Annotated in this window: 96 protein-coding genes (2 of these 96 only partly in view); 45 read left to right on the forward strand and 51 right to left on the reverse strand. The window is 70.2% G+C overall.

Annotated elements, in window-relative coordinates; all coding sequences use genetic code 11:
* Positions 1–193, reverse strand: the 5' portion of a protein-coding gene (locus ACQP2O_RS20115; protein WP_433187172.1) for an ABC transporter ATP-binding protein. It extends 737 nt beyond the left edge of the window; 193 of the gene's 930 nt are visible here — the first part of the coding sequence; the start codon lies at positions 191–193; its stop codon lies beyond the left edge, outside the window.
* Positions 194–589: 396 nt separating this feature from the next.
* On the opposite strand from ACQP2O_RS20115, the gene ACQP2O_RS20120 reads away from it, so the two are divergent.
* Genes ACQP2O_RS20120 through ACQP2O_RS20130 form a run of 3 tightly spaced genes read left to right on the forward strand, consistent with a single transcriptional unit; the run spans position 590 to position 5,839 of the window.
* Positions 590–3,415 (forward strand): CDP-glycerol glycerophosphotransferase family protein, encoded by a 2,826-nt coding sequence (locus tag ACQP2O_RS20120; RefSeq protein WP_433187175.1) that lies wholly within the window; start codon positions 590–592, stop codon positions 3,413–3,415.
* Positions 3,408–4,550 (forward strand): glycosyltransferase, encoded by a 1,143-nt coding sequence (locus ACQP2O_RS20125; protein ID WP_433187178.1) that lies wholly within the window; start codon positions 3,408–3,410, stop codon positions 4,548–4,550. The genes ACQP2O_RS20120 and ACQP2O_RS20125 overlap by 8 nt, the downstream gene beginning before the upstream one ends.
* Positions 4,547–5,839, forward strand: coding sequence for a glycosyltransferase 87 family protein (locus tag ACQP2O_RS20130; RefSeq protein WP_433187181.1), 1,293 nt, complete (start codon positions 4,547–4,549; stop codon positions 5,837–5,839). The genes ACQP2O_RS20125 and ACQP2O_RS20130 overlap by 4 nt, the downstream gene beginning before the upstream one ends.
* Before the next feature lie 100 nt (positions 5,840–5,939).
* Here ACQP2O_RS20130 and ACQP2O_RS20135 read toward each other — a convergent pair whose 3' ends face one another.
* The gene (locus tag ACQP2O_RS20135) at positions 5,940–6,740 is read right to left on the reverse strand and encodes a COG4705 family protein (RefSeq protein WP_433187184.1); all 801 of its coding nucleotides are present in this window, start codon (positions 6,738–6,740) and stop codon (positions 5,940–5,942) included.
* A 345-nt stretch (positions 6,741–7,085) separates the two neighbouring features.
* Here ACQP2O_RS20135 and ACQP2O_RS20140 point away from each other — a divergent pair, with 345 nt between their 5' ends.
* Positions 7,086–8,180 carry a threonine aldolase family protein gene (locus tag ACQP2O_RS20140; RefSeq protein WP_433187187.1) on the forward strand — a complete coding sequence of 365 codons (1,095 nt, stop codon included), beginning with the start codon at positions 7,086–7,088 and terminating at the stop codon, positions 8,178–8,180.
* A gap of 2 nt (positions 8,181–8,182) precedes the next feature.
* Here the strand turns inward: ACQP2O_RS20140 and ACQP2O_RS20145 are convergent, their stop codons facing one another.
* Both ACQP2O_RS20145 and ACQP2O_RS20150 read right to left on the reverse strand, forming a co-directional pair.
* Positions 8,183–9,820, reverse strand: coding sequence for a right-handed parallel beta-helix repeat-containing protein (locus ACQP2O_RS20145; protein ID WP_433187190.1), 1,638 nt, complete (start codon positions 9,818–9,820; stop codon positions 8,183–8,185).
* A gap of 17 nt (positions 9,821–9,837) precedes the next feature.
* Positions 9,838–11,181, reverse strand: coding sequence for a polysaccharide pyruvyl transferase family protein (locus tag ACQP2O_RS20150; RefSeq protein WP_433187193.1), 1,344 nt, complete (start codon positions 11,179–11,181; stop codon positions 9,838–9,840).
* Between the two features lie 108 nt (positions 11,182–11,289).
* On the opposite strand from ACQP2O_RS20150, the gene ACQP2O_RS20155 reads away from it, so the two are divergent.
* The 3 genes from ACQP2O_RS20155 (at position 11,290) to ACQP2O_RS20165 (ending at position 14,693) form a co-directional block, all read left to right on the forward strand.
* Positions 11,290–12,084, forward strand: coding sequence for an SAM-dependent methyltransferase (locus ACQP2O_RS20155; protein WP_433187196.1), 795 nt, complete (start codon positions 11,290–11,292; stop codon positions 12,082–12,084).
* A gap of 53 nt (positions 12,085–12,137) precedes the next feature.
* Positions 12,138–12,653, forward strand: coding sequence for a MarR family winged helix-turn-helix transcriptional regulator (locus ACQP2O_RS20160; RefSeq protein WP_433187199.1), 516 nt, complete (start codon positions 12,138–12,140; stop codon positions 12,651–12,653).
* 315 nt (positions 12,654–12,968) lie between these two features.
* A complete protein-coding gene (locus ACQP2O_RS20165) occupies positions 12,969–14,693 on the forward strand; it encodes a S8 family serine peptidase (RefSeq protein WP_433187201.1) in 1,725 nt (574 codons plus the stop codon).
* A gap of 39 nt (positions 14,694–14,732) precedes the next feature.
* On the opposite strand, the gene ACQP2O_RS20170 is transcribed toward ACQP2O_RS20165, so the two are convergent.
* Positions 14,733–15,566, reverse strand: coding sequence for a phytanoyl-CoA dioxygenase family protein (locus ACQP2O_RS20170; RefSeq protein ID WP_433187204.1), 834 nt, complete (start codon positions 15,564–15,566; stop codon positions 14,733–14,735).
* A gap of 124 nt (positions 15,567–15,690) precedes the next feature.
* Between ACQP2O_RS20170 and ACQP2O_RS20175 the strand changes: the two genes are divergently transcribed.
* From ACQP2O_RS20175 to ACQP2O_RS20185, 3 genes are all read left to right on the forward strand, one after another.
* Positions 15,691–16,500 (forward strand): helix-turn-helix domain-containing protein, encoded by an 810-nt coding sequence (locus ACQP2O_RS20175; protein WP_433187207.1) that lies wholly within the window; start codon positions 15,691–15,693, stop codon positions 16,498–16,500.
* A gap of 148 nt (positions 16,501–16,648) precedes the next feature.
* The gene (locus tag ACQP2O_RS20180) at positions 16,649–17,881 is read left to right on the forward strand and encodes an alginate lyase family protein (protein ID WP_433187209.1); all 1,233 of its coding nucleotides are present in this window, start codon (positions 16,649–16,651) and stop codon (positions 17,879–17,881) included.
* 87 nt (positions 17,882–17,968) lie between these two features.
* Entirely contained in the window at positions 17,969–18,385 is a 417-nt protein-coding gene (locus ACQP2O_RS20185) for a cysteine/serine endopeptidase inhibitor (protein WP_433187212.1), read from the forward strand.
* A 70-nt stretch (positions 18,386–18,455) separates the two neighbouring features.
* Here the strand turns inward: ACQP2O_RS20185 and ACQP2O_RS20190 are convergent, their stop codons facing one another.
* The gene (locus ACQP2O_RS20190) at positions 18,456–19,097 is read right to left on the reverse strand and encodes a TetR/AcrR family transcriptional regulator (RefSeq protein ID WP_433187215.1); all 642 of its coding nucleotides are present in this window, start codon (positions 19,095–19,097) and stop codon (positions 18,456–18,458) included.
* A 98-nt stretch (positions 19,098–19,195) separates the two neighbouring features.
* On the opposite strand from ACQP2O_RS20190, the gene ACQP2O_RS20195 reads away from it, so the two are divergent.
* The 4 genes from ACQP2O_RS20195 to ACQP2O_RS20210 are packed head-to-tail and all read left to right on the forward strand — an operon-like array spanning position 19,196 to position 23,522.
* The gene (locus ACQP2O_RS20195; RefSeq protein ID WP_433187217.1) at positions 19,196–20,539 is read left to right on the forward strand and encodes a cytochrome P450; all 1,344 of its coding nucleotides are present in this window, start codon (positions 19,196–19,198) and stop codon (positions 20,537–20,539) included.
* Complete coding sequence (locus tag ACQP2O_RS20200; RefSeq protein ID WP_433187219.1) at positions 20,536–22,017, forward strand: flavin-containing monooxygenase; 1,482 nt, start codon at positions 20,536–20,538, stop codon at positions 22,015–22,017. The genes ACQP2O_RS20195 and ACQP2O_RS20200 overlap by 4 nt, the downstream gene beginning before the upstream one ends.
* 28 nt (positions 22,018–22,045) lie before the next feature.
* A complete protein-coding gene (locus tag ACQP2O_RS20205) occupies positions 22,046–22,246 on the forward strand; it encodes a ferredoxin (protein WP_433187222.1) in 201 nt (66 codons plus the stop codon).
* Between the two features lies 1 nt (position 22,247).
* Positions 22,248–23,522: a cytochrome P450 gene (locus ACQP2O_RS20210; protein WP_433187225.1), complete on the forward strand. Its 1,275-nt coding sequence runs from the start codon at positions 22,248–22,250 to the stop codon at positions 23,520–23,522.
* Positions 23,523–23,587: 65 nt separating this feature from the next.
* On the opposite strand, the gene ACQP2O_RS20215 is transcribed toward ACQP2O_RS20210, so the two are convergent.
* Positions 23,588–24,046 (reverse strand): Lrp/AsnC family transcriptional regulator, encoded by a 459-nt coding sequence (locus ACQP2O_RS20215; protein ID WP_433187228.1) that lies wholly within the window; start codon positions 24,044–24,046, stop codon positions 23,588–23,590.
* A 63-nt stretch (positions 24,047–24,109) separates the two neighbouring features.
* Between ACQP2O_RS20215 and ACQP2O_RS20220 the strand changes: the two genes are divergently transcribed.
* Positions 24,110–24,844, forward strand: coding sequence for an AzlC family ABC transporter permease (locus ACQP2O_RS20220; RefSeq protein WP_433187231.1), 735 nt, complete (start codon positions 24,110–24,112; stop codon positions 24,842–24,844).
* Complete coding sequence (locus ACQP2O_RS20225) at positions 24,837–25,166, forward strand: branched-chain amino acid transporter permease (protein WP_433187234.1); 330 nt, start codon at positions 24,837–24,839, stop codon at positions 25,164–25,166. The genes ACQP2O_RS20220 and ACQP2O_RS20225 overlap by 8 nt, the downstream gene beginning before the upstream one ends.
* Before the next feature lie 21 nt (positions 25,167–25,187).
* On the opposite strand, the gene ACQP2O_RS20230 is transcribed toward ACQP2O_RS20225, so the two are convergent.
* Complete coding sequence (locus ACQP2O_RS20230; RefSeq protein ID WP_433187237.1) at positions 25,188–25,646, reverse strand: MarR family winged helix-turn-helix transcriptional regulator; 459 nt, start codon at positions 25,644–25,646, stop codon at positions 25,188–25,190.
* Positions 25,647–25,705: 59 nt separating this feature from the next.
* Here ACQP2O_RS20230 and ACQP2O_RS20235 point away from each other — a divergent pair, with 59 nt between their 5' ends.
* A complete protein-coding gene (locus ACQP2O_RS20235) occupies positions 25,706–26,515 on the forward strand; it encodes an SDR family NAD(P)-dependent oxidoreductase (protein WP_433187240.1) in 810 nt (269 codons plus the stop codon).
* A 92-nt stretch (positions 26,516–26,607) separates the two neighbouring features.
* Here the strand turns inward: ACQP2O_RS20235 and ACQP2O_RS20240 are convergent, their stop codons facing one another.
* Entirely contained in the window at positions 26,608–27,714 is a 1,107-nt protein-coding gene (locus tag ACQP2O_RS20240; protein ID WP_433187243.1) for an aromatic ring-hydroxylating oxygenase subunit alpha, read from the reverse strand.
* A gap of 32 nt (positions 27,715–27,746) precedes the next feature.
* Here ACQP2O_RS20240 and ACQP2O_RS20245 point away from each other — a divergent pair, with 32 nt between their 5' ends.
* Positions 27,747–28,343, forward strand: coding sequence for a TetR family transcriptional regulator C-terminal domain-containing protein (locus tag ACQP2O_RS20245; RefSeq protein WP_433187246.1), 597 nt, complete (start codon positions 27,747–27,749; stop codon positions 28,341–28,343).
* Between the two features lie 65 nt (positions 28,344–28,408).
* Here ACQP2O_RS20245 and ACQP2O_RS20250 read toward each other — a convergent pair whose 3' ends face one another.
* Positions 28,409–29,980, reverse strand: coding sequence for a phytoene desaturase family protein (locus tag ACQP2O_RS20250; RefSeq protein ID WP_433187248.1), 1,572 nt, complete (start codon positions 29,978–29,980; stop codon positions 28,409–28,411).
* 67 nt (positions 29,981–30,047) lie between these two features.
* On the reverse strand, positions 30,048–31,586 hold the full coding sequence (locus tag ACQP2O_RS20255) for an APC family permease (protein ID WP_433187251.1): 1,539 nt from the start codon (positions 31,584–31,586) through the stop codon (positions 30,048–30,050).
* Between the two features lie 256 nt (positions 31,587–31,842).
* Here ACQP2O_RS20255 and ACQP2O_RS20260 point away from each other — a divergent pair, with 256 nt between their 5' ends.
* A complete protein-coding gene (locus tag ACQP2O_RS20260; protein WP_433187254.1) occupies positions 31,843–32,724 on the forward strand; it encodes a polysaccharide deacetylase family protein in 882 nt (293 codons plus the stop codon).
* Between the two features lie 21 nt (positions 32,725–32,745).
* Here the strand turns inward: ACQP2O_RS20260 and ACQP2O_RS20265 are convergent, their stop codons facing one another.
* Together ACQP2O_RS20265 and ACQP2O_RS20270 are read right to left on the reverse strand one after the other, a co-directional pair.
* Positions 32,746–33,606, reverse strand: a complete 861-nt coding sequence (locus ACQP2O_RS20265) for an aldo/keto reductase (RefSeq protein ID WP_433187257.1) — start codon at positions 33,604–33,606, stop codon at positions 32,746–32,748.
* Between the two features lie 115 nt (positions 33,607–33,721).
* Positions 33,722–36,388, reverse strand: coding sequence for a glycosyl hydrolase 2 galactose-binding domain-containing protein (locus ACQP2O_RS20270; protein ID WP_433187260.1), 2,667 nt, complete (start codon positions 36,386–36,388; stop codon positions 33,722–33,724).
* 242 nt (positions 36,389–36,630) lie between these two features.
* Between ACQP2O_RS20270 and ACQP2O_RS20275 the strand changes: the two genes are divergently transcribed.
* Positions 36,631–39,651: a glycoside hydrolase family 3 C-terminal domain-containing protein gene (locus ACQP2O_RS20275; RefSeq protein WP_433187263.1), complete on the forward strand. Its 3,021-nt coding sequence runs from the start codon at positions 36,631–36,633 to the stop codon at positions 39,649–39,651.
* Between the two features lie 194 nt (positions 39,652–39,845).
* On the opposite strand, the gene ACQP2O_RS20280 is transcribed toward ACQP2O_RS20275, so the two are convergent.
* Positions 39,846–40,460 (reverse strand): flavin reductase family protein, encoded by a 615-nt coding sequence (locus ACQP2O_RS20280; protein ID WP_433187266.1) that lies wholly within the window; start codon positions 40,458–40,460, stop codon positions 39,846–39,848.
* Between the two features lie 463 nt (positions 40,461–40,923).
* Here ACQP2O_RS20280 and ACQP2O_RS20285 point away from each other — a divergent pair, with 463 nt between their 5' ends.
* Complete coding sequence (locus ACQP2O_RS20285) at positions 40,924–42,510, forward strand: nucleoside hydrolase-like domain-containing protein (RefSeq protein ID WP_433187269.1); 1,587 nt, start codon at positions 40,924–40,926, stop codon at positions 42,508–42,510.
* A gap of 34 nt (positions 42,511–42,544) precedes the next feature.
* Positions 42,545–43,588, forward strand: a complete 1,044-nt coding sequence (locus ACQP2O_RS20290) for a nucleoside hydrolase (RefSeq protein WP_433187272.1) — start codon at positions 42,545–42,547, stop codon at positions 43,586–43,588.
* Positions 43,589–43,642: 54 nt separating this feature from the next.
* On the opposite strand, the gene ACQP2O_RS20295 is transcribed toward ACQP2O_RS20290, so the two are convergent.
* The 5 genes from ACQP2O_RS20295 to ACQP2O_RS20315 form a co-directional block, all read right to left on the reverse strand.
* Complete coding sequence (locus ACQP2O_RS20295) at positions 43,643–44,656, reverse strand: sugar phosphate isomerase/epimerase family protein (RefSeq protein WP_433187275.1); 1,014 nt, start codon at positions 44,654–44,656, stop codon at positions 43,643–43,645.
* A 64-nt stretch (positions 44,657–44,720) separates the two neighbouring features.
* Complete coding sequence (locus tag ACQP2O_RS20300) at positions 44,721–46,205, reverse strand: FGGY family carbohydrate kinase (protein WP_433187278.1); 1,485 nt, start codon at positions 46,203–46,205, stop codon at positions 44,721–44,723.
* A complete protein-coding gene (locus ACQP2O_RS20305) occupies positions 46,192–47,154 on the reverse strand; it encodes a transketolase family protein (RefSeq protein ID WP_433187281.1) in 963 nt (320 codons plus the stop codon). Before ACQP2O_RS20305 ends, ACQP2O_RS20300 begins: the two co-directional genes overlap by 14 nt.
* Positions 47,151–48,032: a transketolase gene (locus ACQP2O_RS20310; protein WP_433187284.1), complete on the reverse strand. Its 882-nt coding sequence runs from the start codon at positions 48,030–48,032 to the stop codon at positions 47,151–47,153. The genes ACQP2O_RS20305 and ACQP2O_RS20310 overlap by 4 nt, the downstream gene beginning before the upstream one ends.
* A gap of 440 nt (positions 48,033–48,472) precedes the next feature.
* Positions 48,473–49,489 carry a sugar-binding transcriptional regulator gene (locus ACQP2O_RS20315; RefSeq protein WP_433187288.1) on the reverse strand — a complete coding sequence of 339 codons (1,017 nt, stop codon included), beginning with the start codon at positions 49,487–49,489 and terminating at the stop codon, positions 48,473–48,475.
* 364 nt (positions 49,490–49,853) lie between these two features.
* Between ACQP2O_RS20315 and ACQP2O_RS20320 the strand changes: the two genes are divergently transcribed.
* From ACQP2O_RS20320 to ACQP2O_RS20335, 4 genes are all read left to right on the forward strand, one after another.
* Positions 49,854–50,474: a DUF2291 family protein gene (locus ACQP2O_RS20320; RefSeq protein WP_433187290.1), complete on the forward strand. Its 621-nt coding sequence runs from the start codon at positions 49,854–49,856 to the stop codon at positions 50,472–50,474.
* The gene (locus ACQP2O_RS20325; RefSeq protein WP_433187292.1) at positions 50,471–52,057 is read left to right on the forward strand and encodes a sugar ABC transporter ATP-binding protein; all 1,587 of its coding nucleotides are present in this window, start codon (positions 50,471–50,473) and stop codon (positions 52,055–52,057) included. Before ACQP2O_RS20320 ends, ACQP2O_RS20325 begins: the two co-directional genes overlap by 4 nt.
* A complete protein-coding gene (locus ACQP2O_RS20330) occupies positions 52,054–53,133 on the forward strand; it encodes an ABC transporter permease (protein ID WP_433187294.1) in 1,080 nt (359 codons plus the stop codon). Before ACQP2O_RS20325 ends, ACQP2O_RS20330 begins: the two co-directional genes overlap by 4 nt.
* Before the next feature lie 99 nt (positions 53,134–53,232).
* A complete protein-coding gene (locus ACQP2O_RS20335) occupies positions 53,233–54,228 on the forward strand; it encodes a D-ribose ABC transporter substrate-binding protein (protein WP_433187296.1) in 996 nt (331 codons plus the stop codon).
* A gap of 199 nt (positions 54,229–54,427) precedes the next feature.
* Here the strand turns inward: ACQP2O_RS20335 and ACQP2O_RS20340 are convergent, their stop codons facing one another.
* The 8 genes from ACQP2O_RS20340 to ACQP2O_RS20375 are packed head-to-tail and all read right to left on the reverse strand — an operon-like array spanning position 54,428 to position 61,172.
* Positions 54,428–54,637 carry a hypothetical protein gene (locus ACQP2O_RS20340; protein ID WP_433187298.1) on the reverse strand — a complete coding sequence of 70 codons (210 nt, stop codon included), beginning with the start codon at positions 54,635–54,637 and terminating at the stop codon, positions 54,428–54,430.
* The gene (locus tag ACQP2O_RS20345; protein ID WP_433187300.1) at positions 54,615–55,223 is read right to left on the reverse strand and encodes a DUF5947 family protein; all 609 of its coding nucleotides are present in this window, start codon (positions 55,221–55,223) and stop codon (positions 54,615–54,617) included. Before ACQP2O_RS20345 ends, ACQP2O_RS20340 begins: the two co-directional genes overlap by 23 nt.
* On the reverse strand, positions 55,220–55,783 hold the full coding sequence (locus tag ACQP2O_RS20350) for a NifU family protein (protein ID WP_433187302.1): 564 nt from the start codon (positions 55,781–55,783) through the stop codon (positions 55,220–55,222). Before ACQP2O_RS20350 ends, ACQP2O_RS20345 begins: the two co-directional genes overlap by 4 nt.
* Entirely contained in the window at positions 55,776–57,572 is a 1,797-nt protein-coding gene (locus ACQP2O_RS20355) for a nickel-dependent hydrogenase large subunit (protein WP_433187304.1), read from the reverse strand. Before ACQP2O_RS20355 ends, ACQP2O_RS20350 begins: the two co-directional genes overlap by 8 nt.
* A gap of 28 nt (positions 57,573–57,600) precedes the next feature.
* Positions 57,601–58,668, reverse strand: a complete 1,068-nt coding sequence (locus tag ACQP2O_RS20360) for a hydrogenase expression protein HypE (RefSeq protein ID WP_433187306.1) — start codon at positions 58,666–58,668, stop codon at positions 57,601–57,603.
* Positions 58,665–59,123: a hydrogenase maturation nickel metallochaperone HypA gene (locus ACQP2O_RS20365; protein WP_433187308.1), complete on the reverse strand. Its 459-nt coding sequence runs from the start codon at positions 59,121–59,123 to the stop codon at positions 58,665–58,667. The genes ACQP2O_RS20360 and ACQP2O_RS20365 overlap by 4 nt, the downstream gene beginning before the upstream one ends.
* A complete protein-coding gene (locus ACQP2O_RS20370) occupies positions 59,116–59,733 on the reverse strand; it encodes a hydrogenase maturation protease (RefSeq protein ID WP_433187310.1) in 618 nt (205 codons plus the stop codon). The genes ACQP2O_RS20365 and ACQP2O_RS20370 overlap by 8 nt, the downstream gene beginning before the upstream one ends.
* Positions 59,730–61,172, reverse strand: coding sequence for a hypothetical protein (locus ACQP2O_RS20375; RefSeq protein WP_433187313.1), 1,443 nt, complete (start codon positions 61,170–61,172; stop codon positions 59,730–59,732). The genes ACQP2O_RS20370 and ACQP2O_RS20375 overlap by 4 nt, the downstream gene beginning before the upstream one ends.
* A 306-nt stretch (positions 61,173–61,478) precedes the next feature.
* On the opposite strand from ACQP2O_RS20375, the gene ACQP2O_RS20380 reads away from it, so the two are divergent.
* The 3 genes from ACQP2O_RS20380 to ACQP2O_RS20390 all read left to right on the forward strand — a co-directional run bounded on the left by ACQP2O_RS20380 (position 61,479) and on the right by ACQP2O_RS20390 (position 63,234).
* Positions 61,479–61,904, forward strand: a complete 426-nt coding sequence (locus tag ACQP2O_RS20380) for a PadR family transcriptional regulator (protein ID WP_433187316.1) — start codon at positions 61,479–61,481, stop codon at positions 61,902–61,904.
* Positions 61,901–62,512, forward strand: coding sequence for a D-sedoheptulose-7-phosphate isomerase (locus ACQP2O_RS20385; RefSeq protein WP_433187319.1), 612 nt, complete (start codon positions 61,901–61,903; stop codon positions 62,510–62,512). The genes ACQP2O_RS20380 and ACQP2O_RS20385 overlap by 4 nt, the downstream gene beginning before the upstream one ends.
* Before the next feature lie 62 nt (positions 62,513–62,574).
* Positions 62,575–63,234: a D-sedoheptulose-7-phosphate isomerase gene (locus tag ACQP2O_RS20390; RefSeq protein ID WP_433187322.1), complete on the forward strand. Its 660-nt coding sequence runs from the start codon at positions 62,575–62,577 to the stop codon at positions 63,232–63,234.
* Here ACQP2O_RS20390 and hypE read toward each other — a convergent pair.
* From hypE to ACQP2O_RS20455, 13 genes are all read right to left on the reverse strand, one after another.
* On the reverse strand, positions 63,231–64,397 hold the full coding sequence (gene hypE / locus ACQP2O_RS20395; protein ID WP_433187324.1) for a hydrogenase expression/formation protein HypE: 1,167 nt from the start codon (positions 64,395–64,397) through the stop codon (positions 63,231–63,233). The two genes, ACQP2O_RS20390 and hypE, sit on opposite strands and share 4 nt — an antisense overlap.
* Before the next feature lie 25 nt (positions 64,398–64,422).
* Complete coding sequence (gene hypD, locus ACQP2O_RS20400) at positions 64,423–65,550, reverse strand: hydrogenase formation protein HypD (RefSeq protein ID WP_433187327.1); 1,128 nt, start codon at positions 65,548–65,550, stop codon at positions 64,423–64,425.
* Positions 65,551–65,561: 11 nt separating this feature from the next.
* Entirely contained in the window at positions 65,562–65,831 is a 270-nt protein-coding gene (locus ACQP2O_RS20405; RefSeq protein WP_433187330.1) for a HypC/HybG/HupF family hydrogenase formation chaperone, read from the reverse strand.
* A 132-nt stretch (positions 65,832–65,963) separates the two neighbouring features.
* The gene (locus tag ACQP2O_RS20410) at positions 65,964–66,593 is read right to left on the reverse strand and encodes a hypothetical protein (protein ID WP_433187333.1); all 630 of its coding nucleotides are present in this window, start codon (positions 66,591–66,593) and stop codon (positions 65,964–65,966) included.
* The gene (locus ACQP2O_RS20415) at positions 66,580–68,193 is read right to left on the reverse strand and encodes a VWA domain-containing protein (protein ID WP_433187336.1); all 1,614 of its coding nucleotides are present in this window, start codon (positions 68,191–68,193) and stop codon (positions 66,580–66,582) included. The genes ACQP2O_RS20410 and ACQP2O_RS20415 overlap by 14 nt, the downstream gene beginning before the upstream one ends.
* Positions 68,190–69,353 carry a toxic anion resistance protein gene (locus ACQP2O_RS20420; RefSeq protein WP_433187339.1) on the reverse strand — a complete coding sequence of 388 codons (1,164 nt, stop codon included), beginning with the start codon at positions 69,351–69,353 and terminating at the stop codon, positions 68,190–68,192. Before ACQP2O_RS20420 ends, ACQP2O_RS20415 begins: the two co-directional genes overlap by 4 nt.
* 9 nt (positions 69,354–69,362) lie before the next feature.
* Positions 69,363–70,427 carry a hypothetical protein gene (locus ACQP2O_RS20425; RefSeq protein WP_433187342.1) on the reverse strand — a complete coding sequence of 355 codons (1,065 nt, stop codon included), beginning with the start codon at positions 70,425–70,427 and terminating at the stop codon, positions 69,363–69,365.
* 139 nt (positions 70,428–70,566) lie between these two features.
* A complete protein-coding gene (locus ACQP2O_RS20430) occupies positions 70,567–72,120 on the reverse strand; it encodes an alpha-L-arabinofuranosidase B (RefSeq protein WP_433187345.1) in 1,554 nt (517 codons plus the stop codon).
* Positions 72,121–72,387: 267 nt separating this feature from the next.
* Positions 72,388–72,879 (reverse strand): flavin reductase family protein, encoded by a 492-nt coding sequence (locus ACQP2O_RS20435; RefSeq protein ID WP_433187348.1) that lies wholly within the window; start codon positions 72,877–72,879, stop codon positions 72,388–72,390.
* Positions 72,880–73,072: 193 nt separating this feature from the next.
* Positions 73,073–74,668, reverse strand: a complete 1,596-nt coding sequence (locus ACQP2O_RS20440; RefSeq protein WP_433187351.1) for a tryptophan halogenase family protein — start codon at positions 74,666–74,668, stop codon at positions 73,073–73,075.
* Between the two features lie 562 nt (positions 74,669–75,230).
* Positions 75,231–76,304 (reverse strand): glycosyltransferase family 2 protein, encoded by a 1,074-nt coding sequence (locus tag ACQP2O_RS20445; protein WP_433187354.1) that lies wholly within the window; start codon positions 76,302–76,304, stop codon positions 75,231–75,233.
* A 337-nt stretch (positions 76,305–76,641) separates the two neighbouring features.
* On the reverse strand, positions 76,642–77,694 hold the full coding sequence (locus tag ACQP2O_RS20450; protein WP_433187357.1) for a cellulose-binding domain-containing protein: 1,053 nt from the start codon (positions 77,692–77,694) through the stop codon (positions 76,642–76,644).
* A gap of 195 nt (positions 77,695–77,889) precedes the next feature.
* The gene (locus ACQP2O_RS20455) at positions 77,890–78,495 is read right to left on the reverse strand and encodes a TetR/AcrR family transcriptional regulator (protein WP_360881141.1); all 606 of its coding nucleotides are present in this window, start codon (positions 78,493–78,495) and stop codon (positions 77,890–77,892) included.
* A gap of 56 nt (positions 78,496–78,551) precedes the next feature.
* On the opposite strand from ACQP2O_RS20455, the gene ACQP2O_RS20460 reads away from it, so the two are divergent.
* Positions 78,552–79,472 (forward strand): SDR family oxidoreductase, encoded by a 921-nt coding sequence (locus ACQP2O_RS20460; RefSeq protein WP_433187360.1) that lies wholly within the window; start codon positions 78,552–78,554, stop codon positions 79,470–79,472.
* Positions 79,473–79,491: 19 nt separating this feature from the next.
* Here the strand turns inward: ACQP2O_RS20460 and ACQP2O_RS20465 are convergent, their stop codons facing one another.
* The 3 genes from ACQP2O_RS20465 to ACQP2O_RS20475 form a co-directional block, all read right to left on the reverse strand.
* Entirely contained in the window at positions 79,492–80,676 is a 1,185-nt protein-coding gene (locus ACQP2O_RS20465) for an acyl-CoA dehydrogenase family protein (protein ID WP_433187363.1), read from the reverse strand.
* Positions 80,673–81,872: a CaiB/BaiF CoA transferase family protein gene (locus ACQP2O_RS20470; RefSeq protein WP_433187366.1), complete on the reverse strand. Its 1,200-nt coding sequence runs from the start codon at positions 81,870–81,872 to the stop codon at positions 80,673–80,675. The genes ACQP2O_RS20465 and ACQP2O_RS20470 overlap by 4 nt, the downstream gene beginning before the upstream one ends.
* Before the next feature lie 162 nt (positions 81,873–82,034).
* Positions 82,035–83,651, reverse strand: coding sequence for a thiamine pyrophosphate-binding protein (locus tag ACQP2O_RS20475; protein ID WP_433187369.1), 1,617 nt, complete (start codon positions 83,649–83,651; stop codon positions 82,035–82,037).
* Positions 83,652–83,900: 249 nt separating this feature from the next.
* Here ACQP2O_RS20475 and ACQP2O_RS20480 point away from each other — a divergent pair, with 249 nt between their 5' ends.
* The 5 genes from ACQP2O_RS20480 to ACQP2O_RS20500 all read left to right on the forward strand — a co-directional run bounded on the left by ACQP2O_RS20480 (position 83,901) and on the right by ACQP2O_RS20500 (position 88,538).
* Positions 83,901–84,902 carry an ABC transporter substrate-binding protein gene (locus ACQP2O_RS20480; RefSeq protein WP_433187372.1) on the forward strand — a complete coding sequence of 334 codons (1,002 nt, stop codon included), beginning with the start codon at positions 83,901–83,903 and terminating at the stop codon, positions 84,900–84,902.
* 72 nt (positions 84,903–84,974) lie between these two features.
* Positions 84,975–85,919 carry an amino acid ABC transporter permease gene (locus ACQP2O_RS20485; protein ID WP_433187374.1) on the forward strand — a complete coding sequence of 315 codons (945 nt, stop codon included), beginning with the start codon at positions 84,975–84,977 and terminating at the stop codon, positions 85,917–85,919.
* A complete protein-coding gene (locus ACQP2O_RS20490) occupies positions 85,916–86,695 on the forward strand; it encodes an amino acid ABC transporter ATP-binding protein (protein ID WP_433187377.1) in 780 nt (259 codons plus the stop codon). Before ACQP2O_RS20485 ends, ACQP2O_RS20490 begins: the two co-directional genes overlap by 4 nt.
* 5 nt (positions 86,696–86,700) lie before the next feature.
* Positions 86,701–87,867 (forward strand): N-methyl-L-tryptophan oxidase, encoded by a 1,167-nt coding sequence (gene solA / locus ACQP2O_RS20495; protein ID WP_433187380.1) that lies wholly within the window; start codon positions 86,701–86,703, stop codon positions 87,865–87,867.
* Between the two features lie 5 nt (positions 87,868–87,872).
* Entirely contained in the window at positions 87,873–88,538 is a 666-nt protein-coding gene (locus tag ACQP2O_RS20500; RefSeq protein ID WP_433191084.1) for a GntR family transcriptional regulator, read from the forward strand.
* Between the two features lie 155 nt (positions 88,539–88,693).
* Here the strand turns inward: ACQP2O_RS20500 and ACQP2O_RS20505 are convergent, their stop codons facing one another.
* Positions 88,694–89,866, reverse strand: coding sequence for a glucuronyl esterase domain-containing protein (locus ACQP2O_RS20505; RefSeq protein WP_433187383.1), 1,173 nt, complete (start codon positions 89,864–89,866; stop codon positions 88,694–88,696).
* 359 nt (positions 89,867–90,225) lie between these two features.
* Here ACQP2O_RS20505 and ACQP2O_RS20510 point away from each other — a divergent pair, with 359 nt between their 5' ends.
* Together ACQP2O_RS20510 and ACQP2O_RS20515 are read left to right on the forward strand one after the other, a co-directional pair.
* Entirely contained in the window at positions 90,226–91,269 is a 1,044-nt protein-coding gene (locus tag ACQP2O_RS20510) for a cellulose binding domain-containing protein (protein WP_433187386.1), read from the forward strand.
* A gap of 227 nt (positions 91,270–91,496) precedes the next feature.
* Complete coding sequence (locus ACQP2O_RS20515; protein WP_433187389.1) at positions 91,497–93,143, forward strand: hypothetical protein; 1,647 nt, start codon at positions 91,497–91,499, stop codon at positions 93,141–93,143.
* A gap of 6 nt (positions 93,144–93,149) precedes the next feature.
* Here ACQP2O_RS20515 and ACQP2O_RS20520 read toward each other — a convergent pair whose 3' ends face one another.
* The gene (locus ACQP2O_RS20520; protein WP_433187392.1) at positions 93,150–94,271 is read right to left on the reverse strand and encodes a glycoside hydrolase family 53 protein; all 1,122 of its coding nucleotides are present in this window, start codon (positions 94,269–94,271) and stop codon (positions 93,150–93,152) included.
* Between the two features lie 413 nt (positions 94,272–94,684).
* On the opposite strand from ACQP2O_RS20520, the gene ACQP2O_RS20525 reads away from it, so the two are divergent.
* The 4 genes from ACQP2O_RS20525 to ACQP2O_RS20540 all read left to right on the forward strand — a co-directional run bounded on the left by ACQP2O_RS20525 (position 94,685) and on the right by ACQP2O_RS20540 (position 101,322).
* Positions 94,685–95,647 (forward strand): ABC transporter ATP-binding protein, encoded by a 963-nt coding sequence (locus ACQP2O_RS20525; protein ID WP_433187395.1) that lies wholly within the window; start codon positions 94,685–94,687, stop codon positions 95,645–95,647.
* Positions 95,644–96,999: an ABC transporter permease gene (locus tag ACQP2O_RS20530; RefSeq protein ID WP_433187398.1), complete on the forward strand. Its 1,356-nt coding sequence runs from the start codon at positions 95,644–95,646 to the stop codon at positions 96,997–96,999. The genes ACQP2O_RS20525 and ACQP2O_RS20530 overlap by 4 nt, the downstream gene beginning before the upstream one ends.
* A 4-nt stretch (positions 97,000–97,003) precedes the next feature.
* Complete coding sequence (locus ACQP2O_RS20535; protein ID WP_433187401.1) at positions 97,004–99,757, forward strand: alkaline phosphatase family protein; 2,754 nt, start codon at positions 97,004–97,006, stop codon at positions 99,755–99,757.
* Positions 99,758–99,972: 215 nt separating this feature from the next.
* Positions 99,973–101,322, forward strand: a complete 1,350-nt coding sequence (locus ACQP2O_RS20540) for a right-handed parallel beta-helix repeat-containing protein (protein ID WP_433187404.1) — start codon at positions 99,973–99,975, stop codon at positions 101,320–101,322.
* 84 nt (positions 101,323–101,406) lie between these two features.
* On the opposite strand, the gene ACQP2O_RS20545 is transcribed toward ACQP2O_RS20540, so the two are convergent.
* Positions 101,407–102,252 (reverse strand): SDR family oxidoreductase, encoded by an 846-nt coding sequence (locus ACQP2O_RS20545; protein ID WP_433187407.1) that lies wholly within the window; start codon positions 102,250–102,252, stop codon positions 101,407–101,409.
* A 104-nt stretch (positions 102,253–102,356) separates the two neighbouring features.
* Here ACQP2O_RS20545 and ACQP2O_RS20550 point away from each other — a divergent pair, with 104 nt between their 5' ends.
* Positions 102,357–103,364 (forward strand): helix-turn-helix transcriptional regulator, encoded by a 1,008-nt coding sequence (locus tag ACQP2O_RS20550; protein WP_433187410.1) that lies wholly within the window; start codon positions 102,357–102,359, stop codon positions 103,362–103,364.
* A gap of 127 nt (positions 103,365–103,491) precedes the next feature.
* Positions 103,492–104,148 (forward strand): GntR family transcriptional regulator, encoded by a 657-nt coding sequence (locus ACQP2O_RS20555; RefSeq protein ID WP_433187412.1) that lies wholly within the window; start codon positions 103,492–103,494, stop codon positions 104,146–104,148.
* A 74-nt stretch (positions 104,149–104,222) separates the two neighbouring features.
* On the opposite strand, the gene ACQP2O_RS20560 is transcribed toward ACQP2O_RS20555, so the two are convergent.
* The 3 genes from ACQP2O_RS20560 to ACQP2O_RS20570 all read right to left on the reverse strand — a co-directional run bounded on the left by ACQP2O_RS20560 (position 104,223) and on the right by ACQP2O_RS20570 (position 109,029).
* Positions 104,223–105,281 carry a (Fe-S)-binding protein gene (locus ACQP2O_RS20560; protein ID WP_433187415.1) on the reverse strand — a complete coding sequence of 353 codons (1,059 nt, stop codon included), beginning with the start codon at positions 105,279–105,281 and terminating at the stop codon, positions 104,223–104,225.
* Positions 105,282–106,676, reverse strand: a complete 1,395-nt coding sequence (locus tag ACQP2O_RS20565; RefSeq protein WP_433187417.1) for an FAD-binding oxidoreductase — start codon at positions 106,674–106,676, stop codon at positions 105,282–105,284.
* Between the two features lie 151 nt (positions 106,677–106,827).
* Positions 106,828–109,029, reverse strand: coding sequence for an alpha-galactosidase (locus ACQP2O_RS20570; RefSeq protein WP_433191086.1), 2,202 nt, complete (start codon positions 109,027–109,029; stop codon positions 106,828–106,830).
* Positions 109,030–109,258: 229 nt separating this feature from the next.
* Here ACQP2O_RS20570 and ACQP2O_RS20575 point away from each other — a divergent pair, with 229 nt between their 5' ends.
* Both ACQP2O_RS20575 and ACQP2O_RS20580 read left to right on the forward strand, forming a co-directional pair.
* The gene (locus ACQP2O_RS20575) at positions 109,259–111,613 is read left to right on the forward strand and encodes an ATP-binding protein (protein ID WP_433187420.1); all 2,355 of its coding nucleotides are present in this window, start codon (positions 109,259–109,261) and stop codon (positions 111,611–111,613) included.
* A gap of 202 nt (positions 111,614–111,815) precedes the next feature.
* Entirely contained in the window at positions 111,816–113,273 is a 1,458-nt protein-coding gene (locus ACQP2O_RS20580; RefSeq protein WP_433187422.1) for a WGR domain-containing protein, read from the forward strand.
* A 125-nt stretch (positions 113,274–113,398) separates the two neighbouring features.
* On the opposite strand, the gene ACQP2O_RS20585 is transcribed toward ACQP2O_RS20580, so the two are convergent.
* Both ACQP2O_RS20585 and ACQP2O_RS20590 read right to left on the reverse strand, forming a co-directional pair.
* Positions 113,399–113,821: a heparin lyase I family protein gene (locus tag ACQP2O_RS20585; RefSeq protein ID WP_433187425.1), complete on the reverse strand. Its 423-nt coding sequence runs from the start codon at positions 113,819–113,821 to the stop codon at positions 113,399–113,401.
* Between the two features lie 22 nt (positions 113,822–113,843).
* Positions 113,844–114,326: the 3' portion of a beta-galactosidase gene (locus tag ACQP2O_RS20590; protein WP_433187428.1), read on the reverse strand. 552 nt of this gene lie beyond the right edge of the window; 483 of the gene's 1,035 nt are visible here — the last part of the coding sequence; the start codon falls outside the window, past its right edge; its stop codon occupies positions 113,844–113,846.

The raw sequence follows: 114,326 nt of genomic DNA on the forward strand, positions 1-114,326 counted from the left end.
ACGGCCGGCCGTTGATGGTCACCGAACCGGAGGTCGGCCGGTCCAGGCCGAGGATCATGCGCATCGTCGTGGACTTGCCGGCCCCGTTCGGGCCGAGGAACCCGGTGACGATCCCGGGTCGGACGGTGAACGACAGGTCGTTCACGGCGGTCTTGTCGCCATAGCGTTTCGTCAGGCCCTTGGCCTCGATCATCATCGTTTCCTTGGGAGATTCAGCGGTGTACTCAGGGAGAACGCTAAGGCCTCACGTCGGGCTCGTTCGTCGCCCGCCCGGAGGATTCCGGCAGGTGGCGAAGGTCCACCGGCCGATGTACGGCTACATCGCAGGATGGACGGGGCCGCGTCGGGAGCGGGTCTCTACGTCCTTCGGCGGCACGCCTTCTCAGATCGAGCGACCGGTGGCCCGGCCGGTACGGCGCGGGCGGCGTACCCGACGTCGGCGATGAAGTGCTGCGTTGTCCTCGTTTCCCCGGGTCGGCCCCTCTGGATCGACGCCTTTACGGTGCAATTACTATCGAAATCGTACTATCGCGATAGTAGTTGATCGCGAGGACGAAGGCGGTGGGACCGTTTGCTTCCGGAACCTGATGTGAGCGTCGTCGTGATCGTCTACAACGACGCGGCCCGAATCGCCCGCGCGGTTCGCTCGGCGCTGGAGCAGTCGCTGCCCGGCGTCGAGATCGTCATCGTCGACGACGCGAGCACGGACGCGACACCGGAGGTGACCGCCCGGCTGGCCGCCGCCCATCCGGATCGGGTTCGGAACCTCACGCTCCCGGCGAACTCCGGCGGGTGCGGGCGGCCGCGCAACGTGGGGATCGAGGCCGCGCGCGGGCGGTACGTGATGTTCCTCGACAGCGACGACACCCTCGACCCGCATGCCTGCCGGAACCTCGTGACGACCGCGGACGAGACCGGCGCCGACCTGGTCTCGGGCCGCTGCGTCCGCGTCTTCCCCGACCGGGAGCAGAACTGGTACCCGTGGTTGTACCGCGAGCGCCGGGTGTACGAAAGCGTCCTGGACGACCCCGACCTGCTGTACGACACCCTGTCGACCAACAAGTGCTACCGGCGCGACTTCCTCGATCGCAATGGCCTGTGGTTCGTCGACCGGCTGCACTACGAGGACCTGTTGTTCAGCGCGCAGGCGTACGTCGCCGCGCGGCGGATCGTGACCATTCCGCACCGGGTCTACAACTGGTTCGTCGTCCCGCGGGACGACACCTTGTCGATCACCAACCGCCGGGCGGAGCTGCGCAACTTCGCCGACCGCCTGGAGATCCACCGGCGCATCGACGCGGCGTTCCACGCCCACGGCGCCGATTCGCTCGCGCGGCTGAAGAACGTGAAGTTCGTCAACCACGACCTGCTCCTGTACCTGCGGGAGCTGCGCAGCCGAGACCCGGAGTACCGCCGCGCGTTCCTCGATCTGGCCCGGTCCTATCTCGCCGAGCTGGACCCCGCGGTCTTCGCGGAGTGCAACCCGCTGCCCGCCATCGGCGCGTACCTGGTCCGGCACGGGGACATCGAGGGCGCCATGGCGGCGGCCGACTACGCCGCGAAGAAAGGCCGGAAACCGGTCCTGTCCATCGAACCGGTCGAACGCGACGGGCGGATCTACTGGTCCGGCGACCAGCTCCAGACCGCGCTGGGCCGCCGGATCCTGGACGTCACCGACCTGGGGCTCCACTCGGCTCCACTCGACGCCTTCGACCTGGGCGGTCAGGTCACCGCGATGAGCCGAGCCGGGGGAGAGCTCCGCGTCGCGGGCACGGTCGTCAACCCGCTGGGTCACCTCGGCACCGACCTGGAACCGTCCGGAACGCTGGAGATCCGCGACCGCCGCCGGAAGAATCGCGCCTTCCGCGTTCCGGTGACCGTACGGCACGAGGCGGACGGCATCCGCTGGGAGGCCGCGTTCGCGCCGGCCCGCCGGATCCGCCCGATCGGGCTGGTCGACCAGACCTGGGGTCTCTGGCTGCGCCTCAAGGTCGGCGGCGACACCGTCACCGTGCGGCTTGCCTCGGACGGAACGGCGCACGACGACGTACGGGTGCCCGTACGGCCACGGCTGACCCGCGTGGCAGGCGACCACCTCGAGGCCTACGTCGCCGAGTCCGGCGAGCTCGCACTGCGCATCGTGGGCGAAGGGTGGCCCGCGCGAACGACACTGCCCGCCCTGCGCCACGTCGCCCGGACCGCTCTCGGACGGCGCTGGTGGCAGTGGTTCGGCCGCGTCGAGAGGTCGCTGATCCGCCGGCTCACCGGCCGGGACACGAAGATCGCCGTGTTCAACCGGCTCCTCGTCCGGCTGCCGGTCAAGAAGGGCACGATCGTCTTCGAGAGCCACCTCGGCGCCCAGTACTCCGACAACCCCAAGTACATCCACCGCGCGCTCCAGGAGCGCGGCGCGCCCTACCAGGCCATCTGGTCCTACAGCGGCAGCCGCCGGGGCTTTCCCGCCGACACCACGCTGGTCAAGCGCGGCTCGTGGGCGTACTACCGGGCCCTGGCCCGCGCCCAGTACTGGATCGACAACCAGGGCTTCCCCGCCGAGCTGGTCAAACGTCCCGAGACGACCTACATCCAGACCTGGCACGGGTCGGCGTTCAAGCGGATGGGCTTCGACGAGCCCACGGTCAAACAGGGCACCCGGTTCGAACATGACCGGCTGCGCACGATGATCGGCCGGTTCGACCACTTCGCCGTCCGCTCCGAGCATGACGTCCGCACCCTCGTCAAGGGCTTGGGAGTGACGGCCGAGCCCCTGCGGGTCGGGTACCCGCGCAACGACGCGCTGGTCACCGGCGGTGATCCCGAGGAGCAGGCGGCACTGCGCCGGCGGCTCGGCCTGGAAGACGACGAGCGCGCCGTCGTGCTGTACGCGCCGACGTTCCGGACCGACGAGAACGGCAGGCCCGCCGCGCGTTTCGAGATCCCGTTCGACCTCGACCGCTTCGCCCGCGAGTTCGGCGAGTCCCACGTCCTGCTCATCCGCGCCCACTACCTCAGCCGCGCGGTGGTGCCGCCGGGCCTGCGCGGCACAGTGATCGACGTCGGCGCGGAGCACGACGTGACCACGCTGATGCTGCTGGCCGACGCGCTGATCACGGACTATTCCTCGGTCATGTTCGACTACGCGCTGCTGGAGCGGCCGATGATCTTCTACACGCCCGACGCCGAGGACTACGTCAGCCGGCAGCGCGGAGCGTACTTCGACCTCGCCGAGCACGCGCCGGGCCCGGTCGTCGGCGACGAGGCCGGACTGTTCGCCGCGCTCGGGGATCTGGACGGCGCTCGCCGCGACCACGCCGACCGGCGGCGGCGCTTCGTCGAACGGTTCGGTGAGTACGACACCGGCACCGCGGCCAAGGCGATCGTCGAGCGCTTCTTCACCGGAGGCGACCGTGGCTGAGGCCCGCGACGTCTTCATCGTCTGCAACAACGTGGAAGAACTCGGCGGCCTGCAGCGCTGGGCGCACGACATCGGCCGGATGTTCGCCGATCGAGGCCACCGTGTGCACCTGGTCGGCATCACGCACGCCGACCGTCCCCACGACTACGGCCACGACCTGCCGTACACCGTCACCGTGCTGCACGACCGCGACCTGCCACCGGCGAGCGGACCGGTCGGCACGCTCCGGCGGGAACTGCGCCATCGCCTGATGGTCCGGCGCGGCGCCGCACGTCTCAGCGCGCTCTTCCGCGCCGCCCGTCCCGGCGGCGTCGTCATCGCGGCGCAGGTCTGGGCGATGGAATGGGTGGCACGCGCCGACACGGCGAGGATGCCGGTGATCGGCATGAGCCACGAGTCGTACGAGGCCACCCGCCGGTCCTCGCGCTACGAGCGGGTGAAGCGCCACTTCGCCGGCACCGATCTGCTGCTCGCGCTGACCGACGCCGACGCGGACGCGTGGGCCTTCGACGACATGTCCACCGCGGGCGCGATGCCCAACCCCCTACACGTCGTCCCGCGCTCCGTCTCGCCACGCACCGAGCCGGTCGTCGTCCGGCACGGACGCCTGGCCTTCGAGAAGGGCCAGGACATGCTGCTTGAAGCGTGGGCCGAGATCGCACCGCGCCACCCGTCCTGGCGGCTGCGCCTGTACGGCTCCGGCCCCGATGAGGACGCGCTGCGCCGCCAGGCGGCCGAAGCCGGTGTCTCCGACAGCGTGGAGTTCGCCGGCCCGACCTCCGACATCGAGACGGCGCTGACCGGCGCGTCGATCTTCGCGCTGCCCTCGCGCGAAGAGGGTTTCCCCATGTCGGTCATTGAGGCGATGGCGTACGGACTGCCCACCGTCGCCTTCGACTGCGCACCGGGCATCCGCGAACTGCTCACCGACGGCCACGACGGGCTGATCGTCGCACCGGGCAACACGACGGAGTTCGCCGCCGCCCTCGACCGGCTGATCCGCGACGCCGCCCTGCGCGACTCCCTCGCCGAGGCGGCCCGCGAGTCCGTCCGGCGGTACGAGCCGGACACCGTCCTCGACCGCTGGGAGCGTCAGTTCGCCCTCGTCACCGGCGAGCGGACGCCCCGCGGATGACCCGGAGCGGCCTCGCCCTGCTGGCCTGCGGCCTGCTCGCGTTCGGCGTCGCGGTCGCCGCCTACGCGATGACCGTGCTCGCCCATCCCCACGACCTGTGGGCGATGTCCGACCTGAAGGTCTACCGCTGGGGCGGCCTGCTCGCCCGGCGCTCCGACCGCCTGTACGACGAGACGATCGGCGGCTTCGCGTTCACGTACGCGCCGATCGCCGCCGTGATCTTCGCCGGGCTGTCGGTGCTCCCGATGGCCGCGCTGCGCTGGATCATGACGCTGGCGAGCCTGTCCGCGCTGGTGACGGCCGTCTGGATCATGTTTCGGACGCTCGGCCGTCGTCGCAGCCCCGCGCTGCTCGGAGCGACGCTCCTGGTGACCGCGGCGGCGCTGTGGACCGAGCCGGTGCAGAAGACACTGTGGTTCGGCCAGATCAACCTGATCCTGATGGCCCTGGTCGTCGCCGACCTCGGGCAGGGCGACGGCCGCCGCTGGAAGGGCGTCGGGATCGGCATCGCCACGGGCATCAAGTTCACGCCCGGCATCTTCATCGCCTACCTGCTCGTCACCCGGCGGTTTCGCGCGGCCGCGGTCGCGATCGCCGTGTTCCTGCTGACGATCGCCATCGGCTTCGTGGCCCTCCCGCACGAGTCCGGGCGGTTCTGGGGGGACCGGCTGTTCATGGCGCCGAGCCGGGTGGGCCCGGTGGACTGGGTGGGGAACCAGTCGCTGTACGGCATGCTCGTCCGGTTCCTCGGCGGCGAGAACGCCGCCCGGCCGTACTGGCTGGGCGGCGCGGCGGTGGTCGGAGCCGCCGGGCTGTGGCTCGCGGCCCGGCAGAGCCGCGTCGGCCGTGAGCCCTTCGCCGTCGTGACCTGCGCGACGACCGGCCTGCTGATCTCGCCGATCTCCTGGTCGCACCACTGGGTGTGGATCGCGCCGGCGCTCGTGCTCGCCGCCGACCGGATGACCGGCCCGCCGCGGCGCACGTGGGTCTGGCTCGCCGGGGGTCTGGGCCTCGAGGTTCTCTTCGGAGCGTGGATCTTCGCGGTTCCCGGCCTGCCGGCGCTGCCGCAGGGCCTGATCCGCACCGTTCCGTTCGGGCGGCACCGGGAACACCACTGGCACGGCTTCGAGCTCGCGCGCGGGAACCTCTACGTCCTGATCGCCTTGGCGGCGATCACGGTGCTTGTGATCCTCGCGGCGCGTCATCCGCACGCCGCGTCGCCGGGTCGTCGGCGTCACCTCGGCCGGGCCGGTCGATCAGCAGCGGCGCGAGTTGAAGGTGCCAGATGAACACCAGGCCGGCGCTGCCGAAAAGGAGGTTGACCAGCATCGTCTCCCACTCGTCCCAGATGATTTCTACTACCACGATAGTAGCCGACCCGGGGATTTTCTAGGTCGCCGTGGCCGGCTGACGGCTGTTCTGGATGTGGGCCCAGCCCATCAGGGCGAACAAGGCGGCGAGCAGGACGGCGGACGAGCCGGCGGTCCCCAGGTCGAGGCCGCCTTTCGCGGCCGGCTTGGTGAGCAGGTCGCCCGCCGTGGCGCCGAACGGGCGGGTCAGGACGAAGGCGAGCCAGAACAGCAGCACGTTCGGCACGGCGGGCGTGTACCTGAGCGCGAGGAGCGCGGCGAGCAGCCCGGTGATGAGCAGGACGCCTCCGCCGTATCCGAGGCCTGAGCTGTCGGACAGGAAGTCGCCCATCGAGGTGCCGAGCGTGTTGGAGACGAGGATCGCCGACCAGAACAACGTTTCGCCGCGGAAGGTGTTGATGTCGCGGATCGCGAAGGTCAGCCCGGTGAACTTCCAGACCACGAAGACGGCGATCAGGATCGAGATCAGGATCGCGGCGCCGACCGGGTAATCCAGGCCGAGACCCTGCGGTCCCCAGCCGAGCGATTTCGCCCCTTCGGGGAGGTACTTGGCGCTCGCGTCGCGGTTCATGAAGTCCGACGTCGTGGTGCCGACCATGCTCGTGGACATGATCACCGTCCAGTAGAAGAACGGGTTGTACCGCCGTGAAGCGAGCTGGATCACCAGCGTGACGAGGAAGATCAGGAACAGTGCGATCGTCGTGAGGAAGTAGCCCAGCTTCAGCGTCTGGGCGAACAGGTCGCCGGCCGTCTCGCCGAGCGTCGTCGCGGCGATCTTCATTATCCAGAAGGCCAGAGTGACCTCTGGCAATTTCTTCATCACGTATCCGCCGGCGCCGGCGAGGTCGGCTTCGGTCAAGGCTTCCGGCCTTGTCATCTCTCCCCCAGGGTTGGTGACAGGTGCGGTGTACGGGTCCGGCCCGGCAGACGGCGGCCGCGGGCCGGTGACCGTTGGTCATCTTCGGCCTACTCTCAGCCAACCTACTACATGAATAGTAATGAAGTTCGGCGGGCGACCCGGCGTGCCATCTCACCGGGGCGGCGTCGCGCTCAGGCGCGCGCGGCGAGACAATCCGTGCTACCTGAACGCATTTGCATGCTTGATGTAACTGCGAATAGTTTGCAATAGTGGCCGCATGTCGACGTACACGCTGCTGGACCGACCGTGACCGCGACCGATCACGGGTCAGCCGTTCGGCGCTCTCTGTTCCTGCACGCCCCGATCCGGCGCCGGCCCCGCGCGATGCTCGAACGGATGCTCGCGATGGTCGACGAGGACACCCCGCCGGACGGTCCCGACGGTCCGGTCGCCGTCCTGGAACGGCGGCTGGCCGAGCTGCTCGGCAAACCGGCCGCGCTGTTCTTCCCGACCGGGACGATGGCGCAGCAGGTCGCGCTGCGGGTCCACGCCGACCGGCGCGGACGCCGGGCCTTCGCCGCCCACCCGCAGTCCCACCTGGACGTCTGGGAGAAGCAGGGCTACAACGCCGTCCACGGTCTGTGGTTCCACCGCACCGGGGATCCCTTCGAGCTGATGCGGACCGAGGACCTGGCGGCGATCGGCGAACCGCTGGCCGCGGCGGTCTGGGAGCTGCCCCAGCGCGATCTCGGCGGCCTGCTCCCCGAGTGGGACGAGCTTCGCGACCAGGTCGCGCTCGTACGGGCGACCGGCGCCGCCGCGCATCTGGACGGTGCCCGGCTGTGGGAGGCCCAGACCTATTACCGGCGGCCTCTCGACGAGATCGCCGCCTTGTTCGACTCGGTGTACGTCTCGCTCTACAAGAGCCTCCAGGGCGTGCGAGGCGCCGTCCTGGCCGCGGACACCGATACCGTACGCGCCGCGAGGGTGTGGCGGCAGCGGCTCGGCGGCGGCATCGCCGACGCGTGGCCGCTGGCCCTGGCCGCGCTGGTGGACCTCGACACGCTGGCCTCCCGCATGCCCGCCTACCGCGACCACGCGATCGCCATCGCGAAGGCCGTCAACGCCGACGGTGCCGCCCGCGTCCACCCCGATCCTCCGCAGACGCCGATGTTCCACATCCACCTGCCCGCCCCCAGGCGGGCGGTCGAGCGGGCCGGCGCGGCGATCCTCGCCGAGCAGGGCGTCCAGCTCTGGGGCCGCGTACGGTCCGGTCCGGACCCGGCCCGCTGCAGCTTCGAGGTGACCGTCGGCGAGAACGCCCTGGAGTTCACCCCGACCGAAGTGGTCTCCCTCATCCGTGATCTGCTGGCCCGCGCCAGGGCCGCCGATAATCCATGAGGTCACCGGCCGCTTCCAGGGCGGCCGGGGCATTCGTCGAGGCCGTGGTTGTGGTACCAGCAGCCCCCGGAGGGTTCGGTGTCGAAACGGGTCGCGGCGACGGCGTTGCCGGTCAGGGCGTTGTCGTGGACCCAGGCGGTTCCGCAGGTCCCGGCGTCGGTGATGACCAGCCCGTGGGTCTGGGTCTTGCGGGCCTGGCCGTCCCAGACCCGGTTGTCGCGGATCGTCGGGCTGTCGACGGCGGCGGCGAGCGTGAGCCCGGCTCTGACGTCCGGGGCCTCGGGCAGCCGGTACGGGGACCCGGGGGAGGGGGTGCCGTCCGGCCACGCGGTCATGGCGCCGGGGCGGAAGGGCGCGAGGGCGAGTTCGGTGGGGCTGTTGCCCATCACGATGGCCTGTTGCGCGCCCGCCGTGACGCATTTGCCGATGTGCCCGTTCGGCCGCCAGGCGGCCGCGGTGTCGATCAGCGACCGCGCTCCGTAGGAGACGGTGTCGCCCTCGCCTCCGGTCGCGGGTTCGCACTGGCGGCCGTTGCCGCGGAGGCGGTTACCGGCGATGTCGGGATCCGCGAGGGCCGAGTCGATGAAGATGCCGTCCAGGCCGTTGTCCCAGAACTCGTTGGCATCGATGATCATGTTGCCGGCCGCCTCCTGGGGGCCGCCGGCCAGGTTGTGCTGCCAGTACCCGTACCGGCCGTTCCGGCTGATGCGGTTGCCCGCCAAGGTGTACGGGCCCGGCGTGTTGCCGATCGCGACACCATCCCAGACGTTGTCCTCGATGATGCAGCCGGCCACGATCCCGCCGCGCCCGGCGACGGCGGACGTGCCCAGCGCCGAGACGTCGTAGCCGGCCTGGTGGTTACCGATCATCGTGCATCCGGAGACGACCAGCCCGTCGGCGCCCCAGTCGGAGATGCCGAACCGGTTGCCCTCCGAGTGACAGCCGAGCACCCGGATGCCGCGGGTCGTCGGCCACCGCCGGTCCTGGAGCTCGAAGAAGATGCCGTTGGTGCCGTTACGCACCGTCGTGCACGAGGACACGGTGCAGCGCTCCGTGGCGCCCCACCCGCCGGTGCCGATGCCGATGCCGGCTCCGCCCAGCCACTCGCCCTGGCGTTCCAGCCGCCCGCAGTGCACGACCAGCAGGTCGTCCACGAAGGTGTCCTGCAGGAAGTCGCAGCCGAACCCGGTAGCGGGCGTGTCGTGAATGTAGAGATCGTGAAAGCGCCCGCGCAGGACGTACTGCAGGCCGAGTCCCTTGGCCAGCACGTCGTACTGGGCGAGGCTCACGCCGGAGCCGTCGATCTCGAACTGCGCGAAGGTGCAGTCGGCGATGGGGTTCCCGCGGCCGGCGCCGTGCTGCAGGGCCGTGAAGTAGGCCAGCGGGGTCGCGGCGGCCGGGGCGCCGGGGTTGGCCAGGGCGAACCTCGTGGCCGCCGGTCCCGCGCCGATCAAGGACACCCCGCTCCGCCAGACGGTGCCCCGGTCCCGGATCGAGTACAGCCCCGACGGGCAGAAGATCGTACGCGGCCGGCCGTCGGCCGCGTAGGCCGCTCCGAGCTCGTCGACCAGGGCCTGCAGGGCGGGCTGGTCGTTGGTGCGGCCGTCCCCGGTGAGTCCGTGATCACGGGCGTCGTGCACGAACCGGTCCGGCGCCATCAGACCGGGGCCAGCCGGTCGATGAGCGCTCGGCACCGCGCCTGATTCTCCCGCGCACGCTCGCGCAGGACCTGGAATCGCTCCCGCAGCATCGCGGAGCACGCGCCCCGTTCGTCCCACAGCCGATCGAGCTCCGCCAGGAGCGGGCCCGCCTGCCGCCGCGCGATGCCGGTCAGCGCGGGAGCACCGATCGTCTGCGCGAAGTCGAAGACCTTTCCCGCGTACGGCAACGGCAGCACCGGTACGCCCGCGCGGGCGGCGAAGATCAGGAAGTGGAGCCGCATGCCGACCGCGAAGTCCAGGTGACGCATGAGCCCGGCGATCTGCCCGGGGCTGTACGTGCGATTGAGGACGCGGGCGTTCTCCGGGGCGCTCATCGCCGAGAGCACCGCGTGAGAGTGGGCGATGTCCCCGCGCTCCATCGGGATGAACACCGCCTGGGCCTCGTACCGGCACGTCATGAAGTCCGTGACCTCGGCGAGCAGACCGTGATAGCTGCTCTCGTCGAGGTTGTCGGCCGCCCGGCCCGGCTCGCGGACCGAGATCCCCACCAGGCGGGTCTGGCCGTCGATGCCCTCTCGGAGCAGCATCTCCTCGGTGAACTCCTCCGGCTCCAGCAGCACCGCCGCGTCGGCGGTCGCCGGGATCTCGCGAGTGACCCCCATCCCCTCGAGGACGAGTATCGACTCGTGGTCCCGGACCGTCAGGTCGGTCATCCGCTCGATGGTGTCCCGTACGACGTCGATCTCCTCGTGGCCGGTCAGCGGCCCGGCGCCGATCGCGTAGCCGAAGGTGGGGACGCCCAGCCGGTGGGCGAGGCGCACCGGCCGCATCACCGAGGCGGCCAGGCCGTCGTGGAGGATGCCGCCCCCGCCGAGGATGAGCAGGTCGAGCCCGGCCTCTATCTCCGCGAGCTGCCCCAGCGAGACCTCGGTGTAGCCCACCGCCGGGGTGCCGAAACAGGTGCGGGTGTGCTCGGGGTGCCGGCTGAACACGACCTGTTGCGCCCCGGGCCGTATCTGCCGCAGGCTGTCGAGGACACAGGCGAGGATCGCCTCGTCGCCGAGGTTCAGCCCGCCGTACGAGCCGAGCACCCCGATGCGGAGTTCGTGACACCGGCCGTTGGCCATCCGGTCCACCTCCCCCTGTCCCATGGCGAGCCGGGACGACGACGGCGGCCGCCACGAGGACCGGACGCGCGCCCCGGGATTGCGGACCCCGGGCCCACGCGGCCGCCACGAGCAGCGGACGCGCGCCCCGGGGCTGCGGACCCCGGGCCCACGCGGCCGGCCGGGCGACACGCCGCGTATACCCATGGTGACGGCGGCGCGGGTCCGCCACATCCTCACATCGTGTAGTCGCGCGATGCCCACGATCGCCCCGGGCGACCGGCAGTACGATCTTGGGGTGATCGTTCGCAGCGGCGGGGGTCGTGGCCGATGACCCGCTGGATGAGTGAAGGCGCCAGGACCGGGTCGGCCGGACTCGACCTGGACCCCACCACGCCGAGCGTCGCACGGATGTACGACTACTTCCTCGGCGGGAAGGATCACTTCGCCGCCGACCGGGCGGCCGCCGAGAAGGTCACCGAGGCCCTGCCCGACGTCGGCGCGGTCGCCCGGGCGAACCGGGAGTTCCTCCAGCGGGCGGTGCGGCACGTCGCGGACCGCGGCGTCGACCAGTTCATCGATCTCGGCTCGGGGCTGCCGACGCAGGGCAACGTGCACGAGATCGCGCAGTCCGTTCACCCGCACGCCCGGGTGGTCTACGTGGACAACGACCCGGTGGTGATCTCCCACGCACGGGCGTTGCTGGCCTCCGACGAGCGCACCATCGTCGTCCGCGCCGACCTGCGCGATCCGGGCGCCGTCCTGGAGGACCCGGAAACCCGGAAGTTGATCGACTTCAGCCGCCCGGTCGGGCTGTTGTTCGTGGCCGTCCTCCACTTCGTCGCCGACGAGGAGGACCCGGCCGGTCTCGTCCGGGAGTACCGGGACGTGCTCGCGCCCGGCAGCCACGTCATCCTCTCCCACGCCGCGGTGGAGGAACGCCGCAACGCGAACGTGGCGACCGCCTACCGGGGCGCGAACGCCCCCTTCATCGCGCGGACCCGCGACCAGGTCACCGGCTACCTCGAGGGGCTGGACATCCTCGAGCCCGGCGTGGTCCACCTGTGCGAGTGGCGGCCCACCCGCATCGAGAAACCGCTGCGGGCCGGCTGGACGGCGGTCGGGTGCCGGCGCTGAGCCGATCATTGCATCGTGCAATGGGCGGCCGGGGTACCGGGTAGAACAGACCCATGACCGAAAGCGCGATCGAACCGATGCAGCCGGAGCCGACGCCGGCGGAGGACGTCGACGCGGTGACGTCCGCGGTGCTGACCGCTTCGCGGTTGCTGATGGGGATCTCGGTGCGGTCGCTCGCGTCGGTGGGGGAGCGGGTGACGCTTCCGCAGTTCCGGCTGCTGGTGGTGCTGGCCGCCCGTCGAGAGACCAAGCTGGTGACCCTCGCCGAGGATCTCGCGGTCAATCCGTCCACCGCGATGCGGATGGTCGAGCGTCTCGTGGCCGCGGGCCTGGTGAGCCGGCGGACCAATCCGGCCAGCCGCCGGGAGGTCCTGCTGCGGCTGACCGAGTCCGGGCAGCAGATCGTGGAAGAGGTCACGGCTCGCCGGCGGGAGGAGATCGCGGCCATCGTCGCCGCGATGCCCGCGGGTCATCGGGCCGGGCTGGTGGACGGGCTGCGGGCGTTCACGGACGCCGGCGGCGAGCCCGGCGAGCCCGTCCGTGACACCGTGCCCCTGGAATGGGACTGAGACCGAATACCAGGCCGGAGCCGGCGGAGCCGTGGGAACGGCTGCCGTCGGCTCTCGATCGTGGACTCCGTTCGTTCCGTGGCCGCTCCCCAAAGTTGTGATCTGCGGGTGGCCACCCCCAGTGGAGGCCGCGGCTGCGACCCGGTGCCACGGCCGGGCTTCTTCCTCGGTGCGGGTGGGTTAATCGAATCGGCAAGGTTCGGCATCACTGGCATGCCGGTTTCCGTCTCCCCGGCCGAAAGTGTCGACGGTGGTCGTCGTGACCGTTAGCGGTCGCGCAGATGCTTCGTCGACACCCGGCTGAGGAGAAGCGCCATGTCGGACATTGAGCAGTCGCGGATGAGGCGTGCCGGCCTTACGGTGCTCGCCGCGATCGTCCTGGCCGTCGGATTCGTGGCCTCTCCCGCCGCGGCGCGTACCGCCGACCCGGGGCCGGGGAGTCACTCCGTCGCCGCTCCGGCCACCATCTCCGCCGGAAAGGCACTGATCAGGCGGGCGTGCGCGCCGCCGACGCGCCGGAACCAGGTGGCGTGCCTCACGTTGATCCGTACCGACGTCAAGCCGTCGCGCGGCATCCAGCATCTGATCGCGCCTAGCGGCTTCGGACCCGCCGACCTGCGGAGCGCCTACGCACTGCCGTCCTCGGGCGGCGCCGGGCAGACGCTTGCGATCGTCGACGCGTACGACGATCCGAACGCCGAGTCCGACCTCGCGGTCTATCGCGCTCAGTACGGGCTCCCGCCGTGCACCACCGCGAACGGCTGCTTCCGGAAGGTCGACGAGAACGGAGGCAACAGCCTGCCCACCCCGGACGCCGGCTGGGCGGCAGAAGAGTCGCTGGACCTGGACATGGCGTCCGCCATCTGCCCGAGCTGCCGGATCCTGCTGGTCGAGGCCGCCCAGCCGTACCTCTCCGAACTCGGCGGGGCGGTCAGCACCGCCGTCCGCATGGGCGCGAAGTACGTCTCGAACAGTTACGGCGGGCCGGAGACCTCCGACGCTCCGGGATTCGACACCTCCTACTTCGACCATCCCGGAGTGGCGATCACCGCCTCCTCCGGTGACGACGGATACCGGACCGAGTATCCGGCAGCGTCCCGCTTCGTGACCGCGGTCGGCGGCACCAGCCTGTCGAGAGCGTCCGGCGCGCGCGGCTGGAGCGAGACGACGTGGAGCGGCTCGGGGTCCGGATGCGCCGCGTACATCGCCAAGCAGTCGTGGCAGAGCGACGGAGGGTGCGCCAGGCGCACGATCGCCGACGTCTCCGCCGTCGCCGACCCCGCCACCGGCGTGGCGGTCTACGACACGTACCAGTCCGGCGGCTGGCAGGTCTACGGAGGCACCAGCGCCGCCGCGCCGATCATCGCCGGCGTGTACGCGCTGGCCGGGCCACCGCCGGCCCAGTACTACCCCGCGTCCTTCCCGTACCAGCACCCGGCGGCGTTGTTCGACGTCGCATCCGGCCGCAACGGCACCTGCAACCCGGCCTACCTGTGCACCGCCGGGGCCGGTTACGACGGGCCGACCGGTCTGGGAACCCCGAACGGCCTCACCGCCTTCCGGTCCGGCACCGGCACCAGCCCCTGCGTCGCACCCGGAAACAAGATCGTGAATGGCGGGTTCGAGATCGGCACGTCGCCCTGGACCAGCACCCCGAACGTGATCCTGGCCAACGGCAGCGGCGAGACCGCCCACGCGGGCACCCACTTCGCGTGGCTGGACGGTTACGGGACCACCCACACCGACACCCTCGCGCAGATGGTGACGATCCCCGCGGGCTGCCGGGCGGTCCTGAACCTCTGGCTGCACATCGACACCGCCGAGACGGGCACCGTCCCCTACGACACCCTCACCATCAAGGTCGGCACCCGGACCGTCGCGACGTACACCAACGCCAACGCCGCCCCGGGTTACCGGGCCGTCGCACTGGACCTGTCGTCCTTCGCCGGCCAGACCGTTTCGGTGTCCTTCACCGGCACGGAGGACTCCTCCCTGCAGACCGGCTTCGTCGTCGACGACGTCGCGCTCAACGCCTCGTGAGCGATCCGGTGAGCGCGCCCCCGAGCAGGAGCGGTCCGCTCACTCGTGCTTGCGGGAGACGGTGTGCCGGCCCGTCATCGCGATGGCGGGGACGCCGTCGGCCTCGGTCCACTCGCCGCACGGACCGCCGCCCTCGCTGACGCCCAGTCGGAGCGGCGTGCCGTCCATGCGCAGCGCCGGATGGAAGTACTGGGCGACCTGCCGGGCCTCGGCCTGGATGTAGTGGCCGATCAGCGCCCGCCGGAACCGGCCGGCGCTCGTGTTGGGCCTGCTGCCGTGCACCAGGGAGCCGTTGAAGAACAGCACGTCGCCGGCGTCCATCCGCACGGGCCGGGCCTGGTGATCGTCGGGCAGGGGGACCGTGACGTCGGTGAAGCTGACCCGGGTGTCGGCCTTGGCGGTGCACAGGATCGGCCAGCGCTGGCTACCGGGCACGACCATCATGCAGCCGTTCTCCTCGTCGGTCGGATCCAGCGCCATCCAGGCCGCGACGCAGGTGCCGGGCGCGGCGCGCAGGTAGAAGTTGTCCTGGTGCAGGGCCTGACCCCGGGAGCCGGGCGGCTTGAAGTACAGCATCGACTGGACGGCGTAGGGCTCTTCGCCGAGCAGGGCGGTGAGACACTCCCGGAGCCGGGAGTCCAGGAGCCACCGCAGAGTGACGTCGTCCCATCGGTGCATCTGCGCCATCCGCGGGTACCGCCGCAGCGGGTCCCGTCCGGCGACCCGCACGCCCACCAGGTCGTCCGGGTGCGAACCGCGCCGGCGTAGCTCCATGAAGTGGTCCCGCAGCCGGTCCACCTCCTCGGCGCGGAACGCTCCGCGCGCCACCAGGTAGCCTTCCCGTTCGAATACCTCTTTGTCGGAATCGCTCATGGTCCCTCCCTCTCTGCGTTCACATGGCCTCGGCCGCCGGAGGACGAAAAGCCGGTTCTTGAGGAGATAATGCGGGGAACCGGCCGTCGTCGACCAGGAACGATCGACGCGAGGAGTTGACTGTTTGACGCATCTGCTGCCCACCCCGTACGGCGCGGAGATCCGCGTGCGGCCGGTCACGGCGCCCACCTACTGGCGCTGCGAACCGGGCTGGTCCTGGCACGCCCGCCCGCTGCCGGACCACCTCCTGTGGTACGTCCTCGACGGTGTCGGGCACCTGACGCTGGACGGACGCCGGCACGCGCTGGCGGCCGGCAGCTGCGTGCTGTTCGCGCCCGGCGACGAGCCGGTCGCCGGGCATGACCCGCGCCGGCGGCTCCTGGTCTTCGGCCTGCACCTGAGGCTGAGCACCGCCGACGGCGCACCGGTCGCCCCGGCCGCCGTCGTCCCCGCGGAGCGCTGCCGCCCACTGCGCGACCCGGCGCTGGCCGCCGCACTGGCGAGCCGCTGCGACGCCGCCCACCGGCGCGGCGACCGGTTCGGCTCCCGGCAGAGCCTGCTGTGCCTGGAACAGCTGCTCTGCCTGTACTGGGACGACGCCACCCGGCCCGCGCCGGAGCGCGTCGACGCGGCCTTGGAACAGATCACCCAGGAGATCCGGCAGGACCCGAGCCGGCGCTGGACCGTGGCCGAGCTGGCGGCCCGTGCGGCGCTGTCACGCGCCCAGTTCACCCGGCGGTTCACCGCCTACACCGGCATGTCGCCGGCCCGCTATCTCATCCGTGCCCGCGTCGACCGGGCCCGTCAGCTGCTGACGGAGACGAACATGTCCGTCGGCCAGGTCGCCGCGACGCTCGGCTACACCGACCTGGCATATTTCAGCCGGCAGTACAAGCAGTGCACCGGGCACTCGCCGGGCCGCCGCCCGGCCTGAACGCACCGAACGCGCGACGCATTTCCTTAAGACCGTCCTAAGTGATCGGCCTTCTTCCTTAAGGGCGGCATAAGCGCGTATTCCGCGGCCGGTCGACTGTCTAGGGTCATGACTGCTTTCGTAAACCTTCTTAACTGCGGAGCGGTGCATGACTCGAATTCCCGGCAGCCGCCGTGCCCGGTCCATCGCCGGTGTCGCCCTCGCCGCCGCGCTGGCGGCGAGCGGCTGCGCGCAGGCCACCGGCGCCACGAGAACCGCCGGCGCGGTGAACCTCGGTGCGAAGGCGGCCCCGGCCGCCTTCACCCATCCGGGCGTTCTGGTCAGCAGGTCCCAACTGGATTTCGTACGCGGGAAGGTCAACGCGGGCGCCCAGCCGTGGAAGTCCGCCTACGACCAGATGCTGGGCAGCAGATACGCCTCCCTGTCGCGTACGCCGAAGCCGCGCGCGGTCGTGGAGTGCGGCCCGGTCAGCAACCCGAACCACGGCTGCACCGACGAGCGGGAGGACGCGCTGGCGGCGTACACCGACGCGCTCGCCTGGTACATCACCCGGGACGGCCGGTACGCCGACAAGGCCATCCAGCTCATGAACGCCTGGTCCGCGGTGCTCAAGGACCACACCAACAGCAACGCGCCGTTGCAGTCCGGCTGGTCCGCGTCGGTCTGGCCGAGGGCCGCCGAGATCATCCGCTACACCTACACCGGCTGGACGAGCGACGCCGTCACCCGGTTCGCCGCGATGCTGCGGAACGTGTACCTCCCGAAGGTGATCAACGGTTCCAACAGCAACGGGAACTGGGAGCTCAGCATGATGGAGGCCGCCGTCGGCATCTCCGTCTTCCTGGATGACCGGACGAGTTACGACAAGGCGGTCGCCCGGTTCCGCAAGCGCGTGCCCGCCTACATCTACCTCTCCTCCGACGGCGCGCTCCCCGTCGCCCCCGCCGGCACCGGCATCGACACGAAGGCCGAGATCGTCAAGTACTGGCAGGGCCAGTCGACGTTCGTCACCGGGCTCACCCAGGAGACCTGCCGCGACTTCGTGCACACCGGATACGGGATCTCGGCGATCTCGCACGTGGCCGAGACGAGCCGGATCCAGAAAGCGGACCTCTACCCGGAGGTCGGCGAGCGGCTCCGCCAGGCGCTGGGCTTCCAGGCCAAGTACCAGCTCGGCGCGGCCGTGCCGTCCTGGCTGTGCGGCGGCACGCTCAAGCGCGGCCTCGGGCCGGTGACGGAGGTCGCCTTCAACGCGCTGCACAACCGGATGGGCATCGCGATGGCCAACACCCAGAAGCTCACCGAGCAGCAGCGGCCGGCCGGGACGAACAACCTGTTCGTCGCGTGGGAGACCCTCACCCACGCCGAGAACCCCGCCTGACCGGCGGTACGGGCCGATTTCCTGTCGGCCTTATCGGTCCGATCGGACCATTCCGAAGTCCGTGCAGAAAGGATGCGCTGATTCAGCATGGTGAAAATCAGTAAGGCGCTCGGAACAATGGCCGCGGCGATGGCGCTGCCCATCCTGGCGCAGGGCACCGCGTACGCGGACATCCCGTTCGGTCAGACCATGAACGGGAACGCCACGTACTACAACGACGCCGGTTACGGCGCCTGCGGCACGCAGGTCAACGCGGCGACGGAGATGCTCGTGGCCGTTCCCGCCGCGTACTGGACCACCGCCAACCCGAACAACGACCCGCTCTGCAACAACGTCTCGGTCGAAGTGACCTACAACGGGCGGACGATCAAGGTTCCGGTCAAGGACAAGTGCCCGAGCTGCTCGAGCACGCACATCGACCTCAGCTATCCGGCGTTCGCCCAGCTCGCCGACCCGAACCTGGGCAACATCCCGCTCACCTGGAAGTTCGTCCACACCTCCTAGCCACCCCGGGCGTGCCGTCCCCGCCCCCCCGCCCCGGGGACGGCACCTTCCAGCTCGGGCCCGCCCGCCGTCACGTCGCGGTGTGCGGGCCGAGCAGTGCGATCGAGGCCTGGACGGCGACCTCGGTGATGTCGCTGATCCGTCCGCCGTCCTCGACCGTGGTCGCGGTCAGCTCGCGCAGTCCGCCGAGCAGCATGACGACGATCGGGCGGGACACCGGGCCGACGCCCGCGGCGCGCAACTCGCCGGTGTCGCAGAGGGTCTGGATCATCGCGACGAACGCCTCCATCATCTCGCGCTGCAGGCGGCGTGCCGCGTCGCCGAGCGAGGGCACGTCGCGGATCCAGCTGAGCGTGAGGGCGGGCTCCGACTCGGCGCAGGCGATCCAGGTCTCGACGGCCTGGCGCACCTGGTTCTTCCAGGGCGCGGTCTGGTCGACGGCGGCGTAGATCTGCCGGATCATCTCGGCGTTGGAGTCGGTCAACAGCGCGACGAAGCACTCTTCTCTGCCCGCGAAGTGCTCGTAGAAGGTGCGCCGGGAGGTGCGCGCACGGCGCACGACGTCGGCGACCGTGGTGGCGCGGTAGCCCTTCTCCGCGATCGACGCGGCGAGGCCGTCGAGCAGCCGCCGGCGGAATCCGCCGGCGTCGTCGGATGCGGCCGCCGCCCGTTCTTCCTTGCGCCGGTGCCGCACGGTCGTCACCGTGGTCACGCTATACCTCCCATCGCGGCCCGCCCTTGAATCGAATGGTACATCGGCGTACCGTGCTGCGGTACGGCCGTGTACCATGCTGAGAGGGGTGCTTCTCCATGACGACCGTGACGCTTCCGCCGGGCCCGTCGTCCCCGCGTTTCGTCCAGGGCGCCTTCGCGCTGACCGCTCCGTTCCGCGGGATGCGCCGGATGCGCGCCCGGTACGGTGACGCCTTCCGCATCAACGTGCCGATCTTCGGCCGGGCCGTCGTCATCAGCGACTCCGACGAGATCAAGCAGCTGTTCACGGCCGGTCCCGACCTCGTCGAGAACCTGCAGCCGAATCTCGGGCGGGTGCTCGGCCCCGGCTCGCTGTTCGCGCTCACGGGCGAGGAGCACCGCAAGCAGCGCAAGCTGCTCGTGCCCCCGTTCCACGGCCGCCGGCTCAAGGCGTACGAGAAGATCATCGAGGAGGAGACGGTGCGCGAGCTGGCGACCTGGCCGGAGGACCGGCCGTTCGCCACGTTGCCGTCGATGATGCGGATCACGCTGAACGCCATCCTGCGCGCGGTGTTCGGCGCGGACGGCGCCGAGCTCGCCGAGCTGCGGGAAATGCTGCCACCGTGGGTGTCGTTCGGCTCCCGGCTGGCGGTGATGCCGATACCGCAGATCGACCTCGGGCGGTGGAGCCCGTGGGGGCGGTTCTGGCTGGCGCGCCGGCGGTACGACGCGATCGTCGACCGGCTGATCGACAAGGCGGCGGGGGAGGACCTCGACGAGCGCGACGACGTCCTCGCCCTGATGCTGCAGAGCCGCTACGACGACGGCTCGCCGATGAGCCGCGGCCAGATCGCCGACCAGCTGCTCACCCTGCTCACCGCCGGGCACGAGACCACCGCGACGACCCTCGCCTGGGCGGTCGAGCGGCTCCGCCGCCACCCCGCGATCCTGAACGAACTCGTCGCGGAGGTGGACGCGGACGGCGACGCGCTCCGCCAGGCGACGATCGTCGAGGTGCAGCGCACGCGCCCGGTCATCGACCTCATGGGGCGCCACGTGAAGACCGACGGCTTCCGGCTCGGGCGGTGGACGCTGCCGAAGGGTTACACGGTGCTGGTCGGCATCAGCCTGATCCACGACGACGAGTCGCTGTTCCCGAACGCACGGGCCTTCGACCCGCACCGCTTCCTCGACGCCAAGCCGGACCTGTACGAGTGGATCCCGTTCGGCGGCGGCGCCCGGCGCTGCCTCGGCGCCGCGTTCGCGACCATGGAGATGAACGTCGTCCTGCGCACCCTGCTGCGCGACCTCACCCTGATGCCGACCGCCGAGCCGGATGAGCGATGGCACTCGCGCGGCATCGCCAACGCCCCGGCGAAGGGCGGCCGGGCGGTCGTACGCCGCCGGAACTCCCCGCCGATTCCGCCCGCCACGGCCACGGTCGCCGGAGCGCGGTCATGACCGAGCACGTCGACGTGCTGATCGTCGGTGCCGGTCTGTCGGGCATCGGTGCGGCCCACCACCTCCAGGAGGCCCTCCCCGGCAAGACGTACACGATCCTGGAGGCGCGCGAGGCCATCGGCGGGACGTGGGACCTGTTCCGGTACCCGGGGGTGCGGTCCGACTCGGACATGCACACGCTCGGCTACCGGTTCCGGCCGTGGACACAGGCGAAGGCCATCGCGGACGGGCCGTCGATCCTGCGCTACATCCGCGACACCGCCGCCGAGGCCGGCATCGACCGGCACATCCGCTTCGGGCACCGCGTCGTCGGCGCCTCCTGGTCCGGCGAGGACGCCCGGTGGACGGTCGAGGCGATCCACGACGGCGAACCGGTCCGCTACACGTGCGGCTTCCTGTACGCCTGCAGTGGCTACTACCGCTACGACGCCGGCCACCTGCCGGACTTTCCCGGCATCGAGCGGTTCGGTGGCACCGTCGTCCACCCGCAGCACTGGCCCGAGGACCTCGACCACACCGGCAAGAGGGTCGTCGTGATCGGCAGCGGCGCGACGGCGGTGACGCTGGTCCCGGCCATGGCCCACGAGGCCGCGCACGTGACGATGCTGCAGCGCTCGCCGACGTACATCATGTCGCTGCCGGCCCAGGACGCGATCGCGAACACCCTGCGGCGCCTGATCGGCGACCGCCGGGCGTACCCGATCGTGCGGTGGAAGAACATCACCGCGGTCACGCTGTTCTACCGGCTCAGCCGCCGCCGTCCGGGCCTCGTGAGATCGATCATCCGCAAGGCGGCGATCCGGCGACTGCCTCCGGGCTACGACGTCGACACCCATTTCAAGCCGCGCTACCGGCCGTGGGACCAGCGAGTGTGCATCGTCCCCGACGGTGACCTGTACACCGCGATCCGCGAGGGGCGCGCGTCGGTGGTCACCGACCGGATCGCGGAGTTCACCGAGACGGGGCTGCGCCTGGAATCCGGGACCGAGCTCGACGCGGACATCGTCGTCACCGCCACCGGCCTGCGGCTGCTGGTCCTCGGCGGCATCCGGCTCACCGTCGACGGCCGCGAGATCGCGGTGCCGGAGACGATGGCCTACAAGGGCATGATGCTCAGCGGTGTGCCGAACTTCGCCTTCACGATCGGCTACACCAACGCGTCCTGGACCCTCAAGGCCGACCTCGTCAGCGAGTACGTCATGCGGCTGTTGCGCCATCTGGACGCCCATGGCCATGATCAGTGTGTGCCGGTCAACGACGACCCCACCGTCACGGAGGCGCCCCTGCTGGACTTCCAGGCCGGTTACGTGCTGCGCTCCATCGAGGAGTTCCCCAAGGCGGGCTCCCGGACCCCGTGGCGGCTCCGCACGAGCTACCCCCGTGACCTGGTCGACCTGCGGTACGGCCCCATCGACGACGGTGCCATGCGATTCTCCCGCCGGGCCGCGCCCCGCGAGGCCGCTGACCGTTCCGCGTGACAGCACACTTCCAGATCGGAGAGGCATCGTGAGAGTTCAGCTCGACCCGGGGCGCTGCCAGGGACACGGCCGCTGCTATGACCTGGCCCCCGCTCTGTTCGGCGAGGACGACGAAGGCTTCGGGACGGTCCTCGGCGACGGCGTCGTGCCGCCGGACAAGGCGCAGGACGCGCGACGCGCGGCCGCCAACTGCCCCGAACACGCCATCGACGTTCGCGAAGGAGCCTGAGATGACGGTCGACGACCGCTTCACCCGCGACTTCCGGGACACGCAGGACGACCCCCGGCTCCTCGGAACGCGCAACGAGGTCGTCACCGGTCCCGTCGCGGACTGGGCGACCGACTTCTCCCACACCGAGCCGGAATGGGCCGCCGACCCGTACCCGATCCAGGACGACCTGCGGCGGCGCTGCCCGATCGCGCACACCGAGCGGTTCGGCGGCGCGTGGCTGCCCACCCGGTACGAGGACGTCGCCGCGATCGCCTACGACACCGAGCGCTTCTCCTCGCGGGCGATCGTCGTGAGCAACTACCGGCCCCCACTGAGCCTGGCTCCGGTGGGCGTGGTGCCGCCGATCTCCTCCGACCCGCCGTTCCACCACGACGCCCGCCGGCTGCTGCTCCCAGCGTTCACGAAGCGTGCGATCGCCGCGCACGAGCCGGACACCAGGGCGCTGTGCCACGCGCTGATCGACGGGTTGGAACGGCGGGACGTCGTCGACGTCGCGAGCGAGTACGCCCAGCACATCCCGATGCGGGTCATGGCCGGCATGCTCGGCTTCCCGCCGGAGGACGGACCGAAGTTCGCCCAGTTCGTCGAGAACGCCCTCGAAGGCGTCAACCTGCCGACGGACGAGCGCATTGAGCGGATGGACCGGCTGTTCGACTACCTGCTCGAGCAGATCCGCGACCACCTCGACGACCCGCGTGACGATCTCACCACCTACCTCATCAACGCCGAGCTCTACGGCCGGAGGCTCGAACCGTCGCATGTGGCCGGCGCGATGGCCCTGCTCCTCATCGCCGGGATCGACACGACGTGGAGTGCGATCGGGGCGTCGTTGTGGCATCTGGCCAAGACGCCCGGCGACCGGGAACGGCTCGTCGCCGAGCCCGGGCTGGTGCCGACCGCGATCGAGGAGCTCCTGCGGGTCTACGCCCCGGTCACGATGGCGCGGCTGGTCAAGGAGGACATGCACTGGCGCGGCGTCGACATGAAGGCCGACGACTGGGTGCTGCTGTCGTTCCCGGCGGCCAACCGCGATCCGGCCCAGTTCGACCGCGCCGACGATGTCGTCATCGACCGTGAGGTCAACCGGCACGCGGCGTTCGGCCTGGGCATCCACCGCTGCGTGGGCTCCCACCTCGCGCGCATGGAACTGCGGGTCGCCCTGGAGGTCTGGCTCGAACGGATCCCGGCCTTCACCCTCGACGACCCGGACGCGGTGACCTGGGCGCCGGGCCAGGTACGCGGGCCCCGCGCGCTTCCGATCCGCATCGGCTGAGACCTGCGGCCGGCTCCGGCAGGCCGCTGCGCCCCACCGGCCTCTGACGCGGGTTCGCTCAGGGGTCAGTGGTCGGCTTTGATCTTCTTCATGGTCAGGTGGGACACCACCCGCAGGACGGCGGGGAGGCCCATGAGCCTGCCGGTCAGGAAGGCCTCGTACGCGGCGTGGTCGGCGACGGCGACGCGGATGAGGTAGTCGGGGCGGCCGAACATCCGGCGGAACTCGACGACCTCCTCATAGGCCGCCACGGTGGCCTCGAACGCCTCGACCGTCTTCAGGTCGTTCGCGTAGATCTCCACGTCGATGAAGACCTCCAGGCCGCGGCCGACGGCCTCGGGGTCGATGACGGCGCGGTAGCCGGTGATGACGCCGGTCTCCTCGAGCCGCTTGACGCGGCGCAGGCAGGGCGGTGGCGTAAGGCCGACCCGTTTGGCCAGCTCGACGTTGGTCAGCCGCCCGTCCTGACGCAGGTGGAACAGAATTTCACGATCAAGTGCGTCAAGTGCTATTTCATTGCTCATAACAAGATCATAGCGCCATTACTTGAAACCATATTATGCGATATTTATCTTAATATTGCTGGTATGGAATGTGTCGTCGACGATCCCCCGCGGCCCGCCGCCGCGCCCCGAGCGGCGTCCGAGATGCGGGCCGCGCTCAAGGACTCCGGGTCCGTGGGGCTGGGACTGCTCCCGCTCGGCCTCGCCTTCGGGGTGTTCGTCACCCATTCCGGTCTCGCGTGGTGGTGGGCGAGCGTGTTCACCACCGTCATCTACGCCGGATCGTTCGAGTTCCTGCTCGTCGGCCTGGTCGCCGCACCGGCCGCGCTGGCGACGATCGCGCTGACCGCCTTCCTGGTCAACGTCCGGCACGTCTTCTACGCACTGTCCTTCCCCCTGCACCGGGTCCGGGGCCGAGCAGCCAAGGCCTACGGCACCTTCGCCCTGACCGACGAGGCATACGCTCTGACCACGAGCGAGCAGGCCCGCTCGTGGTCCGGCAGGCGGATCCGGTGGCTCCAGGTGTTCCTGCACCTGTACTGGGTCGGCGGCGCCACCGTCGGCGCCCTGCTCGGCTCGCTGATACCTCAGCGCGTCACCGGCCTGGACTTCGCCATGACCGCCCTGTTCACCGTCCTGGCCCTCGACGCCGTCCGGGCGCGGCGCGGCGACCTGCCCACCCCCGTCCTCGCGCTGCTCAGCGCGCTGGCGGCCCGCCTCTTCCTCCCAGGCCAGATGCTGCTCGCCGCCTTCACCCTGTTCACCGCCGGGCTCCTGGCCCGCCGCCTGCTCACCGGCGAGAGGCTGAGCCATGCCTGACACCCGCTACCTGATCGCCGCGGTCGCCGTGTCCGCGGCCATCACCTGGGCGCTGCGCGCGCTGCCCTTCACCGCACTGGCGCCCCTGCGCGCGAGCAGGACCGTCCACTACCTCAGCGCCCGCATGCCGGCCGGCGTCATGGTGATCCTGTTCGTTTACTGCCTGCGCGACCTGCCAGTGACCCACGCGCGCGCACTCGCCCCGCTGGTGGCCCTGACCGTCACCGTCGGCCTGCACCTGTGGCGGCGCAACGCCCTGCTGAGCATCCTCGCCGGCACCACCGTCCACGTGGCCCTGGCCAGCACGCTCTTCGCCCACTGACGGCGAGGCCGGGCGGGCGGCTCAGTCGTCGATCATCGCGCGGACGGCCGCGAGGACCTCGACGGCGGTGGCGAGCTGTTCGGCGGTGAGTGTGGATCCCAGCTGGTTCGCCCAGCGGGCCTGCGCGGGCTTGATCGTGGTCAGGAGCCGCTCGGCCCTGGGGGTGAGGGCGACCAGCGGGGCGCGGCGGTCGCCCGGGTTGGGCCGGGCCTCGACCAGTCCGTCCGCGCGCAGGCGCGTCACGATCTCCTGCACGCTCTGCCGGCGCAGGCCGCGCCGGCGGGCGATCGCAGCGGCGGTCGCGGGCCCGTCGCCGATGGCTCCGAGGACCTGCCAGCGGGCACTGGTGAGACCGAACTCGGCGGTCAGCGCGTCGCCCGCGCGCAGGAGTCTGCCGTTGAGCAGGAAGACCTCGTCGATCAGTGCGGTGATCAGATCGCCGCCGGCGTCTCGGCGGTCCAGGGCCGGTTGCTGGTCCATGCCCGTACCCTAGTGCTAGATTTTCGACAGGATCCTGTCGATCTAGGAGAGGGAAGAGCATGGGCGTACCGAGTGGACACGGATCGTTGACCGGCCGGGTCGCGCTGGTCACCGGGGCCAGCCGGGGGATCGGCGCCGCCATCGCCCGCACACTGGGCGGCTACGGCGCGGCGGTCGCGGTGAACTACGTGAACAGCCCGGAGCCGGCCGGACAGGTGGTGGCCGACATCGAGGCGGCGGGGTCGCGCGCGGTCGCCGTCCAGGGCGACGTCGGCGACCCCGCCGCGGCCGAGCGGGTCGTCCGCGAGGCCGCCGGCGAACTGGGCGAGATCGACATCCTCGTGTGCAACGCGTTCGGCAACACGTCGGACATCCGGCGGCGGCCGACGGTCGACTCCTGGGAGTCCGTCGCGGCGATCCAGGGGCGGGCCACCGTCCAACTCGCCTGCACCCTGAACTGCTGCCACCTCGTGGTCCCGGGCATGCGCGCCCGCGGCGGCGGGTCCATCATCCTCATCGGGGCGAGCGGATCCCGCGCCGGCGGCGGCCCCGGTATGGCCGAGATCGCCGTGGCCAAGTCCGCCCAGGACACGCTGGGCCTGGTGCTGGCCCGTGAACTCGGCCCGGACGGGATCCTCGTCAACACCGTCGCGCCGGGCCTCGTGCCCACCGACGCCAACTCCGGCGAGCACCAGGCGTCCTGGATCGCCCGAGCCGAAGCCGAGACTCCTCTGGGGCGCGTCTCCCAGCCCGAGGACGTCGCCGAGGTGGTCGCCATGCTCGTCGCCGACGGCGCCCGCCAGGTCACCGGCGCGTACCTCAGCGTCGACGGCGGCCGGAGCCTCGGGGCGAGCGTCAAGGTCGGCTGACAGCGCCCGGAGCCTCGGGGCGAGCGTCGAGGTCGGCTGACCGCGTCCCGAGCCTTGGGGCGAACGCCACGGTCGGCCAACGGCGCCCGGTGTCACGCCCAGACGGGGACGCCCTGGTAGGCGCGCGCGAGCATCTCCACCCACGCGTGCACGGCGTCCTCGCTCGGGGCGAAGGGACCGGGCCGGAAATGCGGGGAGGCCAGGCCGCGCTGCACCGACTCGCACGCGGCCCAGTCCTGGCGGTTCGTCCGATCCCAGAACTCCACCGCGTAGCCGGCGTCGCCGGCCTCCTCCGGGACGTACCAGGAGCACTCGATCGTGGTGCGGTCCGGCGCGCGCGGCCGCAGCCGATGGGCCATGACGTAGTCCGGGTGCAGCGAGATCAGCAGGTCGGGGACCAAGCCGAAGTAGTGCACCCGGCGGCGTTCGGCGCCCGGGATGAAGGCGCCGCCCGACCGGCCGTCCAGCGACATGGTCTCCGCGTGGTCGCGCAGGTCCATCGACCCGCCGACCCACGCGCCCGGCAGGTCGTAGTTGTCGCCGCTCGCGGGCGGCGACACCGCGCACAGCTCCGGATGGATCAGCGGGCAGTGGTAGCACTCGTGGTAGTTCTCGACGATCACCTTCCAGTTCGCCCGCACGTCGTACTCGTGCCGGGCGGCGAGCCTCAGTCTCTCCGGCGCGTACGGCTCCACCAGCGCGGTCAGCGCCCCGGCGTGCTCGGCGAACGGCGGCGCGTCGCCGGTGGCGTTGACGAACGCCCAGCCGTGCCAGACGGTGAGCGGCAGGCGCGGCAGGTCGTACCCGGTCACCGTGAAGCCCGGCGCGCCGCGCAGACTGCCGTCGAGCCGGTACGCCCACGCGTGGTACGGGCAGACGACGAGGTCGCGCGTTCCACTGCCGCCGTCGGGCAGCAGTTCGTGGCCGCGGTGCCGGCACGTGTTCGCGAAGGCCCCCTCCGGCGTGAGCAGCACCGGCACGTCGCCCACGACGACGCCGCGCTGCGTCACCCCGTCGGGCAGCAGCTCCTCCGCCCGCCCCAGGCAGCTCCACGTGCCGGCGAACAGGTGCCGCCGCTCCCAGGCGAGCACCTCCGGCGCCGTGTACGCGCGGCCCGGCAGCATCGTCGCCTCGCCGAACGGCCGGAGCGCGTCCTCCAGGTCCTCGTCGCCGAACGGGGCGGGCGGCCACGACCTCATCGGGGACCTCCCGGCCGGGATAGTGTCGGCGCGTGGCTCGGTTGACCGCCCTCGACCGGCGCGAGGAGATCCTGCGCGCCGCCGTCGCCCAGATCGCCGAGCGCGGCGTCGCGGCCGTACGGGTCGCCGACGTGGCCGCCGCACTCGGGGTCAGCACCGCGCTCGTCTTCTACCATTTCCGCTCCAAGGACCGCCTGGTCGCCGAGGCGTTCGCGTACGCGGCGCGCCGCGACCTCGACCGGCTCGCCGAGGTCGCCGGGTCGGGCGGCTCCGCGCGGCGGCGGCTCGTACGGGCGCTGCGCCTCTACCACCCCAGCGGGTCGGCGGCGCCGGGCTGGCGGCTGTGGATCGACGGCTGGTCGGCCGCCCTGCGCGAGCCCGAGCTGCGCCGGGTCTGCCGCCGCCTCGACCTGCGGTGGCGCGACACGATCGTGGGGATCATCGCGGAGGGCGTCGCGGCGGGGGAGTTCTCCTGCGCCGACCCGGAGGCCGCGGCGTGGCGCATCACCGCGCTGATCGACGGGCTGTCGGTGCAGACGACGGTGCACCGCGGCGTGCTGACCCGCAAACAGGCCGAGGCGTGGGCGTACGAGCAGGCCGCCCGCGAGCTCGGCCTCGAGTCCCTCTAGCGCGTGGCCCGTGAGCGAGCGGCGCGCAGCCGGACGGCGGATCCATGCGACACGCCCTGGCCGGGTCACCGGCGCCTCCGGCGGTCCTTGAGCACCTGCGCGACGACGTTGCGGCCGGGCACCCCGGTGACGCCGCCGCCTCCGTGCGTGGCCGAGCCGGCCTGGTAGAGCCCCTTGATCGGCGTGCGCAGGTCGGCGTAGCCGGCCGCCGGGCGCGCGTGGAACATCTGGCCCGGCGTCAGCTCGCCGTGGAAGATGTTGCCGCCGATGAGGTTGTACCGGTGCTCCATGTCGTACGGCCCGATCACCTGCCGGTGCAGGACCGACGAGGTGAAGCCCGGCGCGACCGCCTCCATCCGGGCGACCATCCGGTCGGCGTACGCCTCGAGCTCCGCCGCGGGCTGCGCGGTGTGCCAAGTGTGCGGCACCCACTGGGTGAACATCGACACGATGTGGTGCCCCTCGGGCGCCAGTGAGTCGTCGAACACGCTGGGGACGCACACGTCGGCGAACGGCAGCGTGGCGGCCCGGCCCGCCACGGCGTCCTGGAAGGCGCCCTCGATGTCGTCGAGGGACTCGGCGAGCACGATCGTGCCGCCGTGCACCTCCGGGTCGAACCCGGAGATCCCGCGGAACTCCGGCAGCCGGTCCACCGCCAGGTTGATCTTGACGGTGCCGCTGCGGGTCTTCCAGCGCTCGATGTCCGCGACGAAGTCCGCCGGCAGGTCCCGGCGCTCGAGGAGCCGCAGGAACGAGATCTTCGGGTGCGCCGTCGTGATGACCGTGTCGGCCGTCAGTTCCTCGCCGGACTCCAGCGTGACGCCGGTGGCCCGGCCGGAGCGGACGTCGATGCGGGCCACCGGCGCGGCCGTGCGGATCTCGGCGCCGAACCTGCGGGCGGCCGCGGCCAGCGCCCGGGTCACCCCTCCCATGCCGCCGCGCGGGAACCCCCACGCGGTCTCGCCGACGTGGTGGTGCAGCATGACGTACGCCGTCCCGGCGGACCGGGGCCCCGCCCAGGTGCCGATGACGCCGGACACCGACAGCACGCCCCGCATCGCGTCCGAGTCGAAGAAGTCCTCCACCAGGTCGGCGATGCTGTCGGTCAGGATCCGGGTGATGTCGACCGCCGAGCGCTCGTCCACGCCGCGCAGGGTGCGCAGCAGCCCGGCCTGCCGGAGGAGGTCGGCGGGCCGGTGCGAGCCGAGCTTCGGCGGGATCTGGTCGAGCAGCGGGCCGAGGAGCCGTCCCAGCTCGCCCATCCAGGACTCCCACCGCTCGTACGCGGCGGCGTCCTTGGAGGAGAAGCGCTCGATCTCCTCCCGGCGCCGCGCCGGGTCGTCGGGCAGCCGCAGGTGCCCGCCGTCGGCGCGCGGCGCGAAGTACGGGCCCTGCGGGTACACGTGGTAGCCGTGCCGGTCGAGCCCCAGGTCGCGGACCAGGGCGGGCGGCAGCAGACTCACCACGTACGACAGGGACGTGACCGTGTAGTCCGGGCCGAAGGGATGCTCGCTCACCGCGGCCCCGCCGACCACCTCGCGCGCCTCGCAGACGCAGACCCGCAGCCCCGCCTTTGCCAGGTAGGCGGCGGCCACGAGGCCGTTGTGCCCACCGCCGACCACCACGACGTCGTACATGGCGACTCCTTACTGATTCTCGAGTCAGTATCCGCCGCGCCCCGGGACCGGACAAGGGCGCGGGTGCTCACCGGTTCGCCACGTCGCCGTGCTCCGGCTCCGCCCGGCGTGTCCGCCGCGTCGGCGTTCCGAGGACGTAGAACAGCACGCCGAGGCCGACGCACAGGGCGAGCGGCACCAGCTGGCTCAGCAGGTAGCCGAGCCGGTCGTGCGCGAAGCCCGACGGCAGCGAGCCGGCGGGGTCACCCGACGTGCCGAACCACCCCACCCCCAGCCCCGGCCACACGAGCTGGACGAGGGTGAACACCACGAAGAACGTCGGCAGCGCCGCGACCAGGCCCGCGACGGGGGAGCGGTACGGCCGCTCGACCTCCGGCAGCTTGCGCCGCAGGACGTACAGGCTCGGGAAGGCGAGCATGTAGGAGATGAAGGTGGTGGAGATGGCCAGTCCGAGCACGGCGGAGAAGTACTTCTGCGTGTCGCCCTTGGTGATCAGGAACGCCGCCACCATGACGACCGTGGACAGCACGGACGACAGGAGGTTCACCCGGATCGGCGTGCCGAAACGCGCGGAGAATTTCCCGAGGAACGCCGGCCCCGCGCCGTCGGCGCACGCCACCGCCTGAGCGCGGTCACCGCCCATCGACCAGGTGACTCCGCTGGTCAGCACCCCGATGATGAGGCCGATCGCGGCGATCTTGCCCATCACCGAGCCCGCGCCGGTCAGCGTTACCGAACCGTTGGCCGCGACGTGCCCGCCGTACACCGTGAACACGGCCTTGCACGCGTCGACGAACCCGCCCAGACTGCCGATGGCCGAGCCCGGCAGCACCAGGAGAGTGCCGAGGATCGGCGCGCCGTACAGGAGCACCGCGAGGACCCCGGAGCGGGCGATGGCGAAGGGCACGTCCCGCTGCGGGGCGGTCATCTCCTCGGCCGCCGTGCTGGGCAACTCGAAGCCGACATAGTTGTAGACGAGTATCGGGACCAGCCCGACGAAGCCGACGTAGCTGGGCTTGAAATCGCGTCCGCGCAGGTGGACGCCGTGCTTCGCGCCATAGAGGATCACCGAGAAGAGGAAGGTGCCGATCAGGACGACGCGCGCGACCGCCCCGATGGTGGGCAGCCACTTGCCGACGCGGAATGCCAGCAGCACCGCGAGCGCGCCGATCCAGATGAAGATCGCGCCGGCGAGGTACTTCCAGGCGCCCGGCAGATCGAAGAAGAACTTCTCCCACGTGGTGACGGCGACGATGGTGAGCGTGCCGCCGAGCCACACCGGGTTGGAGAGCCAGTAGAGCACCTGGTTGACCCCTGCGGTGAACCGGCCGAACGCCAGCTTCGTCCACACGTACGGCCCGCCCTCGAACGGGAACGAGGACCCGAGCTCGGCGACGAGCAGCCCGTACGGCAGGAAGAAGAACACTGCCAGGAACAGCAGCCAGACCAGGCCCTGCGGGCCCTTGGCCGCGACCGTGCCGAGCGTGTCGAGGCCGACCAGGGCGCAGATCAGGAACGCCGCGATGTCGAGCCGGAAGAAGGATTTCCGCAGGTGGGTCTTCTCGTGTTCCCAGCGGCCGGTGAAGTCGTCGGGGATCGCGGCCATTGGCATCGCCTCTCTGCCGGTCCGGCGCCCCCGATACTGATTCGCCGATCAGTTTCCCCGTCTGTCTACTCCAGCCGGCCGGATTTGGGAAGGGGGTGGAACCGCTTCCGCATGACTACCCGTCAGGCCCGCCGCCACTCGGCCGCGAGCAGGCGCGCGGGGGCGACGCGGTCGGGCATCCATCGAGCAGGGCGCGCCGGCCGACACCCGTCGCTGCTTAACCTGGCGTGAACGCCGCACGCACCATGATTGCGGCGTGGACCACCGAATGCCTCCCAGCCGCCGTGCGGTCCTGGCGGCCATGGCGGCGAGCGCGCTCGCCGGCTGCGCGGGCCCGTCCGGCACCGCTCGCGGTGGCAGGGCCGGCGGGACGCCCGGTCCCGGGGCTGGTAGCGGCGGGCGGAGCCTCACCTCGCGGCCGGCCGCCGCCCACACGCTGACGCGTTCGGAGGTGGTGGCCCGCTACGGGCGGCTGAAGCCGCACACCTGGGGGTTCGGCGCGCCCGGGACGGTGCGCGCACTGCCCACCCGAGGTGCGATCGCGCTGACCTTCGACGCCTGCGGCGGGCCGGGCGGGAGCGGCTACGACCACAAGCTGATCGACTTCCTGCGCCGGCGGGAGGTGCCGGCGACGCTCTTCATCAACTCCCGCTGGATCGACGCCAACCCGGCGGTCTTCCGCCGGCTGGCCCGGGAACCGCTGTTCGAGATCGCCAACCACGGCACCCGGCACCGTCCGCTGTCGGTCACCGGGCGATCGGCGTACGGCATCGCCGGCACGCACAACGCCGGTGAGGTGTACGACGAGGTCGCCGGCAACCATCTCAAGCTGACCCGGCTGCTGGGCTCCCCGCCGCGTTTCTTCCGGTCCGGCACCGCGTACTGCGACGACGTGGCGGCGCGGATCGTCACCGACCTCGGGGAGCGCTTCGTCGGCTTCAGCGTCAACGGCGACGCGGGCGCCACGTTCACCCCGGCGGAGGTCCACCACGCCGTCGGGTCCGCCGCCGACGGCTCGATCGTGATCTGCCACATGAACCAGCCCAAGGGTGGCACGGCGGAGGGCATCTCCGCCGCCGTGCCCCACCTGCTGGCGGCCGGCCACCACTTCGTGCGCCTCTCCGACGCACTGCACTGACGGCCGCCGCCAGGGGCGGGATCAGACGAACAGCGGCTCGGCCTGGGACCGCTGGACCAGGGCGTCCATCGCGGCGTCGTCGGGTGCCTCGCCGAAACGGGAGGCGGCGTCGAGGACGCGGGGCAGCAGGTCGACGTCGCCGACGCTGTTGACGAAGACGCCGGGCCGGCTGAGCGCCCACCAGACGGCGAGGTCGATGTCGTCCTGCCGCTCCAGCGGTTCGTACCAGGTGGACCGGGTGTGCGGGCGGCCCATCCACGGGCGCAGCGCGATCGACTTGATCGTCTGCATCGCCACCCGCCGCTCCCGACACGTCCGGTACAGCGCCTCGAAGTTGTCCGCGTAGTAGGGATTGCGCAGGGTGAGGTAGTTGTACGGCAGCAGGACCGAGTCGAAGTCGAACCTCTCCAGGCTCCGCCGGTGGCTCGCCGCGATCTGCGTGCCGTGGCCGGTCACGCCGATCCACCGCACGAGCCCTTCCTCCCGCGCAGCCAGGGCGGCCTCGAGCGCCCCGCCGGGGCTGAGGGCGATGTCCCACTCGATCGGGTCGGCCAGGGAGTGCAGCTGCCACAGGTCGACGTGGTCGACGCCGAGGCGGTCCAGCGACCGGTGAAGCTCCTCGCGCGCGCCCGTCGCCGTGCGCTCGCCGGTCTTGGTCGCCAGGAAGAACCGGTCAGGTTCCCGCTGCAGCAGCGGCCGGAGCCGCACCTCCGCCTCGCCGTAGGAGGCGGCCACGTCGATGTGGTTGATCCCGTGCTCGAGGATCACGTCGAAGGTCTGGTCCGCGACGCTCTGGGACACCGCGGCCAGCGCCGCGGCGCCGAAGATGACGCGCGTGCTGTCGTGACCGGTACGCCCGAACTCCGCTGTTTCGATCGGCACCTGCGACCCTCCGAGGACAGGCGAACGCGTTGCGCCGACGCCTCGTCGGGGAACGGCCCGCGCGGTGACGTACACGCTACGCCACCGCGCGGATCCGGTCAGACCCGGGCATTCGTCACCCGGTGACCGTCCGGGTGGCCACGTTCCAGCCGGAGACGCGGACGCCGGCCGCCGATCCGTGCAGGTCGGACGTGCGGTAGGTGGCGGTCAGCGTCGTCGACTCGCCGGGCCACAGGCTGACCGCGTCGTCCGACCACCGCACCGGGAGCACGGGCTTGCCGGACGCGTCGACGACGTGGGCGTCGAGGTAGAACGCCGGCACCTTGCCCGTGCCCGTGTTCTTGAGCGTCACCGTGGTCGTGGTGGTGCCGTCCGCGGACGCCGCCGAGGAGACCGCCGCGCTCACCGTCGTCGTCGCCATGCCCGACAGCCCGCTGAGGTCGGCGTAGCTCGACGTCGGCACGTAGTACCAGTCGTTCTTCGACCAGTCGATGACGTCCTTCTTGGTGGACAGCCAGTACACGTTGCGGTCGATCTCGCGGCCGTCCTGGCCGGCGACCGTCAGGCGCACCAGGTAGGTCGTGGACAGGCCGCTGATCGACGAGGGGAGGGTCAGCGCCGTCGTACGGCCGCCGTCGCCGGGCACGCTCACGGTCGCGGTCTTCGAGTACTTGGAGGTGCCGTCGAGGTTGTACACGTCGGCCTTCACGGTGAGGCCCGACGCCGTGCCGTGGCCCGAGTTCACCACGGCGACCGACCGGTCGTCATAGGAGTACTGCGCGTGCAGCGGCCGGTTCGCCTCCTTGGCGCCGTAGTAGGAGCCGCCCTGGTCGAGGTAGTAGTCGAACAGCTGCCAGTGCAGGGAGGTCCAGCCGCTGTTCAGCATCCAGTAGACGACGCCCGTGGACGGATTGGAGGAGTCGGTGAAGTTCCGGCCGTACGCCTCGAACTGCGCGCGCACCGCCTCGTACTGGGCGAGCTGTGCCTTGCGTACGTAGTCCTCCAGGCTCGTCGGCTTGCCGTAGCGGCCGATGAGCGCGTTGTCGAAGATCTTCAGGGTGCCGAACGTGCTGGACGGCGAGCGGTGGTACTGCTTCGCGGAGGGGTCCTTCCACAGCGAGTCGAGCTCGCTCGAGCTCATCATCCGGTGGAGCGTGTCGAGGGTCGGCACGTCCGGGCCCGCGCTCGTCTCGGAGTTGAAGCCGTACGCTCCGCCCTCCTTCTTGGTGTACCAGTAGTTCGGCGGGACCCAGTCGTACGGTCCGGTCATCTTCATCCCGGATGAGCCCGTGATCGGCGCGGACGCGTCCGACGCGGCCGGGACGATCGGGTTCGGCCAGTCCGCCGCCTTCAGCGCGTCGACGTACTCCTGCTCCACCTGCTTGGTCGGCGCCTCGTCGCTGCCGATCAGGAAGGAGATGACGCTCGGGCGGTCGCGGAGCCGCGCGGCCTCGGCGGCCATCGACGCCTTCGCGACGGTGTGGTCCGCGCTGCTCCAGCCGCTCAGGCTCTGCCACTTGTCGCAGCACTCCCAGCCGGGCAGGGTCAGGATGCCGTACTCGTCGGCCAGGTCGAAGAAGTCGTCCGGCTCCAGGTGCCCCTCCAGCCGGATCGTGTTGAGCCCGAGGTCACGCGTGTAGCGGATCCGGTCCTCGAGGTAGGTGCGGTCGGGGCGCAGGAACAGGTCGGGCGACCAGCCACCGCCGCGGATGAGCAGCGGCCTGCCGTTGATCGTGTACGTGCGGGCGCCGTCGGCGTTCAGTGCGGAGCGCACGTCGCGGACGCCGAAGCGCTCGTGCGCCGTGTCGGTCGCGGTCCCGCCCGCGGTGGCCGTGAGGTCGAGGTCGTAGAGCGGCTGGCCGCCCATCCCGTACGGCCACCAGACCTTCGGGTTCGCGATCGACGCGGTGAACGTCAGCGTCTTGGTCTCGTGGGCCGCGAGGGACACGTCCTGGGAGAAGGAGGCCGGGCCGGCGGTGCCGGCGACCGTCGCCTGCACCGTCGCGGAGGAGTCGTTCCGGGCGTCCACCTTGACGGTCAGGTCGGCCTTGTCCAGCGCGGGCACGGCGAGCTTCGTCGTGACGTGGGCGTTGCCCAGCGCCACGGCGCCGCTGCGCCGGACGAACACGTCCCGGAACAGGCCCATGTTGTGGTCGGGCGGCGACTGCACCCAGTCGATCCAGCCGGTCGTGAGGTTCTTGTCCGGGTCGTTGGGGTTCACCGAGAACGCCACGGAGTTGGTGCCCGGGTGTACGAGCGCGGTGATGTCCGGCTGGTACCGGGGATAGGCGCCGGCGGTCTGCGCGGCGGTCGCCACCCGCGTGCCGTTGACCCAGACGTCCAAGCTGGAGATGACGCCGCTGAAGTCGAGGAAGGTGTGCAGGTCCGCTTCCGAGCCGAGGGTGAAGTCCGCCCGGTACCACCACGGCACGGTGAAGTCGCTCGCCGGGATGGACTTCAGCGCGGTCGAGTAGAACGGGTCACCGTACTTGCCGTTCCCGAGGAGCGCGGCCAGGACGGTCGAGCGCGGACCGGCCGAGTACCAGCCGGACGCGCCGGCGTAACCCGGGGTCGAGATGGCGGCACCGGAGTCCGTCACCTTGGCCGAGGACTGGATCCGGTATCCGGCCAGGGCGGTCGCGGAGCCCGAGCCGGCGGAGATCCGGGTGATCGGGCCCGGCGCGGACGGGGCCCGCGCCGCGGCGGCCGCGCCGCCGAGGGCCAGTACGAGGGCACAGGCCCAGAGGGAACAGAGGAGAGCACGGGCGCGTCCTGCGGTCATCGAGTTCCTCCGGCGGGGGTCAGGACGGAACTGTTAGGAAGGCTCCCTAACAAAGCTAACCGCCTTCTGTATCGATGGTCAAGGCTTCCGTAACCGACGGCTCTTAACGTCGCAAAGCGTGAAATTCAAGATCTTGACGGTGAATTGGCGGCGAACCTACCTTGATCATTTCGGTAGGCCTCCTGACTACCGACGCATCCACCTCACCGACCACTCACCCCGCCAAGGATGTGCGTCGAAACATGACCAGAACACATGCCCACGGGCGCGGGCCCCGGCGCCTGTGGGCGGCGATCGCCGGCGTGGCGATCGCCGCCGGAGGGCTGCTCGTCCCCGTTCAGTCCGCGTCGGCCGACGCCGGACAGCCGTGGATGAACGCGGCACAGAGCCCGTCGTCACGGGCGGACGAACTGCTCGCGGCGATGACGCTTGCCGACAAGGTGAACATGCTGCACGGAAGTGCGGGCGCCCCGGTTCCCACCGTCGGGTACATCGCGCCGATTCCGCGGCTGCACGTTCCCGGCATCACGATGACCGACGGCCCGGCCGGTGTGCGCGACCGCGTCGACAAGAGCACCGCGCTGCCGTCCCCGTCGGCCCTCGCGGCCGGCTTCGACCCCCGGCTCGCCGAGGAGTACGGCTCGGTGCTCGGCGGCGACGCCCGGGCGCTCGGCCAAGACGTGGTGTTCGGCCCGGGCCAGAACATCCAGCGCGTCCCCGTGAACGGCCGTAACTTCGAGTACTTCAGCGAGGATCCGTACCTGTCCGGCACGTTGTCCGGCGCGGACGTCCGCGGCATCCAGCGCCACGGCGTGATCGCCACGGTGAAGCACTACGTCGCCAACAACCAGGAGACCAACCGCAAGACCGTGTCGGCGAACATGGACGACCGCACGCTGCACGAGATCTACGAGAAGAACTTCGGCGTGGCCGTCGCCGACGGCAGGCCCGGAGCGGCGATGTGCTCCTACAACCGGATCAACGACGTGTACGCCTGCGACGACAGCGAGACTCTCGGGTCGCTGCGCTCGCAGCTGGGCTTCACCGGCTTCGTGGTGTCCGACTACCCGGCCACGCACGCCACCACGTCGATCAGGGACGGGTTGAACGTCGAGCTGCCGGCCGGGGTGTTCAACACCCTGCCCAACGTGCGGGCCGCGTTGGACAAGGGCTCGATCACGATGGCCGACATCGACGCCCGGGTGCGCGAGACGCTCAAAGTGCTGTTCAGGTTCGGGCTGTTCGACCGCGACACCACCGCCCGCGGCCCGATCGACCAGGACGCCGACAACGCGGTCGCCCAGCGGATCGAGGCGCAGAGCGCGGTGCTGCTGAAGAACGACGGGAACGTCCTGCCCCTGGGCTCCTCGGCGCATGACATCGCCGTCATCGGCGCCCCGGCGAAGGCCTCCGCCCAGGGCGGAGGCAGCAGCAAGGTCAACCCGCTGTCGATGGACAACGCCTACGACGCCATCGTCTCCCGCGCCGGTTCGTCGGCCACCGTCTCCTACGCGGACGGCTCCGACCTCGGCCAGGCGGCGGCGACCGCGAAGTCGGCCCAGGTCGCCCTGGTGTTCGTCAAGGACGGTGAGGCCGAGGGCAGCGACCGGGTCGACCTGAGTCTGCCGGGCAACCAGGACGCCCTCGTCGACGCGGTGGCGAAGGCCAATCCGCACACCGTGGTCGTGCTGCAGACCGGTTCGGCGGTGCTCATGCCCTGGCTGAAGCAGGTCGAAGGCGTGCTGCAGACCTGGTACCCGGGCGCCCGGGGCGGCGCGGCCACCGCGCAACTGCTGTGGGGCGACGTGAACCCCTCCGGCAAGCTGCCGCAGACCTGGCCCGCGAGCAACACGCAGACGCCGGTCGGCACGCCGGCGCAGTACCCCGGCATCGACGGCGAGACCTCCTACTCCGAGGGCGTCTACGTCGGCTACCGGTGGTACGACCAGCACGACGAGACCCCGCTGTTCCCGTTCGGCCACGGCCTGTCCTACACCCGCTTCCGCTACGGCGACCTGCGGCTCCGCCACTCCTCGGGCGACTCGCGCGACCCGGTGACCGTGTCGTTCAAGATCACCAACACCGGCGACCGGGCGGGCGCCGAGGCGCCGCAGGTGTACGTCGGCAAACCGGACACACTGGCGCCGACCGCGCCCAAGGAACTGGGCGCCTTCGGCAAGGTCGAGCTCGCCCCGCACGAGACCAAGACGGTCACCCTCACGGTGAACCCGCGGGAGCTGTCCTACTGGGACAGCGGCGCCCAGGCCTTCACCGTCCAGGACGGCTCCTACCCGATCGCGGTCGGTGGCTCCTCGGCCTCGCTGCCGCTGCACGCCACGTACCGGGTCCGGAAGACCGACGGTCCGGTCCGCGTCGAGATCGCCGAGCTGCCCGGCGTCGTCGAGCCCGGGACCACCTACACGGCGACCGTGAAAGTCGGCGACCTGTCCGACGTCCCGCTCACCTCGGCCGCGCTCAAGGTCTCCGCACCGGCCGGCTGGCGCGTCGCCCCGCAGACGAGTCACATCGGGACGGTCCAGGCCGGCCGGCGGGCGAGCCGGACCTTCCGCGTCACGGTGCCGGCCGGCGCCGTGCAGGGCGCGACCGGCCTGGCCGTCACCCTCAGCGGACGCGTGGCCGGCCGACGGATGTCGGCCACCCGGACGACGCGGCTGAACGTGCCGTACGCCTCGATGGCGGCCGCCGCCGACACCGTCGGCGTCACCGCCAACGGCGATCCCGGTCCCGGCAACTTCGACGGCAGCGGGTACAGCTACTCGGCGCAGAGCCTCGCGGCCGACGGCGTCACCCCCGGCGGCACGGTGAAGGTCGGCACCGCCGCGACCGTGTTCCCCGCACAGGCCCCCGGCACGCCGGACGCGGTCAGCGCGTCCGGGCAGGTGGTCAAGGTCGGCGGCACCGGCCGGGCCCTGGTCGTCCTCGGCGCGGCCCACAACGGGGCGGGACGCGGCACGCTGAAGGCGACGTTCACCGACGGCACGTCGGCCGACGTGCCGATCGCCTTCGCCGACTGGTACGGCAACGCGCCGGCGGATCTCAGCTCGATCGTGTCGACCGGCCAGTGGAACCAGCCGATCACCGGCGGCAAGGGCCCGCACGACGTCAGCCTCTACGGCGAGGTCCGTCCGCTGCCGGCGGGCAAGACGCTCGCCTACGTCACCCTGCCGGCCGTCGGCAACCTGAGCCTGTTCTCGGTCAGCGTCGACGACTCAGCGCCTCCCGGCGCCGCCGCGCACCCCTGATCGAGCCGGACCCGGGCCGGACGGTCACGTCCGTCCAGCCCGGGCCTGTGCGCGTTCGGTGGATCGCTGGCGGCCATCGCCCTGCGCGGCACGCATCCGTCCGCGGCACCGCTGCGACGCCTGCACCGTGCCATCGACGCACCACCCGCGTCGGCGCTGCCGGACCGATCGCATCGACCGCACCGTCAGGTACGTCAGTGTTCGCCCGGCGGAGGCTCCTCGTAGGGGATCCGGGACAGGTGCAGGACGTCGCCCAGCGTGCCCCAGCCGTCGCCGCCGAGTTTGGTGAGCGGACGCAGCCGTTCGGCGCGGGGCCGACCGTCGACGACGTACTCCTCGCGCACGGCGGCATGGAGTACGCGTCCCAGGACGAGCGTGGAGTTGCCCACGCGAAGGGTGACGTGTGAACGGCATTCGAGGACCACGGGGGCGGCCGCCACCCTGGGCGGCCGGACGTGGAGGCTCGGTTCGCGTTCGATGCCCGCGTAGTCGAACTCGCTGATGGCCCGCGGGAAGTCGGTCGCGGTCCGATTGATCAGCTCCAGCATCGGCTCGGTGGAGAAGTTCACGACGAACTCGCCCGTGTCCTCGACATTGCGCAGAGAATCCTTGCGGCCGATCGAGGCGAACTGGACGATCGGGGGATCCGTGCTGGCGATGGTAAAGAACGAGTGCGGGGCCAGGTTCGCAGTGGATCCGTCCGGCGTGACGGTCGACACCCAGGCGATCGGGCGGGGGATGACGAGGGACGTCATCAGCCGGTAGAAGTCGACGCCGGACATGATCTCAGGGTCATAGTCGACGCGCACCGTCATATCTTCGTGCGGTAACACCGCCATGAAATACCCGTAATGCGGCAAATAGGGACAATGTTTCGGAATAGCGACCCAGCAGCGCCATGTTCGTGGGGCGCCCTGCTGTCATCGCAAGGTTCTGAAGAACGCGGTGAGGTCGTCGGCCAATGGTCGCGGCTCCTCATGTGCGTGCCCGCCTCGGGGTGTCGTGGTGTAGCGGGTCACGTCGTACGTGCGCTCGGCCCAGCTTCGCGGTAGCCGGGCCAGGTCGTGCGGGAAGACGGCGACGGCGGTGGGCGCCTCGACGTGCCGCCTGCCTCCTCGGCTGCCACGAAGTGACGCGGCTGCCTTACCACGCCTGGAGAGATGTTTCAAGATCTTGAAGTGCCGGTAACGGGGAGGTAGATAACGTCGAGGAAAGTTAATTCAGGTGTGAATATAAATTCACTCTGACTGGCTCGCCTCGAGGAGACGACGTATGAAGGTGCCCCTGAGTGCATGGTTCGACCGCGGTCCGCGGCTGCGAATCGGCGCGGCCGCGGCGACCGCGGTAGCGGTGACCTGCGCGGGTATGGCCGCGCTCAGCGGTACGGCGTCCGCGGCGGTGACGCGCGCCGGGTCTGCTCTCCAGCCGGGCGAGCAGAAGCCCCGCACGGTGGTCACCACCGACATGGAGCAGGACGACTACGACTCCCTGATCCGCTACCTGCTCTATTCCGACGAGTTCGACACCCAGGGCATCGTCTATTCCTCGTCGGTGTATCACTGGGCCGGCGACGGGAAGGGGACGCTGTTCCTTTCGCCCAACCCGCGCCGTGAGTACAACACGCCGCAGACCTCCTGGCGGTTCACCGGCACGAGCATCATCCAGGGACTGCTGGGCCAGTACGCGCGGGTGTACCGCAACCTGCGGGCCCACGACCGCGCCTACCCCTCGCCTCAGGAGCTCCTGGCGAAGACCAAGATCGGCAATATCGACTTCGAGGGCGAGATGTCGCACGACACCGCCGGCTCGGATCTGATCAAAAAGCTCCTCCTCGACAATGACCCGCGGCCGCTCTACCTGCAGGCATGGGGAGGCACCAACACGATCGCGCGGGCGCTGCAGTCGATCCACGACCAGTACGCCGGCACCGCTCAGTGGCAGCGGATCTACGCCAAGGTCTCGGCCAAGGCGGTCATCGTGGCCAGCGGCTTCCAGGACCTCACCTACGCGCAGTACATCGCGCCCAACTGGCCGAAGCTGCAGGTGCGGGACGTCAGCGGTGGCTACAGCGCCTGGGGCTACTACTTCGAGGGCCGCAGCCCCGTACCGGCGCAGTGGCAGTACTACTTCGGCGCCGACTGGACCAAGAAGAACATCCTGGATGTCGGGCCGCTCGGAGCGCAGTACTTCGTCTGGGGAGACGGCCGGTCCACGCCCGGCGACCCGCTGGACACCTTCGGCGACTTGAACAACCCGCCGAAGTGGCTGCCGCCCCGCAAGAAGTACGACTTCCTGTCCGAGGGCGACACCGTGGCCTTCATGAACCTGATCGACACCGGGCTGCGCAGCGAACCCGACCCGACCTGGGGCGGCTGGGGCGGCCGGCTGGTGCAGAAGACCACCACCCCGAACCTGTGGACCTCGGCGCCTTCCGACCTCGGTCCCGATGGGACGCCGATCGGCTCCTACGGCTGGACGCGCTGGATCCCCGCCGCGCAGAACGACTTCGCCGCGCGCCTGAAGTGGAGCGTCACCCCGCCCGGTCAGGCCGTCGACCACGAGCCGGTGGTCACACTGCGTGGTTCCGACCGCCGGGTCCAGGCCGGCCGGACGACGACCGTGTGCGGTCTCGCCCACGACCCCGATGGCACGCCCGTCACCGTGCGGTGGTCGCAGTACCGAGAGGCCGGAACCTTCCCCGGCGCGGTGACGATCACCAACGCGGATCACCAGTGCGCTCAGGTCACCGTTCCCGCCGGCGCCGAGCCCGGCCAGACCGTCCACCTCATCCTCGCGGCGACCGGCTCCGGAAGCGCGCCGCTGACCCGCTACGCGCGGGTCGTCTTCACCGTCCGCTAGATACGTGGCACCGCGTCACGGAAGAAGGAGTGCTATGGATCGGCGTCTGTTCATGGGCTCGGCCGGCGCTGCCGGCCTCGGCGCCCTGGCCGCCCTACCGGCGTCGGCTGCCGAGGCCGCGTCGGTGTCGACCGGTGCGGCCAGGCAGCGTGGCTTCCAGCCACCGGCCGGGCCGCGAGCGCGAGTCATCATCAGCAACGACCTGGGCGCCGACCCCGACGGGTTGTTCGCGTTCGTCCACCAGGTCATGTCACCCTCGACCGACGTACGACTGGCCGTGGGCGCGCACGCCCAGTTGCCGAGCGACCCCTTCGACACCGGTAAGTACCAGGCCGAGGATTCGTACAAGGCGGCCGTCACCATGCTGCGCCTCATGCGCCGCGGCGACGTCAAGGCCTATGCCGGCTCGAACGACGCCCTCAAGGACTCCTCCACGCCACGGGAGACGGCCGGGGCGAAGGCCATCGTCGCCGAGGCGATGCGCACCGACACCAACCTGCCCCTCTACATCACCGCGGGCGGCACGCTCACCGACGTGGCCAGCGCGTACCTGATGGAACCCTCCATCGCCGGCAAGGTGACGCTGGTGTGGATCGGTGGCAAGCCCTACCCGGCAGGGGGAGGCGAGTACAACTTCAGCGCCGATCCGGTGGCGGCGCAGGTGGTGTTCAACCAGTCCACCATGCCCATCTGGCAGATTCCGTCGGACGTGTACTCGATGTGCATGGTGTCGGATTTCGAGCTTCAACAGAACGTCGGGACGGCCGGCGACATCGGCCGCTGGCTGTGGCAGAACCAGCTGAGCTACTACCAGCGGTTCGCGGGGCGCATCAACTTCGGCGAGGTCTACCAGCTGGGTGACTCGCCCCTCGTCCTCCTCACCGCGCTGACTTCTCCCTGGGACAAGACCGCGACCTACACCAGCCCCTACGACACCATCTACGCTCCCCGGCTCAACGCCGACGGCACCTACACGGCCCGTGACAGCGGCCGCAAGATCCGGGTCTACAAGGGCGTCGACACCCGGCTGATGTTCGCCGACTTCTTCGCGAAGCTGCGGGCCCTGTACGGCGAGTAGAAAAAGACGATGGCCCGCCGCTCCCGAGCGGCGGGCCATCGTCCGGTCATGGGCTCAGGCGCGCTGGGCACCCAGCAGCGCGGCTCGCGCGATGCGCTGGGCGGCGAGGGCGTCCTGGCGGGCCTGCGCGTCGGCGAGAGCCTCGGTGTCGAGGATCTGCAGGGCGCGCCAGATGGTGCGCATCACCTCGATGCCGGCGCGGGCGGCCTCCACGGCGTTCTCCCGGAAGGGGAACTGGTCGAGCTGCCAGACGCCCTGCCAGTCCGCCTGGACGAGCGTATGGAAGAACTCGAAGGTCTCGACGAGGTGGATCGAGCCGACGACCATGTCATCGTCCCAGCCCCGGAAGTTGTCATTGACGTCAATGGCGTACAGCTTGTCCCGGGCCATGATCATCTGAGCCGCGTCGGCGGGTGACTCCAGCCCGTAGAGGGAGTGCCCGAAGTCCAGCAGGATGCCGACGTTGGGGACGTCCATCTCCTCGATGGCCAGCAGCGTGCGGGCGGCGGAGGAGAAGGTCATGCGGTTGCGAGGTTCGCGGGGTTTGTACTCGATGGCGAAGCGCAGGTCGGGGTGGCGCTGCGCCAGTTCGCGGACCGCCTCGATCGACATGGACCACAGGGCCTTGTAGTCGGCCTGGAAGGGATAGTCCCAGCCGTCCTGGCCCGGCCAGAGCTTGACGTAGTCGCCGCCGAGCCGGCGGGTGAGGTCGGCGGCCTGGCTCACCAGTTCGATGGCCTCACGCCGGATCTTCGGGTCGGGGTTGGTGAAGCCGCCCCGGCAGAAGGTGCGGGTGTAGATCTCCGGGGTGAGGGCGATGGCACGCAGGTTGTTGGCCTTGAGGGCGTCCTCGACGGCGGCGATGTCCAGCTCGGCGGGGTTGAACGGGTAGTTGAGGTCGACGACCGAAAGGCTGCCGACCTCCCCGGCCCGGTCGATGGCCTCCAGAGTGGTGACCGGCGGCCCGTATCCGTCGGTGGCGTAGCGGTCACGGAACTGTCCGAAGTGCCACAGCCCGGCACCGTACAGCGGTTCAGAGGCGGGTCGGGCTGCTGGTGGGGTCGTCATGACGTGCCTCCTGAGGGTTGAGGGAACCGTGGGCTTGGTCTACGGCGACCGGCCGGGCCTTGTTCTATGCCGACCGATCGGTGGTGCGGGCGCGGGCCAGCGCCTGGTGCCATGCCGATCGCCTGCGCCGGCGCTCTTCGGAGCCGCCACGGGGCGTGAAGAGGCGGGCGGGTCGGTCGAAGTCCTCGAGTTCGGTCTGGGTCCACAGTCCGCCCGTGAGGCCGGCCAGGTGCGCGGCGCCGATCGCCGACAGGTCGCTGACCAGGGACTGATGGACGTGGCGCCCGCTGATGTCGGCCTGTATCTGCATGAGCGTCGGATTGGCGGCGGCGCCGCCGTCGGCCAGCAGGACCTCGCCCTGGCCGGCCGCCTCGACGACGTCTTCGACCTGGAAGGCGATGGACTCCAGCGCCGCACGGGCGATCTGGGGAAGTCCCGTGGCCAATGTCATGCCGGCCAGAGTGGCCTGGGCGTCGCTGTCCCACCAGGGGGCCCCGAGGCCGCCGAAGGCGGGCACGAGGTGCACGCCGTCGCTGCTCGCGCCATCGGCGAGGTCGGCCAGTTCCGCGGGCGTGCGGTCCACGGTGTCGGCGAGCCAGCGCAGGGCGGACCCGGTGGAGAGGATGTTGCCCTCGACCGCGTGCGCGATGGCGCCGACTCCGGTGCCGGATTCGGGGCCGGTGCCCCAGGCGATGGTCCGGCACAGGCCGGTGCCCGGCTCGCTGGTGTCGTGGCAGAGCGCCATGACCGATGAGCCGGTGCCGTACGTCGCCTTGACCCGGCCGGGCAGCCATCCGGCGTGGGCGAGCAACGCGGCGTGCGAGTCACCGAGGACGGCGCCGACCGGCACACCGTCCGCGAGCGGCGGCAGGCCACGAACCGCGGGAAACGGTCCGGTCGAGGGCACCACGCGGGGCAGCACCTGAGAGGGGATGCCGAACAGTTCCAGCAGCCGCGGGTCCCACCGGCCGGTGCGCACGTCGAGCAGCTGCGTGCGGGCGGCGTTGCCGATCTCGATGACGTGCTCGCCGCCGAACCTGCTCAGCAGCCAGGAGTCGATGGTGCCCAGGCACAGGTCCCCGCGGATGGAGCGGCGCCGGTCGGTGTCGGCATGATCGAGCAGCCAGGCCCCCTTGGTCGCCGAGAACATGGGGTCCAGGGGCAGCCCGGTGCGCTCCCACACCATCGCGCCGAACCCATCGGCCACCAAGGCCGCGCATCGCGCCGTGGTACGCCGGTCCTGCCAGCTGATGACGGGGCTGACCGGCTCGCCCGTGGCACGATCCCACAGCAGCATCGACTCGCGCTGATTGCTGATGCCCACCGCGGCGACGAGGGCTGGGTCGTGACCGTCCAGGCAGCGGCGGGTCGCGGCGATCACGCCGGCCCAGATCTCGGCCGGCGACTGCTCGACCCATCCGGGCCGGGGATGGGTCTGGGTCAGTGGCTCGGCTGCCCGGGCGAGCACGCGGCCGCGCCGATCGAGCAGGAGCGCCTTGGTCGAGCCGGTGCCCTGGTCGATGGCGAGGATCACCTCATCGCGGGCCATCGGCGGCCAACTGCCGGGCGGCGGCGGCGATGCCGTCCGCGGTGAGACCGAAGTGGGAGAGGAGGAACTCGGTGCTGCCGGTCGGCGCGAAGGTGCGCGGCACGCCGAGGATCCTCATCCAGGTCGGCCGCCGCTGGCCGAGCAGGCCGGCCACCGCGGCGCCCAGCCCACCGGTGATCGTCGCCTCCTCGGCGGTGATGACGCCGCGGGTCTCCGCGGCCGCGCTCAGCACGGCCGCCTCGTCGAGCGGTTCGATGGAGGCCATATTGATCACTCGCAGCCCGATCCCTTCCTTTCTGAGCGTCGCGGCCGCGTCGATGGCCCGTGACACCATCGTGCCCACGGCGATCACGGTGACGTCGTCGCCTTCGGTCAGCTGCCGGGAACGGCCGAGTTCGAAAGTGATGTCGTCGGGATGGACCGCGGGGACGGCGAACCGGCCGATCCGCAGGAAACTCGGGCCGTCGTGGGCGGCGGCAAAGCGCAGCGCGGCCCGCGTCTCGGCGGGGTCGGCCGGGACGATCACCGGCAGGTCGGCGACCGCCCGGATCCACGATAGGTCCTCGATGGAGTGATGGGTGGGGCCCAGCTCCCCGTACGCCATCCCGGGGCTCTGCCCGCACAACACGACGCGGGCGTGGCTGTAGGCGATGTCGGCCTTGATCTGTTCCAGGGCGCGGCCGGTCAGGAAGGGCGCGGCGGCGGTGACGAAGGGCAGCAGGCCGCCGTTGGCCAGGCCGGCGGCGACGCCGACCATGTCCTGTTCGGCGATGCCGACGTTGATCAGCCTGTCGGGGAACTCCTCCCGGAACTTCACCAGGTTGCTGGATCCGACCGAGTCGTTACAGACCACCACAACTCGTTCATCGGCCCTGGCCAGGGCGGTCAGTTCCTCGGCGAAGGCCTTTCTGCAGTCGAACAGGGGCACGGCCGCGACGGTGTCGGTCATCGGGCGAGCTCCTCGTACGCCGTGGCGGCCTGTTCCTGCGAGGGGACCTTGTGATGCCATTCGACGCGGTTTTCCATGAAGGACACGCCTTTGCCTTTCGTGGTGTGGGCGATGACGCAGACCGGTCTCTCGCCCGCGGCGGGCGCGAAAGCGGTCAGCAGTTCGCGGTGGTCATGACCGTCACAGTGGCGGACCTCCCAGCCGAAGCTGATCCACTTGTCCGCCAGCGGCTCCAGCCGCGAGGTCTCCTCGGTACGGGCACCCTGCTGCAGCATGTTGCGGTCGACGACCGCGGTGAGGCCCGACAGCTTGTGATGGCCGGCGGTCATCGCCGCCTCCCAGTTGCTGCCCTCCTGCAACTCCCCGTCGCCCAGGACGACGAAGGTGCGGCTGCGGGATCCGGAGAGCCTGCTCGCCAGCGCCGCGCCGACCGCGACGGGAAACCCGTGGCCGAGCGGACCGGTGTTGGTCTCCACGCCGGGCACCTTGGTGCGGTTGGGATGGCCGTTGAGCGGCGACAGCGGCCCGGCGAACGTCTTCAGGGCCGACTCGGGAAAGAAGCCGCACTGGGCGAGGACCGCGTAGAGCGCGCCGGCGGTGTGCCCCTTGCTGAGAATCAATCGGTCCCGGTCGGCCGCCAGCGGATCACGGGGATCGATTGACAGCACAGCCCCGTACAGGGTGACCAGGATGTCGATGACCGAGAAGTCGCTGCCGATGTGCCCGAGCCCGGCCTGCCGGATCATGGCGAGATCGGCCTGGCGCACCTTGCGGGCGAGTTCGGCGAGCGTCGCGGGGACGTCGGCGATGTCACCGTCGGCGAGCCGCCGCCGTAGGCGCAGATAGCGCTCGGCCTGGGCGTCATCAGTGGTCAGCATGTGGTCCCTTCCCCTTCAGGTGCCGTATCCGCGCGGTACGCACGCCCGATGGCCGAAGCGCGATCGCCGGATCGCGGTCGGCCCGACGCTCGTCCGCGGCCGCGTCCTGCCGGTCCGCCGCCGGGAACGCCGTAGCCGCTTCGGACCGGCGACGCGGCGTGCTCGGTGGTCCTCCGCGCTCGGCACCCGCTGTTATATATTCAACCACGACTAGCAATACACTATGGCGACATGATCAGAGTGTCAACGGTGCCGTGACAGGGGAGAGGCGCGGCCGGGTCGGCGATCGCCGGTCGGTGTACAGCCGGGATGGGAGCGTGATCAAGGGCCTGTCTCGAAGTCCTCGTCCGTGGCGAGCGGTGAGACAGGCCCTAACGGCGCGGACCGGTCGCCGCAGCGGCCTTCATGCCGTCCGCTGCGGTCCTACCGGCGGCCGTGGGTCACCCGGTGGGCTGGAGGCTGGAGGGGGTGGCGGGGGTGGCCAGCCACTGGGCCGTCTGCAGGTCGGTGATCAGGACGTTGATCCAGCCGCCGAGCAGGGCGGCCTGGATGGCGGTGTGCTTACGGGCGCCGCCGGCGACGCCGACCCGGCGGGGGACCCGGCGCAGGGTTTCGGCGGTGATGCCGAGGACCCGCTCGTCGAGGGTGGTCCGCAGATGCCCGCCGCGCTCGTCGAAGAACCGCATGCACACATCGCCGACGGCTCCGGCGGCGTGCAGCTCGGGAAGCTCGCTCTCGGCGAAGGCGTTGCCGCTTTCGCGGAGCAGCGGGGAAGGCTTGATGCTGCCGATGCCCACCAGCGCCGTGGTGAGGTCTTCGCACGCCGCCAGCGCCGATTCGATGTTGGGATCGGTGACGATCATCTGCCGCATGTCGCCCGATGCCAGGAGGCCCGGGGCGGGCAGGAACACCGGGGTGGCGCCGGTCAGCTGGGCCAGCCGCCCGGTGATGCGGGTGGCCTGCGTCTGCGCGGTCACGTTGCCGACGCCGCCGAGCATCTGGACGACCTTGTCGGCGACCGGCGTCGGCCGGGGGCTCATCGACTCCACCGCGGCCAGCAGTGTCGAGCTCCATGACGACACCCCGATGCGCTCGTCGCCCATCAGCGTGGTCTCCAGATACGCTGCCGCGGCCGAGCCGAGTGCCGGCAGCACCTGATGCTCGTCCGTCTGGTCATCGGTGTCGACGACGACGATCTCGCTGAGGCCGTATCGCTCCTCGAGCTGTTCCTCGATGTCGGCGTGGACGCCGCGGGGCGTGACGACGGTGGTGCGGACGATGCCCAGGTTGACCGCTCGCTTGAGGAGCCGCGACACGCGCGGCTGGGAGATGTGCAACTGCTCGGCGATCTGCGGCTGACGCATCCCACGCTCGTGGTACATCCGCGCGACCTTGGTCAACAGCCGGATCTGATCCGACGGGATGTCGCTCAGGCTCATCGCCCCGGGACCATCCATGATGCCTAGCGCTCCTCTGTCCACATTCTCGGCCGACCGCGTCGTCATCGCCGCGGGCCTGCGGCGGTCGATCACCCGCTCGATGTCCCAGACGGCTCGCGCCGGGCGCGTCTCGTCCGCGTACGACAGTGCCCGCCGACACTCGCGCTACGAGAATACCCATTCACCCCTTACTGATCAGTGCTGGCGCACCGCCGGATGATCCGCCCATGGTTGACACCAGATTTCGGCTACGTTAATTTCGGCATAGACAACGTCTTTTGAATAAATATTCAGATTCGTCAAGGGTAGGGCCATGGCTCACACAGCGAGAACCCGGCTCGGCAGGTCGAACCGCAGACTCCTCCTTCCTGTCCTGGCGTCCGTGCTGGCCGGCTCGCTGGCGGCGTGTTCCGGGGTTCCCGGCGTCTATGTCGTGGAGAAGACCGGTGGTTCGGCCGCCGCGGCGGGCGGCGCCAAGAAGTTCGACGCGACCTCCTACGCCAACGGCATCTGGGCCACCAAGGTCGTCCCGGCCGCACAGAAGGGCGCCGTCGACGCGGCCACCCTCCTGCCGGCACTACGGGCCGATCAGAAGGCGGCGAGCGCCCGTTACGGCAAGCAGGCCGGGGCTGGATCCCCCTTCTCCTTCATGATCAAGGGTACGGGCACGGTAACCGCGGTGAACAGCGCGAGCGCGGTCGGAAGCGTCCAAGTCGACGTACCCGGCGTCGGCAAGACCGACGTCAACCTGGCTGTCGGGCCCGCCTTCGTCGGCACCGCGGTACGTGACGCCGTCGGCTTCATCGACTTCAGCCAGTTTACCAACCAGATCGATTACGCCGACGCGGCGACCGCGCTCAACGCCAAGGTCAAGACGGAGGTCGTGAGCCGCGTGGACCTGAAATCGATCAAGGGGAAGAAGGTCACCTTCACCGGGGCGTTCCAACTGCTCGCGACCTCCAGCGTCATGATCACGCCCATCACCCTGGAGGTGGCGTCGTGACCGAGCCCGCGCCCTCGGCCGGCCCCCCGCCCGACGCCCCGGCTTCGAGCGATACCGCCGGCACACCGGCGCCGACGGCCTTGGTGGCCGAGGAGATCACCAAGTCCTACGGCGGTGTGCACGCGCTGCGCGGCGTGACGTTCAAAGCCCGTACCGGCGCGGTGAACGTACTGGTGGGGGAGAACGGGGCGGGCAAGTCGACGCTGATGAAGATCCTCAGCGGCGCCGAGCAGCCGACCGGCGGCCGGGTCCTGCTGGACGGGGAGCCGGTGGAGTTCCCCACTCCTCGGGAGGCCCTGGCCCACGGCATCGGGATCATTCATCAGGAACTCAGCCTGTTTCCCAACCTCAGCGTCGCCGACAACATCTTCGCCGGCCGCGAGCTGCACAACCGGGCGCATCTGACCAGCGTCGCCGAGCAGCGCCGGCAGGCGAGAGCCGCCCTCGCGCGGCTGCGGCAGGACATCGACCCCGACACGCTGGTGGGCGACCTGCCGATCGGTACGCAGCAACTGGTCGAGATCGCCCGGGTGCTGTCCCAGGACGTGCGAATCCTGATCATGGACGAGCCGACGTCCGCGCTGAGCAACGCCGAAGTCGACGTGCTGTTCGAGGTGATGGACGACCTGCGGGAGCAGAACGTCACGGTCATCTACATCTCCCACAAGCTGGAGGAGTTCCGCCGGATCGGCGACTACGTCACCGTCCTGCGCGACGGAGCCCTGGTGGCCGAGGCGTCGATGGATCAGACCGACACCGCCTGGATCGTCCAGCAGATGGTCGGCCGTTCCCAGGACAGCCTGTTCACGCGTTCGGCCAGCCGGACCGGTGACGTGCTGCTCGCCGTCGAGAACCTGTCCGTGCCCGGCAAACCGACCCCGCTGGTCGACGATGTGAGCTTCGACGTCAAGGCCGGAGAGATCGTCGGCATCTACGGGCTCATGGGCGCGGGCCGCACCGAGCTCATGGAGGCCCTGATCGGCATGCGCCACCACACCGGGACGGTCCGGGTGGACGGGCGGCGGGCCGTGGGCGAAAGAGTCTCCGGCCGGTTGGCGCTGGGCCTGGCGCTGGTCCCGGAGGACCGGCAGCGCGATGGACTCGTCCAGGCGTTGTCGGTCCGCGCGAACCTGCTGCTGTCCACGTTGAACACCCTCACCCGGCATCTGCTTCTCTCCCCGGCGCGTGAACGCCGGGTGGCGACCGGACAGGTCAAGGACCTGCAGATCAAGGTGCCCGGCGTCGACGCCCAGGTCACCCAGCTCAGCGGCGGCAATCAGCAGAAGGTGGTCCTGGGACGCGCGCTGCGGACCGACCCCAAGGTCCTGCTGCTGGACGAGCCGACCCGCGGCGTCGACATCGGCGCGAAGACCGAGATCTTCCGCATCATGAGCGACCTGGCGGACAAAGGCCTGGGCGTGTTGTTCGTCAGTTCGGAGCTGGCCGAGGTGATGGGCATGTCCGACCGGATCCTCGTCATGGCCCGTGGCCGTATCACCGCCGACCTGCCCCGCGGCGAAGCCACCGAGGAAGCGCTCGTCAACGCCTCCGCCTCAACCACCGTCATGAAGGTGAGCCCATGAGCACCAGCACGGAACCCGAAGCCGCGGGCAGCGCGGCGGCCGCGCCGGCCGCGTCGGCGGACCGGGTCGGCAGCGGCACACGACTGGCGATGATCCTGCTACAGGGCCGGACGCTCATCGTTCTCGTCGCCCTGGTGATCATGTTCAGCCTGATCTCCAGCGACTACCTGACCACCAGCAATCTGCTGCTGATGAGCAAGCACGTGTCCATCACCGCGTTGCTCGCCATCGGTGTCACCTTCGTCATCCTCACCGGCGGCATCGACCTGTCGGTCGGCTCCATCTCCGGGCTGGCCGGCATGATCTCCGGCGGGCTGCTGTTCGAAGGCTTGAAACTGCCCGGCGGCGACACCGTCTGGTTCTCCACCGTCATGGTGATCGTCATCGGAATCCTGATCGGCGCCGCGGTCGGAGCGATCAACGGCCTGCTCGTCACCAAGCTCAAGGTCGCCCCCTTCATCGCCACCCTCGGCGTCCTGTACGCCGCCCGTGGGCTGGCCGACCTGCGCAGCAAGGGGGGCACCTTTCCCAATCTCGCCGGGACGCCCGCACGGCACAACACCGGCTTCAACGTCCTGGGCGGCAAGAGCTGGATCGGAGTGCCCGTCGCCATCTGGATCATGATCGTCGTCGCGGCATTGGCGATCATCGTGACCACCCGGACGCCGTTCGGCCGCCGCGTCTACGCCGTCGGCGGCAACGAACGCGCCGCCGAGCTGGCCGGCATCCGTACCTCCCGCATCAAGATCGCCGTCTACATCATCTCCGGGGCATGCGCGGCGCTGGCCGGACTCATCCTCACCTCCGAACTCGGCGCGGCCTACCCCGACACCGCCACCACGTACGAACTGAACGCCATCGCCGCGGCCGTCCTCGGCGGCACCGCGCTGGCGGGCGGCAAGGGCAGCATCATCGGCACCCTCGTCGGCGCGTTCGTCATCGGCTTCCTCAGCGATGGCCTCGTCCTGGTCGGCGTCTCCAGCTTCTGGCAGCTCGTCGTCAAGGGCACCGTCATCGTGCTGGCCGTCGTCCTGGAGCAGACCCAGGAACGCGTCAAGACCCGCATGACCACCTAGCAGAACCCCTCCACACACCACCTTTCACCTCCGACGCCGTTCCGCGCCGCCGGTTTCGCCCCCACCCCCACGTCATGCGCCTGAAAGGAAGGCCCGACTGTGCACCGTCTCCCCAGCCGCCGGCCCATCATCGGCTTCGCCGCCGTCACCGTGGCCGCCGCCCTCAGCCTCACCGCCTGCGGCGGCGGATCCAAGTCCTCCGCGAGCGGCAAGTCCGCCTCCGGTGGCGGATCGAAACTGATCGTGATCATCACGCCGTCACCCGACAACGTGTTCTTCAAGGCCGAGCAGCAGGCCGCCGACGCCGAGGCCAAGAGGCTCGGCTACACCACCCTGGTGCTCAGCCACGACGACGATCCGACCAAGCAGAGCCAGGCGATCGACACCGCCATCTCCCGCAAGGCCGCGGCCATCATCCTCGACAACGCCGGGGCCGACTCCACGGTCACCGCACTGCAGAAGGCCGCCAGCGCCAAGATCCCCAGCTTCCTCATCGACCGCGAGATCAACTCCACCGGGGTCGCCAAGGCCCAGATCGTCTCCAACAACTCCCAGGGTGCGACCCTCGGCGGGCAGGAGTTCGCCAAGGACATGGGCCAAGCCGGGGAGTACTTCGAGCTGACCGGCAAGGAGACCGACACCAACGCCGGCGTCCGGTCCAAGGGCTACCACTCCGTGCTGGACCAGTTCCCGAAGATGAAGATGGTCGCCCAGCAGAGCGCCAACTGGGACCAGACCGAGGCGCTGCAGAAGGTGCAGACCATGCTGCAGGCCCACCCCAACGTCAAGGGCATCATCGCCGGCAACGACACCATGGCGCTGGGCGCCTGGGCCGCGCTGCAGGCCGCGAAGAAGACCAACGTGATCGTCACCGGCTTCGACGGCAGTCCCGACGTGGTCTCGTCCGTCCTCAAGGACGGCATCAAGGCCACCGTCCTGCAGCCCGCGGCGAAGATCTCCCAGATGGCGGTCGACCAGGCCGACAAGTACATCAAGACGGGCTCCACGGGCCAGCCTGAGAAGCAGTCCGTCGACTGCGTCCTGGTCAATAAGGACAACGCGTCTAAGGTCAGTGATTTCGCGCTCGGTTCATGACGCGACGCGGCCCGGCCGGGGTGCCCGGCCGGGTTCGCGGCGCCGCCCCTCAGGACGCCCGTCGCGGGGTGGTGTCACATGCGCCAGATTCTCATCTCGCGCCTGAGCGCGGGGAACTCCCGGATGGCCACGACGACGACACCGGCGATCGCCGCGCCGATCAGCACATTCTTGATCATGATGGTTCCTCCGATCGGTCTCAGCCCGGTGGCAGGTTGGGCATGATCTTGAGGATCGCGTCGTGCTTCCTCGGCTTGACCCCCGTGGAGCGGCGCGCGTCGGCGGTGCCGTTCCTGCGGTGGCCGATCTGCCTGCTGAGCCTCCGCCTCGCGTTGCCCTCCCGTATGCCGCGCACGTGGGCCGGGGTGTCCGGCCTGACGTCCGGCTTACCGACCCGGATCCGTCCCATGGCATCTCCTCAGTTCATCGAAGAATCCCTCGATCTCGGTCCATACCGCCTCGCCGCCCGTCATACCCGTCCAGTGCCGCCGTACGATCGCGACCAGGCGGTAGCAGTCGTCGATGGGGACCAGCCAGGCCTCCGTGCATCCCCGGGCGGTGTTGACGAGGACCGCCTCGACGTCGGCAGCCAGGGAGGTCATCGGCCCGATGCCCTCGACGGCGGACCGCCACCGCGGTGGATCGACCTCCCACCGCGTCGCGCCGGCCGGGCTCGGATAGTGCGCGATGACGCGGCCGTCCGGACGCCGTACGAAGAACGCCAGTCCGACCGGGACGCCCGCCTCCGCCGGCGCGAACGCGGGGAGCGGGACACGGCGGTCGGGAATCAGCCGGAAGTGCCCCTCGCCGGCCTCGTCCCGCTGGAAGAGCACCGAGCAGGCGTAGCAGACGCACCGTGGCTCGTCCGCCTGGAGATCCAGCAGGTGCCGGTGGTTCTCCGCGATCGGCCGGGCGCACAGTTCGCACGCCTGCTCGGGCCGGCCGGCCGCCGTGGCGCGGTCGACCACGCGCCGCAGCGCGCCTGTGCTCTTCACGCCGTCCGGTCCGGAATCCGGCCGGCGGGCCGGCGCAGCAGGGAATCGGCGGGAATCAGGGCCGGGGGGCGCTCGGCGGGCGTGACCTCGACCTTCCGTAGCTCGGGGGCCACGGCGAGGACGGCGTCGACGATGGCCCCTTCGACCGCCGACGCCGACGACGCGCAGCCCCGGCCCCCGGACCAGCGAAGACGCGCGACGTCGCCGGTGATCTCGGCCAGCTCGACCGTGCCGCCGCCCGCTCGAAGGGCGTCGTCGAGCACCCGCGCGACGCGCTCCTCGACCGGCTGCGGGTGGATGCCGTGCAGGATGAGGAGGTGGTGCACCAACTCGTCCCGGGTCAGTGCCGAGGCGAGCTCCGGCAGCCCGCCGATCAGGGCCGTCATGCGGGCGAGCGCGGTGCCGTACACCTCCGTGAGGGCTTCGACCGCCTGCGCCGCGGTCTCGGCGACGGGCCCGGTGGCCTGCTCGAGCCGCTCGAGCAGGCCGTCGAGGCGGACGAGCCGGTCCTCGACCTCGTCCTCCGGCAGGCCGGTCCGGTCCTCCGGCGGGTCAGCCATGGCTCGCTCCGAACGTCGGCGAGTGGAGCTTCTTCAGCACGGTGCCGTTGCCGAGGTACATGTGGACGCCGCAGGGCAGGCACGGATCGAAGCTGCGGACGGCGCGCATGATGTCGACGCCCTTGAAGTCGTCCGGGCCGTTCTCCTCGAAGATCGGCATGTCCTGGACGGCGTCCTCGTACGGGCCGGGAACGCCGTGGATGTCACGGGGACTGGCGTTCCACGGGGTCGGCGGATACGGGTGGTAGTTGGCGATCTTCTTGTCCTTGATGACGAGGTGATGGGACAGCACGCCGCGTACCGCTTCGTGGAATCCGCAGCCGATGCCCTCGTCCGGGACCGTGAAGTCCTGGAAGACCTTCACGTCCCCGCCGCGGACGCGTTCCATGGCGCGCTCGAGGAAGTGGAGGGACATGGCGGCCGCGTAGGCGATGAAGTACGCCCGGGCGCGGTCCCGCTCGATCGCGTTGGACCACTGCGGGATCCGCCACTCCAGGGTCGTCTCCGGGAGCCTGTCGCCGCGGGGCAGGCTGATGCGCACGCTGGAGCCGGTCGCCTTGACGTACGGCGTGTCGACCAGGCCGGCGAGCGCCGTGACGTACAGGCGGGCGAACGGCCCGCCGCCCGTGTCGAGCGCCAGGTTCTCACCGGTGCGCTTGTCGTACCAGCGCGGGCTCATCACCCAGCTGTACTTGTTCTCGAAGTCCCGTTTCTGCGGCACCGGGAGCGTCGTCTGGTTCCACGGGTGGCGCATGTCGACGGGGTTGCCCAGCGGGTCGTGCGTGACGAACGGATCCTCGTTAACCCAGTCCTCGTAGTACGAGCTGCCGAGCAGGATGCGGATGCCGAGGTTGATGTCGACGAGGTCGGTCGTGACGAGCTGGCCGTCCACGACCACGCCCGGGGTGACGTTCATCGCCCGGCCCCAGCGGGTCATGTTCTCGTACCGGTAGTCGACGACGTCGGGGTCCTGCCAGGCTCCCCAGCAGCCGAGCAGGACGCGCCTGCGCCCGACCTCCTCGTACCCGGGCAGGGCCTCGTAGAAGAAGTCGAAGACGTCGTCGTTCATCGCGACGGCCTGCTTGACGAAGTCGATGATCGAGATGAGGCGGCTCAGGTAGTCGGTGAACAGGCTCGGCTCGGGCATCGTCCCGACGCCGCCCGGGTAGACGGTCGAGGGGTGGACGTGCCGCCCCTCCATCAGGCAGAACATCTCCCGGGTCGTGCGGCTGACCTGCAGCGCCTGCTTGTACACCTCGCCTTCGAACGGGTTGAAGGCCTCCATGATCTCGGCGATCGTCCGGTAGCCGTGGATCTCCGCGTTGGGCGCCGCCGTCCGCTGCGCCCGCTGCAGCACGCTCGGGTTGGTCGCCTTGACCATCGCCTCGCAGAAGTCGACGAACACCAGGTTGTCCTGGAAGAGCGTGTGGTCGAACATGTACTCGGCGGCCTCGCCGAGGTTGATGATGTCCTCGCCGAGCGGCGGGGTCTTGATGCCGTACGCCATGTTCTGGGCGTACACCGAGCAGGTCGTGTGGTTGTCCCCGCAGATGCCGCAGATCCGGCTGGTGATGAAGCCGGCGTCGCGCGGATCCTTGCCCTTCATGAACACCGAGTAGCCGCGGAACAGGGACGAGGTGGCATGGCATTCGGCCACCCGCCGGTTCGCGAAATCGATCTTCGTGTAGATGCCGAGGTTGCCGATGATCCGGGTGATCGGGTCCCAGGCCATCTCGACGAGCTGTTCGCCGGCGCGCTGCGGCGCTCGCGTCCGATCGGTCAGTGCCATCTGTCGGTCTCCTTCGCCCTGCGGCCGGTCACGGACGCCAGTGCGGGTCGTATCCGCTGGTCAGTTCGGGCTTGTTGTGGCGCCACTTGGGTTCGGTGTTCACCGTCTGGTTGGTGAAGCCGCGCAGTCGGCGGATGAACATGCCGTACGGCTTGTTGAGCGCCGAGGACAGCGATCCGCCCGGGGGCTCGTCCATGAACGGCATGAACTTGTCGGGGAAGCCGGGCATCGTGCAGCCGATGCAGATGCCGCCGACGTTGGGACAGCCGCCGATGCCGCCCATCCAGCCGCGCTTGGGCACGTCGCAGTTGACGACCGGTCCCCAGCAGCCGACCTTCACCTGGCACTTGGGAGAGTTGTAGTCCTTGGCGAAGTCGGCCTGCTCGTAGTAGCCGGCCCGGTCGCAGCCCTCGTGGACGGTCTTGCCGAACAGCCACTGCGGGCGCAGCATCTTGTCCAGCGGGGGCGGGGGAGCGCTGCCCGCGGCGTGGTACAGCACCCAGGTCAGCGTCTCCATGAAGTTGTCGGGCTGGATCGGGCATCCGGGCACGTTGACGATCGGCAGCCCGCCGGTCGACGTGAAATCCCAGCCGAGGTAGTCGGCGAGGCCCATGCATCCCGTCGGGTTGCCGGCCATCGCGTGGATGCCGCCGTACGTCGCGCAGGTACCGGCCGCGACCACCGCCCAGGCCTTCGGGGCGAGGCGGTCGATCCACCAGTTCAGGGTGAGCGGCTCGCCGGTCTGCGGGTCGTTGCCGAAGGACGTCCAGTAGCCGTCGCCCTCGATGATGTTCTGGTTGGGCACGGACCCCTCGATGACGAGGATGAACGGCTCCAGCTCGCCGGCGGCCGCCGCGCGGAACGGCGCCAGGAACTGCTCGCCGCCCTGGGCCGGTGACAGGACCTTGTTGTGCAGCGTGACCCGGGGCAGTCCGGGAATGAGGCCGAGGGCGATGTCCTCGATCGGCGGTTGCGACGCGGCGGTCATCGCCACCGTGTCGCCGTCGCAACTCATCCCCTCGGAGATCCACAGGATGTCGATGTGCTCGAAGCCCGTCTGGGCCTGGCGGGTCGTGGGCTTCTCGTCGATGCTCATGTCCGGGGTCCCCCTTCTTGCCGGTCACGAAGTCGGTCGTAGATCGCGGCGCCTGGAGCCGCCGGTGCGGACGGCTGGTCCGGCGCGTGGGGATGAGTCCCGTCCATCAGGGCCCCGGCCGGCTCGAAGGCGATCGACTCCAGCACGACCTCCTCGGCGTCCACCGCGTCGACGTCGACGCCGCCGCACCGCGGGCACGCGGCGAGGACGCGGGCATCGGTTGCGTCGTTGTGAGCGCCGCAGCCACGGCAGTGGACCGACGGCGGACGGACGACGAGCTCGACGCTCGCCCCTTCCGCCACCGTCCCGGCCGCGGCCAGCTGGAAACCCTGGTCGATGACGTCCGGATCGACCGGGTGACCGGCCACGGACACCCGTACGCCGGTCACCCGCCGCCCCCGGGCGCGGCGCACGGCCGCGTCGACGATCGCGTCGCACAGTCCCATCTCATGCATCGGCCGGTCGCCTCTCCGCCCTTCCGGGCTTCGCCGCTTCTTCGCATGCCAGCTCCGTCACGAGCGAGACCGCGTCGTCCACCACGGCGCGCACCGGCTCGGACAGTCCCATCCGCTCCTCGATGACGGCCGGCCGGCAGCCCACGACGAGCACGCGGTCGATGGCGCCGCCGATGGCGTGGAGCAACCCGAGGACGGCCTCCGGATCCATGCCGTGCCCGTCGAGAGCCGGGGGAGGCGACGGCTCCGGCGCGGAGACCGCGGCGGTCGGCGGACCAGTGGAGACCGCGCCCGTCGGCGAGTCTGAGGAGGCCGGGCCGGTCGGTGGGTCTGCGGAGGCCGGGCCCGTCGGCGGGTCGACCTCGAGGACGGCCAGGGTCCCGGGCGGGCCGTCGAGGGGAACGGCGTCGACCATGATCAACGTGTCGTGGCGGCCGTCGAGCAGTTCGTATACCAGGTGGACGCCCCGGATCCCGTAGTCGGCCACCTCCACCGTCGAGGGAAGCGCCGACGCGTCGATCCGGCCGACGACCTCGACGCCGAACCCGTCATCGCCGAGGAAGACGTTGCCGATGCCCGCCACGAGCACCCGGCGGCCGGGCGCGCTCATTCGGGGCCCCTGGCGTCGGCGAGCGGCTCGATCTCGGCGGGGGAGAAGTAACGGAACCGCCCGTACCATCGGTCGAGCTCGGCCCCGGGGTCGTCCTCCAGGGTGACGGCCAGCTGACGGGAGCCGTCCACGTCGAGGAGCACGGCCTCCACCCTGGCGGTCCGGCCCGCCAGGAACATGTCCTGTGGGTCGGAGCCCCGTCGCTGCGGCAGCAGGCGCACCCGGCTGCCCTTGGTGACACGCCGCCCGGCCACGACGACGACGTCGGCGTCGGGGGGCAGGTCGGCCGCGTCGGGCGGGGTCCAGCGCGACGGAGGCGACGCGTCCTCGCTTACGCCTTTGCCGGCGTCCTCGCCGGCCGTCGCAGGGGCCGGGCCGAGGGAACGGACGGCTCCGTGCAGGCGGGACATCACCTCCGGCGGCATCCCGTCGACCCGGTCGATGATGGCGGCGGCGCGGGGATCGGTCGCGCGGGCCTCGCGTTTCTCGGCGTCGGTGAGCGTCAGCGTGCGCAGCGAGAGGATCTCGTCGATCTCGGTGCCGTCGTGCAGGTCCCCGGGGCTCTCCGGAGCGATCGCCGGGTGGTCGTAGAGGAGGATCGGTGACGACAGCAGGAGGTCCCGCTCGCCGGGCGGCCCGGCGAGCACGGGGAAGGTCCGTACGTTCGAACAGGCACGGGCCTCCGCCTCGGCCCAGCCCGGCGGGTCGAGCAGCGAGACGAACGACGCCTCGCGCGCGGCCGCCATGGTGTGCGCGGCGATCAGCGATCGCCGCAGCGCCTCGCCCCGGGGAGCGTCCGGCGGGGTCGTACGGTCGGCGTTCTCGACGCGCACGCGCAGCCGGACGAGCCGGGGTGCCGTGGGGCAGCGGGCCGCGGAGACCGTCACCGACGCGTCCACCGGCCACGACCGCGACACCGTCCGTCCCACCGGGCGGCCGGCGTCATCCGTGAGCGCCTCGACGTCCTGGCCACCGGGAGCTGAAAGGGCGAACCGCCGTTCGCCGTTCAGCGCATCGCCGATGACGATCCGCGCATCGAAGTCCCGGGGGATCGCCTCGTCGAAGGCGAGCTCGAGCCGGGAGCCGATCCGAAGGCGGTCGACCGCGCGATGGCCGCCCTCCGGGCTTCGTTCTTCCACCGACCTGCTCCGGAGCTGCAGGAACCGGACACGACACCAGACGGCGGACTCATCGCTCGCCTCGAGCAGGCACTCGGTCTGCTGCCACCATCCTTCGGCGGACCCGGCCACCCCCTCGTCGTCCACCCCCCGCGCCTCGGTCCAGGCCCGTGGGGTCAGCACGCCGAACTGCCAGCGAATCCGGTTCTTCGCCGACGAGCGCCGATAGGGGTACAGCAGATAGCCCTCGTAGAGGATCGCGTCGGCGACCGCGAGAACGCGATCGAAGGCGGCGCCGGCGGTGACCGGCTCAGCTGTCATGATCGCTGCTCCCTTCTCCGACGGCGCGGACGCCGACCATCGACCGGCGAAGGTCCGGCAGGCGGTCCCTCACACCGCGGAAAAGCGGCGTTAACCGGTATAAGGCACGAGCGCCACGCACGGTAAGTGATCCCTCCCTCTATGTGGTCTCGTCAGGTAGTCGCCGGGGGCGCGCGCATGTCCGCGCCCTGCGAGGCGGGAAGGAAACGAGGAGTCGTGCGTGGATGCGACGGCGATCATGTGGGTACTCCCGGTGATGCGGGATCACTTTCCGTATCGATCGCGTCGATCCGCAGGGGGAGGGACATGGCAACGGCCGACCGGGACCTGAGGTCGACGGCCCGCGCCGCGCACGCCGACCGTGTCGCGACCCGGCCCGCCGGCGAACCTCGGAACTTCCTGCAGTGCTGCCTGCTCCTGCTCCTGCGGGAGCGGCCCGCGCACGGCTACGAGCTGCTCGAACGGCTCAAACCCTTCGGCATCGCGGAGGGAGACCCGGGGCACCTCTACCGCAGGCTCCGCTCCCTCGAACGCGAGGGGATGCTGTGCTCGAAGTGGGAGGCCTCGGAGGCGGGCCCGCGACGGCGCACCTACTACCTCACCGAGCGCGGCGAAGCGCTCTTGGGCACCTGGGCCGGCGTCCTGGCCGAGACCCGCGCGCTTCTCGACTACTACCTGGTCCGTCACGCGTCGGTCTCCGCGCCGGCCGGACCCGGAGGACAGGGGCGATGACGATCTCGGAGGATTCGGTCACCGCGGCGTTCGGCCGCCGTACGGAACCGGCGGAGGCCCTCGCGGCGGAAGCGGAGCGCGTCGCCCGGGTCTGCCACGCCATGGCCGTACGGTTCCACCGGGGCGGCAAGATGATCGTCTTCGGCAACGGGGCACAGGCCACCGACGCGGCGCATATCGCGGTGGAGTTCGTCCATCCCGTCATCGTCGGCAAACGCGCGTTGCCGGCGCTGTCCCTCGCCGCCGACCCGAACGCCCTCACCGGCGTCACGCGCAGGGCGGGATTCGAGGAGACCTACGCGGCCGGCGTCCGCCTGATGGGGGCGCCCGCCGACATCGCCGTCGGGCTGTCGGCGGACGGACGGTGCGAGAACGTCCGGCGGGGCCTGGCGGCCGCCCATGAGATGGGCCTGCTCACGGTCGCGCTCGTCGGCGGCGACGGCGGGCCGATCGCAGGCGCCCCGCCGATCGACCACACGCTCGTGATCCGCGCGGACGATCCGCGCATCGTCAAGGAGATCAACGTCACCGCGTACCACGTCCTCTGGGAGCTCGTGCACGTCTTCCTCGAGCAACCGGGGGTCCTCGAACCGGAGCCGGGCCGATGAGCGGGCGCCCGCCGGACCCCGCCCCGGCCCGCCACGCCGAAAGTAGTGGCTTGGGAGTAGGGATGAGCAGCGCCGCGTCCGACGACCTGCGGTCGCTCTATCCGGCGCTGTACGACGTCGGTGCGGACTTCGACACGGTGCTCGCGGAGGTGACCCGGTCCACGGTCGAGAAGGCGCACGAGATCGTCGCGCTGCGAGCGGAGATGTGCCGGCGGAACGCCGCTCGGATCGCGGCGTGCGCGAGGGCGCTCGCCCGGTCATTCGGGCAGGGCGGACGGCTGTTCGCGTTCGGCAACGGGGGGAGCAGCACCGACGGGCACGCGATCGTCGAGCTGTTCACCAACCCGGGGCCCGGAGCCTGTCCGCTGCCGGCGCTGGCGCTCACGAGCGACGTCGCGGTGCTCACCGCGCTCGGCAATGACGTCGCCTTCGAAGTGATCTTCGCGAGACAACTGGCGGCCCTGGGCCGGACCGGTGACATCGCGGTCGGGCTGTCGACGAGCGGCGGATCGGCCGACATCGTCCACGCGCTGGAGGAGGCGCGACGGCTCGGCATGGTGACCGTGGGCTTCGCCGGGTACGACGGCGGCCGGATGGCCGAGTGCGGTGCGGTCGACCACCTGTTGGTCGTGCCCTCCTCCTCGGTGCACCGGATCCAGGAGGCTCAGACGACCACGTACCAGGTCCTGTGGGAACTCATCCAGCAGGAGCTGAACGGTTAGCAGATGCGCGGAAGCGGGTCGCCGACGAGGAGGTCGACGATTCGCGTTCCGCCGAACGCCGTGTTGAGCAGCACCAGACCCGCGGGATCCGCGGCGACCCTCCCGATCAGCGCCGCGTCGACGCCCAGAGGATGCGCGCGCAGGGCGGCGAGCGCGGCGTCGGCGTCGGCGCCGTCCACGACCGCGACCATGCGGCCCTCACAGGCGACATAGAGGGGGTCGATGCCGAGCAGTTCGCCGGCGCCGGCGACCTCCGGGCGGATCGGCACGGCCGTCTCGTCGACGACGATCGCGACCTCGGACGCGGCGGCCACCTCGTTCAGGACCGTCGCGACACCGCCGCGCGTCGCGTCCCGGAGCACCCGGGTGCCGGGCGCCGCCTCCAGGAGTGCCGCGCACAGCTCGTGCAGGGGCGCCGTGTCGGACGTCAGATCCGCGTCGATGTCGAGTTCGCCGCGCGCGAGCATCACGGTGACGCCGTGATCGCCGATCGGCCCCGACACCAGCACCGCGTCACCGGGGCGCGCGCTGCCCGCGGACAGGTTCAGGTCATGGCCGAGCACGCCGATGCCGGCCGTCGTGACGTAACAGCCGTCGGCCTTCCCACGCTGCACGACCTTCGTGTCGCCGGTGACGATCCGCACGCCGGCGCAGGCGGCGGCCCGGGCCATCGAACCGGTGACGCGCCGCAGCTCGTCGACGGGAAAGCCCTCTTCGAGAACGAACCCCGCGGACAGGAACAGCGGCCGCGCGCCGCACACGGCCAGGTCATTGACCGTGCCGTTCACCGCGAGATCGCCGATGTCGCCCCCGGGAAAGAACAGCGGGGAGACCACGAAGGAGTCGGTGGTGAAGACCAGCCGCGCGCCGTCCACGGTGACGGTCGCGCCGTCCTCCATCGCCTCGAGCAGCGGATTGCGGAACGCCTCCAGGAACACCGCGTCGATCAGTGTGCGCGTCGCCTTGCCGCCCGCGCCGTGCGCGAGCGTGATGCGCTCTTCTCTGAGCCGGGGCCTGCGGCGCCGTACCTGCTCGATGCGGTCCAGAACCCGCCGCTCCCGATCCGGTTCACCCGCCGTAGGCGGTGCGGCGAGGATGTGCTCCGCCGCGGCCTCACGGACGGCCCGCTCCGCCCAGACGGCGTGCTCCCGTGCCTCGCTCACGTTCCAGTCGCCTCCTGTGCCGTGCTCACGTGCCGCTCGCCTCCCGGGTGCGCTCCCGGCTGAACCGGCCGAAGTTGTAGTACGCCGCGCAGGCGCCCTCGGCGGAGACCATGCACGTGCCGATGGGCGTCTCCGGCGTGCACGCGGTCCCGAAGACCTTGCACTCCCAGGGCTTCAGCACGCCCTTGAGGACCTCTCCGCACTGGCACGCCTTCGGATCGGCGACCCGGACGCCCGGCAGTTCGAAGACCCGCTCGGCGTCGAAGCGCGCGTACGCGTCCCTCATCCGGAGCGCGGAATGCGAGATGAACCCCAGGCCGCGCCACTCGAAGTACGGACGGGGCTCCATCACCTCGCCGATGACGCGAAGCGCCGTACGGTTGCCCTCCCACGGCACGACTCGCGCGTACTGGTTCTCCACCTCGGTGCGGCCCTCGGCGAGCTGGCGCAGCAGCATGTGCACCGATGCCAGGACGTCCAGCGGTTCGAACCCGGCGCAGACGAGCGGTCTCCCATAGTCGCGGGCGATGAACTCGTACGGCCCGCAGCCGATCACCGTGGAGACGTGACCGGGTCCCAGGAATCCGTCGAGGCGCAGATCGGGGGAGTCGAGGATCGCCTTGATCGCCGGAATGATCATCACGTGGTTGCAGAACACCGAGAAGTTGTCGACGCCGTCCGCCGCGGCGCGCAGCACGGTCATCGCGGTGGACGGCGCCGTCGTCTCGAACCCGATCCCCATGAACACCACGCGCCGATCCGGGTTGGCGCGCGCGATCTTCAGGGCGTCCAGCGGCGAGTACACCATCCGGATGTCCGCCCCTGCGGCCTTGGCGTCGAAGAACGACCCCCGGCCGCCGGGGACGCGCATCATGTCACCGAACGAGGTCATGATCACATCCGGCTGCCCGGCGATCGCGATCGCGTCGTCGACCCGGCCCATCGGAATGACGCAGACCGGACAGCCCGGCCCGTGGACGAGTTCGATCGCCTCGGGCAGGTGGTCCTCGATGCCGTGCTTGTAGATCGTGTGCGTGTGCCCGCCGCACACTTCCATGAACCGGTACCGCCGCCCGGGTTCGCACAGCGCGGCGATCCGCGAGGCCAGCACCCGCGCCTTCCCCGCGTCCCGGTACTCATCGACGAAGCGCATCCCGGCCCCTCCTACAGGTTCGACTCCCGAAGCGCGGTGACCTCGTCGTCGTACGCCTGGCCCATGTCCTCGAGGAAGTCCAGGACGGCCTGAGCCTCCGACTCGGAGATCTTGGACAGGGCGAAGCCGACGTGCACGAGGACCCAGTCGCCCTGCTGCAGGCTCTGCCCCGCGAGCAGCCCGATGTTGACCCGGCGCCGGACCCCGCTCACGTCGACGGTCGCCAGGTCCGGAGGGTCGTCACAGAACCCGACCAGTTCTCCAGGGATCCCCAGGCACATCCGCGTACTCCTCAGGGCTTGATCGCTGAGGGGTACCTACCCCTGGTCTTCCGGGAATCGCCATGGGCGCCGTCATCTCCCGGAAAAGGACGGCCGCGGTGAAGGCGGGCGACGAAGAAGGCCCGCCGCCGGTCAGCCCGCCGCCGGCGGAGCTCCGAGGTCGTCGTCCGGCTCGCGGTCGCGCAGGTAGCGAGTGTGGTCGCGCATCCGCCGCGTGTCGGCGTCGTAGACGTTCTCGGCGGTCTTCGTCACGGACGCCGTGATCAGGTCGAGCTGGGTGATGAGCTCCTCGCCCGCCGTTCCGTGGCCGATCCGGCGGGCGGCGTACCAGCGGGGCAGGTTGAGGTAGGTCTCGAAGCTGGTCGGGAGGTCGGTCCGGATCGCGCGGGACACCTCGTACAGCAGGTCGGGTGAACCGTTCAGCACGTCGGATCGGAGCAGGACGTCGCGGAGCATGGACGCGATGATGTCGAGGCGCTCCAGGGCCTGCGCGGGCACGCGATGGCCGTGGACCCGGGCGACCAGTTCGTCGAGGTCGCCGCGCAGCCGGCCGGTCTCGGCCGCGGTGTCGTCGACGATGAGGTTCACCCTCTGTGGTGGTGCGGCCAGCGCCCCCACGCCGTACAGGCCGGCCACGACGAGCGGCCAGTACGGCCCCGCGAGGCCCGCGAAGTACAGGCCCAGCCCGGCCAGGCCGGCCGCCGAGCCGACGAGGTTCTTGGTCGACCCGAGGTAGCGGACGACCCGGTCACTGATAGCCACGGATCTCCTTGAACACCACGGACAGCGACTGTGTCCGGGCGTCGAACGTCCTGCCCTGCGTGAGCTGCGCGAGCGTGGTCATCTGACCGATCGCCGACTCCCCGAACAGGACCGTGAAGACCGGGATCCGCTTCAGCTGCGGAGGCTGTCCCGCGTACCAGGCGCGGAAGGAGTCGGCGGAGGCGCCCTTGTTGCTCTCACCGTCCGACATCAGCACGATCGACGTGAACCGGTCGGCTTCGCCTCCCGCCGGCCGCACGGCCACCGAGAACGCCTGCTCCAGGCTGTCGTAGATCGCGGTGGCGCCTCCGGCGGTCAGGCTCTGGGCGAACCCGCGGATCCGCGCGAGTTCCGCCTCGGGCCGGCTCGGGGGCAGCACGTACGTCGCAGGGGATCCGGGCCGGGTGCTGAAGGGCAGCAGCGTCACCTCCTCACGGTCGTGGAACCGCTGGAAGCGCCCGGCGAGCGTGGAGTCCGCGCCGGTCAGCGCCGTCAGCGCGGTCTTCAGGGACGCCAGCCGCGCGCCTTCCATGGAGCCGGAGACGTCGAGCACGTAGACCGTGCGAGCCGGCCGGCGGAGCCGGTTGAAAAAGGCGTCGATGAGCGCGTCGACGGCGTCCGCTCGCGCGGGAAAGGGCAGCTCGGGCGGCTGGGCCGCGAACTCGGCGCCGGGCCGTACGTCCGGGTCGGCCGGCCGCCGGTGGGTCTGCGTCATGATCTTGCGCTGGACGTCGGCGCGCCGCAGGTAGCCGGTCAGCCTGCGGAAGGCGTCCCCGGCGCCGCTGGACGCCGAGGACAGCAGCGTGAGCGGGTAGTCCGCGGTGACCACGCCGTCGCTCGGGTAGACGACGGTGAGCGGCTCGGGGAGCCGTCGTGCGGCGTTCAGGCCGAGGAGCACGGACTCGTAGTTGACCAGGCCGTCGACGCGAGACGGGTCGCGCGCGTACGTGTCCGACAGCCAGCCGGAGGATCCCGCGGTGAGCCGCTGGGCGGTGAAGAAGCCCTTCAGCTGAGGTGCGACCCGGTCGATGGTGGGTCCGTCCAGTGCCGCGCCGGTGCCCGACAGCGCGGCGGCGACGCCGACGAGCGCGGAGAACCCGGAGTTCGACGACGCGGGATCGGTCATGCCGTAGGTGAATTTCCCGGCCGACGCGGCGGCCGCGATCGCGGCCCAGCTCGGCCGGGTGCGATCCCAGCCGAGGCGGTGTGCGGTCGAGGCGCGCAGGCCGAGGACCACGGGGGACGACATGATCTTCACGGAGGGGCCGAGCCGGGACTGGCCGTCCGGGCGCAGCGTCAGGTAGCGGTTGGAGGAGAACCAGATCGCGTCGTGCCGCCCGCCCGCCGTGCCACCGAGCACCTGCTGGACGCCGTCGAGGGTGCCGGCGTAGTCGAGCTTGACGCTGACTCCGGTGGCCTTCGTGGCCTCGCGGAGGATCGGCGCCAGGTCGGACAGCTCGCTGCCGGCGAGGATCCGCAGTGTGCCGGGCTTCTTCGCGTCGGCCGGGGCACCGCCGGTGCAGCCCGCGGCGACCGCCAGGATCCCGGCGGCGGCGAGTCGCGCGAAGACGTGCCGCGCCCGCGGGCGGGCTCGGGTCATGATTCGAGCTCGTTCCGCTGGTGGGCGCGGGTCAGGTACTCGGACGCCCGGTTCAGCTCCGCGCCGAGCGCGTCGACCGTGGACTGCATGTTGGTGACGGCCTGCACCTTGAACGAGTCGATCGCGTCGATCGTGCGATAGATCTGCTCGAACGACGTCCGCAGGGTCTGCACGCCGACGGCCGGGTCGGCGGCGATCCGCTGGATCTCGCCGCTCTGCCCGGCGAGCATCTCGGCGTTGGTACGGATGATGTCCTCGGTGGTGGACCGCAGGGCGTTCACCTGCTCGATGACGAGCTTCTGGTTGGACAGCGCGGCCGCGATGGTCACCGCGATCCGCAGCGCGGACACCGTGGTCGACGCGGCCCGGTCCACGCCCCTGACCAGCTCGTCGTTGTTGCGGCGCACGGTGTCCAGCGCGAGGTAGCCCTGGGCACAGACGGCGAGCTGGGTGAGGAGGTCCTGCCGTTTCTGGCGTACGGGGAACAGCACGTCGGCGCGCAGCGCGTTCGCGTTCTCCTCGTCCGCCGTCTCCATGATCTTCTGTTCGACGGCCTCGTCGAGTGCCTGGGCGAGCACCGCGTACTCCTGGAGCTTGCCCATCGTGGCCCACAGCGCGGCGCGTTCGTTCTGGATGGCGGCGTTGTCACGGCGCAGCTCGTCCTGCCCGGACCGCAGCACGGTGACGATCTTGTTGATGTTGACGTTCGCCGACTGATAGCGGGAGACGAAGTCGCGGAGGGACTTGCCGAACGGCAGCTTCGACAGCAGCCGCCGGCCGGTGACCTTGCCGACGTCCTTGGGATCGAGATCCTCGACCGTGCGCCGCAGCTCCACCAGGCCCTTGGCCACCCGTTGCTGCGCGTCCGCCGACTCGCCCTTGGCCCCGGCGAGAGCCGCCACCGAACGGCCGAGCATCCTGTTCGCGGCCTGGGCCGACGACCGGATCTCCCCGTCACCGAGAGCGGCCACCTGGCCGATCTTGGTGACGAACTCCGGGCTGCGCGGATCGAGCGCCGCGAGATCCTCCACGTACGTCCGCGCCCGGCGCGTCAGCTCCTCGCGTTTCGCGTCCTCGAGAGGGATCAGTGTCTCCGCGCGATCCGCCGGGACGGCGGCGACGGGTTCAGGGGGCGTGAGGATGAGATCCTCATCTGCCATTGAGGCTCCTTAGCCGTACGACTTGGCGACACCCGCGAGCAGGTGCTCGAGAGTGTCGTAAGAGGGGATGTCGACCACGTCGATCAGGTCGGGCGCGACCGGGAGCCGGTGGTCGGCGGCGAGCTTGGTGAATCGCGCGGGGTCCGCGGTACGGAATCCGTGCTGGGCCGCGAGCCGCTGCAGCTCGGGGGCGCTGGTCAGCAGCCGGCCGACGCGGTCGCCTTTCGGGTCGAGCGGCACCAGCGTGTGCGTGGACTGCACGGTCGGCGACGGGTACATCAGCACCATGCCTGGCCGCAGCCGCCCCCGTACGCCGGCGTCGACGAACTGGGCCTCGTACGCGCAGACCAGAGGCGTCTTGCCCATTCCGAGGGACAGATAGTCCTCGAAGGGACCCTCGGTCGTGTTCTCGGTGTACCCCTGGTCGAGGAAGAGCCCGGACAGCAAGGGCAGCACCTTCTTCTCCGCCGCCTCCCCGCGTACGACCGCGTTCCCGTTGGCGACGTACGAGGCGATGGCCAGGTACATGGCCGCAGAGTTGGAACTGCGGGGGTCGGTCGTGGAGACCAGGATGTTCTTGCGCACCGGATAGGCGGTGTTGTTCTTCAGCTGGTCCCAGCGCACCTTCCGGGCGACCAGCCGGAGGTACCGCGACATGTCGAAGGTCCACGTGGCGCCGTGCCGGGCGACGCCCTCCCGGGCCAGCAGCTCCGCGATCGGCTGGAACGTCGCGATGACCATCGGGGAGCTGAAGGGGGTGTACTTCGTGGTGATCCCGCGTTGCTGCTGGATCCGGTCGGCCGCGGGCGCGCTGGAAGGGAAGGCGAAGTCGTAACGCTTCAGGTCGATGGAGGTCGCTATCTGCCGCGAGCCGGCCGAGTCGACCTCGACTTTCAGTCCGTTACGGGTGAAGGCCTTCTGTACCTGAGGGTCGTCGAAGAACGCCTGCTTCTCCGAGCCGATGACGCCGCGGATCGTGATCGCCCCGTGCGACGATCCGCGGCCCTCGATGATCGCTATTAGGACGCCGACTGCGAGGACCCCCGCCAGCGCCATGGAAATGAGCCGCCTCATGTCTGACGGCATTGTCGGCCGCGCAATCGACTGCCGGGCCAGCGGCCGATGGCCGCCGGATGGCTGGAACGTTACGGGTCCGGGCGGTGGGGGAGCCGCCCCCGTGGACCGGGGACGGCTCCGCTCGGGTCGACCGCGTCTATACCCAGGGCTGGCTGACGACCCAGCTCACGTCGTCGGCCCAGGACGAGGAGCTGTCGAAGTCGTGCGATCCGCCGTTGGAGGCGACGTAGACGGTGTTGTCATAGTGGCGGATGAACCGGTCCGGGTAGTTGTAGGAGGCGAGCGAGGTGCCCTGACCGCTCTTGCCGGTCTGTGGGCAGAAGGTGGCGTCCGAGGCGAACAGCGAGCTGCCGTCGTTGTGCTGCCGGTACAGCTCGTAGTTCGAATGCCGCAGGTAGTCGCCGGGGTAGTTCCTCGACTCGAACGACACGCACGAGCCGCTGGCCAGGCCGCTGTGCACGATCCAGGTGGCGTCGTTCTTGTCGAGATCGGAGCTGGACGAGTTGATCACCGACGTGATGGCCTTGTCGTCGAAGTGCCGGACGTAGCGGTCGGTGTAGCCGGAGGTCGTCGCGCGCAGCGAGATCGACGAGCCGGGGGTGAGCGATCCGCCCGCGCCGCCGCCGCTCGACGTCGAGTATCCGGCGGCGACGATGCCGGCCTGTACCGAGCTCTCGGTGGCGTCCGACGGATAGCCGGAGGTCATCACGCCCTCGTAGAAGGTCCCGGCGGAGCTCTTGCTGTTGTCGCCGCCGATTCCGAGGATGATGGCGCCTTCCTTGTGCATCGGGTTGTAGCCCGAGACGTTGGGGCGCACGCCGCTGTAGAAGGTCGACACACCACCGGACTGGGCGTTGCCGCCCCGGATGGCCCAATGGTTCGGCTCACCCTTGACGATCGCGGTCAGGTACCGGTGGTTAATGGTCGGATCGCCGGCGTTGTAGTGCTGGTTCACGCCGGAGAACAGGCCGTTCTCCAGATCGGCCATGATCCAGGGGCCGTTGCCCGCGCCGTAGCCCCAGACCTTGATGTTGCCGAAGTAGATGGCCTCCATGTGGCCGTTGCCGGTGTCATTGTTGCTCGTCTCGGCATTGCCGTAGTCGAAGCAGCAGCCGCCGTTGTAGTGCGTGCCGTCGAAGACCGCGTACATCCCCTGTGCCTGGTCTCCGGTCGCGATGCCGGAGGTGTGGTCGTTGCGGTACCCGGTGCCGGGAGCCACGTAGACGCCGTAGGCCTTGTGGCCGCCGATCATGGTGGGTGCGGCGGTCGCGACCGCGAGGTTGTCCGGGCCGCCGGCCGCCCCGCCCCCGGGCGCCTGGGTGAGGTTGTTACCCCGGCCGGACTGGTCGTAGATGACGGTGATGACGCAGGTCGTACCGGAGCAGAACGAATCCTGCGCGGCGGCGTTGGCGTATCCACCGGCGCTGAGCACGCCGATGTTCCGCGTGGTGTTGTCCGATGAGCGGCGCACCTGGTACAGCGACCCGTTGTAGGAGGCGTACAGGGCACGGGTCGTGCTGTGCGCCGCCACGCACGGCGTGCCGCCGGAGGCGTAGATGTCACACGGCAGCGACGCCGCGGCCTGTGACGGCGTGGAGATTCCGGTCTGCAGACCGGCGGCGAGCGCGACCGCCGCGCCCGCCGAGATCAGTGCTTTTCGCGCACGGCGAAGTCGTGACAGAACATTCATGGTGAGCCTCTCATCCGGCTTCAGCCCGGGAGCAGCGGCGGTCTGCTGCGCAATTCTCTTTGTCTCCTCCGGACTTCGCCTTTTGTGCGTGTTCGATATATCGAACAATGTTCGGGAGCGGTCGCATGGACGTTAAGACGCCTGTTGGGGCCTGTCAACGGCCTTTCCTCGATTAATGACAGACCGCTCGATCGCGCTGTCAACGCCGCGTCTGCCGGCCGACGGGCGATGTCCGGGGCGCCTGGTGAAAAGGCGGCAGATGTCCGGCTACTGCGGCCAGGTGTGGTATCGCCGTCTGCCGTAGAGCAAGGGAGCGTGTCCCCTTCGCTGGGTGACGCCGCCGACCCTTCCGAACAGGATGAGGTGGCTTCCTCCGTCCGCGGTGCGGGTGACCCGGCAGTCGGCGATCGCGTGTGCGTGCCCGGTCAGATGCGGTCCCGAGGGCCCGGCCGACCACTGCACCGACGCGAACCGTTCGGGGACGCTCACCCTCGAGCTGAAGAGCTCGGCGACGGACTGCGCGCCGCCGTGCAGGAGATTGACCGCGAACGTTCCTCGCCGCAGGATCGCGTTCAGCGTCGGGCTCTCCGCGCGCAGGCACACCAGCAGCGTGGGCGGCGCCGCCGTGAGGCTGCACAGCGCGGAACAGGTCATGCCCCACGGCCGCCGTTCGTCGTCCAGAGTCGTCACGATCGCAACGCCGCTGGGGAACTCCGACATCAGTGACCGGAACTCGTTCGGCGAGCAGACCTCCGGCATTGAAAGGGATGATTCAGTCACTGCACATGACCCTTCGCGTAAGTGGGCCGACGCCGCCACGTCCTCAGCGCGACCGACGCCGCCGGCACGGCACCGGAACCTTTCGTCATGCCGCCGCCCCGTACGCAGGCCCATCGCCCTGTCCTCCGGGATCCGCCCGGAGGACAGGGCCCGCCCAGAGGGCGGCGCGCCGTTACTTTCCGTGGAGGTGGCGGAGGTACGCGTAGGTCGAGGGCAGAGTGTTCAGGAGCTCGTCCCGTCGGCGTCCGACCTCCGCGAACGCGGCCTCGGCGGACTCGATGGAGTCCGGCCGGTGGCTGAGCAAGGGCATCGAGTGCTCCGGCAGGAAGTCGAGTCCGGCGAACACGCAGTAGTAGTTCGCGTTACTCCAGAAGTTGCGGAATTCGGCCTCGAAGTTGCCGTAGTAGTTGCCCTCGTCGGTGACCGGCAGGTTGACCCCCAGGCCGGACTTGTACAGCGTCACCTTCTCCTTGAAACCGTCCGCCAGCTCCAGCTCCTTGCAGGCGCGCCAGAACGGCGTGTCGTCGCGCGGTGCGAAGCTGAAGTGCGCCTGGATGAAGTCCCGCGTGTCGTCGAACATGTTCTCGATCTCGCGGTTGAACTGGTTCATCAGGACCGGGTCGAAGCGCTTGTCCGGGAAGTGCTTGACCAGCTGGTAGAGCGCCGCGTAGGTGAAGTAGATGCCGGTGGACTCCAGCGGCTCCAGGAAGCAGGAGGACAGGCCGATGCCGACGCAGTTCTTCACCCAGGCCCGCCGGTTGCGGCCGACCCGGAACCTGATGTGGTTGAGCGGCTGCGTCTCCGGGTCGAGGTTCCACATCCGGCAGAACTCCTCGGTCGCCTCGTCCTGCGTGGCGAACCGGCTCGAGTACACGTAACCGGTGCCGAACCGGCCGAGCAGCGGAATCTTCCAGGTCCAGCCGGAGGACATCGCGATTGCCGAGGTGAACGGCTCGATCCCGTCGGTCTCGTCGTCGTGTGGCACCTGGGTCGCGACCGCCCGGTCGTTGAGCAGGTGGTCGCTCATGTCCAGGAACGGTTCCTTCATGACCTGGTTGATCAGGAGGCTCCGGAAACCCGAGCAGTCGATGAACAGATCCGCCTCGAGCCTGAGGCCGGCCTCGGTCGTGATCGCGGTGATGTGCCCGTTCTGATCGATCTCCGCGCCGGTGAACCTGTCTTCAATGTGCACCGCTCCCTGCTTCTTGGTGGCGAACCGGCGCAAGAAGTCGGCGACCAGGTGGGCGTCGAAGTGCCAGGCGTAACTCGCCCACTTCGTGCCGTCCATGTGACGGGGGGACAGCTTCTTGTCGAAGATCGCCGGCTGGACGTAGCAGGCGCGGTCGAACGGCTCGTCGGTGGCGCCCCGCGACTTCTTGTACGTCCAGTAGTGGGACAACGGCAGGTTGTCGTGCTCCGGCAGCAGACCGAAGAGGTGATCGAACCGGTCCAGTCCCGTGCCGTGCGGCCGCGGCTGGGCCTCGCCCGCGCCGCCGGTCCGCCAGTTGACGAACCTGATGCCCAACTTGAAGCTCGCGTTGCACTCGGGCATCCACTCTTCCTCGGACAGGCCGAGGAAGTCGAAGAACACCTTCTGGAGATTGGGAATGGTGGCCTCGCCCACCCCGATCTTCGGAATGGCGGGCGCCTCGAGGACCGTGATATTCACCGATCGCCCGAGCGCCTTTCCCAGGTACGCGGCCGACATCCAGCCAGCTGTACCGCCTCCCAGAACAACGATGTTCTTTATCCGGTCGTCGCTGGTCATGGGTGATCCTCCGATCAGGTGGTTGGTGAATTGCGCACTTCGAGGGATGTAGTCGCCGGGACGCCGTTGCGCCGTGCTCTATCGCCGACTCACCTAAGCCGAACGTCATTCGGCATGATCGTGTTCACTGATTCGCGGGATCAACGCAGTTCAGCGCGCTGCGATCGGCTCAGGAAACACGGTGTGTCATCGAGTCGCTCCGCATTACGAGCTGAAACTCCGAGTGGTGTTGTCAGAAACATTGACAGCGCGTAGCGATCATAGACCGGAGGCTCGCATCCGGATAGATGGTGATCGGCTCTCTTTTCTCATGCGTTCCTGAAGAGGGATGTCCGGCCATGCTGACCTGGTGGTTCGGCGTGCATGCCCGTTCGTTCTGGGTCGGTCGTCTCCGAATGACCACAAGAGTCGACCGCTGAGCGCCTTCTTATGCGAATCGTCCTAAGCGCCCGCCTGGGGGTGCCCGAAATTCGGTTACGCCCAGGCGGCTCGCACTTATTCGTCTGAGGGCGGCCGATCCTGTGATCGCGTACGGCTGGCGGCGGCCGTACGCGATCACCCCCTAGGCGCCGGGAGGTGTGTGGGCGCGTCCCTTCTCGTACACGACGAGCCCCTGGGAGAGGTGGAGCGGGACGAGGATCAGCTCGACGATGAGGGCCTTCCACGCGTAGTAGAGGTTGACCGCCTTCGTCAGGTAGACGAACGGGACGTTCATCAGCACCCGCAGCACGGGCAGCCTCCGCCGCCGCGCCGCATAGATCAGCGGCGGTGCGGTCAGGAGCAGCTCGGAGCCGAGCCACCACGCCAGGGTCGGCGCGACCGGACGGTGCATCCCGAGGGTGAGGAGGAACGGGGCGGCCCACCACAGCGGCGCGGTGAAGACCTCGAACACCGCCAGGACGATCCACAGAGCCAGCATGGGCTTGCGGACCACCAGCCCGCCGAGGTGCAGCCGGACGTTCTGGAAGAAGCCGGCCATCCAGCGCCACACCTGCTTGCGCAGGTAGGTGAGGGTCTCGGGGTCGGCCGCCCACGCGACCGCGTCGCCGACGTAGACGGCCTTCCGGCCCGCGATCTGCTGGGACCAGGTGATGTCCATGTCCTCGACGATGGTGCGCTCGGGGAAGCCGCCGAAGGCCACGAGCATGTCCCGCCGGAACGCCGAGCAGCAGCCGGAGCAGACGACCGGGCTGTTCGCGTGGTTCTGGATCGGCCGGTTCCAGTGGAAGCCGAAGAGGTACTCGATCGACCGGCCGCGCTCCCAGATGGTGCGGGTGAACCGCGTCTGCACGTTCCCCGCCGCGACGACGACGGCCGGATCGTCGAACGCCGGCTTGATCTTCTCGATGTAGTCGGGTGCGAGCACGGTGTCGGCGTCGACCGCGAGCACGAGATCGGTCCGGCAGTGCGGCAGCGCGTGGTTCTGCGCCTTGGCCTTGCTGCCGAGGTTCCGTGCGGGTGTCAGCACGGTCACCCCGTAGGACCGCGCGACCGCGCCGGTGCGGTCGGTCGAGCCGTCGTCGACCACGATGATCTCGTCGGGCGGGACCGTCTGGCCGAGAAGGGACTCCAACGTCGCCGGAAGCCCTTCCTCCTCATTGTGGGCCGGGACGATGACGGTGAGGGAGGGCATCATTTGCGCCTCCTGAACCGCGCGACCGCCGTGACGATCCCGACGACGCCGTAAATGATGGTGCTGAACCCTATGAAGGGTAGACCCCCGTGCATAACAGACCCCTTTCGCGAACGCGGCACCCGGTAGCGGCCGAGGAGCCCGCCATTACGGCGGCGCCGACCACCGGGAACTTCATCATCGCGTTCGCCGAACGGGCACATCCAGGCGTCGCCACGGGTTGTGGATAACTCGATCGAACGATCAATCGCGGCCGATCCGCCGAATGGAACGCCTGTGGTCTGCCGACCGCGGCACGGGATGGGCGGCGTGACGCTCCGGCCACGCCGCCCATCACCGATCAGGAGAGGAAGCTGCCGTAGGGGCCGTTGAGGATGCCGTTCTTCTGTGTCGGGCTGAATGTGCAGTTCGGGTAGTCGTAGAGGGACGCCGACATGCACGTCCCGTCAGTGGACGTGGCGTCGGGCAGGCCGAACGCGTGTCCCAGTTCGTGCACCATTCCGCCGTACCACCGGTTCATCGGGCCGTTGATGCCCGCCGCGCCGTCGGCGTCGTGGCCGCTGAGGATCACCCATCCGTTGCCGCCACCGCCGCCGGCACCGTCACCTTCCGCGCTGATTTCGCCGACGTTGATCCACCGGTTGTCCGGTGCGCCGAGGCCGAACTTGGCGCGCAGTTCGTCTTCCATGTTGCACACCGTCCACCAGTACTTGTCGCCGCAATTCGGCGTGTTCTCGTACCAGCTTCGCTGCTTGTCGCCGTTGACGACCTCGACGACCGGGTTGTTCAACGTGAACGTCTTGCCCAACTGCTGCTTGAAGAAGCGCTGGGCCTCCTGCAGGACCTTGGTGATGCCGTCCGGGTACCGCTGGTCGTACGCCACGTCCGACGGCTTGAGCCAGAAGACCCGTACCGTCTTCGTCGGCGGAGTAGCCGGCGGGGGCGTGGTGGGCGGGGTCGGGGTGGTGGTGACGCCGCCGGTGCAGGTGACGCCGTTGAGGGTGAAGCCGGTCGGCACGTCATTGCTGGTGTTGTTCCACGTGCCGTTGAATCCGAACGAGGTGTCGGCACCCGTCGCCAGGGAGCCGTTCCAGCTCACGTTGGAGGCGGTCACCGCACTGCCGCTCTGCGACACCTGGGCGTTCCACGCCTGGCCGACCGTCTGGCCGGAGCCGAAGGTCCAGCGCAGGGTCCAGCTCGTGAGCGGATCACCGAGGTTCTTGATCGCGACGTTGGCGCTGAAGCCGCCGGCCCACTGCGAGCCGACGGTGTAGGTGACCTGACAGCCGGCCGAGTCGGCGCGTGCCATGACCGTGGTCGCCACGGCGCCGCTGACGAGGCAGGCCGTCAAGATCCAGGCGATAAGGCCCCCACGTAGTGCTCGTTGGTGCATCCCATTCCTCCATCGCGGCTCGACCTGTGCCGTACTGCGGGCGGTCGAATGTGAGCGCTAACAATGGAGCACGGTGAACGAGCCGCCAGGCCATGTCAATGAGCGTCGACGGCGGCAGCCGGGGACGTGCGGAAACGCGGCCCGGAGCCGGAAAGTTTCAAACGCGGGGCCGCTGCGGACCGCCCCGGCGGCCGCTCAGTCCGATTCCTCCGAGCGCCTTGCGGCGAGCAGCAGCTGCACCACTTGGTTCAGCGTCGACTCTGGTGCGTAGCTGCCGGGATCGAGCGTGGAGTGCAGGACGAATCCGTCACCCGCCGCGATGATGAGGGACGCCATCGGCTCCGGATCCACCCACGCGGCGATGTAGCCGCTCTCGCGCAGTTCGCGGATGCTCGTCGCGAGCGCGTCGCGGAGCTCGGCCAGCAGTCCGACGACCTGGGCGCGGACGGTCTCGTCGCGTGACGCGGCCGCCAGGGCCTCGATGTAGGCGGGGAAATGCTCGCGTGCCTGCTCCAGGGCCTCCTGAAGGGCGAGCACCGTACCGAAGAGGCGGCCCAGCGGATCGTCCGCGACGCCGGTCAACGCGGTGCGGGCGGGCTCGATCCAGGTCCGGACGGCGTGGACCAGCGCCTGGGCCACGAGCTCGTCCTTGGAGCCGAAGTGGTACGTGATCGCCTGAAGGTTCACTCCCGCCGCGGAGGCGATCTCGCGGGACGTCGCTCGCGCGACCCCGTGGGTGCGGAGCACGTCGAGGGTCGCGTCGAGCAGGCGGCGACGAGTGGGGTCTGGACGCTCACTCATACGTATGTATGATTTCGATGGTGGCCGCCGGAACCGCGACGACGGAGGGATCGGTCATGAGCCAGATAGATCTTGTGACGGGTGCATACGGATACTCGGGAACCTACCTCAGGCGTCGGCTCGAGATGGCGGGCCACACGGTCCGTACGCTGACGAACCATCCGGCGGCCGACGCCGACATCGACGTGTTCCCCCTCGACTTCGGCGACCCGGAGGCCTTGGCGGAGGCCTTCGACGGCGTCACGACGTTCTACAACACCTACTGGTCCCGATACGCGCCGGCCGGCACCAGTCATCGGGACGCGGTGGCCAACACCGAGACACTGCTCGCGGCCGCCGCCCGGATGGGGGTCGAGCGGGTCGTGCACCTGAGCATCACCAATCCGGATTCGGCCTCCTTCTACACCTACTACCAGGGCAAGGCCGCGGTCGAGGATCTCGTCACGGCCGGCGGCATGTCCTACGCCATCGTCCGGCCGAGCGTGATCTTCGGCGGAGACGACATTCTGATCAACAACATCGCCTGGTTGCTTCGCCGGTTCCCGGTGTTCGCCATTCCCGGGACGGGCCGGTACCGGCTCCGCCCGGTGCACGTCCAGGACCTCGCCGACCTGTGTGTACGTCTGGGGGCGGAGCGGACGAACACCATCACCGACGCGATCGGCCCCGAGTCGTTCGGGTTCGAGGACCTGGTCGGCACGATCGCCCAGGCCATCGGCGTCCCGTTCCGGCCGGTGCATCTCCCGGCGGCCGCCGTGTCCGTCCTCCTGCGCGGCATGTCGATGCTGACCCGGGACGTCGTGCTCACGCGGGACGAGATCGAAGGGCTCATGGCGGAACTCGTCATGGTCGAGGGCGAGGCCACCTGCCCCACGCCGCTGACCGGCTACCTGGATGACAACGCCACCCGGATCGGCCGCCGCTACCAGTCGGAACTCGCCCGCCGTAGGATCCCGGCGGCTCTCGTACGCTGCTGAATCCGATCCGCGCCGACCCTCAGCCGCGGAACGCCGGGATCCCGGTGAGGGCCTGGCCGAGCACGAGCGTGTGCATCTCGGAGGTTCCCTCGTAGGTGAGCACCGATTCGAGGTTGGTCATGTGGCGGATCACGGGGTATTCCAGGGAGATCCCGTTCGCGCCGAGGATCGTACGGGCGGTGCGGCAGACGTCGAGTGCCTCGCGGACGTTGTTCAGCTTGCCGAAGCTGACCTGGTCGGGGCGGATCCGGTGGTCGTCCTTGAGCCGGCCGAGGTGCAGGGCGAGCAGCAGCGCCTTGTGCACCTCGAGCGCCATGTCGGCGAGCTTGGCCTGGGTGAGCTGGAAGCCGGCGATGGGCCGGTCGAACTGGACTCGGGAGCCGGCGTAGTCCAGCGCCGCTTCGAGTGACGAGCGGGCCGCCCCGACGGCGCCCCAGATGATCCCGTACCGGGCCTCGTTGAGGCAGCTCAGCGGGGCGCGCAGGCCGGTCCCCTCGGGCAGCGCCGCGGTGGCGGGCAGCCGTACGTCGTCGAGCACGAGCTCACTGGTCACCGAGGCCCGTAGGGACAGCTTGCGGTGCATCAGCGGTGCGTCGAGCCCGGGTGTCGCGGTCGGTACGACGAAGCCGCGAACACCCTCGTCGGTCCGTGCCCAGACGACGGCGACGTCGGCGATCGAGCCATTGGTGATCCACATTTTGCGGCCGTTCAGCACCCAGTCACCGCCGTCACGGCGCGCTGTGGTGCTCATGGAGCCGGGGTCCGATCCGTGGTCGGGCTCGGTGAGGCCGAAACAGCCGATCGCCTCGCCGGAGGCCATCCGGGGCAGCCACTCGCGCTTCTGCTCCTCGGACCCGAAGCGCCAGATGGCGTACATCGCCAGCGAGCCCTGGACCGACACCAGCGAACGGATGCCCGAGTCGCAGGCCTCGAGTTCCAGGCAGGCGAGGCCGTAGGCGACCGCGCTCATCCCGGCGCAGCCGTACCCCTCGAGGTGCATGCCGAGCAGGCCGATCTTTCCCATCTCCCGGGCCAGCTCTTGCGCGGTCGGCAGCTCACCGCGTTCGAACCAGTCCGCGATGTGGGGGGCGATGCGCTCGGCGCAGAACGCCCGCACGGTGTCCCGGACGGCGAGCTCCTCCGGGCTCAGCAGCGAGTCGATGTCCAGCGGGTCGTCCGGCCGGAACGGGGGCGTGGCGGTCATGATGCTCCTCGGTCGTGGGTCAGGTGGCCGTGGGGGAGTGGGATGGGGGCGGGGTCGGCCGACCGCAGCCACGCCCGGAGCGCGTCGCCGTGCTCATCCAGGTCGGGCGGCGGTGTCGGCGTGGTCGCGGCGGTGTCGGAGAAGGTGATGGGCGGCCGCACCTGCGGCGGATGGTCGTCCCCGACGTGGAGCAGCGGGGACAGGCCGAGTTCGGCTGCGTAGTCGATGGCCGCGGGGATGTCGTTGACCCGCGAACAGGCGATCCCGGCCGCGGTCAGCCGCCGCTGCCAGTCTCCGGCGGTACGGGCCGACAGCGCTCCCTCCAGCCGTTCGACCAGCTCCGCGCGGTGCTCGACGCGCGCGGCGTTGTCGGCGAACCGCGGGTCGTCGGCGATGCCGTGCAGCCCCAGCTCGTAGGAGAACCTGCGGAACTGCGCGTCGGTGCCGACCGCGACGGCGAGCAGGCCGTCCTCGCACCGCAGCGTCTCGTACGGTGCGATGCTCGGATGCCGGTTCCCCATCCGAACGGGAGCCTCACCGGTCGTCAGGTAGCCGGAGACCTGGTTCGCCAGCCCGCCGAGCAGGCTGGTCAGCAGGTTCACCTCGACGTGCTGCCCCCGGCCGGTGCGGTCCCGGTGACGCAGGGCGGCCAGGATGCCGATCAGGGCGTCCTTGCCGGTGATGACGTCGATGAGGGCGACGCCGACCTTCATGGGATCGCCGTCGGCCGCGCCGGTGATGCTCATGAGGCCGCCCGCGGCCTGGACGACGAAGTCGTAGCCGGGCAGCTCCGCCCCGGCCGAGCTGCCGAATCCGGAGATGGAGGTATAGATCAGGCGCGGGTTCAGCGCAGCGGCCTGTTCGTGGTCCAGCCCGTACCGCGCCAGCACTCCGGGCCGGAAGTTCTCCACCAGCACGTCGGCGCGGCGCACCAGCTCGGTCGCGATCTCGCGGTCGGCCGGGTCGGTCAGGTCGAGCGCGATGCTGTGCTTGCCGCGGTTGACGCCCTCGAAGTACGAGCTGGAGCGCGGCGTCCAGGGCGGCCCCCAGCGGCGCGTGTCGTCCCCCTCGCCCGGTCGTTCCACCTTGATCACGGTCGCGCCGAGGTCCGCCATCATCATGGTGGCGAGCGGCCCGGCGAGGACCCGGCTGAAGTCGGCCACCAGCAGTCCGGACAGCGGGCTGCGGTCCGTCATCGGCGTTCCCCGCCCTCGGGGGAGGACGTCTCCGTACGGCTTCGGGCCGGGTCTCTGCTGATGGAGACCGCAGTCATGGTGGGCTCGCTTTCGTGCTCGGGCCGGGACGACGGAACGCCCGCGGCGGTCGGGATGTCAGGGGCTCGTGCGGGACGGCACCGGTCAGTCGCGCCAGCGCGGGGAGGTCGTACGGGGCGGGGGCAGTGCGGCCGGCAGCCGCAGGAGCATCGGGCCGCCGTGTCCCGCCGCCTCGCGCAGCGCGGAGGGGAGCTCCGCGACGCCGGGCACGTCCGCGGTGCCGATGCCGAAGCTGCGCGCGAGCGCCACGAAATCCGGGGTCGCAAGGTGCACGCCCTTCTCGGGATGGCCGAACCGCTCCTGGTCATAGCGGAGCATGCCGTAGCAGGCGTCGTCCACGACCAGGACCGTCACCGGCAGCCGCTCCTGCGTGAGGGTGGCGAGCTCGCCGACGCCGAACATCAGGCCGCCGTCTCCGCAGACGGCGAGGGTGGGCGTGCCGGACACGGCGGCGGGGCCGATCGCCGCCGGGAGGGCGTAGCCGAGCGTGCCCCAGCCCACCGGGTACTGCAGCCGCCGCGGGCGTCCCATCGAGGCGTACCCGCCGACCCAGTAGCCCGCCACGGCCATGTCCGCCACGACCGCGCCCGCCGTGGGCCAGGCGTCCTCGACGGCCTCGACGAGACTCAACGGCTCGTCGCACTTCTCGCCGCGCAGCCTCTCCCTGATCTTCTCGCGCAGCCCCGTCGCGTCCGTCCACGACGCGGGGCGGGCGGCGACCGCGTGGGTCAGCGCCCGCAGCGTCTCCCGGGCGTCGCCGAGGACGCCGACGTCGGGGGAGTAGTTCTTGTCCAGGTCGGTCGCGTCGCAGTTGATCGCCACCAGCCGGGGCGGGAGCGGCATCGACCAGTTGCGGGTGTTCATCCCGTCGAAGTCGGTGCCCACCGCGACCATCAGGTCCGCTTCGGCGATCAGCGCCGCCACCTCGGGCTCGTGCGGCGGGGCCGCGACCAGGCACGGATGGTCGTCGGGCAGCACACCGCGCGCGCCGAACGTGGTGACCACCGGGGCGCCCAGCCGCCGGGCCAGGGCGTCCAGGTCGCTCTCGGCGCCGGCCTGCACCACCCCGCCGCCGGCCCACAGCACGACCCGTTCGGCCCGGTCGATCTCGGCCACGGCGGCGGCGAGCCGCTCGTCCCCGGGAGCGGCGCGTTCCGGCGCGGTGTGCCGTACGGGCACGCCCGGCCGTCCCAGGACGTCGGTCGGCACGTCCAGGTAGACCGGCCCCTGTGGCCAGGTGAGCGCGGTCGTGATCGCCGCGCCGACCGCCTCCGCGACCTCGCCGGGCGTACGCGGCCGGTAGACGGCCTTGGCCAGCGGCTCGAACAGCGCCGCCTGGTCGGCGCTCTCGTGCAGGATGCCGCGCACCACGCCGGGGCGGCGCAGCGTGGTGGCGACCTCGCTGGCGACGAGCAGCACCGGGCTGTGCGACGCCGCGGCCTCGCCGAAGGCGGCGACCGCGTTGGCGGCGCCCGGACCCGTCGTCGTCAGCGCGACGCCGAGCGCGCCGGTGGCGCGGGCGGCGCCGTCGGCGGCGTACACGGTGGTCTGCTCGTGCCTGACCCCGATGATGCCCGGCCGGCCGGGCCGTTGCTCCTGCCAGAACGCGAGGTTGTGCACGCCCGGAAGGCCGAAGACGCGCTCCGTCCCGATCGACGCGAGCGCGTCGAGGACGCTGCCCGCGACGGTCACCTGCTCCATGTGGGCCTCTCCCATCTCCGGTCTCGAGGTTAAGAACCGACCTCGAGAGTCCTGGCGGAGGGTCTTGCGCGGAAAATTGGATCCACTATACATTCGCCAAAAGTTCTTACCCCGACTACCGATCCGACGGCAAGTCCCCGCCTTTTCCGCCGAGTCGGCTCCCGGTAGCTCCACCGGCCGACGAAACGACGAATCACTCATTCCGCGTTCGCGGCAGGCCATGCCGCCTACCCCCTGAGGAGACCTGCGATGACCCACTCCCACGGAGGCACGGGCTCACCCGGATGCCTGGACGCGTCCGGCCGGAGGGGAGGGCGTGGCAACGCGCCGCACCGTCTCCGGTGGCTCGCGGTCGCGCTGACCGCGCTCACGGTCACCGCGACCGCGTGCAGCAACGGCCAGCCGGGCACCACGAAGGCGGGCGCGGCCAAGGCCGCCGACACCGGCAAGTTCGACGCGTTCGCCAACGTGACCAAGGACGACGCCGCCGCGGCCAAGCTCCCCGCGCGGATCAAGTCGGCCGGGAAGCTGGTCGTGGTGATGAACGTGTCGAGCCCGCCGACCAAGTTCTACGCGACCGACAACAAGACGATCATCGGGCTCAACCCGGACCTCGCCCGCGCGCTGGGGCGCGTCCTCGGCGTCCAGACGCAGATCCAGGACGTCCAGCTCGACGGCATCATCCCCGGTCTGAGCGCCAAGCACTTCGACTTCGCGATCTCCAGCATGTCGGCCACGCCGGAGCGGCTGAAGGTTCTGGACATGGTGCGGTACGGCGCCTGGGGCACCTCGCTCGCGGTGGCCAAGGGAAACCCGCTCAAGCTGACGACGGACAGCCTGTGCGGCCACAAGGTCGCGGTGCAGCAGGGCTCGATCCAGGAGGCCGAGCGGCTGCCCGGGCTCTCCAAGGCCTGCCAGACGGCCGGCAAACCGGCGGTGCAGCCGGTCGTGCTGCCCAGCCAGACCGACGCGCTGGTGCAGCTCGGCAGCGGCCGGGCCGACGCCGTGCTCGCCGACACCCCGGTGCTCGCGTACGCGGTGGTCCAGACCCCGGGCAAGTTCCAGCTCGTCTCCGAGATGAACCGCAGCTCCGTCTCCATCGGCCTGCCCAAGGGCTCCGACCTCACCCCGGCGATACAGGCCGGGCTCAGCGCGCTGATGAAGGCCGGCACCTACCAGGCGATCTTCGACAAGTGGGGGCTGAAGACCGCCGTGACCGACACGCCCGACCTGGAGAAGACCGCCTCCTGATCGCCTCGCCCCCGGAGGGAACCTGATGAACACCCTGTGCTCGCAACCGTCCGGCCAGGTCGGGGCCGGGCGATGACGGCGGCGACGGACCGGGCCGTGCGGGCGGACGACGGCGAGGATCTCACCGTCGTCCCCCGGCGGAGCCCGCTGAACCTGGTCGGCATCGTGGTCCTCGCCGTGCTCGGCGCGATGCTGGTCCACACGCTGGTCACCAACGACAACTTCGAATGGGGGGTCGTCAAGCTCTACCTGAACGCCGAGGCCATCGCGAAGGGCGCGCTGCTCACCGTCGAGCTCACCGCGATCTCCATGGTGCTCGGCGTGCTGCTCGGCATCGTGCTGGCGGTGATGCGGCTGGCGCGCAGCCGGGTCCTGTCCACCTCCGCCTGGGCCTACGTGTGGTTCTTCCGGGGCACGCCGCTGCTGATCCAGCTCATCTTCTGGTTCAACCTGTCGGCGTTGTTCCCCCGGCTCTCGCTCGGGATCCCGTTCGGCCCGGAGTTCGTCTCCGGCAGCGCCAACGCCTTCATCACCCCGTTCGTGGCCGCGCTGCTCGGGTTGTCGCTGAACGAGGGCGCGTACATGGCCGAGATCGTGCGCGGCGGGCTGCTGAGCATCGACCGCGGCCAGAGCGAGGCCGCGCAGGCGCTGGGGATGCGGCCCGCCAAGACGCTGCGCCGCGTCATCCTGCCGCAGGCGATGCGCGCCATCGTGCCGCCGACGGCCAACCAGACGCTGTCGATGCTGAAGAACACCTCGCTGGTCAGCGTGCTCGGGGCCGCCGACCTGCTGCACGCCACGCAGATCATCTACTCCCGTACCTACCAGACCATCCCGCTGCTGATCGTCGCCGCGCTCTGGTACCTGGCGATGACCTCGGTCCTCAGCGTCGGGCAGTACTACCTGGAGCGTTTCTACCGGCGAGGCGACCTGGGCGCGTCCCGGCGCCGGCTGTTCCCGCGACGGCGCGCCGCCGAGGCGGCCGGGGCCGACTCACCGAAGGAGGTGTCGCGATGACCGACGAAGCCCATGGGGACGTGCTGATCAGCGTCCGCGGGATCCGTAAGTCCTTCGGCTCCCAGCAGGTGCTGCGGGGCATCGACCTGGACGTCGAGTCCGGAGAGGTGTGCTGCGTCATCGGGCCCAGCGGGTCGGGCAAGTCCACCCTGCTGCGCTGCATCAACCATCTGGAGAAGGTGGACGGCGGCCAGATCCACGTCGGGGGTGAACTGATCGGCTACCGCCGGTCGGGGAACAAACTGCACGAGCTGTCCGTACGCGAGGCGGCCCGGCAGCGCTCCGGCATCGGGATGGTCTTCCAGCGCTTCAACCTGTTCCCGCACATGACCGCCTTGGAGAACGTCATGGAGGGGCCGCGGCAGGTCAAGCGGGAGCGGGCCGCCGAGGTCCGCGAGCGGGCCGTGGAGCTGCTCGGACGGGTGGGACTGCACGACAAGGCCGGCAGCTATCCCGCCCAGTTGTCCGGCGGCCAGCAGCAGCGGGTGGCCATCGCCCGCGCGCTGGCGATGCGGCCGCAGGTGATGCTGTTCGACGAGCCGACCTCGGCGCTGGACCCCGAGCTGGTCGGCGAGGTGCTGGAGACCATGCGGTCGCTCGCCGAGGAGGGCATGACGATGATCATCGTGACGCACGAGATCGGCTTCGCTCGCGAGGTGGCCGACTCGCTGGTCTTCATCGACGGGGGAGTGATCGTGGAACAGGGACCGCCCCGCGACGTCATCACGGCCCCCACCCACGAGCGGACCCGCGCCTTCCTGTCGAAGGTGCTGTGATCGGGATGACCGGTGCGCTCGACGCCGAGATCGGCGTCATCGGAGTCGGAACCGTCGGCGCGATGCTGATGTGGCAGCTCGCGCGCCGAGGAGTACCGGCGATCGGATTCGAGCGGTACGCCCCGGGCCACGACCGCGCGGCGGTCGGCGGAGAGACCCGGTTGTTCCGGGTCGCCTATGCCGAGGGCGCGCAGTACGGCGACCTGCTGCGGCGGGCGTTCCGGCAGTGGCGGGAGCTGGAGTCCGCCGCCGGCGTCCCGCTGCTGAACACCTGTGGTGGCCTGGCCATCGGCGACCCCGGCCACGCGTACATCCGTGGCCTGCTGGCCAGCGCCGAGGCGTCCGGCACACCCGTGGAGGTCCTCGACGGCCGGGCCATGCGGGACCGGTATCCCCAGCATCACCTGCTGGAGGGTGAGGTCGGCGTCCTCGACCCGCAGGCCGGGTTCCTGCGATGCGAGGCGGCGGTGGTCACGGCGGCCGCCCTGGCCGAGCGGGGCGGCGCGACCGTGCTCCGGCACACCGAGATCGACTCGGTCACCGAGCGCGACGGCCACGTCGAGATCCGCGCCGGCGAGACGGTGTGGCGGGTCCGCGAGGCCGTCGTGTGCGCCGGATCGTGGACCGGCCGGTTCCTCCCGGATGACTGGCGGCCGCATCTGCAGCCCCGCCGGCTGCTGCTGAGCTGGTTCGCCGCCCGGCGCCCGGAGGAGTACACGCCGGAACGGTTCCCGATCTTCATCCGGGAGAGCGGGGGCGTGCACCTCTACGGCACGCCCTCGGTGGACGGCGTCGGTGTGAAGGTGGCCGGCGCGGTGCCGTCCATGCCCGTTCCGGAGCCGGACGCGATCGAGCGGCGGCACGGCGCGGCCGAGACCGCCGGCATCTCCCAGGCCGTGGCGGCACTCCTCCCCGGCCTGCATCCGGACCCGATCCGCGAGGACGCCTTCACCGACCTCTACACCTCCGATGAGGTTCCCTTCGTCGGCAGGGTCGGTCGCGGTAGGCTCTCGGTCGCGTCGGGCTTCTCCGGCCGCGGCTTCAAGTACGCCCCCGCGCTCGCCGCGGACGTCGCGGATATGTTGGTGAAGGGCACCGGCGCCCCTTGGGATTTCATGGCACCGCAGAGACTCGTGCCCGATATCCCCACGGCCTCCGGGGAAGGCAGGTGAGCACGATGCCGGTTGGCGGGGTCTCGCGGCCGCCGACGGTGCAGGGCTACGTGCTCGCCGAGGTCCGCAAGCTCATCATCTCCGGGGAGCTCAAGCCCGGCCAGCCGATCAGGCAGGAGCTCCTCGCCGAGCGGTTCGGCGTGAGCCGGGTCCCGCTCCGGGAGGCCCTGAAGATCTTGGAGGGCGAGGGCCAGGTCGTCCACCGGCCGCACCACGGATATATGGTGACCGAGCTGTCCCTGCCGGACCTGCTGGAGGTCTACCACATCCGGGGACTGCTGGAGTCCGAGGCGGCCCGCCTCGCCGTCGAGAAGGTGAGCGACGCCGACATCGAGCAGATCGTCGTGGCGCAGCGGGAGGTGGAGGCCGCCTCCGCCCGGGGCGACCTGCTGGCGATGACCGCGGCCAACCGCAGGCTCCACTTCTCGATCCTCGAGCTGTCCCGGATGCCGCGGCTGGTCCGCATGATCCGCTCGCTCTGGGACTCCACCGACCCCTATCGCTCGGTCTACTACAACGCGCCCACCAACCGCGAACTGGTCGAGCGCGAGCACGCCGGCATCGTGGACGCGGTGCGCGACCGCGACGGTGACCGGCTCGTGAAGCTGCTCGCCGAGCACCGCGACCACGCGGTCGAGGCGCTGCGGCAGATCATCTCCGAGGAGAGCTGATCCCGCGTCGCCGAGGCCCCGCCCTATGGCGGACGCGGCGCCACCGTTTTCCGGGGACGCCGCGTCGTCACTGAGAGATTCACCGAGAACACGTCGGAGCGATTCCCGCGCCGGTACCGCTGCAAAGCCGACCGTGGTCGACCGGCCGGCAGCGATCAGAGGGATGGCGTTTGCCAGTCCCTCCATTGGGACAGGTTGCCGGCCTTCTGGCTCGAGATCCTGATCACGCCTGGAGCATTGCCCGTCTTCAGCAGGAACTTCTGGATGTTCGACATCAATGGGGTCTTCCACTCCGGCCTGACAGCGCAGTGTGTGCCGTCCTGGACGTCGGACCAGTAGGTGATGTCGTCACCCGCGCCGAGCGCCTTGTAGACCTCCGCTCCGCCCAGCGCGGCCACGCTCCCGGACCTGGCGGCCAGCCAGTCGATGTGCGGATTCTCCATGATGAAGAGTCCGCGCGGGGCGACCATGGCCACCATTTCGTGCGTGTCCACCGGCAGGTTGCCTGGGCTGCCCGTGAACGAGCCGAACGCGTCACCCAGCCACGGTTGCTCGGAGTAGGCGCTGCTCAGCGGCTGGGCGCCGCTCTCCCCGGCGATCCCGCGGAAGATGGGAGCACCCCCGCTGCCCGATTCGATCGGCATGGTCAGGGCGATGCGCTGATCGAACGTACCGGCCACGAAAGCGCCCTTGCCGAACCGCGAGCATCCCGTGACGCCGGTCGCGTCCGCCTTGAGGATGCCGCCGCCCGACTGCTCGATGACGTCGATGATCCGGCTCACACCCCAGGCCCAGGCCATGAGCAGCCCGGTGCTGCTCGAGGAGCCGTAGACGCTGTAGTACGCGCCTTGCTTGTTGTTCCGCGGGGTGCCCTCCTTTCCGACCTGGTAGGGGTCGTAACTGATGACGGCGACACCAGCGGCCAGAATGGTGGCCGTGTCCGCGCCGAATCCTCCGTAGACGATGACGGCCGGGAAAGGTCCGGTGCCGCTCGGCAGCTGGACACTCGCCGAAAAGCCGGCGCTCTTTCCCTGGTCCGTCACGTTGACGGTGATGCCGGTCCGGGACACCGTTCCCGTGACACCTTGCGGCTTTCCGTGCTTCTCGCCGTAGACGTACTTCTCCGCCAGCTTCTTGATCTCTTCTCGCCGGCACCGCCAATCGGACTTCGTGGAGATGCGCGTGCCATCCAGTTTCGTGAAGGGATCGGGAAGCTTGGAGTTGGTCGGGAAGGAGCCGGGGAGGGAGACCGGGCAGTCGGCGCCCTCGTCCTCGACGGGCGCGGTGACCGCGAGGCGGCCGGTGGCCGCGGCGGCCGTGGTACTCACTGTTGCCGTTACCGCTCCAGCAATCGCGAGCGCCCCTATCGCCAGCATGGCGATCACGGAACGGATGCTAGAGCGGCCCGAGCTGATGATCACTAGGGCTCTCCTTCTGTGCGGTGAGGGAGGCTGCGCAGCGATCGATGATGAGGAATGTCGACGGCCTGAGTTTCGAGTGGTCGACGACACTTGTCAACGCCGCTCGGGACGCTTTCATTTCTTTCACATGAAAACCATTGAAAGTTCGGTTGACCGGTCTGATGGCGAGGCTTAGCGTCCGGGCATGGGTTCGGGCAATGCCCGACACCGGAACAAAGATTTAGGAAATGCCGTCTGGCGGCCGGCACTGTAGTTGCGGAGAGGTAATGATGCGGAGAACCTCCCTGTCGTCGGCCGGCGCGCTGGCCGTGATTGTCGCGATCGTGCTGGCGGCCGGTGCCCTCATGGGTCTCGGTACCGCCGGCGCGGAGTCGAACGGCGGCGTACGGGTGATGCCGCTGGGCGACTCGATCACTGATGGGTTCACCGTCCCCGGCGGTTACCGAATCGGTCTGTGGCAGCGCTTCGTGAACGACGGCTACCGGGTGGACTTCGTCGGGTCGCTGTCGAACGGGCCCGCCGAACTCGGGGATCACGACCACGAGGGCCACTCCGGCTGGCGGATCGACCAGATCGACGCGAACGTCGTCACCTGGTTGCGCACCTACACGCCGCACACCGTGCTGCTGCACATCGGCACCAACGACGTCGCCCAGAGCTACGATCTGGCCAACGCGCCGGCGCGGCTGTCGACGCTGATCGACCATGTGACCGCGACGGTCCCGGACGCCGAGGTGTTCGTGGCCACGATCATTCCGCTCGGATCGTCCGGTCTGGAGGCGGCCGGCCGTACGTTCAACGCGGCGATCCCCGGCATCGTCCAGAGCAAGGCCGGCGCCGGTAAGCACGTGCACCTGGTGGACATGCACGCCGCGCTGACGACCGCGGACCTGGCCGACGGCGTCCACCCCAACGCGACCGGGTACGACAAGATGGCCGCCACCTGGTACAACGCCCTCGCATCGGTGCCCGGGAGCATCGGCGAACCCGGTGGCACGGGCCCCACGCCACCGGCCGGCGCCTGCACCGCCACCTACAGCGTGGTCGGGCAGTGGTCCGGCGGCTTCCAGGGATCGGTCAAGGTGACCGCCGGGAGCACGGCCATCGCCGGCTGGACCGTCACCTGGCGATACGCCGGCGGCCAGACCGTCACCCAGGTCTGGAACGCGACCCTCACCAGCTCTGGGTCCCAGGTCACCGCCCGCAACGTCGGCTACAACGGCGCTCTCGGCGCGGGCGCCGGCACGGAGTTCGGATTCCTCGGCTCCGGTGCGAGTGAAGTACCCGCGCTCACCTGCACCGCCGCCTGACCCGACCCGGACGGTCCTGCCCGTCTGACGGCCCTCATCGGCGATCACGTACGCCGGCGCCGATGCCGCGCCCAGACGGGCGTAATCGTCGTCGCCGCCACCCGAACGACAAAGTTTTGCCTGGTCAACGGGTCATCACATGCCGACCCGGAGGATAGTATCCGTTTCCTGCCGCTATGCGTAAGTTATCCCCATTTTGGGGGTGACGTGGTGGGACGGAGGTATCGGTGTCCCTGACCGAGGCCCTACGGGCGGGAACGCCCCAGGCGTTCGGCGCGCTCTACGACGAGTACGCCGAACCGCTCTACGCCTATTGCTACGTCATGGTCGGCGTCGAGGCGGGCGACGCGCTGCGCGAAGCCTTCGTCGCGGTCGCCGGCCATCCGGACGCCGTCCCGGGCGAGGACGCGGAGTTGCCGGTATGGCTCCACTCGCTCGCCCGAGCCGCGTGCGTACGGCGCGGCGCCCTCGTGCGCGCCGTCGCGACGACCGCGTCGGCCGACCCACTACGACGCGCGCTGGCCCTCCTGAGCCCCGAGCACCGTGAGGTCCTGGCGCTGACGAACGCCCTCGATCCGGAGCAGACCGCCCGGGTGCTCGGCGTGACGCGGGAGGCCGCCGAGGCGTCCGCGTGGGAGGCGCAACGGAGCCTGGAGCAGGCCGCCGCCGTCGTGAGCAGCGGGGAGACCCGGGACTCGGCCATGCTCTCCCCGCTGAGCGGAGAGGCGCTGCACCGGCTGGTGACGCTGGGGCATGTGCCTCCGGCGGGACACCGAGAGCGCGTGCTGTCCTCGTGCGCGACGGCCCGGCGCGTGTCCGGCGGCGCGGCGGTGTCCGCCGCCGACGCCACGCCTTCGCCCGACGCGCGGGCCGATGATGCCACTCGGCAGATCCCGAGCATCTCCCCGGACGAGGCGGCCACCGCGCCGTTGCGCCGGGTCGACGCGAGCTCCGCGGACACGCGACCGGATCTGTTCGTAGCCGGCGAATTCCGGCCCGCCGGGCCGGCGCCCGAAGAGTCCGCGGGCTCCGCGGACGCCGTGTCGGCCGGCGTCGGGTCGGCCCGCTGGGAGACCATCGAAGCGGCGTGGGCCGAGGAGGACTCGAACGTACGTGACGGCGAGCGGCCGCCACTGGCCGGTGACACGCACGTCGAGCAGAAGAGGTCATCGACGGGCAGCCGCTTCCTCCTCCCGGCCGTGGCCCTGGTGGCCTTGGTCGCCGCGGCGACGGGCGCGGCCTTCGCGTTGTCCGGCCCCGACCACGCGCACGACACCGGAACGGTCGTGCGGCCGAGCCGTTCGGCCCAGCCCGCACCGTCGGGCGACCAGACGTCGCCGTCGCCCAAGGCGGCCACCTCGGACACGAGCGCGTCGCCGACGCCTACCCGTACCGCCACCGCGACACCTCGACGCGGCGTCGCCTCTCCAACCCACTCGAGCTCGGCGACGCCGAAGCGACCCGCCAAGCCGACCCGGCCCGCGAAGGCGACCCCGACCGCCAAACCGACGCCGACCACCAAACCGACTACACCGGAACCGTCCCCGTCGGCCGAGCCGACTCCGTCCGCCGAACCGGAGTCACCCGCCGAACCGAGCTCGCCCGCCGAACCGGCCTGGACCGCTGAACCGACCCCGACCGCCGAAGCGACGCGATCCGCCGAACCGGAGTCATCCGTTGAACCGAGCTCGCCGGACGAGTGGCCGGGCCGGTGGACGACGAGGCCGAGACCGCATCACACCGACACATCGGGTGACGCGCCCGGGGACGGGCAGGGGAGCATCGGCCGTCGAGACCCCGGCCGGGCGTGTGACGGCACTTCCGGGCGAGCGTCTCGATGTGCTCGGCCGCGCCCGTGGCGCCCCGAGTGGTGAGGCCGGCTACGGGGTCCATTTGACGTTCGGGTTCACCTGGCCGGTCCAGTCGAAGACGGCCATGTTGTCCCAGCCGTCTCCGCTGCCCGCGATATTCGCGGGATCCCAGCCGTTGCCGGGCACCGCGTACCAGGTCGGCTCCCAGTAGAAGACGCCGATCGCGCCAGCGCCCCGAGCCGTGTTCTGCACATCGGTGAAGTTGGCGGCCTGACCTTCCCAGGTGAGCGGATAGCCCGAGCATCCGGAGGTGACCGAATTGGCGGTGCTGTCGGCGTTCGCCGAGGTGAACGGGTAGGCCGTCTCGGCAACGACGACGTTCTTGCCGTACCGGGACTTCATGTCGGCGATGACGTTGTACAGGTTCGACAGCGAGCCGTGCCACATGCAGTAGTACGACAGCCCGGTGATGTCCCACGCGACGCCTTTCGCGGCTATACCGTCGTAGAACCAGCGCGCGTGCGCGTCGCTGTCCGCGTCCGCGGTGTGAATGACCACCTGGGTCCCCGCGTTGCACGCCTTGGTCGCGTTGTAGCCGGACTTGAGCAGCAGGCTGAGGTTGGTGAAGTCATTATTGATGACTTTGCCGTCGTCCCACAGTATTCCGACGTTGATCTCGTTGCCGATCTGCACGCTGTCCGGGGTGGTGCCCTGGGCCTTGAGGCTGGTGCAGACGTCGTAGGTGTAGTTGTAGACGTCGGTCTGCAACTGGCCGATGCCGTGGCCGGACCAGGCCGCGGGCTTGTGCTGCTGGCCCGGGTCGGCCCAGGTGTCCGAGTAGTGGAAGTCGATCAACAGCTTGAGGCCCTTCGCCTTGACCGTCTTCGCGTACGCCAGCACCTTGGCCTTGTTGTTGTAGCCGCTGGCCGGATTGTTCCAGATCCGCAGGCGGATGTAGTTCACGCCGAGGCCCTTGAGGATGTCGAGCGGATCCGCGGCGTTGCCGTTCGCGTTGTAATACCTGGCACCGAGATCAAGGGCTCGTTGCGCGCTCGACACGTCGGCGCCGAGCATGCTCAGTGAGTTGGCGGCAGAGGCGCCTGTGGGCTCGGTGAACATGCTCGCCGAAATGGTGAGGGCCGCCACGGCCAGTGCGGCTTTCCGTACGCGACCAAGGCCGTACACGCGCATCCCGACCTCCTTTGACCGAGGCATCGAGGAGTGCGGCTCCTCTGGGCGCCGTTAAATCTCGTCCATGGGGGGCCGTAACCGGTCACGCTAACCAAATCGAGGAAGCATGTGAATATTTTTCATGCTTCTTTCATCGGTACATGGACGACTCCGGAGAGCGAGCGCCCCGGAGGCGGAAGGTTGACGGTCGCCTTAACAGCGTTGTCACCGAGACGGAGCCGCTGAGCCCGGTCGCCGGTGGCGGCAACGGCGGCGGCGCCGTGATCGCCGGGTTGACACGTGAATCGACATGATTCGGCGGCGCACCGCCGGACCTAGTTGTCATTTGCCAAACGTTCGACTGGGTGCCCTCCCAACGCAAACCACGATCTCTAAGTTCCTTCTGCTGGAGATCAACGCCAAGGGAGACCGACATGCAGAGGAGCCCCGCAGTCCGGGGTCGCGGGATCAGGAAGTCCTTCGGTGATGTGGTCGCACTCGACGGCGTCGACCTCGACGTGGCGGACGGACAGGTCCACGGCCTGGTCGGCCCGAACGGAGCGGGCAAGACGACCCTCCTCGGTCTGCTGTTGGGCCTGGCCGTAGCGGACAGCGGCCGCCTGGAGATCCTGGGCACGCCGGTCGGGCGGACGCTGGCCGTCCCCGACGGCGTCGCGGGCTTCGTGGACGGGCCCGGGCTCTATCCGTCGCTCACCGCGCGGCAGAACCTCTCGGCCCTGGCCTCCCTGCGCGGGTACGACGCCGGTCGCGCCGCCCACGTCGACGACGCGCTGGAGCAGGTCGGGCTCACCGACGTCGCCGACGACCGCATCCGGGGATTCTCGCTGGGCATGCGCCAGCGGCTCGGACTGGCCGCCGCGCTGCTCACCACACCGCGACTGCTCGTGCTCGACGAGCCGGCCAACGGTCTGGACCCGGCCGGCAAGTACCACGTGCATCGCGTCATCACGAAGCTCGCCGCGGACGGGACCGCGGTGGTCCTCTCCAGCCACCGGATGGACGACCTCGCCGCGCTGTGCTCCGAGGTCACCGTCCTCGCCACCGGGCGGGTCGTCTTCTCCGGGCCGGTGACCAAGCTCGCCGCCGAGAGCGGGGAGCTCGACTACCGGCTGCTCACCTCCGACTCGGCGGCCGCCCACCAGGTGGCGCTGGACACGCCAGGGCTCCGCGTCGTGCCCGGTCGCGACGGCGTCGAGCGGCTGGACGCCGACGTCCTCGTGGTCCGCGGAGCCGTGCCGGCCATCGAGGACCTGGTGGCCCGGCTGGTGCGGGCCGACGTGGCCGTACGGGAGGTGGCGCCCGTGGTGGCGCCGCTCGAGGCGGCGTTCCTGGCCCTGACCGGGACCGGGCAGATCGATGAGGAGGATGTCCGATGACGGCGACCGTCGCACCGCCGCCGGTCGAGGCCCGGCCGGCGCCGGTGCTGCGTGGCTACCGGTTCGAGCTGGTCAAGCTGCTCTCCCAGTGGCGGATCCGCGTGCTGCTGCTCGCCTGCTGGATCGCCCCCGCGGGCTTCGTGGCCGCGGTGAGCGTGCAGAGCCAGCTGCCCGCCGACACGGTCTTCGGCCGGTGGATGCACGCGACCGGCTGGGCGGGGGCACTGGTCGTGCTGGACTTCTCCCGCAGCTGGGCGCTCCCGCTGCTGACGGCGCTGGTCGCCGGCGACGTCTTCGCGACCGAAGACCGGCTGGGCACGTGGCGCCACCTCCTCGTGGCGGTCCGCTCACCAAAGCGGATCTTCGTGGCGAAGAGCCTCGCCAGTCTCACCGTGCTCGTGCTGCTGGTGGCCGGGCTGGCCGCCTCGGGCATCGCCGGGGGCCTGGCCGCGGTCGGGAACCGGCCGCTCGTCGGCCTGGACGGCCATCTCCTCACCCCGGCGGCCGCGGCCGGCACGGTCCTGCTCTCGTGGGCCTGCGTGCTGGCGCCGACGCTGGCGTTCGCCGCGATCGGCCTCCTCGGCTCGGTGGCCCTGGGCCGCTCCACGATGGGGCTGCTGATGCCCGCGCTCGTCGCCTTCGCGCTGCAGCTCGCGCAGTTGCTCCCGCTGCCGGTGGCCGTACAGCTGGCCCTGCCGAGCCACGCCTTCCTCGCCTGGCGCGGGCTCTTCACCAGCCCGGCGCAGGTGGGCCCCCTCCTCGTCGGCCTCGTGGTGAGCCTGGCGTGGGCGGCCGTCGCCACCGCGCTGGCCTACTACCTCTTCCTGCGCCGCGACTTCACCGACCTCGCGTACGACGGGTCGGGCCGGCGCGTCCTCGTGGCGGGGGTGCTACCGCTGGCCGGCCTGGTCGCCCTCACCGTCGTCGTGCTCATCGGCGCGACCCCGGCCAAGGGCTCCGGGATCGAGCGGGTCAAGCTGCAGAACTCGCTCGCCACGGTGTACGCCCACCTCTACCGGCTGCAGACGCAGGAACTTCATCGGCCCGCCGTCACCGAGGCCCAGCTGCGGGCCACCGCCTCCTGCGACAAGGGCGGCTCCATGGTCGCCGACCACGGACCGGGCAACGACTGGCGGTGTGTCGTGACCTGGCACCTCCCCGGCGCGAGCGCCGCGGGCACCGCCATCTACCAGCTCGACGTCACCGCAGACGGGCGGTACGTCGCCGACGGAGACGGGCCGAAGGAGGTGAACGGCTACTTTCCGGTGCGCACCCAGACCGGGGACGCACCCAACCCTCTGTGGCAGTTCGACGGCAACGTCGACCTGCTCGCAAGCACTCCGAAGGAATAGTTTCATGCAGGTCACCCGCCAGCGTGTCGAGAAGGCTCCCCTCGGGCTCTTCCGTCGACTCACCAACAGCCGTTTCCGCCTGGTGGCGGCCGGCACCGCAGCTCTCGCCATCACCAGTGGCGGCGTATCGTACGCCTCCACCGTAGGCTTCGGCACCAGCCACGTCGGAGAGACCACCCGCAAGGGCCAGGTCGTCTCCGCCGACCAGTACATCAAGCCGATCGGCGAGCGTCTCGTCATCAACAACGGCAAGATCATGTCGTCCACGGTCAGCCCGGACGGCACCCACCTCGCGGCCAACGTCACCGACGGCGGGATGGCGCTCGCCGTCGTGGACCTGAAGAACTGGAAGGTCCAGCAGCTCGTCGGCAACAACAAGGCCGCGGACCTGAAGATCAGCGGCAACGACGTGGGCCAGGAAGGCCCCACGTACTCGCCCGACGGTACGCAGCTGTGGCTGGGCCAGTCCGACGGCTACACCAAGTTCACCGTGAACGCGGACGGCACCCTCGCCAACCCGACGTCCATCAAGATCGCTGCGGACGGGTCCAAGCGCGCGCTGGTGGGTCAGGCGGTGTTCTCGTCCGACGGCAAGACCGTGTACTCCGCCGTCAACGGTCAGAACCGCGTGGTCGCCATCGACGCGGCGACCGGGACCATCAAGCAGAGCTGGGCCGTGGGCAACGCCCCGCGTGACCTGGCGGTGGTCGGCAACAAGCTCTACGTCAGCAACGAGGGCGGCCGCCCGGCGAAGCCGGGCGAGACCACGATCAACTCCTACGGCACCCAGGTGCCCGCCAACCCGGAGACCGGTGCCACCACCACCGGCACGGTCAGCGTCATCGACCTGGCGAACCCGGCCAACGCCGCCGGGAGCATCGACGTCGGACTGCACCCGACGGCTCTGTACGCCAAGAACGGGGCGCTGTTCGTCACGAACACCGCCACCAACAACGTGTCGGTCATCGACACGGCCAAGGACAAGGTCGTCCAGACCATCGCCACCCAGCCGTGGCCGGAGGCGTCGGTCGGTTACGAGCCCGACGCGGTGACGCTCACCGACGACGGTCACCTGCTGGTGACGCTCGGCCGCGCCAACGCGGTCGCCGTCTTCCGGTACACGAAGCCGCTGGAGCCGGTCAGCTACGTCGGCCTGCTCCCGACGGACTACTTCCCCTCGGAGATCACCACCGTCGGCAACGACGTGCTGGTCTCCAACACCCGTGGTATCGACGCCCTCCGCACGCCGCCCGCCAGCAGCGCCGGGCACGGTACCCACGACACGACGTCGAGCCTGCAGCGGTTCAAGCTGCCGTCCGACGGCGTCATCAGGTCCATGACGAGGAAGGTCTTCCAGCAGAACGGCTGGACCCCCAACTCGGTCCTGCGGAGCAAGGGCAACGGTGCGAAGCCGGTGGCCGTCCCGGTGAAGCTCGGCGACCCCTCGACGATCAAGCACGTCTTCCTGCTCGTCAAGGAGAACCGGACCTACGACCAGGTCTTCGGCGACATGCCGCAGGGCAACGGCAGCCCGACGCTGGCCCAGTACGGCGAGAACGTGACGCCGAACCAGCACGCGCTGGCCAAGCAGTTCGGGCTGTACGACAACACCTACGACATCGGCACGAACTCCGCCGAGGGTCACAACTGGCTCATGCAGGCCGACGACCCGGAGTACACCGAGTCCTCGGCCGGTGAGTACACGCGCAGCTACGACACCGAGGACGACGCTCTCGGTCACCAGCGGACCGGCTTCATCTGGACCGGTGCACAGGCGGCGGGCAAGACCGTACGGGACTTCGGTGAGTTCCAGTCGTTCGAGAGCAAGCCGGCCGGCGCGACCTGGCAGAACCTGTACTGCGACGCCAAGACCATGGCGGCGAACCCCTCGCAGAACACCGCCTACCCCATCCAGACGGGCTCGGCGATCCCGTCGCTCAACAAGGTGTCGGCGCCCGGCTTCCCGCTCTTCGACACCAGCGTCCCGGACATCTACAAGTACGAGATCTGGAAGCGTGACTTCCAGAAGAACGGGCCGGCGAACCTGAACATGTTCTGGTTCTCCAACGACCACACCGGTGGTCCGCCGAACGGGCCCGCTCAGGTCGCGGACAATGACCTCGCGACCGGCAAGGTGATCGACACCATCTCCCACAGCAAGTACTGGAAGGACTCCGCGATCTTCGTGGTCGAGGACGACTCCCAGGCCGGCGTCGACCACGTCGACGGCCACCGTGCCCCGATCCAGATCATCAGCCCCTGGGCCAAGCACGCCACCGTCGACAGCCGCTACTACTCCCAGATCACGATGATCCGCACCATCGAGCAGATCCTCGGGATCCACCCGATGAACCAGAAGGACAGCGCCGCCACTCCGATGAGCACGGCGTTCAATGGCAAGCCCGACAACACGCCGTTCACCGCGCTGCCCAACCGGACCTCGCTGACCGGTGGTCTGTCGACCCAGCCGACCTGTGGCTCGGACACCCCGGCGCCGCAGGACGTGAACGCCGCGGCCGTGCCGTCGGCGAAGGTGCCGGCGGCCGAGCAGCAGGTAGCGGCGAAGTGGCAGGCGTGGAAGGCGAAGCAACCGTTCACCGGGCCCAACGCCAAGGCCGACTCCGCTCCGCCCGAGCAGATGAACCGCTTCTCGTGGTACGAGGCGCACGGGTGGACGAAGCCCTACCCGGGTGACGCCAAGATCTACGCTCCGGACCAGGTGCCCGGCGCGTACATCCCGTCGTCGGACAACGACTGACCTCCGCACAACTGACGCGACGGCCCGCCGGGGATCCCGGCGGGCCGTCGCCACGTCCGGGCACTGAAACTTTCATCGCCTCACCGCAGGCTGCCTGCGGTGACGAGGGATGGTCGGGGCAGCCGGCGACGAGGCATTGACTGCGGTTTTGTTACCGGTAACATCTGCGCTCGGACGTTGTTGATCATTCGCACCTTCTCGCGAGGGAGATCTCGATGTATCCGACACCGCGGCGGCGAGCCCTTCGCCGGGTCGCAGCGGCCTCAGCGATCCTGACCCTGAGCGGCGCGATCGGTGCGATCACGGCGGCCGCGAGCAGCGCGGCGGCCGGGAAGGTCTATTACGTCGCCCCGACGGGCAGCGACAGCGCCGCGGGGACGCAGGCCGCGCCCTGGGCCACGATCGCGCACGCGCAGTCCGTCGTCGCGGCGGGTGACACGGTGTATCTCCGGGGCGGCACCTACGCCTATACACACGCCGACGCCGGCTGCAAAAGCCAGACGGACAAGGTCGACGCGATCACCCTGAACAAGAGCGGCAGCTCGGGCAACCTGATCAACTACCTGGCCTATCCGGGAGAGAAGCCGGTCTTCGACTTCTCCCGCATGACCGACGACTGCCGGATCAAGGGCTTCGACGTCACGGGGAACTACATCCACCTGAAAGGGCTGGAGGTCAAGGGCGTTCCGCAGAACAACGACCTGAACCACGAGTCCTGGGGCATCTGGGTCTCCGGCAGCGACAACACCTTCGAGCTGATCAACGCCCACAACAACATGGGACCCGGCCTGTTCATCCAGGACGGAGGCGGCAACCTCGTCCTCAACTCCGACTCGCACGACAACTACGACCTGCACACCTCCAACGGGGCCGGCGAGAGCGCCGACGGGTTCGGCGCGCACATCTCGGCCGGCCATCCCGGGAACGTGTTCCGGGGCTGTCGCGCGTGGTGGAACTCCGACGACGGGTTCGACCTCATCAACGCCTTCTCGTCGGTGACCATCGAGAACTCGTGGGCGTGGCGGAACGGGTACGTGCCGGAGACGAGCACGGCGGCCGGCAACGGCAACGGCTTCAAGGCGGGCGGATACGGCGGTGGTTATGTCGCAGGCGGCGCCAAGCACACGGTCCGTACCTCGGTGGCGTTCGCCAACAGGGCGGCGGGCTTCTACGCCAACCACCACACCCTCGCCAACGACTACTTCAACAACACCGGCTACGGGAATCACCCGGACTTCAACATGCTCGGCGTGAACTCGAGCGGTGCCGCCGTCGGCCTGGGCAATCTACGCAACAACCTCGCCTACACGGGCACCCTGACGTCGAACATGTCCGGCACCAGCGCCTCGTACAACTCCTGGAACCTGAGCGTCACCCTGTCGGACGCCCAGTTCCAGAGCGTGTCGACGTCCGGCTGGGACGCGGCCCGCCAAGCCGACGGCAGCCTGCCCGTGCTGCCCAACCTCCGCCTCGCGTCGAACAGCACCCTGATCGACAAGGGCGTCAACGTCGGCCTGCCCTACAGCGGGCAGGCACCGGACCTCGGAGCCTTCGAAGCCCGCTGAGACGAACCCGGACTCGGAGGCCGGTGGGTCGGGCGGATTCGGATTCGGCGGCTCCTGCCCGACCATCGCGTCTGCCCGGTCCCGTCAGGCGGCCTCGAAGTCGGCTCGGTGGTCGGCGGCCCACTCTGCCAGAGTGCGGCCCGGCCGCCCGGTCACTGCGGTAACGGGACGTGGGACGTCGGGGACGGTGAGGGTGTCATGCCAGTAGTCGAGCAGCATCTTCATCACGGGCTCGGGGATGAACTGTGCGGTCTCGGTGCGGAACTCCTCGGGCGTGATCTCCACTAGCGGGATTTCCCGTCCTAGGGTCTCGCCGATGATCGCCACCTGCCGGGAGCGGGTCAGGGCTTGCGGGCCGGTGAGTGGGATCGCGTCACCTAGATGGTCGTCGGAGAGCAGGGTCTCGGCGGCGGCCTCGGCGACGTCGTACTCATGGATCGGGGCCTGTGCCGATGCGAGGTATGGCGCCCGGATCGGTGTGCCGGAGCGGATCTGCCAGGCCCAGGAGAGCAGGTTGTTGGCGAAGGTGCCGGGCCGCAGGATCGTCCAGGCATCGGTGCGGTCGGTCACGGCGGTCTCGACCGCGGTGTGGTGGAGTTGGCTCGCCGAGCCGTGGTCGCGCTGGAACTCCTTCGCGGCAGCGAGGGAGGACAGCACGGTGAAGCGGCGGATGCTGTGGGCGGTGGCTGCGGTGACGAACGCGTCGACGCCCTGGGCGGGGAAGACGAAGGCGCGATCGACACCGTCGAACACCTCCGACCCGAGCGTGGTGGCGTCGGCCAGGTCACCGGCGACAACCTCGACCCCGGCCGGCAGGTCTGCGTCATCGGGCTTGCGGGTCAGCGCACGTACGGCGGCGCCGCGGGTGAGCAGGGTCGTGACGAGGTGCCGACCGACGGCGCCGGTCGCGCCGGTAACAAGGACGGTCAAGATGGCTCTCCTTAGGGAAGTGGTGCCGGTCCGTCCGGCTTGAACTCCAACTTAAGGAAGGTTTAGGGCATTTTCTGTCCGTATTTCTACTAGAGTTGACGCGCATGTCGGAACAGACCACGACTGAGCGGGCGCTGCGCCTGCTGGAGCTGCTGCAGACCCGCCGGTCCTGGAGCGGCGGCGAGCTCGCCGACCGCCTCGGCGTCGACGGCCGCACACTCCGGCGGGACGTGGAGCGGCTGCGGGGCCTCGGCTATCACATCGAGGCACGTCGCGGCCCCGACGGCGGCTACCGACTGTCCACGGGCAGCGACCTGCCACCGCTGGTGTTCACCCCGGATGAGGCGCTCGCCGTGGCCGCCGCCCTCGCCGCGTCGGCTGCTAACGGCGCTGCCGGCGGGGGCGAGGTCGCGCTCACCGCCCTGGCCAAGATGGAGCAGGTGATGCCTCCGGCGGTGCGTCGGCGGGTGCGGGCGCTGCGCTCCTCGGTCGCCCTCGGCGGCACGCCGAATGCAGTGGCCGGCGCGTATCCGGCTCCGATGAACGCCGACGTGCTGGCAGTCCTGGCGCTGGCGTGCCGGGATGCGGAGCGGGTCCGGCTGCGCGTGATGAGCACCGAGGGTGCCGACACCGGACGGGAGTCCCCGCGCCACGTCGAGCCTGCGGCCCTAGTGCCCCGGCAGACCCGGTGGTTCCTCGTGTGCCGCGACCTCGACCGTGGCTGGCGGGTGTTGCGCGTCGATCGGATCACGTGGGCATCAGCGACAGGCGTGCGCTTCGAACCGCGGGAGGTCCCCGGAGGCGACCCGGTCGCGTTCGTCACCAGCCAACTCGGCGCACCGCCCCGGAAACATACAGCGACGATCCTGATCCACGCCCCGATCGAACAGGTACAGGCCTACATGGGGGGCTTCGCCACGGACTTCTCCCCGACGACAACCGCCACCGGTCAGGCAGCGACACACTGGCGCATCGCCGACGTACGTCTCGAGGTCCTCGCCGGCGGCCTGCTCTGGGTGCGATGGCCCTTCGAGGTGATCGACTCCCCCGAGCTCGTCGCCTTGCTGCGGGACCGGGCCGCAGCCTTCGCCTTCGCCGCCGACCCGAGCTGAAGCCGACTCACCAGGCCGTCACGACGACGGGTCTCGGGCGGGCAGGGGACACGCATATCAGCGGACCGCGCACCAGGTTGCGGCCGACGAGCTCGCCGCGGATTGTCAGACGTGTAATCATGTCGACATGTCTCGAGCGGGTCTCTCGACGGTCACGGTGGTCGACGCGCTGGTCGAGGCGCTGCGGGAGCAGATCCTCGACGGGCAGTGGCCTGCGGCGGCGCCGGTCGCCGAGGTGGAGGTGGCGCGGCGTTTCGAAGTGTCGCGGCCGACGGCGAAGGCGGCGGTGCGCACGCTGGTGTTCGAGGGCCTGCTTCGACAGGACTCGCACCACGCGGCCGTTGTTCCATCCCTCTCCGCGCAGGACATCGAGGATCTGTACTTCGTCCGCATTCCGCTCGAGCTGGCGATGGTCGAGCGCCTCAGCCAGGCGAACGGCGCCCGGCTGGACGACGCCGAGAACGCGATCGACGCCTTGGAGAGGCTGCCCGATGACGCGGTGACCAGCTTGTTCGTGGCGGCGGACCTGGGGTTCCACCGAGCGCTGGCCGCGGCGACCGGCAACTGGCGCCTCGAGCGCTCCTACAACGCGCTGGCGGGGGAGGAGCACCTGTGCATGATGCAGACGCGGCAGGCCCTCGGCCGGACGCGGATCGCCCGCGAGCATCGCGAGATCCTCGAGGCGATCCGTCGCGGGGACGGGCCCGGCGCGGTGGAGGCCGCCCGGCGGCACCTGACCGGAGCACGGGACGCACTGCTGAAGAGGGCCGACGGAACGGCCTGAGAAGGTGCCCCGACTCCGGTCGTACGGCCGCCGCCGGGGGCGCCTGACCGGTCAGGGACCCGTACGCGCGAATCTCATGGTGATTTTGGTCCTTTCGTGGAGAGGGCGAGGAACTCGGTCAGGTGTACGGCGCGGACCCGCGAGCGGTGCCGGCGCAACGCCTGGCGAAGCTGGCGCAGGCAGCCGGGGTTGACCGCGACCACCATGTCGACGCCGGCGGCCTCGATCTCGGCCACCTTGGCCTTCGCCAGGGTCCGTGATTCGCGGGGACGGACCAGTGCGTACGTGCCGGCGGCGCCGCAGCAGGTGGCCGCCGAGGGTAGTTCGACATACTCTGCGACACTCTGCAGCAGTCGCCGCGGTTCGCGCCACACGCCGAGGCCGTTGCGAAGGTGACAGGAGTCCTGCAACGTCACCCGGGCGGGCCGGCCGTCGATCAGGACCGGTTGGAACCGCTGGTCCTGGACGTACTCGGAGAACTCACGCACCCGCTCCCGCCCGATCACCGAGGCGAGATGGGCGGCGCATCCGCCAGAGGTGGTGACGATGGTGCCAGGTAGGTCGTCGCCGAGGCGGCGGGCCAGCGCCTCGCCCCGTTCGGGTTCTCCGTTGTGCGCGTGCAGCGCGCCGCAGCAGCCCTGGTCCGGATCCGCCGCGAGGCCCGGCGCCAACGCGAGCGCGGCACGGCTGACCTGTGGGAACAGCGTCCGCTCCACGCAGCCGAGCATCAACTGGTCGGCCTCGCCCGCCTTCCGGCGGGCGGCGCCCCGGAGGATCCCGGCGAGCCGGTGGGCCGGGCGCAGGCTCGCCAGCAGGACGAGGGCGCGCACGATCAGCGGACGACGGCGTCCCTGCCACTGCGCGCCGCGCCACTGTTCGAGCAGGTGGCCGTACTCGACACCGGCGGGACAGACCGGTTCGCAGGCGCGGCAGCCGAGGCAGAGGGACGCCTGCTCGGCCAGGGTGGGATCGTCGAGATCGAGCCGCCCGGCGTCGAGCGCTCGCATGAGGGTGATCCGGCCGCGCGGTGAGGAGGCCTCGTCGCCGGTCATGGCGTAGGTGGGGCACGCCGGGAGGCAGAACCCGCAGGAGATGCAGCGGCCGAGCCGGTCGGCGTCGAAGAGGTCGGCCACTTACGATCCCAGCTTTCCGGGGTTGAGGATGCCGGCCGGATCGAGGGCGGACTTGATCCGACGTAGCAGGGCCGTCTGCGCCGGGCCGAGCCGTTCGGCCAGGTAGGGCAGCTTCGCCGCGCCGACGCCGTGCTCGCCAGTGATCGTCCCGCCCAGGTCGATCGCGGTGCGGAAGATCTCGCCGAAGGCGCGTTCGGCACGGCCGATGGCCTCGGTGTCCTCGGCGGAGGGCAGCACGCACGTCGGATGCAGGTTGCCGTCACCGGCGTGCCCGAACGTCGCGATCACGACGTCGTGCCGGCGCGCGATGTCGTCGATGCGGGAGACCATCTCGGCGAGACGGGGCCGGGGCACGCTCGCGTCCTCGAGGATCGTCAGGGAGCCGAGCCGGGACAGCGCCGGAAGGGTGCAGCGGCGCGCGGCCAGTAGCGACTCGGCCTCGGCGACGCCACCGAGCTCGACGGACAGGGCACCGCTGTCGAGACACGCCTGCCGCATCCGCGCGAGGCTCGCGGCCACCTGATCGTCCTCGCCGTCGTCGCCGAAGAGCAGCATCGCGCCGGCCGTCGCGTGCAGCCCGAGGTGGGCGTAGGCGTCGACGGCGTCCATGCAGCGCCGGTCGAGGAACTCCAGCGTCGCGGGCACGACGCCGCGCGCGATGATCTCGGCGACGGCACGTCCCGCCGCCCCGAGGTCGGCGAAGTAGGCCAGCCCGGTGCCCGCCGTCGCGGGCGCGGGCAGCAGGGCGACGGTGGCCTCGGTGATGATGCCGAGGGTTCCCTCCGAGCCTGTGAGCAGCCGGGTCAGGTCGTATCCCGCGACGTCCTTCCACAGCCGGCCGCCGGTGGTGACGATCTCACCGGTTCCGAGCACCGCGGTGAGGCCGAGGACGTAATCGCGGGTGACGCCGTACTTCAGCCCGCGCAGTCCGCCGGCGCAGGTGGCGATGTTGCCGCCGATCGTGGAGACGGTGTGGCTGCCCGGGTCGGGCGGATAGAACAGGCCGTGCTCGCCCGCCGCCTTCGCCAGCGTCACCGTCGTCACGCCGGGCTGGACCCGGGCCAGGAGCTCCGCCGGGGCGACCTCCTCGATGCGCCGCATCCGGGCCGTGGTCAGGACGATGCCGCCCTGCTGGGCCGAGGTGGCGGCGCACAGGTTCGACCCGGAGCCGCGCGGAATGATCGGGAGGCCGTACTCGACGGCGATGCGGACGATCTCGGCGATCTGCGGCGCGTCGTCGGGCTCGACGATCGCCTGTGGGTAGGCGTGGAACAGCGGCGTCGCGTCCCGCGCGTACGCCTCGAGCACTCCGGGGTCGGTGCGGACGTTCTCGTCGCCGACGACCGAGCGGAGCTGCCGCAGGACAGTGGTGGAGAGAGACCGATCGCTGAACATTGTCTGACATGTAACCATGTCAGCAGGGCGTCGTCCAGGGCCGGGCCGATCGGCTCCCGGTCGTCTTCGCTGATCAGGGAGCGGCAGTGGAGGTGCCCATGACCGGCGGGCTCCGGATCGCGGGCCCGCCGGCGGTCTCAACGGATCGGCGTCACACGGGTCCCGTGGTCACCGCGCGCACCTCGATCAGCATGGCCTGCTCGGGGTTGAGCGTGGGCATGGGAACACCGGTCCGGGAGAGGACCGCGCCGGGGAGGGCGGTCCACTCGTCGGTCGCCTGGGCGACCCATGCGGGCGGGGCCGCGTGGTGAGCGGAGGGGTGGCCGACGTCGGTCCGGACCCGTACCCGGTAGTCGCCGGCCGCGTCCAGCCCCGGTAGCCGCACCCGGCCCGACTGCGCCGCGGGCGACGTGGCCAGGCGGGCCCAGCAGTACAGCGCGCTCGTCCGGTCGCGGGCGACCACGCCGTGCAGGATCGTCGCGTCGTCACCGGTGTCCGCGCGGACCACCCGGCCGTGGTGCAGCAGCGGACGGAACTCCCGGTACAGCGCCGCCCACGCCGCCAGCCGTTCCAGGTCCTCCGGGGAGCACTGCGTGAGGTCCGCCTCGATGCCGGCGTGCCCGAACAGCGCGGTGATCAGGCGGAACGAGTCCGCGGTCACCCGCAACGTGGTGTGCGCCTCCGCCGGGCCGACATGCGCGCCGACGAGCTCGGGCGGCAGCAGCTGGCCGGTCCAGAGCTGGATCGCCTGGCGTTCGACGGGATCATTGCAGTCGGAGGCCCAGACGCGGTCGGTACGCGCGAGGATCCCCAGGTCGACCCGCCCGCCGCCGCCCGCGCACGACTCGATCTCCAACGCCGGGTGCCGCTCCTTCAGGGCGTCGAGCAGGCGGTACAGCGCCACGGTCTGCGCGTGCACCGCGGGCCGGTCGGCGCCCGTGGCGTCACGGAACACCGCCTCGTGCAGGTCGCGGTTGTGGTCCCACTTCACGTAGTCGATCGCGTACCGGCCGACGATCGCGTCGACGCGTTCCAGGACGTAGGACCACGCCCGCTCGTCGGCGAGATTCAGCACGTACTGGTGCCGGGACGGCGAGCCGAGACCGGCGGACGGGCCGAGGATCCAGTCGGGGTGCTCGCGGGCCACCCGGGATTCAAGGTTGATCATCTCGGGCTCGAACCAGAGACCGAACTGAATGCCGAGCCCGTGGACGTGGTCGACCAGCGGCGTCAGCCCGTGGGGCCAGACCTTCTCGTCCACGAACCAGTCCCCGAGACCGGCGGTGTCGTCGCGCCGGCCGCGGAACCAGCCGTCGTCGAGCACCAGCCGCTCGACCCCGATCTCGGCGGCACGGTCCGCCAGGGCGGTCAGCCGGTCCAGGTCGTGGTCGAAGTAGACCGCCTCCCAGGTGTTGAGCGTCAGGGGCCGGGGACCGGACGGATGAGCCGAGCGGGCCCGGAGCATGTCGTGGAAGCGGTCGGCGAGCCCGTCCAGGCCGGCGTCGGACCAGGCGAAGTAGCAGACGGGCGTCCGGTAGGTCTCCCCGGGGCTCAGCGCGATCTCGCCCGGTTTGAGCAGCTCACCGCCGCCGAGCACGGCCGCGTGCACGCCCGCGCCCTCCGGCAGCCGCTCGACCAGATACCGCTGGTTCCCGCTCCACGCGACGTGCACGCCCCAGACCTCGCCGTACCGGAAGCCGAAGCCGGGCACGCCGGCGACCATCAGGTACGGGGAGTCGTGACCCGGCTTCCCCCGCCGGACCTCCCGGACGTGGCCGCCGAAGGCGAGCGGCCGGCGCTGCGGCGCCCGCTCCCGGCACCACTTGCCGGTGAAGTCGAGGATCTCGTCGGCACGCCGAGGCAACGGCAGGAGGGTGGACACGCCTCCGAGCTGGTAGCGCCCCTCGCTCAGCGCCGCCGCACGGCGGGTCACGGCCGCGTCGACGGCCAGGACGCCCGATGCGCCGAGCCGGTAGCCGACCACGATGTCGACATCGGAGATGTCGTCGGCGAGCGTCATGACGAGCTCGGCGCCGCCGTCCGGCAGCGACCGGTGCCGCGCGTCGGTGAGGCGCGGGCGCGGCGCGGTCGCCGTTCCGTCGAGATGCCCTTCGTGCGCCGGCGTGCCCGACCATCCCTCGGCCTCCGTCGGCCAGATGGACAGGTGTCTCGGCACGTCGGGGGCGCTGTTCAGGACCGCGGGCTCGGCCGTCAGCCGCAGCGCGGCGCGAGCGTCATCGGACAGCTCGCCGAGGTCCGCACCCCAGTGGAGCACCCGGGGAACCGGTTCGGCCAGCTCCACGACGACGCTGGTGCCACCCGCGCGCAACTGGACGATGTTCGGGACATGCATGGTCAAGCCTCTCATCGGTGCGAACCGGCACGGCCGCGTGGTCCCGCCTATATGTACAGGTCCGACCTGGGAGCCGCGTGGAACGCTCTCATGCGGTCGCTGCCGGGAAGTTCAGGGGCGACCGGGTCGCCCTATTCCGGACGGCCCTTTGCCCGCCGCGTTACCTGCGCTTTCCAGGGCCTGGGGTAGAGAATTCTTGTCACGTTCCGAGTATTCGTGGCAGAGCGCCATGCCTCAGACCACGCAGCGGAAGAAGAGCCTTCCCCACGACATCACGAGTTTCGTCGGACGCCGGAAGGCGACGGCCGAGCTGAAGCACGCGCTGTCCGAATCCCGGCTGGTGACCCTCACCGGCGTCGGCGGCGTGGGCAAGTCGCGGCTGGCGCTGCGCGTCGGCCGGGAGCTGCAGCGGGCCTTTCCCGATGGCGTGTGGCTGGTCGAACTGGCCGAGATCCAGGATCCCGCGTTCGTCCCGTCGGCCGTCGCCGCCACGCTGGGCGTTCTGGAGCAGTCGGCACGTGATGCCGAGACGGTGCTCGTGGACTACCTGGCGTCGAAACGACTGCTGTTGCTGCTGGACAACTGCGAGCACCTGCTGGAGTCCTGCTGCGTGCTGACCGATCGCCTGCTGTCCGCCGCGCCGGGTCTGCGCGTGTTGGCGACCAGCCGGGAGCCGCTGGGCATCATCGCCGAACGCGTATGGCCGGTCCCACCGCTGTCCATACCGGCGCCCGACGCGACGGGCGCCCGGCGCGACCGGCCCTACACGGACTACGAGGCGCTCGCGTTGTTCCAGGACCGGGCGTCCATGGTGATGCCGGGCTTCACCATCGGCCCGGACAACGCGGCGGCGGTGATCCGCCTGTGCCGAGACCTGGACGGCGTTCCGCTGGCGATCGAACTGGCCGCCGTGCGCATGCGGACGCTGACCGCCGACCAGATCCTGGCCCGCCTGGAGAACCGCTTCAGGCTCCTGACGAGCGGCAACCGCGCGGCGGCGCCACGGCACCAGACGTTGCGCGCCGCGGTGGAGTGGAGCTTCGAGCTGTGTACGGAGTCCGAGCGCGTCCTGTGGGCGAGATGCTCGATCTTCGCCGGTGAGTTCGACCTGGATGCGGTGGAGAGCGTCTGCACGGGCGACGACGCGGCGGACGAGGACGTCTTCGCGAGCGTCGCGGGCCTGATCGGCAAGTCCGTTCTGGCCGTGGAGCGGAGCGGCCGCACCGCCCGGTACCGCATGCTGGAGACGATCCGTCAGTTCGGGCAGGAACGGCTGGCCGAGACCGGCGAGACCGAGGCGCTGCGCACCCGGCACCGGGACTACTACCTGCGCCTGGCCGAGGAGGCCGACGCCGGCTCATGCGGCCAGGGTCAGAGCGAGCTCGGCGACCGGCTGCGGGCGGACCGGACCAATTTCTGGGCGGCTCTCGATCACTGTTGCACCGTCCCGGGTGAGGCCAGGACCGGGCTCCGGATGGCCACCGCGCTCTGGTACTACTGGATCGCCTGTGGCTTCGTCCGCGACGGCCGGTACTGGCTCGACCGGGCGCTCGCGCTGGACACCGCCCCCAGCGGCGAACGCGCCAAGGCACTGTGGATCAATGGCTGGATCGCCCATCTGCAGGGCGAGCCGGACGCGAGCCTGGAGTTCCACCGGCAGAGCCGCGACATGGCCGAACGGCTGGGCGACGAGGCGACGCTGACGTTCGCGACGCAGTTCCTGGGCGACTCGGAGATGTGGGCCGGTGATCTGGCGGACGCGGCGCGGCTCCTGGACCACGCCCTCGCCCGCCACCGCGCGTCGGGCCGGTGGACGGCACCCGGCCTGCTGGCGTTCGCGCTGCGTGCCCAGACGGCGGGCCTGCTCGGCGACGTCGACCACGCCGTCGCCCTGCTCGACGAGTGCCGGGCCATCTGCGCCTCGCTCGGCGAGCGGTGGGCACTGTCCTGGACGGAGTGGAACGTCGGTGTGACGTGGTGGTCACTGAACGAGCCGGCGAAGGCGATCCCGCATCTCCGCGCGTCCCTGCTGAACAAGCAGCGCCTGAACGACCTGATCGGCATTCCCTGCTGCGTCGAACTGCTGTCGTGGGTCGCGGCCGCCGCGGGAGACTTCCGGCGTGCGGCCGTGCTGCTGGGCTTCGCGAGGAAGATGTGGGAGCCCATCGGCAGGCCCCTGTTCGGATCCGAGACGCTTCTCGCCTGGAGCCGGCAGCGCGCGGAGGAGACGCGGGAGGCGCTCGGCGACGCGGAGTTCGACGCCGACCTGCGGAAAGGCGCGCAGATCACCCAGGAGGACCTGGTCGCGTACGCGGTGGGCGGCGGAGAGGCCGAACCGCGCACCGCGACGCCCGTTCCGCCGGAACCGGACTCCGACACGACGCTCACCGCCCGCGAATGCGAGGTCGCCCGCCTCGTCGCGCAGGGCCTGTCCAACAAGCAGATCGCCGCCGAACTCGTCATCGCGCAGCGTACGGCGGAGGGCCATGTCGAGCGCATACTCCAGAAACTGGGGTTCAGCTCGCGCGCACAGATCGCGGGCTGGATGGCCAGACGACGGGCCGATGGCCAGGGCGGCCGGTGAATCCGCCGAGTACAACCAGCTCATCCGCATCGAGGAAGAACTGGGTCCACAGGCTCGATACGCGGGCCGGCCGACGGGTTTCGGAACCAAGGCGAAATGTCGCACCCGGCTTGTACGGTTTGGGTTGTCGATGCGGAAGGCGACGCTTATTCGCTTTCTCGACCTCCGTCTCCCGAACCCCTCGCTGGAAGGCCCGATATACGTGGAAACGACCGAAGAGACCACCTACCTCGAACTTTCCGAAGAGGGCGGCGGAGCGCACAAGTTCTATGAGGTCACGGTCGACGGCACGACGATGACCATCCGGTACGGCCGGATCGGCGACGCCGGGCAGCGCAAGACCAGCACGTTCCCGGATGAGGCAAAAGCGAGGGAGACGGCCGCGAAGAAGATTGGGGAAAAGGTCCGTAAGGGCTACGCCCCAGCCGTACGCGGAGCCCGAAAGAAGCGGGGCTTTTCCCGTCACCAGGTCATGAGCGCCCACGCTGGTGGCGCGTCGGCCCCCGCCGGTCGCGCGGCGACGCGCCGGGCTCCGGTCCTGTGGCGATACGCCTCGGGCTCCGCCGCGTTCGGGATTTTCATCGACGACCGGCTGTGCATGGTGGGCAACGAGGCCGGTGTGATCACGTCGCTGACGCATGACGCCCAGGTGGTGCAGCAGGTCCGACTGCCCGACGGCGTGAAGTGCATCGTCGCCGACGACGCCTGGCTCTACGCGGGCTGCGACGACGGCAACGTCTATGACCTGTCCGGAAAGGTGCCCAGGCTCGCCTACCAGATCTCCCCGGACATCGACATCTACTGGCTCGACATCCACGACGGCATCCTCGGCGTGTCCGACGCCGGCGGTGGCGTCGTCGCGATCGACCACGAGGACGAGTTCCTGTGGCGCCGGCATGGCCGCGGGACGCAGGGCTGGATGGTGCGATGTGACGCGGCCGCCGTTCACCACGGTCACAGCGGCGGCGTCACCAGCTACGACTGGCGCACCGGCAAAGAGCTGTGGCACCAGTCCACCGGCGCGGTGCTCTTCGGCTGGCAGGAGCGGTCGACGGTCTACGCGGGGACCTCGACCCGGACGGTGGTGCGGCTGCGCAAGGACGGCGGCCGGGAGCGGACCTACAACTGCGACGCACCGGTCTTCTCCTGCGCGACCGCGGAGGACGGCCGGTACGTCTTCGCCGGGGACAGCCTGGGGGCGATCTACTGCTTCGACGAGGCGGGCACCCGCCTGTGGAAGCTCGGCACCGGCTGCGGCGCCGCCTACTCCATGCAGTACCACGACCAGCGCCTCTACATCGTGACCACGGACGGCTCACTGGCCTGCGTCGACGCGAGCGAGGAGGCCATCAGGTCGGCGGAGCAGGGCTCGGTCCCCGACGTCGTCGACGTCAAGGCACCGGCCGTGGTCGAGACGGTCACCCCGTCGACCACCGTCGACGTCGTCGACGACAGCAGCGGGGGCATCGTCGTGGAGTGTTTCGAAGAGCACGGCCAGCTTCGCGTCCGCGTGGTCTCTCCCGGATTCGACCAGAGCTGGCGGGTTCAGTTCCCGAAGGGGATCCGCGAGCGCGGTGTCCGTTACGTGGTCAGCGAGGTGCGCGAGTCCGGCCGCGGCGGTTTCTACCGCGCCTACGGCGACATCCACCGTCTCGCGTGACCACGCCTGGTGGACGAGCGGGGTGAGCCGGTCGCCGGCGGCGAGCCGCGGGACCTGCTCACCCACGGCCCGAAGGCGGCCCGCGTCCCGTGGCGGGAAGACGCGGGCCGCCGCCGTGTTCACGGTCAGGAGCCGCTGCCACCGCCGTCGTCGACGTCGACGTGTTCGGTGTGGCGTCGCGTGCCGGCGTGATATAGGACGTTGGTGCCCTTCATGTCATTCCGGTAGAGGGCCTGTTCCATATAGACGCCCTTGCTGCCCTCGTCGAGCGTCTGCATGTGGGTGAGCGGCAGGACCTTCTTGCCGTTCAGCCAGATCTCGGCGAAGCCGACCTTCGGGTCGGTGGAGAACTTCAGGTGGACGTCGAAGTGCTCCCACGTGTCGTACTTCAGGTCGCCGAGCGTGTAGAGGTGCTCGGGCTGGGAGTAGTCGCAGGGATCCTTCTGGTTGTTGAGCTCATTGTCGAGCACCAGCTGCGGCGCGGAGCCGTTGTCGCCCGGGAGGATCTCGATCTGCTCGGGTGGCGAGCAGTTGGCGCGCAGGTCCATCCACTGCGTGATGTCGGTCCAGTCACTCCACCCGGTCTTGGTGTCCTCCGCCGGCCTCGGAGGCGACTTGGTGGATCGTCTGTGCGTTGTCCGGATTCTCCAGGTCGTCGGTGAAGGCGAGGATGTAGGCGGCCCCATGGTCCAGTGCCGCCTGGAAGTCGGCCATGAGATCGTCGCCGGTGTCAGAGGTCGAACCGCGCTGTTCGCCGACGAGCGTGGTCTTCTGCCAGTCGTCGCCCTTCAGCTGCCAGTCGGCGCCCAGGCCGTTGTCCTGGAGCCAGGCGCCTTGCGCGACGGAGTAGTCGAGGGTCTTCTGCTCGTTGTAGCCGTCGGTGGACCCGAGGAACGTCTTGTCCGGCATGACCGCGACCGGTGTCCTGGTGAACGCCTGGGCGTACGTGCCGATGGCGTTCTGGACGTAACCCCACCAGATCTTGTCGGTGTAGCCGATCGACTTCCAGAGGTCCAGGATCTTGGAGTTCTTCTCGCTGTCCGGTTTGGTCTC

Origin of the sequence: Actinoallomurus sp. CA-150999 (assembly GCF_050942425.1) — a bacterium.
Taxonomy (GTDB): Bacteria; Actinomycetota; Actinomycetes; order Streptosporangiales; family Streptosporangiaceae; genus Actinoallomurus.

What these genes read in the sequence shown, in the direction of transcription:
- ACQP2O_RS20130 (WP_433187181.1), top strand. Translation starts at nt 4,547, where the DNA reads ATGACCCGGAGCGGCCTCGCCCTGCTGGCCTGCGGCCTGCTCGCGTTC.
- ACQP2O_RS20135 (WP_433187184.1), bottom strand. Translation starts at nt 6,740, where the DNA reads ATGAAGAAATTGCCAGAGGTCACTCTGGCCTTCTGGATAATGAAGATC.
- ACQP2O_RS20150 (WP_433187193.1), bottom strand. Translation starts at nt 11,181, where the DNA reads ATGTGGCGGACCCGCGCCGCCGTCACCATGGGTATACGCGGCGTGTCG.
- ACQP2O_RS20155 (WP_433187196.1), top strand. Translation starts at nt 11,290, where the DNA reads ATGAGTGAAGGCGCCAGGACCGGGTCGGCCGGACTCGACCTGGACCCC.
- ACQP2O_RS20160 (WP_433187199.1), top strand. Translation starts at nt 12,138, where the DNA reads ATGACCGAAAGCGCGATCGAACCGATGCAGCCGGAGCCGACGCCGGCG.
- ACQP2O_RS20165 (WP_433187201.1), top strand. Translation starts at nt 12,969, where the DNA reads ATGTCGGACATTGAGCAGTCGCGGATGAGGCGTGCCGGCCTTACGGTG.
- ACQP2O_RS20170 (WP_433187204.1), bottom strand. Translation starts at nt 15,566, where the DNA reads ATGAGCGATTCCGACAAAGAGGTATTCGAACGGGAAGGCTACCTGGTG.
- ACQP2O_RS20180 (WP_433187209.1), top strand. Translation starts at nt 16,649, where the DNA reads ATGACTCGAATTCCCGGCAGCCGCCGTGCCCGGTCCATCGCCGGTGTC.
- ACQP2O_RS20185 (WP_433187212.1), top strand. Translation starts at nt 17,969, where the DNA reads ATGGTGAAAATCAGTAAGGCGCTCGGAACAATGGCCGCGGCGATGGCG.
- ACQP2O_RS20195 (WP_433187217.1), top strand. Translation starts at nt 19,196, where the DNA reads ATGACGACCGTGACGCTTCCGCCGGGCCCGTCGTCCCCGCGTTTCGTC.
- ACQP2O_RS20200 (WP_433187219.1), top strand. Translation starts at nt 20,536, where the DNA reads ATGACCGAGCACGTCGACGTGCTGATCGTCGGTGCCGGTCTGTCGGGC.
- ACQP2O_RS20210 (WP_433187225.1), top strand. Translation starts at nt 22,248, where the DNA reads ATGACGGTCGACGACCGCTTCACCCGCGACTTCCGGGACACGCAGGAC.
- ACQP2O_RS20215 (WP_433187228.1), bottom strand. Translation starts at nt 24,046, where the DNA reads ATGAGCAATGAAATAGCACTTGACGCACTTGATCGTGAAATTCTGTTC.
- ACQP2O_RS20220 (WP_433187231.1), top strand. Translation starts at nt 24,110, where the DNA reads ATGGAATGTGTCGTCGACGATCCCCCGCGGCCCGCCGCCGCGCCCCGA.
- ACQP2O_RS20225 (WP_433187234.1), top strand. Translation starts at nt 24,837, where the DNA reads ATGCCTGACACCCGCTACCTGATCGCCGCGGTCGCCGTGTCCGCGGCC.
- ACQP2O_RS20230 (WP_433187237.1), bottom strand. Translation starts at nt 25,646, where the DNA reads ATGGACCAGCAACCGGCCCTGGACCGCCGAGACGCCGGCGGCGATCTG.
- ACQP2O_RS20235 (WP_433187240.1), top strand. Translation starts at nt 25,706, where the DNA reads ATGGGCGTACCGAGTGGACACGGATCGTTGACCGGCCGGGTCGCGCTG.
- ACQP2O_RS20240 (WP_433187243.1), bottom strand. Translation starts at nt 27,714, where the DNA reads ATGAGGTCGTGGCCGCCCGCCCCGTTCGGCGACGAGGACCTGGAGGAC.
- ACQP2O_RS20250 (WP_433187248.1), bottom strand. Translation starts at nt 29,980, where the DNA reads ATGTACGACGTCGTGGTGGTCGGCGGTGGGCACAACGGCCTCGTGGCC.
- ACQP2O_RS20255 (WP_433187251.1), bottom strand. Translation starts at nt 31,586, where the DNA reads ATGGCCGCGATCCCCGACGACTTCACCGGCCGCTGGGAACACGAGAAG.
- ACQP2O_RS20270 (WP_433187260.1), bottom strand. Translation starts at nt 36,388, where the DNA reads ATGACCGCAGGACGCGCCCGTGCTCTCCTCTGTTCCCTCTGGGCCTGT.
- ACQP2O_RS20275 (WP_433187263.1), top strand. Translation starts at nt 36,631, where the DNA reads ATGACCAGAACACATGCCCACGGGCGCGGGCCCCGGCGCCTGTGGGCG.
- ACQP2O_RS20285 (WP_433187269.1), top strand. Translation starts at nt 40,924, where the DNA reads ATGAAGGTGCCCCTGAGTGCATGGTTCGACCGCGGTCCGCGGCTGCGA.
- ACQP2O_RS20290 (WP_433187272.1), top strand. Translation starts at nt 42,545, where the DNA reads ATGGATCGGCGTCTGTTCATGGGCTCGGCCGGCGCTGCCGGCCTCGGC.
- ACQP2O_RS20295 (WP_433187275.1), bottom strand. Translation starts at nt 44,656, where the DNA reads ATGACGACCCCACCAGCAGCCCGACCCGCCTCTGAACCGCTGTACGGT.
- ACQP2O_RS20300 (WP_433187278.1), bottom strand. Translation starts at nt 46,205, where the DNA reads ATGGCCCGCGATGAGGTGATCCTCGCCATCGACCAGGGCACCGGCTCG.
- ACQP2O_RS20305 (WP_433187281.1), bottom strand. Translation starts at nt 47,154, where the DNA reads ATGACCGACACCGTCGCGGCCGTGCCCCTGTTCGACTGCAGAAAGGCC.
- ACQP2O_RS20310 (WP_433187284.1), bottom strand. Translation starts at nt 48,032, where the DNA reads ATGCTGACCACTGATGACGCCCAGGCCGAGCGCTATCTGCGCCTACGG.
- ACQP2O_RS20315 (WP_433187288.1), bottom strand. Translation starts at nt 49,489, where the DNA reads ATGGATGGTCCCGGGGCGATGAGCCTGAGCGACATCCCGTCGGATCAG.
- ACQP2O_RS20330 (WP_433187294.1), top strand. Translation starts at nt 52,054, where the DNA reads ATGAGCACCAGCACGGAACCCGAAGCCGCGGGCAGCGCGGCGGCCGCG.
- ACQP2O_RS20340 (WP_433187298.1), bottom strand. Translation starts at nt 54,637, where the DNA reads ATGGGACGGATCCGGGTCGGTAAGCCGGACGTCAGGCCGGACACCCCG.
- ACQP2O_RS20350 (WP_433187302.1), bottom strand. Translation starts at nt 55,783, where the DNA reads ATGGCTGACCCGCCGGAGGACCGGACCGGCCTGCCGGAGGACGAGGTC.
- ACQP2O_RS20355 (WP_433187304.1), bottom strand. Translation starts at nt 57,572, where the DNA reads ATGGCACTGACCGATCGGACGCGAGCGCCGCAGCGCGCCGGCGAACAG.
- ACQP2O_RS20360 (WP_433187306.1), bottom strand. Translation starts at nt 58,668, where the DNA reads ATGAGCATCGACGAGAAGCCCACGACCCGCCAGGCCCAGACGGGCTTC.
- ACQP2O_RS20365 (WP_433187308.1), bottom strand. Translation starts at nt 59,123, where the DNA reads ATGCATGAGATGGGACTGTGCGACGCGATCGTCGACGCGGCCGTGCGC.
- ACQP2O_RS20370 (WP_433187310.1), bottom strand. Translation starts at nt 59,733, where the DNA reads ATGAGCGCGCCCGGCCGCCGGGTGCTCGTGGCGGGCATCGGCAACGTC.
- ACQP2O_RS20375 (WP_433187313.1), bottom strand. Translation starts at nt 61,172, where the DNA reads ATGACAGCTGAGCCGGTCACCGCCGGCGCCGCCTTCGATCGCGTTCTC.
- ACQP2O_RS20380 (WP_433187316.1), top strand. Translation starts at nt 61,479, where the DNA reads ATGGCAACGGCCGACCGGGACCTGAGGTCGACGGCCCGCGCCGCGCAC.
- ACQP2O_RS20385 (WP_433187319.1), top strand. Translation starts at nt 61,901, where the DNA reads ATGACGATCTCGGAGGATTCGGTCACCGCGGCGTTCGGCCGCCGTACG.
- ACQP2O_RS20390 (WP_433187322.1), top strand. Translation starts at nt 62,575, where the DNA reads ATGAGCAGCGCCGCGTCCGACGACCTGCGGTCGCTCTATCCGGCGCTG.
- hypD (WP_433187327.1), bottom strand. Translation starts at nt 65,550, where the DNA reads ATGCGCTTCGTCGATGAGTACCGGGACGCGGGGAAGGCGCGGGTGCTG.
- ACQP2O_RS20405 (WP_433187330.1), bottom strand. Translation starts at nt 65,831, where the DNA reads ATGTGCCTGGGGATCCCTGGAGAACTGGTCGGGTTCTGTGACGACCCT.
- ACQP2O_RS20415 (WP_433187336.1), bottom strand. Translation starts at nt 68,193, where the DNA reads ATGACCCGAGCCCGCCCGCGGGCGCGGCACGTCTTCGCGCGACTCGCC.
- ACQP2O_RS20420 (WP_433187339.1), bottom strand. Translation starts at nt 69,353, where the DNA reads ATGGCAGATGAGGATCTCATCCTCACGCCCCCTGAACCCGTCGCCGCC.
- ACQP2O_RS20425 (WP_433187342.1), bottom strand. Translation starts at nt 70,427, where the DNA reads ATGAGGCGGCTCATTTCCATGGCGCTGGCGGGGGTCCTCGCAGTCGGC.
- ACQP2O_RS20430 (WP_433187345.1), bottom strand. Translation starts at nt 72,120, where the DNA reads ATGAATGTTCTGTCACGACTTCGCCGTGCGCGAAAAGCACTGATCTCG.
- ACQP2O_RS20435 (WP_433187348.1), bottom strand. Translation starts at nt 72,879, where the DNA reads ATGCCGGAGGTCTGCTCGCCGAACGAGTTCCGGTCACTGATGTCGGAG.
- ACQP2O_RS20440 (WP_433187351.1), bottom strand. Translation starts at nt 74,668, where the DNA reads ATGACCAGCGACGACCGGATAAAGAACATCGTTGTTCTGGGAGGCGGT.
- ACQP2O_RS20445 (WP_433187354.1), bottom strand. Translation starts at nt 76,304, where the DNA reads ATGATGCCCTCCCTCACCGTCATCGTCCCGGCCCACAATGAGGAGGAA.
- ACQP2O_RS20450 (WP_433187357.1), bottom strand. Translation starts at nt 77,694, where the DNA reads ATGCACCAACGAGCACTACGTGGGGGCCTTATCGCCTGGATCTTGACG.
- ACQP2O_RS20455 (WP_360881141.1), bottom strand. Translation starts at nt 78,495, where the DNA reads ATGAGTGAGCGTCCAGACCCCACTCGTCGCCGCCTGCTCGACGCGACC.
- ACQP2O_RS20460 (WP_433187360.1), top strand. Translation starts at nt 78,552, where the DNA reads ATGAGCCAGATAGATCTTGTGACGGGTGCATACGGATACTCGGGAACC.
- ACQP2O_RS20465 (WP_433187363.1), bottom strand. Translation starts at nt 80,676, where the DNA reads ATGACCGCCACGCCCCCGTTCCGGCCGGACGACCCGCTGGACATCGAC.
- ACQP2O_RS20470 (WP_433187366.1), bottom strand. Translation starts at nt 81,872, where the DNA reads ATGACGGACCGCAGCCCGCTGTCCGGACTGCTGGTGGCCGACTTCAGC.
- ACQP2O_RS20475 (WP_433187369.1), bottom strand. Translation starts at nt 83,651, where the DNA reads ATGGAGCAGGTGACCGTCGCGGGCAGCGTCCTCGACGCGCTCGCGTCG.
- ACQP2O_RS20480 (WP_433187372.1), top strand. Translation starts at nt 83,901, where the DNA reads ATGACCCACTCCCACGGAGGCACGGGCTCACCCGGATGCCTGGACGCG.
- ACQP2O_RS20485 (WP_433187374.1), top strand. Translation starts at nt 84,975, where the DNA reads ATGACGGCGGCGACGGACCGGGCCGTGCGGGCGGACGACGGCGAGGAT.
- ACQP2O_RS20490 (WP_433187377.1), top strand. Translation starts at nt 85,916, where the DNA reads ATGACCGACGAAGCCCATGGGGACGTGCTGATCAGCGTCCGCGGGATC.
- solA (WP_433187380.1), top strand. Translation starts at nt 86,701, where the DNA reads ATGACCGGTGCGCTCGACGCCGAGATCGGCGTCATCGGAGTCGGAACC.
- ACQP2O_RS20500 (WP_433191084.1), top strand. Translation starts at nt 87,873, where the DNA reads ATGCCGGTTGGCGGGGTCTCGCGGCCGCCGACGGTGCAGGGCTACGTG.
- ACQP2O_RS20510 (WP_433187386.1), top strand. Translation starts at nt 90,226, where the DNA reads ATGATGCGGAGAACCTCCCTGTCGTCGGCCGGCGCGCTGGCCGTGATT.
- ACQP2O_RS20520 (WP_433187392.1), bottom strand. Translation starts at nt 94,271, where the DNA reads ATGCGCGTGTACGGCCTTGGTCGCGTACGGAAAGCCGCACTGGCCGTG.
- ACQP2O_RS20525 (WP_433187395.1), top strand. Translation starts at nt 94,685, where the DNA reads ATGCAGAGGAGCCCCGCAGTCCGGGGTCGCGGGATCAGGAAGTCCTTC.
- ACQP2O_RS20530 (WP_433187398.1), top strand. Translation starts at nt 95,644, where the DNA reads ATGACGGCGACCGTCGCACCGCCGCCGGTCGAGGCCCGGCCGGCGCCG.
- ACQP2O_RS20535 (WP_433187401.1), top strand. Translation starts at nt 97,004, where the DNA reads ATGCAGGTCACCCGCCAGCGTGTCGAGAAGGCTCCCCTCGGGCTCTTC.
- ACQP2O_RS20540 (WP_433187404.1), top strand. Translation starts at nt 99,973, where the DNA reads ATGTATCCGACACCGCGGCGGCGAGCCCTTCGCCGGGTCGCAGCGGCC.
- ACQP2O_RS20550 (WP_433187410.1), top strand. Translation starts at nt 102,357, where the DNA reads ATGTCGGAACAGACCACGACTGAGCGGGCGCTGCGCCTGCTGGAGCTG.
- ACQP2O_RS20555 (WP_433187412.1), top strand. Translation starts at nt 103,492, where the DNA reads ATGTCTCGAGCGGGTCTCTCGACGGTCACGGTGGTCGACGCGCTGGTC.
- ACQP2O_RS20565 (WP_433187417.1), bottom strand. Translation starts at nt 106,676, where the DNA reads ATGTTCAGCGATCGGTCTCTCTCCACCACTGTCCTGCGGCAGCTCCGC.
- ACQP2O_RS20570 (WP_433191086.1), bottom strand. Translation starts at nt 109,029, where the DNA reads ATGCATGTCCCGAACATCGTCCAGTTGCGCGCGGGTGGCACCAGCGTC.
- ACQP2O_RS20575 (WP_433187420.1), top strand. Translation starts at nt 109,259, where the DNA reads ATGCCTCAGACCACGCAGCGGAAGAAGAGCCTTCCCCACGACATCACG.
- ACQP2O_RS20585 (WP_433187425.1), bottom strand. Translation starts at nt 113,821, where the DNA reads ATGGACCTGCGCGCCAACTGCTCGCCACCCGAGCAGATCGAGATCCTC.